Origin of the sequence: Micromonospora sp. WMMA1947, from assembly GCF_027497355.1 — a bacterium.
Classification (GTDB): Bacteria; Actinomycetota; Actinomycetes; order Mycobacteriales; family Micromonosporaceae; genus Micromonospora.
In genome coordinates, this window is record NZ_CP114909.1 from 227377 (window position 1) to 342719 (window position 115343).

The 115343-nt window shown below is 73.9% G+C and carries 101 protein-coding genes (2 of these 101 only partly in view); 48 read left to right on the forward strand and 53 right to left on the reverse strand.

Going from position 1 to position 115343, the window contains the following annotated elements; genetic code table 11:
- Positions 1 to 553 carry the 3' portion of an IS110 family transposase gene (locus O7604_RS01125; RefSeq protein WP_120572001.1) on the forward strand. 509 nt of this gene lie to the left of the window's left edge, so only the last 553 of its 1062 coding nucleotides appear in the window; its start codon lies beyond the left edge, outside the window; its stop codon occupies positions 551 to 553.
- A gap of 25 nt (positions 554 to 578) precedes the next feature.
- On the opposite strand, the gene O7604_RS01130 is transcribed toward O7604_RS01125, so the two are convergent.
- The gene (locus tag O7604_RS01130) at positions 579 to 1424 is read right to left on the reverse strand and encodes a hypothetical protein (protein ID WP_281578604.1); all 846 of its coding nucleotides are present in this window, start codon (positions 1422 to 1424) and stop codon (positions 579 to 581) included.
- Between the two features lie 190 nt (positions 1425 to 1614).
- On the opposite strand from O7604_RS01130, the gene O7604_RS01135 reads away from it, so the two are divergent.
- The 4 genes from O7604_RS01135 (at position 1615) to O7604_RS01150 (ending at position 5340) form a co-directional block, all read left to right on the forward strand.
- Positions 1615 to 2283: a 50S ribosomal protein L11 methyltransferase gene (locus tag O7604_RS01135; RefSeq protein ID WP_269701103.1), complete on the forward strand. Its 669-nt coding sequence runs from the start codon at positions 1615 to 1617 to the stop codon at positions 2281 to 2283.
- A gap of 9 nt (positions 2284 to 2292) precedes the next feature.
- The gene (locus O7604_RS01140; RefSeq protein WP_281578605.1) at positions 2293 to 3456 is read left to right on the forward strand and encodes a cytochrome P450; all 1164 of its coding nucleotides are present in this window, start codon (positions 2293 to 2295) and stop codon (positions 3454 to 3456) included.
- Positions 3457 to 3589: 133 nt separating this feature from the next.
- Complete coding sequence (locus O7604_RS01145; RefSeq protein WP_281578606.1) at positions 3590 to 4522, forward strand: ATP-binding cassette domain-containing protein; 933 nt, start codon at positions 3590 to 3592, stop codon at positions 4520 to 4522.
- Complete coding sequence (locus O7604_RS01150; RefSeq protein ID WP_281578607.1) at positions 4519 to 5340, forward strand: ABC transporter permease; 822 nt, start codon at positions 4519 to 4521, stop codon at positions 5338 to 5340. The genes O7604_RS01145 and O7604_RS01150 overlap by 4 nt, the downstream gene beginning before the upstream one ends.
- A 15-nt stretch (positions 5341 to 5355) precedes the next feature.
- Here O7604_RS01150 and O7604_RS01155 read toward each other — a convergent pair whose 3' ends face one another.
- Genes O7604_RS01155 through O7604_RS01170 form a run of 4 tightly spaced genes read right to left on the reverse strand, consistent with a single transcriptional unit; the run spans position 5356 to position 9599 of the window.
- Positions 5356 to 6033: a response regulator transcription factor gene (locus tag O7604_RS01155; RefSeq protein WP_281578608.1), complete on the reverse strand. Its 678-nt coding sequence runs from the start codon at positions 6031 to 6033 to the stop codon at positions 5356 to 5358.
- Positions 6030 to 7688, reverse strand: a complete 1659-nt coding sequence (locus O7604_RS01160; RefSeq protein WP_281578609.1) for a histidine kinase — start codon at positions 7686 to 7688, stop codon at positions 6030 to 6032. Before O7604_RS01160 ends, O7604_RS01155 begins: the two co-directional genes overlap by 4 nt.
- A gap of 46 nt (positions 7689 to 7734) precedes the next feature.
- The gene (gene bioD / locus O7604_RS01165; RefSeq protein ID WP_281578610.1) at positions 7735 to 8466 is read right to left on the reverse strand and encodes a dethiobiotin synthase; all 732 of its coding nucleotides are present in this window, start codon (positions 8464 to 8466) and stop codon (positions 7735 to 7737) included.
- Entirely contained in the window at positions 8463 to 9599 is a 1137-nt protein-coding gene (locus O7604_RS01170; protein ID WP_281578611.1) for an 8-amino-7-oxononanoate synthase, read from the reverse strand. The genes bioD and O7604_RS01170 overlap by 4 nt, the downstream gene beginning before the upstream one ends.
- 161 nt (positions 9600 to 9760) lie before the next feature.
- Here O7604_RS01170 and bioB point away from each other — a divergent pair, with 161 nt between their 5' ends.
- The 3 genes from bioB to O7604_RS01185 are packed head-to-tail and all read left to right on the forward strand — an operon-like array spanning position 9761 to position 11492.
- Positions 9761 to 10756 carry a biotin synthase BioB gene (bioB, locus tag O7604_RS01175; protein ID WP_269701110.1) on the forward strand — a complete coding sequence of 332 codons (996 nt, stop codon included), beginning with the start codon at positions 9761 to 9763 and terminating at the stop codon, positions 10754 to 10756.
- A gap of 7 nt (positions 10757 to 10763) precedes the next feature.
- Positions 10764 to 10982 (forward strand): hypothetical protein, encoded by a 219-nt coding sequence (locus O7604_RS01180; protein WP_281578612.1) that lies wholly within the window; start codon positions 10764 to 10766, stop codon positions 10980 to 10982.
- Between the two features lie 3 nt (positions 10983 to 10985).
- Positions 10986 to 11492, forward strand: a complete 507-nt coding sequence (locus O7604_RS01185; protein WP_194803252.1) for a GNAT family protein — start codon at positions 10986 to 10988, stop codon at positions 11490 to 11492.
- A gap of 62 nt (positions 11493 to 11554) precedes the next feature.
- On the opposite strand, the gene O7604_RS01190 is transcribed toward O7604_RS01185, so the two are convergent.
- Positions 11555 to 13993: a non-reducing end alpha-L-arabinofuranosidase family hydrolase gene (locus O7604_RS01190; RefSeq protein WP_281578613.1), complete on the reverse strand. Its 2439-nt coding sequence runs from the start codon at positions 13991 to 13993 to the stop codon at positions 11555 to 11557.
- A 213-nt stretch (positions 13994 to 14206) separates the two neighbouring features.
- On the reverse strand, positions 14207 to 17074 hold the full coding sequence (locus tag O7604_RS01195) for a glycoside hydrolase family 9 protein (RefSeq protein WP_281578614.1): 2868 nt from the start codon (positions 17072 to 17074) through the stop codon (positions 14207 to 14209).
- A gap of 426 nt (positions 17075 to 17500) precedes the next feature.
- Between O7604_RS01195 and O7604_RS01200 the strand changes: the two genes are divergently transcribed.
- Positions 17501 to 19066: an aldehyde dehydrogenase family protein gene (locus O7604_RS01200; RefSeq protein ID WP_281578615.1), complete on the forward strand. Its 1566-nt coding sequence runs from the start codon at positions 17501 to 17503 to the stop codon at positions 19064 to 19066.
- A 174-nt stretch (positions 19067 to 19240) separates the two neighbouring features.
- Here O7604_RS01200 and O7604_RS01205 read toward each other — a convergent pair whose 3' ends face one another.
- Both O7604_RS01205 and O7604_RS01210 read right to left on the reverse strand, forming a co-directional pair.
- Positions 19241 to 20329, reverse strand: a complete 1089-nt coding sequence (locus O7604_RS01205) for a GNAT family N-acetyltransferase (RefSeq protein ID WP_281578616.1) — start codon at positions 20327 to 20329, stop codon at positions 19241 to 19243.
- Positions 20330 to 20409: 80 nt separating this feature from the next.
- Positions 20410 to 21114 carry an amino acid-binding protein gene (locus O7604_RS01210; RefSeq protein ID WP_269701122.1) on the reverse strand — a complete coding sequence of 235 codons (705 nt, stop codon included), beginning with the start codon at positions 21112 to 21114 and terminating at the stop codon, positions 20410 to 20412.
- Positions 21115 to 21264: 150 nt separating this feature from the next.
- Between O7604_RS01210 and O7604_RS01215 the strand changes: the two genes are divergently transcribed.
- Positions 21265 to 22338 carry a phosphotransferase family protein gene (locus O7604_RS01215; RefSeq protein WP_281578617.1) on the forward strand — a complete coding sequence of 358 codons (1074 nt, stop codon included), beginning with the start codon at positions 21265 to 21267 and terminating at the stop codon, positions 22336 to 22338.
- Positions 22339 to 23550, forward strand: coding sequence for an acyl-CoA dehydrogenase family protein (locus tag O7604_RS01220; RefSeq protein ID WP_269701124.1), 1212 nt, complete (start codon positions 22339 to 22341; stop codon positions 23548 to 23550).
- A gap of 22 nt (positions 23551 to 23572) precedes the next feature.
- Here O7604_RS01220 and O7604_RS01225 read toward each other — a convergent pair whose 3' ends face one another.
- The 6 genes from O7604_RS01225 to O7604_RS01250 all read right to left on the reverse strand — a co-directional run bounded on the left by O7604_RS01225 (position 23573) and on the right by O7604_RS01250 (position 30298).
- The gene (locus O7604_RS01225) at positions 23573 to 24619 is read right to left on the reverse strand and encodes a LacI family DNA-binding transcriptional regulator (RefSeq protein WP_281578618.1); all 1047 of its coding nucleotides are present in this window, start codon (positions 24617 to 24619) and stop codon (positions 23573 to 23575) included.
- A gap of 84 nt (positions 24620 to 24703) precedes the next feature.
- Positions 24704 to 26137 carry a GH1 family beta-glucosidase gene (locus O7604_RS01230; RefSeq protein WP_269701127.1) on the reverse strand — a complete coding sequence of 478 codons (1434 nt, stop codon included), beginning with the start codon at positions 26135 to 26137 and terminating at the stop codon, positions 24704 to 24706.
- On the reverse strand, positions 26134 to 26934 hold the full coding sequence (locus O7604_RS01235; RefSeq protein WP_030274682.1) for a carbohydrate ABC transporter permease: 801 nt from the start codon (positions 26932 to 26934) through the stop codon (positions 26134 to 26136). The genes O7604_RS01230 and O7604_RS01235 overlap by 4 nt, the downstream gene beginning before the upstream one ends.
- A gap of 105 nt (positions 26935 to 27039) precedes the next feature.
- Positions 27040 to 28020, reverse strand: a complete 981-nt coding sequence (locus tag O7604_RS01240) for a sugar ABC transporter permease (protein WP_269701128.1) — start codon at positions 28018 to 28020, stop codon at positions 27040 to 27042.
- Positions 28021 to 28138: 118 nt separating this feature from the next.
- The gene (locus O7604_RS01245; protein WP_269701129.1) at positions 28139 to 29458 is read right to left on the reverse strand and encodes an extracellular solute-binding protein; all 1320 of its coding nucleotides are present in this window, start codon (positions 29456 to 29458) and stop codon (positions 28139 to 28141) included.
- Positions 29459 to 29752: 294 nt separating this feature from the next.
- A complete protein-coding gene (locus O7604_RS01250) occupies positions 29753 to 30298 on the reverse strand; it encodes a plasmid pRiA4b ORF-3 family protein (RefSeq protein ID WP_269701130.1) in 546 nt (181 codons plus the stop codon).
- A 150-nt stretch (positions 30299 to 30448) separates the two neighbouring features.
- On the opposite strand from O7604_RS01250, the gene O7604_RS01255 reads away from it, so the two are divergent.
- The 10 genes from O7604_RS01255 (at position 30449) to O7604_RS01300 (ending at position 42738) form a co-directional block, all read left to right on the forward strand.
- Entirely contained in the window at positions 30449 to 31324 is an 876-nt protein-coding gene (locus O7604_RS01255; RefSeq protein WP_281578619.1) for a pyrimidine reductase family protein, read from the forward strand.
- 691 nt (positions 31325 to 32015) lie between these two features.
- Positions 32016 to 33764 (forward strand): ATP-binding protein, encoded by a 1749-nt coding sequence (locus O7604_RS01260; protein WP_281578620.1) that lies wholly within the window; start codon positions 32016 to 32018, stop codon positions 33762 to 33764.
- A gap of 11 nt (positions 33765 to 33775) precedes the next feature.
- Positions 33776 to 34924, forward strand: a complete 1149-nt coding sequence (locus tag O7604_RS01265) for an exonuclease SbcCD subunit D (protein ID WP_281578621.1) — start codon at positions 33776 to 33778, stop codon at positions 34922 to 34924.
- A complete protein-coding gene (locus O7604_RS01270; protein ID WP_281578622.1) occupies positions 34924 to 37398 on the forward strand; it encodes an SMC family ATPase in 2475 nt (824 codons plus the stop codon). Before O7604_RS01265 ends, O7604_RS01270 begins: the two co-directional genes overlap by 1 nt.
- 25 nt (positions 37399 to 37423) lie before the next feature.
- Positions 37424 to 38395, forward strand: coding sequence for a hypothetical protein (locus O7604_RS01275; RefSeq protein ID WP_281578623.1), 972 nt, complete (start codon positions 37424 to 37426; stop codon positions 38393 to 38395).
- Complete coding sequence (locus tag O7604_RS01280; protein WP_281578624.1) at positions 38395 to 39264, forward strand: fused MFS/spermidine synthase; 870 nt, start codon at positions 38395 to 38397, stop codon at positions 39262 to 39264. The genes O7604_RS01275 and O7604_RS01280 overlap by 1 nt, the downstream gene beginning before the upstream one ends.
- Positions 39265 to 39333: 69 nt before the next feature.
- Positions 39334 to 40032, forward strand: coding sequence for a sigma-70 family RNA polymerase sigma factor (locus tag O7604_RS01285; protein WP_047893132.1), 699 nt, complete (start codon positions 39334 to 39336; stop codon positions 40030 to 40032).
- Positions 40029 to 40808, forward strand: a complete 780-nt coding sequence (locus O7604_RS01290; RefSeq protein WP_269701138.1) for a zf-HC2 domain-containing protein — start codon at positions 40029 to 40031, stop codon at positions 40806 to 40808. The genes O7604_RS01285 and O7604_RS01290 overlap by 4 nt, the downstream gene beginning before the upstream one ends.
- Before the next feature lie 205 nt (positions 40809 to 41013).
- Positions 41014 to 41673, forward strand: coding sequence for a hypothetical protein (locus tag O7604_RS01295; RefSeq protein WP_269701139.1), 660 nt, complete (start codon positions 41014 to 41016; stop codon positions 41671 to 41673).
- A 147-nt stretch (positions 41674 to 41820) separates the two neighbouring features.
- Complete coding sequence (locus O7604_RS01300; RefSeq protein WP_332367326.1) at positions 41821 to 42738, forward strand: DNA-3-methyladenine glycosylase 2 family protein; 918 nt, start codon at positions 41821 to 41823, stop codon at positions 42736 to 42738.
- Between the two features lie 4 nt (positions 42739 to 42742).
- On the opposite strand, the gene O7604_RS01305 is transcribed toward O7604_RS01300, so the two are convergent.
- Positions 42743 to 43273, reverse strand: coding sequence for a DUF1990 domain-containing protein (locus O7604_RS01305; protein ID WP_269701141.1), 531 nt, complete (start codon positions 43271 to 43273; stop codon positions 42743 to 42745).
- A gap of 45 nt (positions 43274 to 43318) precedes the next feature.
- Between O7604_RS01305 and O7604_RS01310 the strand changes: the two genes are divergently transcribed.
- The gene (locus O7604_RS01310; RefSeq protein WP_269701143.1) at positions 43319 to 43807 is read left to right on the forward strand and encodes a GNAT family N-acetyltransferase; all 489 of its coding nucleotides are present in this window, start codon (positions 43319 to 43321) and stop codon (positions 43805 to 43807) included.
- Here O7604_RS01310 and O7604_RS01315 read toward each other — a convergent pair.
- Positions 43782 to 44204, reverse strand: a complete 423-nt coding sequence (locus tag O7604_RS01315; protein ID WP_281578625.1) for an SRPBCC family protein — start codon at positions 44202 to 44204, stop codon at positions 43782 to 43784. The two genes, O7604_RS01310 and O7604_RS01315, sit on opposite strands and share 26 nt — an antisense overlap.
- 256 nt (positions 44205 to 44460) lie before the next feature.
- A complete protein-coding gene (locus O7604_RS01320; protein ID WP_030503031.1) occupies positions 44461 to 44673 on the reverse strand; it encodes a hypothetical protein in 213 nt (70 codons plus the stop codon).
- Between the two features lie 136 nt (positions 44674 to 44809).
- Between O7604_RS01320 and O7604_RS01325 the strand changes: the two genes are divergently transcribed.
- Together O7604_RS01325 and O7604_RS01330 are read left to right on the forward strand one after the other, a co-directional pair.
- Entirely contained in the window at positions 44810 to 45922 is a 1113-nt protein-coding gene (locus O7604_RS01325) for an ATP-dependent DNA ligase (RefSeq protein WP_281578626.1), read from the forward strand.
- Between the two features lie 19 nt (positions 45923 to 45941).
- Positions 45942 to 47537: an alpha/beta hydrolase gene (locus O7604_RS01330; protein ID WP_269701150.1), complete on the forward strand. Its 1596-nt coding sequence runs from the start codon at positions 45942 to 45944 to the stop codon at positions 47535 to 47537.
- A 51-nt stretch (positions 47538 to 47588) separates the two neighbouring features.
- Here the strand turns inward: O7604_RS01330 and O7604_RS01335 are convergent, their stop codons facing one another.
- Complete coding sequence (locus O7604_RS01335; protein WP_281578627.1) at positions 47589 to 48863, reverse strand: YncE family protein; 1275 nt, start codon at positions 48861 to 48863, stop codon at positions 47589 to 47591.
- A 172-nt stretch (positions 48864 to 49035) separates the two neighbouring features.
- Between O7604_RS01335 and O7604_RS01340 the strand changes: the two genes are divergently transcribed.
- Positions 49036 to 50184 carry a helix-turn-helix domain-containing protein gene (locus tag O7604_RS01340; RefSeq protein ID WP_281578628.1) on the forward strand — a complete coding sequence of 383 codons (1149 nt, stop codon included), beginning with the start codon at positions 49036 to 49038 and terminating at the stop codon, positions 50182 to 50184.
- A 75-nt stretch (positions 50185 to 50259) separates the two neighbouring features.
- Positions 50260 to 50712, forward strand: a complete 453-nt coding sequence (locus O7604_RS01345) for a GNAT family N-acetyltransferase (RefSeq protein ID WP_071096201.1) — start codon at positions 50260 to 50262, stop codon at positions 50710 to 50712.
- A 51-nt stretch (positions 50713 to 50763) separates the two neighbouring features.
- Here O7604_RS01345 and O7604_RS01350 read toward each other — a convergent pair whose 3' ends face one another.
- The 4 genes from O7604_RS01350 to O7604_RS01365 are packed head-to-tail and all read right to left on the reverse strand — an operon-like array spanning position 50764 to position 58391.
- On the reverse strand, positions 50764 to 51489 hold the full coding sequence (locus O7604_RS01350) for an ABC transporter ATP-binding protein (protein WP_281578629.1): 726 nt from the start codon (positions 51487 to 51489) through the stop codon (positions 50764 to 50766).
- Positions 51489 to 52478 (reverse strand): ABC transporter ATP-binding protein, encoded by a 990-nt coding sequence (locus tag O7604_RS01355; protein WP_269701160.1) that lies wholly within the window; start codon positions 52476 to 52478, stop codon positions 51489 to 51491. Before O7604_RS01355 ends, O7604_RS01350 begins: the two co-directional genes overlap by 1 nt.
- Before the next feature lies 1 nt (position 52479).
- Positions 52480 to 55209 carry an FtsX-like permease family protein gene (locus tag O7604_RS01360; RefSeq protein WP_281578630.1) on the reverse strand — a complete coding sequence of 910 codons (2730 nt, stop codon included), beginning with the start codon at positions 55207 to 55209 and terminating at the stop codon, positions 52480 to 52482.
- Positions 55206 to 58391, reverse strand: a complete 3186-nt coding sequence (locus tag O7604_RS01365; protein WP_281578631.1) for an FtsX-like permease family protein — start codon at positions 58389 to 58391, stop codon at positions 55206 to 55208. Before O7604_RS01365 ends, O7604_RS01360 begins: the two co-directional genes overlap by 4 nt.
- A gap of 283 nt (positions 58392 to 58674) precedes the next feature.
- On the opposite strand from O7604_RS01365, the gene O7604_RS01370 reads away from it, so the two are divergent.
- The gene (locus O7604_RS01370; RefSeq protein WP_281578632.1) at positions 58675 to 59520 is read left to right on the forward strand and encodes a hypothetical protein; all 846 of its coding nucleotides are present in this window, start codon (positions 58675 to 58677) and stop codon (positions 59518 to 59520) included.
- Positions 59521 to 59582: 62 nt separating this feature from the next.
- On the opposite strand, the gene ligD is transcribed toward O7604_RS01370, so the two are convergent.
- The gene (ligD, locus tag O7604_RS01375) at positions 59583 to 60608 is read right to left on the reverse strand and encodes a non-homologous end-joining DNA ligase (protein WP_281578633.1); all 1026 of its coding nucleotides are present in this window, start codon (positions 60606 to 60608) and stop codon (positions 59583 to 59585) included.
- 47 nt (positions 60609 to 60655) lie between these two features.
- On the opposite strand from ligD, the gene msrB reads away from it, so the two are divergent.
- Positions 60656 to 61066 (forward strand): peptide-methionine (R)-S-oxide reductase MsrB, encoded by a 411-nt coding sequence (gene msrB, locus O7604_RS01380; RefSeq protein ID WP_013284828.1) that lies wholly within the window; start codon positions 60656 to 60658, stop codon positions 61064 to 61066.
- A gap of 8 nt (positions 61067 to 61074) precedes the next feature.
- Here the strand turns inward: msrB and O7604_RS01385 are convergent, their stop codons facing one another.
- Positions 61075 to 61350 carry an isoamylase early set domain-containing protein gene (locus tag O7604_RS01385; protein WP_030503018.1) on the reverse strand — a complete coding sequence of 92 codons (276 nt, stop codon included), beginning with the start codon at positions 61348 to 61350 and terminating at the stop codon, positions 61075 to 61077.
- 155 nt (positions 61351 to 61505) lie between these two features.
- Between O7604_RS01385 and O7604_RS01390 the strand changes: the two genes are divergently transcribed.
- The 4 genes from O7604_RS01390 (at position 61506) to O7604_RS01405 (ending at position 64229) form a co-directional block, all read left to right on the forward strand.
- A complete protein-coding gene (locus O7604_RS01390) occupies positions 61506 to 61766 on the forward strand; it encodes a hypothetical protein (protein WP_013284826.1) in 261 nt (86 codons plus the stop codon).
- A gap of 53 nt (positions 61767 to 61819) precedes the next feature.
- Positions 61820 to 62491 (forward strand): hypothetical protein, encoded by a 672-nt coding sequence (locus O7604_RS01395; protein ID WP_281578634.1) that lies wholly within the window; start codon positions 61820 to 61822, stop codon positions 62489 to 62491.
- Positions 62492 to 62563: 72 nt separating this feature from the next.
- Positions 62564 to 63007, forward strand: coding sequence for a GNAT family N-acetyltransferase (locus O7604_RS01400; RefSeq protein WP_281578635.1), 444 nt, complete (start codon positions 62564 to 62566; stop codon positions 63005 to 63007).
- 106 nt (positions 63008 to 63113) lie between these two features.
- Positions 63114 to 64229: a lytic polysaccharide monooxygenase gene (locus O7604_RS01405; protein ID WP_281578636.1), complete on the forward strand. Its 1116-nt coding sequence runs from the start codon at positions 63114 to 63116 to the stop codon at positions 64227 to 64229.
- A gap of 96 nt (positions 64230 to 64325) precedes the next feature.
- Here O7604_RS01405 and hemQ read toward each other — a convergent pair whose 3' ends face one another.
- From hemQ to hemE, 3 genes are read right to left on the reverse strand one after another with little or no spacing between them, the layout of a single operon-like run.
- A complete protein-coding gene (gene hemQ, locus O7604_RS01410; protein ID WP_120570998.1) occupies positions 64326 to 65027 on the reverse strand; it encodes a hydrogen peroxide-dependent heme synthase in 702 nt (233 codons plus the stop codon).
- Positions 65024 to 66433 (reverse strand): protoporphyrinogen oxidase, encoded by a 1410-nt coding sequence (hemG, locus tag O7604_RS01415; protein WP_281578637.1) that lies wholly within the window; start codon positions 66431 to 66433, stop codon positions 65024 to 65026. The genes hemQ and hemG overlap by 4 nt, the downstream gene beginning before the upstream one ends.
- Before the next feature lie 9 nt (positions 66434 to 66442).
- Positions 66443 to 67534 carry a uroporphyrinogen decarboxylase gene (hemE, locus tag O7604_RS01420; protein WP_281578638.1) on the reverse strand — a complete coding sequence of 364 codons (1092 nt, stop codon included), beginning with the start codon at positions 67532 to 67534 and terminating at the stop codon, positions 66443 to 66445.
- Positions 67535 to 67707: 173 nt separating this feature from the next.
- Between hemE and O7604_RS01425 the strand changes: the two genes are divergently transcribed.
- Positions 67708 to 68277 (forward strand): DUF3000 domain-containing protein, encoded by a 570-nt coding sequence (locus O7604_RS01425; protein ID WP_210898398.1) that lies wholly within the window; start codon positions 67708 to 67710, stop codon positions 68275 to 68277.
- A 163-nt stretch (positions 68278 to 68440) separates the two neighbouring features.
- Here O7604_RS01425 and O7604_RS01430 read toward each other — a convergent pair whose 3' ends face one another.
- The gene (locus O7604_RS01430; protein ID WP_281578639.1) at positions 68441 to 69271 is read right to left on the reverse strand and encodes a hypothetical protein; all 831 of its coding nucleotides are present in this window, start codon (positions 69269 to 69271) and stop codon (positions 68441 to 68443) included.
- Between the two features lie 92 nt (positions 69272 to 69363).
- Positions 69364 to 70758, reverse strand: a complete 1395-nt coding sequence (locus O7604_RS01435) for a trypsin-like peptidase domain-containing protein (RefSeq protein ID WP_281578640.1) — start codon at positions 70756 to 70758, stop codon at positions 69364 to 69366.
- Between the two features lie 231 nt (positions 70759 to 70989).
- On the opposite strand from O7604_RS01435, the gene O7604_RS01440 reads away from it, so the two are divergent.
- The 4 genes from O7604_RS01440 to O7604_RS01455 all read left to right on the forward strand — a co-directional run bounded on the left by O7604_RS01440 (position 70990) and on the right by O7604_RS01455 (position 76635).
- Positions 70990 to 72312 (forward strand): ribonuclease D, encoded by a 1323-nt coding sequence (locus O7604_RS01440; protein WP_281578641.1) that lies wholly within the window; start codon positions 70990 to 70992, stop codon positions 72310 to 72312.
- Between the two features lie 104 nt (positions 72313 to 72416).
- Positions 72417 to 73610 carry a thiolase family protein gene (locus tag O7604_RS01445; RefSeq protein ID WP_269701180.1) on the forward strand — a complete coding sequence of 398 codons (1194 nt, stop codon included), beginning with the start codon at positions 72417 to 72419 and terminating at the stop codon, positions 73608 to 73610.
- Complete coding sequence (locus O7604_RS01450; RefSeq protein ID WP_281578642.1) at positions 73607 to 75673, forward strand: 3-hydroxyacyl-CoA dehydrogenase NAD-binding domain-containing protein; 2067 nt, start codon at positions 73607 to 73609, stop codon at positions 75671 to 75673. Before O7604_RS01445 ends, O7604_RS01450 begins: the two co-directional genes overlap by 4 nt.
- 188 nt (positions 75674 to 75861) lie before the next feature.
- Positions 75862 to 76635: a hypothetical protein gene (locus tag O7604_RS01455; protein ID WP_281578643.1), complete on the forward strand. Its 774-nt coding sequence runs from the start codon at positions 75862 to 75864 to the stop codon at positions 76633 to 76635.
- Positions 76636 to 76692: 57 nt separating this feature from the next.
- On the opposite strand, the gene O7604_RS01460 is transcribed toward O7604_RS01455, so the two are convergent.
- The 4 genes from O7604_RS01460 to O7604_RS01475 form a co-directional block, all read right to left on the reverse strand.
- Complete coding sequence (locus tag O7604_RS01460; RefSeq protein ID WP_281578644.1) at positions 76693 to 77079, reverse strand: VOC family protein; 387 nt, start codon at positions 77077 to 77079, stop codon at positions 76693 to 76695.
- A 244-nt stretch (positions 77080 to 77323) separates the two neighbouring features.
- Positions 77324 to 79870 carry a malectin domain-containing carbohydrate-binding protein gene (locus O7604_RS01465; RefSeq protein WP_281578645.1) on the reverse strand — a complete coding sequence of 849 codons (2547 nt, stop codon included), beginning with the start codon at positions 79868 to 79870 and terminating at the stop codon, positions 77324 to 77326.
- Positions 79871 to 80075: 205 nt separating this feature from the next.
- Complete coding sequence (locus tag O7604_RS01470; RefSeq protein ID WP_281578646.1) at positions 80076 to 81242, reverse strand: HAMP domain-containing sensor histidine kinase; 1167 nt, start codon at positions 81240 to 81242, stop codon at positions 80076 to 80078.
- On the reverse strand, positions 81239 to 81907 hold the full coding sequence (locus O7604_RS01475) for a response regulator transcription factor (RefSeq protein WP_281578647.1): 669 nt from the start codon (positions 81905 to 81907) through the stop codon (positions 81239 to 81241). The genes O7604_RS01470 and O7604_RS01475 overlap by 4 nt, the downstream gene beginning before the upstream one ends.
- Before the next feature lie 515 nt (positions 81908 to 82422).
- Here O7604_RS01475 and O7604_RS01480 point away from each other — a divergent pair.
- Positions 82423 to 83619: a peptidase C39 family protein gene (locus O7604_RS01480; protein WP_281578648.1), complete on the forward strand. Its 1197-nt coding sequence runs from the start codon at positions 82423 to 82425 to the stop codon at positions 83617 to 83619.
- Here the strand turns inward: O7604_RS01480 and O7604_RS01485 are convergent, their stop codons facing one another.
- Complete coding sequence (locus O7604_RS01485) at positions 83620 to 84912, reverse strand: PQQ-binding-like beta-propeller repeat protein (RefSeq protein ID WP_281578649.1); 1293 nt, start codon at positions 84910 to 84912, stop codon at positions 83620 to 83622.
- A complete protein-coding gene (locus O7604_RS01490) occupies positions 84909 to 86165 on the reverse strand; it encodes a PQQ-binding-like beta-propeller repeat protein (protein WP_281578650.1) in 1257 nt (418 codons plus the stop codon). The genes O7604_RS01485 and O7604_RS01490 overlap by 4 nt, the downstream gene beginning before the upstream one ends.
- 106 nt (positions 86166 to 86271) lie before the next feature.
- Between O7604_RS01490 and O7604_RS01495 the strand changes: the two genes are divergently transcribed.
- The gene (locus O7604_RS01495; RefSeq protein WP_269706891.1) at positions 86272 to 88128 is read left to right on the forward strand and encodes a hypothetical protein; all 1857 of its coding nucleotides are present in this window, start codon (positions 86272 to 86274) and stop codon (positions 88126 to 88128) included.
- Between the two features lie 10 nt (positions 88129 to 88138).
- On the opposite strand, the gene O7604_RS01500 is transcribed toward O7604_RS01495, so the two are convergent.
- Positions 88139 to 89923, reverse strand: coding sequence for a hypothetical protein (locus tag O7604_RS01500; protein ID WP_348651000.1), 1785 nt, complete (start codon positions 89921 to 89923; stop codon positions 88139 to 88141).
- On the reverse strand, positions 89881 to 91806 hold the full coding sequence (locus O7604_RS01505) for a hypothetical protein (protein ID WP_281578652.1): 1926 nt from the start codon (positions 91804 to 91806) through the stop codon (positions 89881 to 89883). Before O7604_RS01505 ends, O7604_RS01500 begins: the two co-directional genes overlap by 43 nt.
- Positions 91807 to 91962: 156 nt before the next feature.
- Here O7604_RS01505 and O7604_RS01510 point away from each other — a divergent pair, with 156 nt between their 5' ends.
- Positions 91963 to 93153: a hypothetical protein gene (locus tag O7604_RS01510; protein ID WP_269701202.1), complete on the forward strand. Its 1191-nt coding sequence runs from the start codon at positions 91963 to 91965 to the stop codon at positions 93151 to 93153.
- A gap of 277 nt (positions 93154 to 93430) precedes the next feature.
- On the opposite strand, the gene O7604_RS01515 is transcribed toward O7604_RS01510, so the two are convergent.
- The 5 genes from O7604_RS01515 to O7604_RS01535 all read right to left on the reverse strand — a co-directional run bounded on the left by O7604_RS01515 (position 93431) and on the right by O7604_RS01535 (position 100756).
- A complete protein-coding gene (locus tag O7604_RS01515; protein ID WP_281578653.1) occupies positions 93431 to 93937 on the reverse strand; it encodes a GNAT family N-acetyltransferase in 507 nt (168 codons plus the stop codon).
- Between the two features lie 122 nt (positions 93938 to 94059).
- Entirely contained in the window at positions 94060 to 96003 is a 1944-nt protein-coding gene (gene dxs, locus O7604_RS01520; RefSeq protein ID WP_281578654.1) for a 1-deoxy-D-xylulose-5-phosphate synthase, read from the reverse strand.
- 58 nt (positions 96004 to 96061) lie between these two features.
- Entirely contained in the window at positions 96062 to 97255 is a 1194-nt protein-coding gene (locus O7604_RS01525) for an anhydro-N-acetylmuramic acid kinase (RefSeq protein WP_281578655.1), read from the reverse strand.
- A gap of 97 nt (positions 97256 to 97352) precedes the next feature.
- A complete protein-coding gene (locus O7604_RS01530) occupies positions 97353 to 98567 on the reverse strand; it encodes a TRAM domain-containing protein (protein WP_281580023.1) in 1215 nt (404 codons plus the stop codon).
- 137 nt (positions 98568 to 98704) lie between these two features.
- Positions 98705 to 100756 (reverse strand): APC family permease, encoded by a 2052-nt coding sequence (locus O7604_RS01535; protein ID WP_281578656.1) that lies wholly within the window; start codon positions 100754 to 100756, stop codon positions 98705 to 98707.
- 158 nt (positions 100757 to 100914) lie between these two features.
- On the opposite strand from O7604_RS01535, the gene O7604_RS01540 reads away from it, so the two are divergent.
- Positions 100915 to 101580 carry a TrkA family potassium uptake protein gene (locus O7604_RS01540; protein WP_269701207.1) on the forward strand — a complete coding sequence of 222 codons (666 nt, stop codon included), beginning with the start codon at positions 100915 to 100917 and terminating at the stop codon, positions 101578 to 101580.
- A 3-nt stretch (positions 101581 to 101583) separates the two neighbouring features.
- A complete protein-coding gene (locus O7604_RS01545) occupies positions 101584 to 102273 on the forward strand; it encodes a TrkA family potassium uptake protein (protein WP_269701209.1) in 690 nt (229 codons plus the stop codon).
- A gap of 10 nt (positions 102274 to 102283) precedes the next feature.
- Here the strand turns inward: O7604_RS01545 and O7604_RS01550 are convergent, their stop codons facing one another.
- The 4 genes from O7604_RS01550 to dut all read right to left on the reverse strand — a co-directional run bounded on the left by O7604_RS01550 (position 102284) and on the right by dut (position 104656).
- The gene (locus O7604_RS01550; protein WP_269701210.1) at positions 102284 to 102964 is read right to left on the reverse strand and encodes a DUF3159 domain-containing protein; all 681 of its coding nucleotides are present in this window, start codon (positions 102962 to 102964) and stop codon (positions 102284 to 102286) included.
- Positions 102961 to 103341: an OB-fold nucleic acid binding domain-containing protein gene (locus O7604_RS01555; RefSeq protein ID WP_269701211.1), complete on the reverse strand. Its 381-nt coding sequence runs from the start codon at positions 103339 to 103341 to the stop codon at positions 102961 to 102963. Before O7604_RS01555 ends, O7604_RS01550 begins: the two co-directional genes overlap by 4 nt.
- Before the next feature lie 171 nt (positions 103342 to 103512).
- The gene (locus O7604_RS01560) at positions 103513 to 104133 is read right to left on the reverse strand and encodes a DUF3710 domain-containing protein (RefSeq protein ID WP_269701212.1); all 621 of its coding nucleotides are present in this window, start codon (positions 104131 to 104133) and stop codon (positions 103513 to 103515) included.
- A 25-nt stretch (positions 104134 to 104158) separates the two neighbouring features.
- Positions 104159 to 104656, reverse strand: coding sequence for a dUTP diphosphatase (dut, locus tag O7604_RS01565; protein ID WP_281578657.1), 498 nt, complete (start codon positions 104654 to 104656; stop codon positions 104159 to 104161).
- A gap of 86 nt (positions 104657 to 104742) precedes the next feature.
- Here dut and O7604_RS01570 point away from each other — a divergent pair, with 86 nt between their 5' ends.
- Positions 104743 to 105234: a DUF3093 domain-containing protein gene (locus tag O7604_RS01570; RefSeq protein WP_281578658.1), complete on the forward strand. Its 492-nt coding sequence runs from the start codon at positions 104743 to 104745 to the stop codon at positions 105232 to 105234.
- A 64-nt stretch (positions 105235 to 105298) separates the two neighbouring features.
- Here O7604_RS01570 and O7604_RS01575 read toward each other — a convergent pair whose 3' ends face one another.
- Positions 105299 to 106243, reverse strand: coding sequence for a hypothetical protein (locus tag O7604_RS01575; RefSeq protein ID WP_281578659.1), 945 nt, complete (start codon positions 106241 to 106243; stop codon positions 105299 to 105301).
- A 135-nt stretch (positions 106244 to 106378) separates the two neighbouring features.
- Positions 106379 to 106675 (reverse strand): DUF4193 domain-containing protein, encoded by a 297-nt coding sequence (locus O7604_RS01580; protein ID WP_013284790.1) that lies wholly within the window; start codon positions 106673 to 106675, stop codon positions 106379 to 106381.
- Positions 106676 to 107113: 438 nt separating this feature from the next.
- On the opposite strand from O7604_RS01580, the gene O7604_RS01585 reads away from it, so the two are divergent.
- Entirely contained in the window at positions 107114 to 107629 is a 516-nt protein-coding gene (locus O7604_RS01585) for a LytR C-terminal domain-containing protein (RefSeq protein ID WP_269706894.1), read from the forward strand.
- A gap of 72 nt (positions 107630 to 107701) precedes the next feature.
- Here the strand turns inward: O7604_RS01585 and O7604_RS01590 are convergent, their stop codons facing one another.
- Complete coding sequence (locus O7604_RS01590; RefSeq protein ID WP_269701214.1) at positions 107702 to 108523, reverse strand: inositol monophosphatase family protein; 822 nt, start codon at positions 108521 to 108523, stop codon at positions 107702 to 107704.
- Positions 108524 to 108809: 286 nt separating this feature from the next.
- Between O7604_RS01590 and O7604_RS01595 the strand changes: the two genes are divergently transcribed.
- Positions 108810 to 110411: an RNA polymerase sigma factor gene (locus tag O7604_RS01595; protein WP_269701215.1), complete on the forward strand. Its 1602-nt coding sequence runs from the start codon at positions 108810 to 108812 to the stop codon at positions 110409 to 110411.
- 244 nt (positions 110412 to 110655) lie between these two features.
- Positions 110656 to 110889 carry a hypothetical protein gene (locus O7604_RS01600; RefSeq protein ID WP_013284786.1) on the forward strand — a complete coding sequence of 78 codons (234 nt, stop codon included), beginning with the start codon at positions 110656 to 110658 and terminating at the stop codon, positions 110887 to 110889.
- Positions 110890 to 111043: 154 nt separating this feature from the next.
- Here the strand turns inward: O7604_RS01600 and O7604_RS01605 are convergent, their stop codons facing one another.
- The 3 genes from O7604_RS01605 to O7604_RS01615 all read right to left on the reverse strand — a co-directional run bounded on the left by O7604_RS01605 (position 111044) and on the right by O7604_RS01615 (position 113866).
- A complete protein-coding gene (locus O7604_RS01605; RefSeq protein WP_262013546.1) occupies positions 111044 to 112777 on the reverse strand; it encodes a DEAD/DEAH box helicase in 1734 nt (577 codons plus the stop codon).
- Between the two features lie 179 nt (positions 112778 to 112956).
- The gene (locus O7604_RS01610; protein ID WP_269701217.1) at positions 112957 to 113607 is read right to left on the reverse strand and encodes a TRIC cation channel family protein; all 651 of its coding nucleotides are present in this window, start codon (positions 113605 to 113607) and stop codon (positions 112957 to 112959) included.
- A 40-nt stretch (positions 113608 to 113647) separates the two neighbouring features.
- Positions 113648 to 113866, reverse strand: a complete 219-nt coding sequence (locus O7604_RS01615) for a DUF3039 domain-containing protein (protein ID WP_018786007.1) — start codon at positions 113864 to 113866, stop codon at positions 113648 to 113650.
- Positions 113867 to 113954: 88 nt separating this feature from the next.
- On the opposite strand from O7604_RS01615, the gene O7604_RS01620 reads away from it, so the two are divergent.
- The gene (locus O7604_RS01620) at positions 113955 to 114887 is read left to right on the forward strand and encodes a pseudouridine-5'-phosphate glycosidase (RefSeq protein ID WP_281578660.1); all 933 of its coding nucleotides are present in this window, start codon (positions 113955 to 113957) and stop codon (positions 114885 to 114887) included.
- Positions 114884 to 115343, forward strand: the 5' portion of a protein-coding gene (locus O7604_RS01625) for a sugar kinase (RefSeq protein ID WP_269701220.1). It continues 437 nt past the right edge of the window; only the first 460 of its 897 coding nucleotides appear in the window; it begins with the start codon at positions 114884 to 114886; its stop codon lies beyond the right edge, outside the window. The genes O7604_RS01620 and O7604_RS01625 overlap by 4 nt, the downstream gene beginning before the upstream one ends.

Consider the following 115343-nt stretch of genomic DNA (forward strand, 5'->3'; position numbering starts at 1 on the left):
GCAGCGCACCCGAACGATGATCACCACGGCTGGCCGGCTGCGACCGACCACGGCCGGTGGCGACATCGAGGCCGCCACCGCGCTGGCAGTGTTACGTGATCTCGCCCGACGCATTCGGACCTTGGAAACGGAGGCAGCCAGCCACGAGACAGCCATCCGCATGATCGTGCGCTCCTGGCGCCCCGACCTGCTCGACCTCACTGGCGTCGGACCCATCGTCGCCGCCACCGTCCTGACCGCCTGGTCCCACCCCGGACGCTGCCGCAACGACGCCGCGTTCGCCATGCTCGCCGGCGCCGCCCCGATCCCTGCTTCATCCGGCAAAACCATCCGCTACCGGCTCAACCGCTCAGGCGACCGGCAACTCAACCGCGCCCTGCACACCGTCGCCCTGTCCCGACTGCGCTACGACGAACCCACCCGCGCCTACGCCGACCGCCGCCGCGCCCAAGGCAAAACCGACCGAGAGATCAAACGCTGCCTCAAGCGATACATCGCAAGAGACCTCTACCGACGCCTCGAAAGCCCACCCCAGCCACTTGACGCGCCATAGGAGCGTCCACCCCACCCGCGGCGCGTCAGTGCCAGCGAGGACGGGGGCGTTCGAAAGGTGGCGGGAGCGGCTCCGGTTCGGCGTTCGCGGCGGCCGGGCGCAGCAGGCGGCGCATCCGCAGCAGCAGCCCGGCGCCGAGGAACAGCAGGAGGCCGCCGAGCAGGAACGCAGCCTGCACGATGCCGAATCCGCCGCTGTCCGCCACCGGCCGCCCGGCCACGCCACCCGGCGGCGGAGGCTCCACCACTGCCGCGTCGGTCGGTTCGTCGGTCACCGGGTCGTCACTGGGCTCCTCGGTGGGCGGCTCGTCGCTCGGCGTCTCGGTGGGCTCCGCGCTGCTCGGCGAGGGCGTCGGCTCACGCGCCTCCTCACCTACCACCTCACGGGAGGCGGTCCGCCGGGCCAGCAGCCGCAACTGCGGGTCGTACGCCTCGGCGGCGAAGCTCACCCGCCCGCGCCCGACGTCCTCGGCGAACGCCACCCGGTAGCGGGCGGTCACGGTACGGCCGGGACAGAGCACACCCGGGTCGAGCTGCCGGTCGGTGAGCCGGGCGGTGTCTCCCTCGGTGCGGATCTCCAACGGGAACGAGCCGCTGTCCTCCACCCGGTCCACCTTGAGCTGGTCCAGCCGCAGGCCCTGCACCCGCACCAGCATCGACCAGCGCACCTTGACACAGCCGCCCCCGTCGGAGCGGGACACCACGGCGGACAACGTCTCCACCCGGTTCCCCGCGGTGAACTCGTCCGGCAGACCGCTCAGCTCGGTGGAGAAGGCCGCCGCCGCTCGCGCCGGCACGGCCCCGCCGTACCCGGTCCCGGCCACGAAGGTCAGCACCAGTCCGATCCGCAGCGCCTGCCGCCACCCGCTCACCACGCCTCCTCACCCTCGGTCGTGTCCACAGGCAACGCTAGGAGCGCGCCGGGCACGCCGGTAGACGGGCGTGTTCGCATCCAACGCCACAACACGAGGCCTGTTTCACCGAGCGTGGTGAACCGGTCACGACCCCGCCGCGACACGCCCGGGATGCCGGTCCGGAACCGGGGTGGGACACAATTCTCCGGTGTCCGAGCTGTCCGCCGCGTTCGTCCGGCTGCACGCCCGTCTCGCCCCGGTGGCGTTCGTCCCCGAGGTGCTGCTGCACCAGGCCGACGAGCCGATCGGCCTGTGGGAGCTGACCGAGGGTGAGTTCCGCAGCGCCCAGCCGCCGCCGTTCTGGGCGTTCGCCTGGGCCGGCGGGCAGGGACTGGCCCGTTACGTCACCGACCATCCCGAGGTGGTCGCCGGCCGCCGGGTGCTCGACCTGGCCTCCGGCTCCGGCCTGGTCGCCGTCGCCGCCGCCCGTGCCGGCGCCGCCGCCGTCCGGGCGGTCGAGGTGGACGAGCGGGCCGTCGCGGCCGTCGCGCTCAACGCCGAGGCCAACGGGGTACGCGTCGACGCCGAACTCGGCGACATCCTCGACTCCGACGCGGGCGACGCCGAGGTGGTGCTGGCCGGGGACGTCTTCTACAGCGAGGCGATGGCCCGCCGGATGCTGCGTTTCCTGCTCCGGGCCGCCCGCGCCGGCGCCCGCGTCCTGGTGGGCGACCCGGGCCGGGCGTTCCTGCCCCGCGAACGGTTCCACGAGCTGGCCGCGTACGAGGTGCCGGTGTCCGAGGCGCTGGAGAGCGTACGGGTGAAGCACACCACCGTGTGGGAGCTGGACCCGAACCCGCCGGGTGCCCGCCGCTAGCGTTACCGCGTGCTGTTCCGGGGCTGGGGGGAGTCCGTCGACGGGCAGTGGCCCGACACGGCCACCGTCGTCGACCACGTCGGCGTGCCGCACCTGGTGGTGACCCGGCACGCGCTCGTACGCCAGGTGCTCACCGACCCGGTGACGTTCCGGCCGGACAACGCGCTCGACGCGGTCACGCCGATCCCGGTGGCCGCGCTGCGGGTCCTCGCCGGGCACCGGTTCCGGCTGCCGCCGACGCTGGCGAACAACGGCGGGGCGAGCCACCCGGAGATCCGGGGCATCGTCGCCGACGCGCTGCATCCGCATCGGGTGGCCGCGCAGCGCCGGTGGTTGACCGGGCTGGTCCGGGAGCGGGTGGCCGCACTGGCGGCGGAGCTGGACGCGGGCCGCCCGGTCGACCTGTACGCGGGTCTCGCCGCCGACCTGCCGCTGCTGGTGCTGGCCCGGCTGGTCGAGCTGCCGGACGCCCCGGTCGGCGCGGTGAAGGACTTCGCCCGGGCCGCGCTGGAGCTGTTCTGGGCGCCGCTGGAGGAGTCCCGGCAGCTCGCACTGGCCGCCGAGGTGGGCCGGTTCCACACCGTGCTGCGCGAGTTCGCCGCCACCGGGGGCGGGCTCGCCGCGCGGCTGCGCGACGCCGGGCACTCCCCCGACGTGGTGGTCGGGGCGCTGTTCTTCCTGCTGGTCGCCGGTCAGGAGACCACCTCGCAGTTCCTCACCCTGCTGCTGCACCGGCTGTCCGGCGAACCGGCGGTACGGGCCGGGCTGCGCGCGGGCACCGTCGCCGTGGACGACGTGGTCGAGGAGGGGCTGCGGCTGGAGCCGCCGATCGTCACGTGGCGGCGGGTGGCAGCCGTCGACACCACGCTCGGCGAGGTGGCCGTATCGGCGGGCACCAGCGTGGTGGCGTGGCTGGCCCGCGCCGGGCGCGATCCGGCGGTGGTGGACGCGCCGGGCGAGTTCCGCCCGGGGCAGCCCGGCTCGCGGCGGCACCTGGCGTTCGGCGCCGGGCCGCACCGCTGCGTCGGCGCGCAGCTGGCCCGGATGGAGGCCGCGGTGGTGGTCGCTGAGGCCACCGCTCTGCTCGACGGCGTGACGGTGGTGCGTCCACCGTGGTGCCCGGACAACCTCACCTTCCGGATGCCCGACGCGTTCGTGGTCCGCCGCGCCTGAGCCCTGCGGGTGTTAGGAAGGGACCCTTTACCTACCGGAGGCGTTAATAGGGGGCCCTTCCTTACGAAAGTCAGGGTGGGTGGCTGCCGTTCGACGGCGGCGGGGCACCCCCGCCGGCCCATAGCGTCGCCGCATGATCACACTTCGTGCGTTGACGAAACGGTTCGGCGACGTGACAGCCGTCGACGACCTGACCGTCGAGATCCGCCCCGGGCAGGTCACCGGGTTCCTTGGCCCGAACGGCGCGGGCAAGTCCACCACCATGCGGATGGTGCTCGGCCTGGACCGGCCCACCGCCGGGCAGGCCCTGGTGAACGGCCGGGACTACCGCACGCTGCGGCACCCGCTGCACGAGGTGGGCGCGCTGCTCGACGCGACAGGCGTGCACCCGGCCCGCTCCGGCGTGGCGCACCTGCGGGCGATGGCGCGCAGCAACGGCGTACCGGCCCGGCGGGTGACCGAGGTGCTCGACCTGGTGGGCCTGGACGCCCGCGCCGCCGGCAAGCCCGGCCGGGCGCTGTCGCTGGGCATGGGTCAGCGGCTCGGCATCGCCGGCGCGCTGCTCGGCGACCCGCCGGTGCTGCTGCTCGACGAGCCGGTGAACGGGCTCGACCCGGACGGCGTGCGGTGGATCCGGGGCTTCACCCGCCGCCTCGCAGACGAGGGACGCACCGTCCTCGTCTCGAGCCACCTGATGAGCGAGATGCAGCAGACCGCCGACCGGGTCGTGGTGCTGGGGCGCGGCCGGCTGGTCGCGGACGCGCCGCTGGCCGAGCTGATCGCCGCCCGGCCCGCCGCGTCGGTCCGCGTACGCGGCCCCGAACCGGCCGCGCTCGCCGCCCTCGGCGACCGGCTGGCCGACGAGGGCGCGACTGTCACCGCCGACGAGGGCGGGATGTCCGTCGCCGGCAGCACCGCCGGCCGGGTCGGCGACCTGGCGCACGAGATGGGGGTACGGCTGCACGAGCTGACCCCCGTCGCCCCCTCCCTGGAGGAGGCGTTCCTGGAGCTGACCGCCGACAGCGTGGAGTACGCCGCCGGCCCGACCGGAGGTGGCACCCGATGACCGCACCGTCCACGCTCGACCCGGCACGCCGGACCGCCCGGCCCGCTCCGGCCGGAAACCCGCTCGCCGGGGCGGTGGCCGCCGAGTGGACGAAGCTCTGGTCGGTGCGCTCCACCTGGTGGACGCTGCTCGCGGCGGTGCTGACCATGGCGGCCACCAGCGCCCAGCTCGCCATCTACGCCCAGAACGCCAACACCGACGACGACCCGGCCAACAACCCGGGCGTGGTGAGCGTCGGCGAGATCGTGGCCGGGTCGCTGGAGCTGACCCAGTACGTGGTGCTGGCGCTCGGCCTGTTCGCGATCACCAGCGAGTTCACCACCGGCACGATCCGCACCACGCTGCGGTGCACCCCGTCGCGGGGGCGGGTGCTGGCGGCCAAGGCGGTGGTGGTGGGCGCTGTGACGTTCGGCCTCGGGCTGCTGCTCGGCACTGTCGGCGCGGTGACGGCCCGGCCGGTGCTGGGCGAGTGGGGCCGCGCCCCGCTGGGCGGGACGGTGGCCGACGTGGTGGCCGCCGCGGCGTACCTGGCGCTGATCGGTGTGCTGGCGCTCGGCCTGGCGGCGGCGCTGCGCGGCGCGGTGCTGGCCCTGACCGTGCTGTTCGCGTTGCTGATGATCGTTCCGCTGTCGTTGCAGGAGCCGGACATCACCGTGCTCACCCGGATCGCCGACGGGTTTCCCGGCGTCGCGGGCAACCACTTCCTGGCCGGGGACACCACGCCGTACCCGGCGGCCGTGGGTCTGCTGGTGCTCGCCGCCTGGGCCGCCGCCGCGCTGGCGCTGGGCCGGTGGGCGCTGGCCCGGCGCGACGCGTGAGCGGGGCGGGGCTGGTCAGCCGGTGGGCGGGACCAGCCCCGCCTCGTACGCGAGGATCGCCGCCTGCACCCGGTTGCGCACGTCCAGCCGGGTGAAGATGCTCGTCAGGTAGCTCTTCACGGTGCCCTCGACCAGGTGCAGCCGGCGGGCGATCTCGGCGTTCGACAGTCCCGCGCCGACCAGCGCCAGCACGTCGCGTTCCCGATCGGTCAGCCCGGCCAGCCGGTCCCTCGCGTACGGGCCACGGGCGAGCCGGCCGCCGCTCAGCTCGATCACCCGGCGCGCGACCCGGGGCGACAGGTACGCGCCGCCGTCGGCCACCGCACGCACCCCCGCCAGCAGTTCGCGCGGATCACCGGACTTGAGCAGGAACCCGGCGGCGCCGTGGCCGAGCGCGCGGGCGATCAGGTCGTCGTCGCCGAACGTGGTGAGCATGACCGCCGCCGTCTCCGGCACCAGCCGGCGGATCTGCGCGGCGGCGCTGAGCCCGTCGCAGCGGGGCATCCGGATGTCCAGCAGCGCCACCCGGGGCCGGTGCGCGCGGACCATCTCGACCGCGGCCAGGCCGTCGCCCGCCTCACCGACCACCTCGATGCCGGGGTCGGCGGCCAGGATCGCCCGGACCCCGGCCCGGACCAGTGCCTCGTCGTCGGCGAGCACCACTCGCAGTGGGCGGTCGTGGTCGTCGCTCATTGTTCGATCCGCTCCTTGCTGACCAGCCGCCCGTCGGCGAAGCAGAGCCGCCAGGTCGCCTGGGCGAACGGGAAGTTGCCGTCGGTGTAGAACTCGCAGCCCGGCGCGGCGCCGGTCGCGGGCGGGTCGGCCTGGCGGCGGGGCAGACCGAGCGCGTCGCGCGGCTCACCGAGGCGCAGCCGTTCGTAGCCGGACCGGTCCAGCACCGCGCCCGCAGTGGCGAGCGGGTAGTAGACGAGCGCCAGCACCAGGGCCAGCCCGGCGGGCGCGCCGATCGCCACGAGCAGGCTGCGTCGCGCCCGCCGCCGGGCCTCCCGCAGCCGCCGGGCCGCGTTTCCGTGTCCGTCCCGGCCGGGTACGCCGACGCGTCCGGCGTCGAACGGGTCGATCTCCGCGAGGTCGTCGTCGCCGGATCGCGGGGCGGTCGCCCCGGAACCGTCAGCCGGGCCGGTGACCGGCGGACCGGCGTCGGCGAGGGCCGGCGTCCCGGAGGCCCGGATCGGGCCGGCGACCGGTGAACCGGCGTCCGCGCGGCCGGACGGCGGCGTGCCGGGACGGGCCGCATCAGCGAGCGGGAGGTGTGCGGTGACCGCCCAGCCGCCGTCGCACGGGCCGGCCTCCAGCACGCCGCCGGCGAGGCGTACCCGCTCGCGCAGCGCCAGCAACCCGGAGCCGTGCGACGGCGGCCCGGGCAGCGGACCGGCCGGCGGCGGCGCGTTCACCACCGCGACAGTCACCACGCCGGCATCGCGTGCCACAGCGACGGTGACCGGGGCACCCGGGGCGTAGCGGGCGGCGTTGGTGAGGGCCTCCCGGACCACCCGGTGCACCGCGTGCGCGGGCAGCGGCGGCAGGTCCGCCTCGTCGGCGCGCAGCTCGACCGCCATTCCGGCGTCGCGCGCGCCGTCGACCACGTCGGCGACCGTCTCCCCCGGCGGCCGCAACGTGCGTTCCTCGCGCAGCACGCCGATCACGTCGTGCAGGCGTTCGGTGGCGGCGGCGACGCTCGCCCGCAGCTCACCGGCCGCCGCCCGGTGCGCCGGGGACAGGTCCGGCGCCAGTTCCAGCGCGCCCGCCCGCAGCGCGATGAGGCTCAGATCGTGGCCGAGCGAGTCGTGCATGTCCTGCGCGATACGGGCCCGCTCGCGCAGGCGTACCCGCTCGGCCTCGGCCCGGCGCTGCGCCTGCGCGTGCCTCAGTCCGGCGTCGGCGAGCGCGCGGTGCTGCCGCCGCAGCCGGCCCAGCAGCCAGGGGAACACCCCGGCGAACAGCAGCACCGAGGCGAGCAGGAACCAGGTGGACGGCTCGGTGCCGAGCAGCCCCAGGTTGAGCACCGAGCCGGTGACCGCGATGGCGGCGAAGACGGCAGCGGCCGGTGCGGCCCGGTCGCTGCGCCGCCCGGCGAGGTAGCCGAAGACCGGGATGGCGAACACGACGTTGCCGTCGACGAGCGAGCCCGCCACCACCGCGAGCACCGCGACCAGCGGCCACCGGCGCCCGATCCACACCGCCGTGCCGAGCAGCGCCAGCGCGGCGGCCAGCGGCGGCAGCTCGCCGATCTGCGGCGGGGTGAGCCGGCCGTACGCCACCGGCGCCGCCAGCACGGCCCAGAGCAGCAGGTCACCGGCCCGGCGCTGTCGTTCGCGGGGTTCCACGGCGGTCACGCTACCCACGCCCGGCCGGGGCGGACACCGACGAAAGTCAGGTCTCCTCGGCCCAGGCCCGCCAGTCGTCGAGCACGCCGTACAGGGCGGGAGTGAGCCAGCCGGGAGCGGACCGGCGGAACACGCCCGGGTCCATCCCGCCCGCACCGGCCGGCACCGCGCCGAGCAGGTTCGGCAGCAGCTCGGACAGGTTGAGCCAGTGCACCAGTTCCGGTTCGGTCGGCCAGGCGCCGATCACCACACCGGCCGGGACGGCCCGCCGTTCCAGCGCCTCCAGCGTCAGCGCGGTGTGGTTGAGCGTGCCGAGCCCGGCCCGCGCCACCACCACCGCGGGCGCACCGAGCGACACCGCCAGGTCGGCCACCGTCCACGGCTCGCCGGACGGGCGCAACCCCATCGGTACGAGCAGCCCGCCCGCGCCCTCGACGAGCACCAGGTCGTGCTTGTCCGCCTCCTCGCGGATCTCGTCGACCGCGTTGTACAGCTCCAGCGGCGGCAGCTCCGCCACCCGGGCCGCGGCCAGCGGGGCCAGCGGATCGGGGAAGCTGGCCAACGTCCGGCCGGTCAGCGGGGCGGCCAGCCGGGTCACCGAGTCGACGTCGCCGGGCTCGCCTGTCGCCGTACCCGTCTGGCCGGGCTTGACCACGGCGACCCGCAGGCCGGCCGCCTGCGCGGCGGCGGCGACGGCGGCGGTCACCACGGTCTTGCCGACCTCGGTGTCGGTGCCGGTCACCAGCACCGGCCCGGTCCAGGCGTCGCCGAGGCTCATGGCGCACACTCCACGATCACGTCCAGGGCCCGGTCGAAGTCGGCCCGGCCCACCCCGGCGCTGACGGTGAGCCGCAGCCGGGACCGGCTGTCCGGCGTGGACGGCGGACGGAAGCAGCCGACCGCCACGCCCCGGTCCCGGCAGGCGGCGGCCCAGGCGGTCGCCTCCTGCGGGCCGGGCGCGGTCACCGAGATCACGGCGCCGTCCGGGGCGGACACGGACAGCCCGGCCGCGCCGAGCCGGCGCACCGCCGCCGCGACCCGGTCGGCCAGCTCGGCGCGCAGCGCGTCACCGGCGCGGGCCAGGCGCACCGCGGCGCGGACCCCGGCCACCACGGCGGGCGGCGGCGCGGTGTCGAAGATGAACGTGCGGCCGGTCTCCACCAGGTGGCGGACGAACTCGGCCGGCCCGGCGACCACGCCACCGGCCCCGCCGAGCGCCTTGGACAGCGTCGCGGTGACCACCACGTCGGGCGCGCCGGCCAGCCCGGCGGCGGCGACCCCGCCGGCCCCGGCCGGGCCGGTGACGCCGAGCGCGTGCGCGTCGTCGACGAGCAGCAGCGCGCCATGGCGGCGGGCCACCGCGTGCAGCTCCGCGAGCGGGGCCAGGTCACCGTCGACGGAGAAGACCGACTCGGTCACCACCACCGCCGGGCGGCCCGGCGCGGCGGCCAGCGCCGCGGCCACCGCGGCGACGTCCGCGTGCGGCGTCACGAGCGTCTCGGCGCCGGAGATCCGGCAGCCGTCGATCAGCGAGGCGTGGTTGTGGGCGTCGGAGACGAGCAGCGTACGCGGCTGCGTCAGTCCCCGGACGGCGGCGAGGTTGGCCAGGTAGCCGGAGGAGAAGACGAGCGCCCGGTCGACGCCGAGCCAGTCGGCCAGGTCGTCCTCGAGCGCGTGGTGGGCGTCGGTGGACCCGCGCACCAGGCGCGACCCGGTGGCACCCAGCCCGTACGCGGACAGGGCCTGCGCCGCGGCGGCGGTGACCTCGGGGTGGGTGGCCAGGCCGAGGTAGTCGTTGCCGGCCAGATCGACCACGGCGTCGTCGGCGGCCCGGGGGCGCAGCGTGCGGGTCAGCCCCGCCCGGGCCCGCAGCTCGGCGCGGCGGTCCAGGGCCGCCAGCCAGTCCGCCACCGTGCCGTCCCCTCCCGCCGACTTCCCGCCCCCCGCCGGGCGCTTCCGCGGGGCGAAGTTACCACCCGCGCCGAGGGCCCCGGCGTGGCGCGGTCCCGGCTCGCCGGAGGGCCCGTGGCGGCGGTTTCCCGCGCTCACGGTGGCCTGTTAGGTTACGAGCCATGCCAGAGATCCTCGACCAGGCCCGCGAGCGGGTGCTGGGCAACGGCGTCGGCCTCGACGAGGCCGGCATCCTCGCGGTGCTGAACCTTCCCGACGAGCACCTGCCCGCCGCACTCCAGCTCGCCCACGAGGTCCGGATGCGCTGGTGCGGTCCGGAGGTCGAGGTCGAGGGCATCGTCTCGCTGAAGACCGGCGGCTGCCCGGAGGACTGCCACTTCTGCTCGCAGTCCGGCCTGTTCACCTCGCCGGTGCGCTCGGTCTGGCTGGACATCCCGGCGCTGGTCGAGGCCGCGAAGCAGACCGCCGCGACCGGGGCGACCGAGTTCTGCATCGTGGCCGCCGTGCGTGGCCCGGACGCCCGGCTGATGAAGCAGATGCGCGAGGGCGTCGCCGCCATCCGCGCCGAAGTCGACATCCAGGTCGCCGCCTCGCTCGGCATGCTCACCCAGGAGCAGGTCGACGAGCTGGTCGAGATGGGCGTGCACCGCTACAACCACAACCTGGAGACCTGCCGCTCCTACTTCCCGAACGTGGTCACCACGCACTCGTGGGAGGAGCGCTGGGAGACGCTGCGGATGGTCCGCGAGTCCGGCATGGAGGTCTGCTGCGGCGGCATCCTCGGCCTCGGCGAGACGGTCGAGCAGCGCGCCGAGTTCGCCGCCCAGCTCGCCGAGCTGGACCCGCACGAGGTGCCGCTGAACTTCCTCAACCCGCGCCCGGGCACGCCGCTGGGTGACCGCCCGGTGGTGGAGGGCAAGGACGCGCTGCGCGCCATCGCCGCGTTCCGGCTGGCCATGCCGCGCACCATCCTGCGGTACGCGGGCGGCCGCGAGCTGACCCTCGGTGACCTGGGCACCCGCGACGGCCTGCTCGGCGGCATCAACGCGGTGATCGTCGGCAACTACCTGACCACGCTGGGTCGCCCGGCCAACGCCGACCTGAAGCTGCTGGAAGACCTGAAGATGCCGGTGAAGGCCCTCTCGGCGACCCTGTGAGGCAGCGGTGACCGAATCCTCCCCCGCCGGCACGGCGGCTCCCGCCGTGCTCTGGTGCGACAGGTGCGGCGAGTCGGTGGCGGCCGGGCCGCACCCGGCGTGCGAGGCGGCCCGGGCGTGGGAGCCACCGCGTTGGTGCGCGTCCTGCCGACGGCGGATGAAGGTGCAGGTCGTACCGGCCGGCTGGTCGGCGGTCTGCGTCGAGCACGGCGAGCGGCGGGGCTGAGGCGTGCTGCGGGGGCGGGCGGTGACGTTGCGGCCGGTGACCGACGCCGACGTGCCCGCCCTGGCCGCGATCCGGGCCACCCCCGAGGTGCGCCGCTGGTGGCGCGGCGGTGACGACCTGGCCGAGTCGGTCCGGGCCGACCTGGCCGACGACGCGTTGACGACCTACGCCGTCGAGCACGACGGCCGGCTGGTCGGCGCGATCCAGTGGTACGCGGAAACCGACCCGGACTACCGCCACGCCAGCCTGGACGTCTTCCTCGACCCGGCGGTACGCGGCTCGGGGCTGGGCGGCGACGCGATCCGCACCCTGGTCCGGCACCTGATCGACGAGTACGGCCACCACCGGTTCACCATCGACCCGGCGGCGGCGAACACGGCGGCGATCCGGGCGTACGCGAAGGTGGGGTTCCGCCCGGTGGGCATCATGCGGCGCTACGAGCGCGGGGCGGACGGGCGCTGGCACGACGCGCTGCTGATGGACCTGCTCGCCGAGGACCTGGCCGGCTGAACGAACGGGCGTGCCCGGCACCGCACGGGTGCCGGGCACGCTCTGTTCGAACGGTGTGACGGTCAGCGCTGGAGGGTCAGCACACCCGGCCGCCACGGCAGCAGGTTGTAGTCGCCTCCCGCACTGGGGTTCTTGCCCTGGTACAGGAACTGCAGGTTGCAGGGGTCGATGGTCTTGGTCTGGTCGGGGTTGGTGCGGACCAGGTCACCGTGGCTGATGTCGTTGGTCCACGTGGCGCCGCTGTTGGCCTTGCCGGCGAAGGGGTTGCTCTCCGTGGCGGCCTGCGGGGTCCACGAGCCGTTCAGGCTGTTCGACGTGAACGACCGGAAGTAGCGTCCCTGGCTCCCGATCGCCTCGACGATCATGAGGTACTGGTTCTGGCCCGCCACCTTGTAGACCTCGACGCCCTCGAAGAGGTTGTTCGTCGAGTCGCTCATGATCGTCGTGTAGCTCGAACCGAAGCTGCCCGGGAAGTTCCCGAGCGGCATGCTCGACCGGTAGATCTTGCCGTTGTCCCCGGCGAAGAACAGGTACATGTTCTGGTCGTCACCGATCAGGGTCTGGTCGATGACGCCGTACGGGGCGTCCGGCAGGGTGGCGGTGGACAGCGTCTGCGCCGAGGACCAGCCATTGGCGTTCGTCGGGTCGCTCGACGTCTTGTAGCTGAACGAGGTCGGTCCCCACTGGTACGCCAGCACCCAGATGTTCTTCGGCGCGAAGTACAGCAGGGTGGGCGCCACGGTGCCCTGGCTCATTCCGTTCTGGCCGGCCGAGGCCATGTCGGACCAGTTCGTGAACGGGGTGAAGTTCATCGAGCTGTACTGGCCGCTGCTGTTGACGTACGACCCGTAGACCAGGTGCTTGCCGTTGTAGACCACATTCGTGAAGTCCTTGAGCGAGACCCAGCCGTTCTGCGGGTTGGCCAGCGCGCCGGTCGACGACCACCGGTAGGTCGACGGGAGCGAGCAGCCGCCCGGCGGGGGCGTCGTGGTGGCCGGCGGCGGCGTGGTCGGCGAGGTGCCGCCGCCGAAGTTGGTCCGCCACTGCTGGTTGGTCTGCCCGTGGCAGTCGTACAGCTGGACCTGCTGGCCGTTGCCGGTGCCCCAGACGTCCAGGCAGCGGCCGGACTGCACGCCGCTGATGGTGCCGTTGGAGTTGATGTTCCACTGCTGGTTCGACTGGCCGTTGCAGTCGTAGATGATGATGCCGGTGCCGTTGCCGGTGGCCGCGCCGTTCGCGTCGAGGCACTTGCTGCCGTAGACCATCAGCTGCTTGCTGGAGGTGTACGTCCACCGCTGGTTCGACTGGTTGTTGCAGTCGTAGAGCTGCACCCGCGTGCCGTTGCTCTGCGAGGAGTTCGGCACGTCGATGCACCGGCCCGACTGCACGCCGACGATCTGGCCGGCGCCACCGCTGGGCGGCGGTCCCGTGGTCGGGGTCGTGGTCGGCCCGGAGGTCGGGGCGGCCGCGTTGAGCGCGTTGAGGACCGAGTTGTACGCGGCCTTCTTGTTGCCGCCGCCGTCGAACAGCAGCGGGCTCTCGTTGGAGCGCCACGAGTCGCTGTCCCGCACACCCCACACCGTGATGCCGATGCAGCGCGGCACGTTGATGCACGCCTGGGTCAGACCCGCGTACTGGCTCGTCGAGGAGTTCGTGACGTCGACCTCGGTCAGCGCCACGTCCACACCCAGCGCGGCGAAGTTCTGCAGCGTGGTCTGGAAGTTACCCGGCAGCGAACTGCCGCCGGTGAAGTGGGTCTGCAGACCCACACAGTCGATCGGCACACCACGGGACTTGAAGTCCCGGATCATGTTGTACACACCCTGCGTCTTGCCGTACGACCAGTTCTCGATGTTGTAGTCGTTGTAGCAGAGCTTCGTCGACGGGTCGGCCGCCCGCGCGGTGCGGAACGCCACCTCGATCCAGTCGTTACCGGTGCCCTGCAGGTTCGAGCTGCGGCGGCTGCCGTCCTCGTTGAACGCCTCGTTCACCACGTCCCACGCGGCCAGCTTGCCCCGGTAGTGGGCCATCACGCCGTTGATGTGGTCGATCATCGCCTGACGCAGGTTGCTGCCGTTCAGGCTCTGCATCCAACCCGGCTGCTGCGCGTGCCACGCCAGCGTGTGACCACGGACCTTCAGCCCGCGCTGCGTGGCCCAATTGTAGATCTGGTCACCGGAGGAGAAGTTGAACTGGCCCCGGTTGGGCTGGAGCGCTTCCGGCTTCATCTCGTTCTCGGCCGTGATCATGTTGAACTCACGCGCCGCGATGGTGCTGTACGTGGAGTCGTTCAGCCGGCCCGCCGCGATGGCCGTGCCGAAGTACCGGCCCGACTGCGCGGCGGCCGCGCCCAGCGTGCTCGCGGCGGCGTTCGCCGACGGCATCATGACCGCGACGGCGGCCACCGTCACGGCGCTGACCGCGCCGGCGAGCAACGCTCGGACCACGGGCGATCGCCGTCGCCGACTCCCGCCGCGATGAACTGATGGGCTCATTGCCATCTTGGCCTCCTTACTGGCCAACACCCAGGCCGTCGGGGCGGGACGACTGGACGTCTCGATAGGGGATCTAGCTCCGTCGATGCTTCCATCGCGCACCGACGGGGACAATGGTGTTTCGGAAAAGTTTCGGAACGTTTTTGGCCGCGCGGGGCGGGGCGAGGCGTGACCGGTCACCCGGGGTGCGGCACCGGCCACGCCACGCCACCTCGACGGTCAGGAGACCGTGCAGGCGGCCCCGTTGAGCGTGAAGCCCGTCGGCCTCGGGTTGGCGCCGGTGTGGGTGCCGTTGAAGCCGAAGCTCGTCGACGCCCCCGGTGCCAGCGCCCCGTTGTAGGACAGGTTCGACGCGGTCACCGCCGTGCCGGTCTGGGTCACGTTCGCCGACCAGGCCTGCCCGACCTTCTGCCCGGCGTTGCCGAAGGTGAACGCCAGCGTCCAGCCGTTGATCGCCGTGGTGCCGGTGTTGGCGACTGTGACGTTCGCGGTGAACCCGGTGTCCCAGGAGTTCGCCGTCCAGGTCACCGCACAGGCGCCGCCGGCAGGCGGCGCGGTGGTGGTCACCGTGACGCCGGGCGAGGCGGGCGAGACGTTTCCGGCCGCGTCCACCGCCACCACCGTGAACGTGTACGTGGTGGACGCGGTCAGCCCGGTCACCGCCAGCGTGGTGCCGGTGGACGAGCCGACCAGGACGTTCCCGCCCCGGTAGACGCGGTAGCCGGTGACGCCCACCGCGTCGGTGGACGGACCCCAGGTCAGCGTCAGTCCGGTCGCGCCGACCGCCGAGGCGGTGGGCGTGCCGGGCGCGGTCGGCGCTGTGGTGTCCGGCGCCGGGCCGGCCGGCGTGGTGACGCTGACGGCGGCCGACGACGCGGACCTGTTGCCGGCGCCGTCGAGGGCCCGCACGGTGAACTGGTACGTCCGCTCCGGCGTCAGCCCGGTCACGGCCAGGGTCGCCCCGGTGGAGGCGGTGACGACCGGGTCGGCGCCGGCCGAGGCACGGGTCACCTCGTACCCGGCCAGCCCGCTGCCGCCGGTGTCGGTGGACGCGGCCCAGCTCAGCGTGAGCCCGCTCGACGTGACGGCGGACGCGACGGGCGTGCCGGGCACCGAGGGCGCGGTGGTGTCCGGTGTGGCCGATCCGGGCTCCTCGCCCCAGACGCGCACGCCGCCGGAGTAGAGCGGCACCTTGGGGTTGGGCCCGGCGGTGGCCTGGTACGACGGGTCGTTCGTCGGGTCCCAGGTGCCGCCCTCCGGCACCCCGATCTTGAACTGGACCTCCATCCGGTGCTGCGACTGACCGGCCGGCGCGATGGTGTAGCCGGTGCAGTCGACCTCGACGTACCAGATGTCGCCGGAGAACTGCTTCGCGGCCGACGGCGACGGGCAGCCCTGGGTGTAGCCGGGCGTGACGGTGACCGGTCCGGTGCCGTCGGGCCGGAAGAAGTACCGGAACTTACCGGTGGTCAGTGCCCGGGCCGGGAACGCCGACTTGTTGTAGATGATCGCCTTGAGCCCGGTGGCGCGCGGCTCCGCCTGCATCACTGTGGTCTCCACCGTCAGCTCGTCCATGTCGGGCGTCTCGGCGGACGGGAAACCGGCGCGCGGGCTGCCGCCGTACTCGTTGGCGAGCCGGGCCAGCGCGGAGGTGAAGCCGGCGTTGTAGTCGGTCGCCACCTCGTTCATCACGTAGTCCGACCGGCTGTCGGTGTACGCGTCGTTCGCCGAGGACGGGCCGCCGACGAGCGCGCCGTAGAGCACGTGCCGGGTCTCGGTGGGTACGGTCTGGCTGTCCCACCAGGAGCCGTGCGCGGTGCGGTGGTGCGGGTTGCGCGGCGAGTTGGCGCCGAAGCCGATCTGGTAGCTGGAGTTGCGCGGGTTGTCGCCGAGCGCGTAGTTGATCTGCCGGACGGCGAAGTCGTGGTAGCGCGTCTTACGCGTGGTGTCGGTGGTCTTGTCGCTGTAGACGAGCGCGGCGAACGCGGTGTTGGAGGCGTACCGCAGCGCGCCCCAGGAGTCGAGCACCGCCATCCCGCCCGGCGAGTACGGCACCCGCTGGCCGTTGACGCCCACGGTCCAGTAGTCCAGCCACCGGTTGGCGTCGTCGGCGTACTTCTGCTTGCCGGTCAGGTTGGCCAGCAGCACGTACGCGCCGAACTGCTTGTTGTCCCAGGCGATGGTCCACTTGTAGGAGCGGGTGGTGGACTGCGGCTCGGTGCCGAGCTTGTCGTACTCGCTCTCGGCCTTCGCCAGGTAGGTGGCGTCGCCGGTGGCCCGGTACAGCCAGATCGCGCCCCAGACCAGCTCGTCCTGGTAGCCGCTCCACGACTTGTAGAAGCTCGTCGCGTCGGTGATGCACTCGTGGTAGCTCTTCCGCACCGTGTCGGCGAACGTGTAGAGCTGCTTGGCGTGGCCGAGCAGCTTGTCCGCGTAGGCCGCGTCGGTGGGCCGGAACACCATCGACGAGGCGGCCATCGCGGCCGCCGTCTCCCCCGCCAGGTCCGCGCCGCCGCAGCTCGCGTCGATCTTGTACGCGGGCCGCGCCATCGGCATCACCTCGGCCGGACCCCACCACTTGTGGTCGTCGTCGCCCTTGCCGACCTGTCCGTAGAGGACGTTCGGGGCGGGGTGCGCCTTGACGAAGTAGTCGTTGACGAAGCGTAGGTTGTTCAGCAGGTGGGTGAGCTGGCCGGAGGCGACGTACCCGTCGCGGTACTCGACCGCGCCCCACGCCAGCATGGTGGCGCTGAACGCCATCGGGAAGCCGAACTTCACGTGGTCGCCGGCGTCGTACCAGCCGCCGGTGAGGTCGACGCCGACGTCGGCGCCGTCGGTCAGCGCGGAGTCGCCGCGCCAGGAGACCCGGTTCCAGGAGGGTTTGCGGCCCGACTGCTGCGCCTCGTAGAAGAACAGTGACTTCTGCAGCGCCTCGGCGTAGTTGAACGTGGCCGCGGCCTGCGGGGCGGCGGACGCGGGTGGCGGGGCGGCGACGGCCGTGGCCACGCCGACGGCCAGCGCGGCGCCGGCGGCGAACAGCCGGCGCAGCCGGGACCGGCCTGCGGGCGGCGGGATCGGACGGGGCATGGCGAGCTCCTGTGGCTGGCGCCGGGGCGGCAGCCGGAGCGGGGACGGGTTCGGGCTCCGGCTGCCGCGCGGCGGTGGTGGTGGGTGTCCACGAGAGATTCGGGAGCGCTCCCATGGACAATCGACAATGTAATGCGCCGTTCACCACAGGGGAAGAGCGCGCTGATCCGGGACACCCGGGCGTACTCACGGGTAACCATCGGGAGCTGGATCACACCATCGATTGATCTCGATATAGAGCGCGCTCTGCCCCAGCTCAGCGGCATGGTCGCGGACGCGGACGCGCCCCGGACGGTCCCGGCGGCGGCTCGGCCGTCCTGGCATACGAACGTACTGTTGCCCGGCTGTTCGGCCCCGCGGGACAGTACGCCTCACCTGCGGTGCCATCGATGCCGCCGCTCCCCGGACGACACTGAGGAGATCGCGATGGCTCTACGACTCGCCGAAGGCACCTCCTGGTCCGACACGCTCGCCCGGGCGGTCGCCGCCACGCCCGAGGCGTTCGGCACCGGCCCCGACGGCGCTCCCACGCTGCACAACCTCGTCCAGGGCGACTGGCGCGCGCTCGGCACGCCCTCCCCCGTCCGCACGCCGGTGGACAACACGGTGCTGGTGCACCTCGCCCGGCTCGACGCCGAGACGGCCCGCGCCGCCGTCGCCCACGCCGCCGACGCGCACCGGGAGTGGGCACGGACCCCGCTGGCCGAGCGCATCGCCCGGGTCACCGACGCGCTCGACGCGCTCACCGCGCACCGCGACCTGCTCGCTCTGCTGCTGGTCTGGGAGATCGGCAAGCCGTGGCGGCTGGCCTGCGCCGACGTGGACCGCGCGCTGGACGGCGTGCGCTGGTACGTGCAGGAGATCGAGCGGATGCTCGCCGACGGGCGGGAGCCGCTGCCCGGCCCGGTCAGCAACATCGCCTCCTGGAACTACCCGATGAGCGTCCTGGTGCACGCCGAGCTGGTGCAGTTGCTCGCCGGCAACGCGGTCATCGCCAAGACGCCGTCGCAGGGCGGCGCGGTCTGCCTCACCGTCGCGCACGCGCTGATGCGCCGCGCCGGGCTGCCCGCCACGCTGCTGTCCGGCAGCGGCGAGGAACTGTCCGAGGTGCTCGTCCGCGCACCGGAGATCGGCGCGGTGGCGTTCGTCGGCGGACGCTCCAACGGCGGCAAGGTCGCCGCCGCGCTGCTCGACTGCGACAAGCGGCACTTCATCGAGCAGGAGGGCCTCAACGCCTGGGGCATCTGGAACTTCTCCCAGTGGGACTCGCTCGCCGCCCACCTGCGCAAGGGCTTCGAGTACGGCAAGCAGCGCTGCACCGCGTACCCCCGGTTCGTGGTCCAGCGCGACCTGGTCGACGAGTTCCTCGACATGTACCTGCCGGTGGTCCGCTCGATCCGGTTCGGGCACCCGCTCGCCGTCGGTGACGACTGGTCGGCCGGCGACCCGCTGCCCGAGCTGGACTTCGGGCCGCTGATCAGCGCGGCGAAGGCCGACGAGCTGCGGCGCAAGGTCGACGAGGCGGTACGCGGCGGCGCCGTGCCGCTGCACCGCGGCAAGCTCGACGGCGCGCCGTTCCTGGACGGGCAGGACACGTCCGCGTACGTCGCCCCGGCCGTGCTGCTGGCCCCGCCCGGCCGCTCCCGCCTCATGCACGCCGAGCCGTTCGGCCCGGTGGACACGATCGTCGTGGTGGACACCACCGACGAGCTGCTGGCCCAGATGAACGCCTCGAACGGCGCGCTCGTCGCGTCCCTCGCGTGCGACGACGAGGAACTCGCCGGCAAGCTGGCGGTGGACCTCCAGGCGTTCAAGGTGGGCATCAACAAGCCGCGGTCCCGGGGCGACCGGGACGAGCCGTTCGGCGGCCGGGGCGCGTCCTGGAAGGGCGCGTTCGTCGGCGGCGACCTGCTCGTCCAGGCGGTCACGGTGGGCGGCGACGGCCGGCTCTACGGCAACTTCCCGGACTACAGCAGCTACCCGGCCACCTGATCCGCACAGACGGGCGGGGCCCCCGCATCGGGAGCCCCGCCGTGTCACCGTCCCCCGTATCGGAGGTCGGCCCCTGTGGCGCGTGACCGCGCCGGTTCCGGCCGCCGGGCCGTACCCCTCGGGTGTGCCGCGCCGTTGCGGCGCACCTCCGTGGTCCGGCCCGCGGCCGTCAGCTCAACTCGACCGCTGTGCCGGCACCGTCACCTCGGCCCGCACGACCGGATCCGCCGCCGGCCGCGCGGCCAGCGGCAGCGTCGCGGTGAGCACGCCGCCGTCGCGTTCCATCGCCACCGGCCGGTCGAGCCGGCGCAGCGTCCGCAGCATCGGCGTGTTCTCGGACTGCACGTGCAGCAGCACGGCGGCGTACCCGGCCCGGTCGGCGTGCCCGACCAGGCGGCGCAGCAGCGCCGAGCCGAGGCCCCGGCGCTGCCAGTCGTCGCGGACCAGCAGCGCCGCCTCGGCCTCGTCGCCCTCGCCGAGCAGGTTCGCCATCGCCACGACCGGCTCCGCCGCCCCGCCGGAGCCCGCCGTGGCGAGCAGTGTCACGCCCCGCGCCGGCTCCAGCAGCCGCCGCAACCGGGCCGGCGACGGGTCCGCCGCCCCGCTCAGGTAGCGCCGCTGCCGGCTGCGCGCCGAGCAGGCGGCGTGCAGGTCGCGTACGCCGGGGATGTCCTCGGCGGTCGCGGCCCGCACCGACACCTCGCCGCCGTCCGGCAGCACCAGCGTGATCCGGTCGGCGTCCCGGCGGGCGAGCGTCGCCGCCAGCTCGACCAGGGCCTGCGCGCGGGCGTACTCGGCCGGGGTGAAGCTGGGCTCCCGGCGGTGCAGTTCGTGGGCGCCGCCGGCCGGGTCGGCGAGCACCATCGTCGTGCCGCCCACCCCGCCCGGCGCCACGGCGGGTGTCGGACGCCAGGTCACCGTGTCGGCGCCGAGCAGCGTGCGCAGCACCTCGCCGGTCGACTCCGGGTCACGGACCAGCCGCCCGGCGAGCCCGAGCACCCGGGTCGGCTCGTCGGCCAGCCCACGCGCCCCGCTGCGCGCGACCCAGCAGTCCCGGCCCCGGCCCCGCTCCACGGCGGCCCGCAGCTCCGCCTCGGTCACCTGCTCGGGCGCGTCGACCAGGAAGTCGTCGACCGCCCCGGCCTCGGTGGTGTGCACCTGCACGCTGAGGATGTTGACCCCGCGCAACGCGAGGCTCGCCGTGAGCACCGACAGGTAGCCCGGCCGGTCGTCCACGGTGGCTCGGATCCGCCACAGCGCCATGGTTGTCTCCCTTCCTCAGCACCGACCATGCCGTCCGCCTGTTGCGGGCCCGTTGCCCCGGGGTGACGCGGGCCGACCGGTCAGGTGACGGTGGTCACTGGCGGCGTGCCGACCAGGTCCAGCCGGTCGCCGAGGATCACCGCGCTGGCGCGGACGAGCTGGGCGAGCCGGTCCACCTCGGTGGAGTGGAACCCGGCGGCGGCGAGCGGCTCGCTGTGGTCACGGGCGACCACGAGCACCAGCCCGGCCCGGCCGAACGGCGCCACCGCGTAGTGGTGCCCCTCCGGGCTGGTCATGGAGCGCGCCCGCAGCGGGGTCACCTCCGGCAGCCGCGGCGGTGACGGCGCCCGCCAGCTCGCGTGGCCGATCGCGGCGACGCCGGCTTCGCCGCTGCGCGAGGCCCAGTCCAGGGGTACGACGGCGGCCACCGCCCAGTCCGCAGCGAGCAGCCCCGGCACCGCGTCGACGAGCGTGGCCACCCCGTCGACCGGGTTCGCCGCCACCTGGGCGAGCAGTTCGGCGTCCTGCCCGGTGGTGGTGGGCGCGCCGATCGCCCGCCACACGCCGTCCACCCGGACGCCGGGGATCGCGGCCAGCCCGGCGAGCATCCGCTCCACCCGCGCCGCACCCGGCCAGACCACCGTGAAGTCGTCCACCGCCCGGCCGCCGAGCCGTTCCAGCACCACCACCTGCACGATGTCCGCGCCGGAGACGCCGAGTGTCCGGGCCACCTGGCCGAGCGTGCCCGGACGGTCCGGCAGGGTCACCCGAACTCTCAGCAGCATGTCTGATCCCCTCCGCTCGGCGGGCCGGCCGAGCGGCCGGCAGGCTGGGGCCCAGCCTGCCGGTTGACCATTTCGCCCCTGTTGCAGGGGCATGTCCCGCCGGGAAAACCCGACCTTGACAACAAAGCTGAGCTGCCATCAACTAATCGGATGACCGATCCGGCCGCCGATGTCGCCGCGCCCTCGACCGGTCCCGCCCCGCGCGGGCTCGACCTCGACCGGCTCGCCGCCCATCTGGCCGTCCACCGGCCGGACCTGAGCGGGCCGCTGTCGGCGCGGCTGATCGCCGGCGGCAAGTCCAACCTCACCTACCTGCTGCGCGCCGGTGACCGCGAGGTCGTGCTGCGCCGCCCCCCGCTGGGTCACGTGCTGGCCACCGCCCACGACATGGCCCGCGAGCACCGGGTGATCTCGGCGCTCGCGCCGACCGGCGTACCGGTGCCGGAGGCGCTGCTGCTCTGCGCCCACGAGAGCGTGATCGGCGCGCCGTTCTACCTGATGGCGAAGGTCGACGGCGAGGTCTACCGGCGGCGGGAGCAGACCGACGCGCTCACCTCCGCCCAGCGGCACGACCTCGCCATGGCGATGATGGACACGCTCGCCACGCTGCACCGGGTCGAGCCGGCCGAGGTGGGCCTGGCCGACTTCGGCCGGCCGGAGGGCTACCTGGGCCGGCAGGTACGCCGCTGGGCCGGCCAGCTCGACCGGTCCCGCAGCCGGCCGCTGCCCGGCATCGACGAACTGCGCGACACGCTGGCCGCCAGCGTGCCCGAGGGCGCGAACGCGGGCCGGATCGTGCACGGCGACTACCGGCTGGACAACCTGCTCGCCGGCGTCGACCCGGTGGCGGTGCGGGCGGTGCTCGACTGGGAGATGGCCACGCTCGGCGACCCGCTGGCCGACCTCGGGCTGCTGCTGACGTACTGGGACGTGCTCGGCGACAGCGACCACGGCGAGGGCAACCCGGTCGCCGACGGCATCGGGCCGCGCGCCGGTTTCCCCACCGGCGCCGAGCTGATCGAGCGGTACGCCGGACGCAGCGACGTCGACGTCGGCCCGCTGCACTGGCACGTGGCGCTCGGCTGTTTCAAGCTCGCGGTGATCTGCGAGGGCATCCACTACCGGCACACGCTCGGGCAGACGCTGGGCGAGGGCTTCGACCGGATCGGCGACATGGTGGCGCCGCTCGTGGCACACGGGTTGCGCGCGGTGAGGGAGAACTAGATGGAGTTCGCGTACGACGACCGCACGGTCGAGCTGCGGCAGCGGCTGGAGGCGTTCCTCACCGAGTGCGTGTACCCGGCCGAGCCGGTGCACCACGAGCAGGTGGCCGCCGCCGGCGACCCGTGGGCCCGCCCGCCGGTGATGGAGGAGCTGAAGGCGCAGGCGCGGGAGCGCGGGCTGTGGAACCTGTTCCTGCCCGACGCGCGCTACGGCGCCGGCCTGACCAACCTCCAGTACGCGCCGCTGGCCGAGCTGACCGGGCGCAGCCCGCACCTGGCGCCGGAGGCGCTCAACTGCGCCGCGCCGGACACCGGCAACATGGAGCTGCTCGCCGAGTTCGGCTCCGAGGCGCAGCGCAAGCAGTGGCTCATGCCGCTGCTCGCCGGGGAGATCCGGTCCGCGTTCTGCATGACCGAGCCGGAGGTGGCCTCCTCCGACGCGACGAACATCGGCACCCGGATCGTCCGCGACGGCGACCACTACGTCGTCAACGGCCGCAAGTGGTGGTCGTCCGGGGCGATGGACCCGCGCTGCGAGATCTTCATCGTGATGGGCAAGACCGACCCGGACGCCGACCGGCACCGCCAGCAGAGCATGATCCTGGTCCCCCGGGACACCCCCGGCGTGACGGTACGGCGCGGCATGCGGGTCTTCGGCTACAGCGACGCCCCGCACGGCGGGCACGCCGAGATCGACTTCACCGATGTACGGGTGCCGGTGGACAACCTGGTCGGCGAGGAGGGCACCGGGTTCGCCATCGCCCAGGCCCGGCTCGGCCCCGGCCGCATCCACCACTGCATGCGCCTGGTCGGCATGGCCGAACGAGCCCTGGAACTGCTCTGCCGGCGGGTGCTCGACCGGGTCGCGTTCGGCCGCCCGCTCGCCGAGCAGGGCGTGGTCCGCGAGTGGATCGCCGAGTCGCGGGTGCGGATCGAGCAGGCCCGCCTGCTGGTGCTCAAGACCGCGTGGCTGATGGACACCGTCGGCAACAAGGGCGCGCACACGGAGATCCAGGCCATCAAGATCGCCACCCCGCTGATGGCGGAGTGGGTGATCGACAAGGCCATCCAGGCGCACGGCGGGGCCGGGGTCAGCCAGGACACCCCGCTGGCCGAACTGTGGGCGGCGGCCCGCACGCTACGCCTGGCCGACGGCCCCGACGAGGTCCACCGCGCGTCGCTGGCCCGCCGCGAGCTGCGCCGCTATTCCTGAGCGGCGTCCCCGCCGCGGTGGGTCAGGCGGAGGCCCGGTGGATCAGCTCGGTGTCCAGCAGCACGTGCGGGGAGGGAACATCCTCGCCGCGGATGCGGGACACCAGCAGCCGGGCCATCTGCCGGCCCATCTCCTCCACCGGCTGGAACACGGTGGTCAGCGGCGGCTCGGCCTGACGCGCGATCGGGGCGTCGTCGAAGCCGATCACCGCCACGTCCTCGGGCACCCGGCGGCCGGCCTCGCGCAACGCGCGCAACGCGCCGAACGCCATCAGGTCGGAGGCGACGAACACCGCGTCCAGTTCCGGGCACACGTCGAGCAGCCGGCGCATGGCCGCGGTGCCGCTGCCCTCGCTGAAGTCCCCGTACGCGATCAGGCCCGGGTCGACACGGCCGCCGGACGCGCGCACGGCCTCCTGGTAGCCGGAGAGCCGGGCCAGGCCGGCGCCCATGTCCTGCGGGCCCGCGATGGTCGCGACCCGGCGGCGGCCCTGGCGGAACAGGTGCTCCACCGCCTGTCGCGCGCCGCCGACGTTGTCCATGTCGACGAACCACGCCGGCTGCGCGTTCGGGTGCAGCATCCGCGCCGGACGACCGCCGAGCACCGTCGGCAGGCCGCGCTCCTCCAGCAGTGTGGGCAGCGGGTCCGCGTCGTGCAGTGACAGCAGGAGTACGCCGTCCACGTGCTGGTTGGTCAGGTGGTGCTCGACCCGCTCCCGCTCGATCGGCGACTGCACCATGGCCAGCCAGAGCTGCATGGGCGTCTCCACCAGCCCGGAGCTGACGCCCCGCACGATCGCGGCGAAGAACGGCTCGGTGAAGACCCGCTCCCCCGACTCGGACACGACCAGGGCCACCGAGTCGGTCCGCTGGGTGACCAGCGCACGGGCGGCACGGTTCGGCACGTACCCCAGCTCGGCGATGGCCTGCTGGACGGCGGCCCGGGCCTCCGGGCTGACCTGCGGCGAGCCGTTGACCACGCGGGAGACCGTGCCGCGCCCGACGCCGGCGCGGGCCGCGACCGCGTCGAGGGTCGGACGCCCGAGCGAGCGGGTGCGCTGCGTTGTCATCGTCTGTTGCTCCTCCGACGGTCGGGCGGACCCGGCACCGATTGAGGCGTCGGCGCCGGGCCGCCCGTTACTGGCTGGCCCAGCTTATTGTGCGGGCAGTCCGTTGCGTCGGATCACGTCGGCGTACCACCTGGCGCTGGACTTCGCGATCCGGGCCTGGCTGTCGTAGTCGACATAGACCATGCCGAACCGCTTCGTGTAGCCCCAGGCCCACTCGAAGTTGTCCAGGAGCGACCAGGCGAAGTATCCCTTGAGCGGCACGCCCGCCTCGATCGCGGCGTGCGCCGCGCGCAGGTGCGCGGAGAAGTAGGCCAGCCGGTCCGGGTCGTCCACCCGGCCGTCGACGACCTCGTCGACGAACGCCGAGCCGTTCTCGGTGACGTAGAGCGGCAGGTCGGTGTACTCCCGGTGCACCCGCTCCAGCGTCTCCACCAGGCCCGGGGCGTCGATCTCCCAGTCCATGTCCGTCACCGGGACGCCCCGGGTGACGAACCGCACGTCCTCGCTGCCCGGCCAGCAGGACGGCGCCCGCCAGTAGGGCTCCGGCTCCGCGCCCTCGACGGGCGCGGCCACCACGTGCCGGCTGTAGTAGTTGATCCCGACCATGTCCAGCGGGGTGGAGATGGTCGCCAGGTCACCGTCGCGCACGTGCCCCATGTCGGTGACCTGACGCAGATCCGCGACCAGGTCCGCCGGGTACGCCCCACGCAGCACCGGGTCCAGGAAGAACCGGTTGGCCAGCGCGTCGATCCGGCGGGCCGCGTCGGCATCCGCCGCCGATTCGCTCGCCGGGGTGACCGGGTACAGGTTGACGGTGATGCCGAGCTGCGCCTCCGGGCGGGCCGCCCGCACCGCCTGCACGGCCAGGCCGTGGCCCAGCATCAGGTGGTGCCCGGCCCGGACCGCGTCCGCGCCGTCGTTACGGCCCGGCGCGTGCACGCCGGAGCCGTAACCGAGGAACGCCGAGCACCACGGCTCGTTCAGCGTGGTGAAGTACTTCACCCGGTCACCGAGCGCCTCGGCGACGAGGTGGGAGTACTCGGCGAAACGGGCGGCGGTGTCCCGGGCCGGCCAGCCGCCCGCGTCCTCCAGCGGCTGCGGCAGGTCCCAGTGGTAGAGCGTCAGCCACGGCTCGATGCCGTGGCCGAGCAGTTCGTCGACCAGGCGGCGGTAGAAGTCCATGCCCTCCTGGTTGACCCCGCCGGTGCCGCCCGGCTGCACCCGCGGCCAGCTCACCGAGAAGCGGTACGACTGAAGGCCCAGATCGGCCATCAACCGCACGTCGTCCGGCATCCGGTGGTAGTGGTCGCACGCCACGTCGCCGGTGTGCCCGGCCACCGTCCGGCCCTCGGTGTGGCTGAAGGTGTCCCAGATCGACGGGGCACGGCCGCCCTCCGTCGCCGCGCCCTCGATCTGGTACGCGGCGGTGGCCGCGCCCCAGAGGAAGCCGGGCGGGAAGGTGAGGGCCGGACCGGCGTCGAGGACGCCGACGGCGGGCGGGCTTGCTGGGTTGCTCACGACTTGACGGCGCCTTCCATGATGCCGCCGATGATCTGGCGGCCGAACAGAACGAACACGACGAACAGGGGCAGGGTCGCGATCAACGTACCGGCGAAGATCTGCGAGTTGTCGGCGAAGTAGGCGGTGTTGAGGCTGCGCAGCGAGATCTGGACAGTCGGGTTGGACGGGTCCGCCAGCACCACGAACGGCCAGAAGAACTGGTTCCACTGCTCCATGAAGGTCAGCAGACCCAGCACGGCGGCGGCCGGACGCAGCGCGGGTGCCACCACGTGCCAGTACACCCGCCAGGTGGAGCAGCCGTCCACCCGGGCGGCCTCGATCAACTCGTTCGGTACCGCCTGCTCGGCGTACTGGCGCATCATGAAGATGCCGAAGCCGCCGATCAGGAACGGAACGGTCACCGACGGCATGGTGTTCAGCCAGTCGAGCTTGGCCATCAGGATGTACAGCGGCAGCACGCCGAGCTGGATCGGCACCATCATCGAGGTGAGGATGATCAGCAGTAGCGCGTTCTTGCCCCGGAAGCGCAGCTTGGCGAACGCGAAGCCGGCCAGCGAGCCGAAGAACACCGTCGCGACGGTGATCGTCCCGGAGACCAGGAACGAGTTCATCAGGCCCTTGACGATGTTGGCGTCGCTGTTCGCGAGCACCCGCTCGATGTTCTCCCCGAGCTTGCCGCCGGGCAGGAACGGCGGCGGCCAGGAGTTGGCCGCGTCGTTCGTCCGGCTGGCGATCACGATCATCCAGTAGAACGGGAACAGGGACAGCAGCACGCCGAAGATCAGGCCGATCATGGTGAGCGGGCTGGCCTTCCAGAGCCGCTCGGCCCGATGGGTGGTCTTCACCGGCGGGCTCTGCCGGGTGGGCGGGCGGACGGCGGTGGTCGTCATCTCGTCACCTCACTTGTCGGAGCTGATGCGGCGGGCGAGCAGGTAGTTGATCGCCGACATCAACGCGATGAGCACGAAGAGCACGAGCGCGACCGCTCCGGCGTAGCCCCACCGGAAGCGCTGGTTCATCACGTCGAGCAGGTACATCGTGATGGTCTGGAACTGCCCCTCCGAACCGCCGGAGAGGCCACCCGAGCCGCTGGTGAACAGCAGGGGCTCGGTGAACAGCTGGAGGCCGCCGATGGTGGAGATGATCAGCGTGAAGATGATCGTGGGGCGCAGCTGCGGGACCGTGATCGACCAGAACTGACGCCGCCGGGAGGCGCCGTCCAGCGCCGCGGCCTCGTACATGTCCTTGCTGATCGACTGCATGGCGGCCAGGTAGATCAGCGCGTTGTAGCCGACCCAGCGCCAGTCGACCATGGTGGAGATGGCGAACCAGGAGGCGAAGCGGTTCGCCCGCCAGTCGATCGGGTCCAGGCCGACGCTGTCGAGCAGCCAGTTGACCAGGCCGAAGTCCTTGGCGTAGATCATCGAGAAGATCAGCGCGACCACGGCGGTCGAGGTGATGATCGGCATCGCGATGGCCATCCGGAAGAACGTCTGCGCGCGCAGCTTCCGGTTGAGCGCGTTGGCGAGCATCAGCGCCAGCAGCAGCTGGGGCACCGTGGAGAGCAGGAACATGCCGAACGTGTTGACCACCGCGTTCCAGAACTGCGGGTCCTCGGTGATCAGCTCGACGAAGTTGTCCATCCCGACGAAGGAGATCGTCGAGTTCAGCGGCGACCGGTCGGTCAGCGCGATCCAGACCGTGTACGCGATCGGGTACACGCCGAACACGGCGAAGATCACGAAGAACGGCAGGACGTACAGGTACGGCGAGTACTTCAGGTCCAGCCGGGTCATCGAGGTGGCGCGGCGGCGGGTGTGCTTTGCGACGCGCGGCGCGCCGGGCTCGGGCGGCGCCGCGGCGTGCAGGTCGAGGCTCATGGGGAGTCCTTCTCCTCGGCCGGCGTCACCCGCCACACGGGCGACGCCGGACTCTGCGGGCACCGCGGGTGGCGCCGGCAGCCGGGCTGCCGACGCCACCCGCGGGCGGCTCAACCGGTCACTTACCGGCGGCCGCACCGTTCTTGAGGGCCGTCTGCCACTGCTCGCCGGCCGACTTGCCCTGCTCCACCGCGCGCAGGCTGTTCTCCACCGCGGTGCGGACCGCGTTGTTCTTCGGGCCGAGGTAGACCGGCTTCAGCTCGGTGGCGCCGGCGGCGAAGATCTTGCCGACCGGGGCCTTGCTGAAGTAGTCGTTGGTCGAGTCGGCCACGGCCGGGTCGGTGAGCGCCTGCGGGTTCGAGGGCAGGTTGCCGACCGCCTTGTACGCGCCGATCTGGCCCTTGGCGCTGGTCAGGAACTTGGCCAGCTCCGCGGCCTCCTTCTGGTGCTTGCTCGACTTCGGCACGCCGAGGAAGGAGCCGCCCCAGTTGCCACCGGCGCCCGGCGCCTTGGCGATGTCCCACTTGCCGGCCGCCGCGTCACCGGCCTGGCCCTTGATGACACCGGTCATCCAGGCGGGGCAGGCGATGGTGGCGAAGGTGCCGTTCTTGAAGCCGGCGTTCCACTCGTTGGAGAACGACTGGAGGTTGTTGGACAGCCCGGCGGCGATCATCTTGGTGGTGAGGTCGTACGCCGTCTTCACGTCCGGGTTCTGGTCGATGACCATCTTGTTGCTCTTGTCGTAGTACGTGTAGCCGGTGCCCTGGCCCGCGATCTGCATCAGCACGACGTTGTAGAAGTTGGTCGCCGAGTCGACGAACTTGTGCTTCTTGTCGGCGGCGGCGAACTTCTGGCCGGTGGCGATGAACTCGTCCCAGGTCGGCCAGAGCGCGCCGACCTGCTCGCGGTCGGTGGGCAGCCCGGCGGCCTTGAACAGGTCGCTGCGGTAGCACAGCGCCATCGAGCCGACGTCGGTGCCGAGGCCCAGCACCTTGCCGTCGGGGGTGGTGCCCTGCTCCCACTTCCACGGCAGGAAGTTGCCCTTGAGGTCGTTCGCGCCGTGGTCGGCGAGGTTCACGAACTTGTCGGCCTGGGCGTAGAACTGGACGATGGTGCCCTCTTCCAGGGCCACCACGTCGCCGGCGCCGGAGCCCGCGGTGATCTGCTGGGTGAGGCGGGTGTTGTAGTCACCGAGGCCGAGGCCCTTGCCCCGCTCCTGGATCTTGACGTTCGGGTGCTCCGCCTCGTACTGCTTGTACAGCTCTTCGTAGCCGAAGCCCTGGTCGCCGAAGACGTCGACGACCAGCGTGACCGGGCCGCCGCCGCTGCCGCTGTCGCCGCTGTCCGAGTCGTCGCCGCAGGCGGCGGTGGTGCCGAGCACGACGACGGACGCGAGCGCGATGGCCGCGAAGCGCCGACGACGGATTGGGACGCTCATCCGAGACCCCTCTTTCGGTGGTGAGGCGATATCTGCTGTGTGGTGGGGGGTGCGTGTCGCGCGGGCCGGAGCGGGCAGGAACGAGATCCGCGCCACTCCCGGGAGCGCTCCCATGAGGTTGCCGGGAGGTGACAGGGGTGTCAATAGACCGTTGGGAGCGTTCCCATTTCGTTACCGCGCCCGCGCGCGGCCCCGGGCGGGAACCCCTCGGTCGCGGCGGTGGGCCGGCCCGATCAGCGGCGGTGAGGTGGCGCGATCAGGGGTGGGGTGGCGGTCGGCGGCGCGCGGGCGCGGTCAGCAGCAGCGGCGCAACAGGACGGTGGCGCGGTCCGGGTCGAACGCGGCCGCGTCGAACGCCGGGCCGGCCCACTCGCGCATCGTCACGTGTTCCGGGTGCGCCGGGTCGGCGAGCGCGGCCAGCAGGACCGCGTACCCGGCCGGACCACCCACGTCCTCCGGCGGGCAGGCCCGCTCCCCGTCCAGGCAGAGCGGATAGCGCTCGTCCGGGTCGGCGGCGCAGCAGTCCTCCACCACCAGGTCGTGCTCCCACCAGTCACCGAAGTCGTACGTGTAGCGGAAGCGGTCGCCCTTGCCCACGAGCGCGTCCAGCCGGACGTCCAGTTCGTCGCGCAGCGCCAGTTCGCCGCCCGGGTCGGGCTCACCGTACTGCCGGCCGTCGACGTCGAACGAGTGCAGATGGCAGTCCCGCCAGCCCATCGCGTGCTGGATCACCCGGTGCAGCCGGTCCAGGGTGTAGCCGCCGGGCACCAGCACCCGCCGCCACACCGGCGGCCGGACGCCGGCCAGCGACACCATGAGCTGGAAGATCTGACGCGACACGACGTCCCATCCTTCCTGGGCATAGGCTGCCTGCATGATCTGCCGAGCCTGCCGGGAACGGCGGCACGACGACTGTCCTGGCCGGAAGTGGTGCGACTGCCAGCACCGTACCCCCGAACCCACCCCTCCGGTCACGGGTCCGGCCGGCGAATGACCGTCGGAACCCCGATCGAACGGATCTGGCCCGCACCCGTTACCGGTGCGCTCACCGATCCGCAGCTCACCGCGCTCTACGCCCGGGCGGCCGGCCCGCATCTGCGGGTCAACTTCGTCGCCAGCGCCGACGGCGCGGTCACTCTGGACGGATACTCGGCCGGGCTCTCCGGCGAGCCGGACAAGCGGGTCTTCGGGCTGCTGCGGATGCTCTGCGACGGTCTCGTGGTGGCCGCCGGCACGCTGCGCCACGAGGGCTACCGGGCGGTGCGGCTGAGCCCGGAACGCCGGGCCTGGCGGCGTGAGCAGGGGCTGGCCGAGTTCCCGACGCTGGTGGTCGTGTCCGGCTCACTCGACCTCGACCCGGCGCAGGCCGCGTTCGCCGACGCCCCGGTCCGGCCGATCGTGCTCACCCACCCGGGCGCCGTACCGCCGCCGGGGTTGACCGACGTGGCCGACGTGATCCGCTGCGGCACCGACCCGGCCGATGACACGGGCCGCGCCGACGACACCGGCCGCGCCGACGGCAGCGGCCGGGCGGACGGCGCCGGGCGGACCGGTGGCACCGGGCGGGTCGATCTCGTCGCCGGCCTGGCCGAGTTGCGCCGGCGCGGGCTGAACCAGTTGCTCTGCGAGGGCGGCCCGCACCTGTTCGGCGCGCTCACCGCCGCCGACCTGGTCGACGAGCTGTGCCTGACGGTGGCGCCGCTGCTCGCCGGCGCCGGCCCGGGGCGGATCACCGCCGGGGACGCCAGCGTCCCGCGCCACCTGCCGCTACGTCACGTGCTGGCCGCCGCCGACGGCGTGCTGATGCTCCGCTACGCCCGCGACCCCGCCGACCCGCAGCCCGCCGGCGCCGCCCCCGCCGCCTGACCCGGCACCCGGCACCCGGCACCCGGCACCCGGCACCCGGCACCCGGCACCCGGCACCCGGCACCCGGCACCCGGCACCCGGCACCCGCGATCTTGCACTTGGGGCCCTGATTGTGCCCGTTTTGCGCTGAACTGAGAGGGCCGGAAGTGCAAGATCGCGTCAATTTCGGGGAGCAGCGCGGCTCGGACTGCCTGCTGTGGCCAGCTCCTCCCGTCTTGCGGGACGGCCGTTCCGTTGAGTGAGATCCGTAGAGATCTTGGCAGGAAAGGCCCCCATGAGGGCCGTTTCCTACCAAGATCTTCGCGGCTCTCCGGAGGCAGGACGGGAACTCCTGCTTTTCGGGACAAGCTCGGCTGGTTGGTCCGACTCGCTGCCGGGAGCGGACGGCAGTTCGCCAAGATCTCGGGTCAGCCCGGCAACGAGAGGCTGGTCCGGCCGACCGGCGCCTCGCGAGCAGTCGTCGTCAGGGGCAGCGGCCGCCACCTGCGCCGCCGACACCCGCGCCACACGACGGGCCCGTAGCCGAAACAAGGAAAACGCACGCTCAGTGGTCGGGCGGATCCGGGTGGCTACCGTTCGGCGCACGGGTGACGTGGCGTCCGCCGCGTCGCGTGGCAACCTGTCGCATCCCTCGGGCAGGATGCACGACGTGCACCGCCAACGGTACGACCAGCCGACCGGAGACCGCCGATGACCGACGATCAGCTCGACGGGCCCGGCGAGGGTGTGGGCCGGGTGCTCGGCACCGCCGACGCCACCCCGCTCACCTTCTGGACGGCTGTGGCGCCGGGCAGCTACCTGCAACTCGACGACGTGGTGGTGACCCGCCGCGACCTGCCCGACCGTGAGCCCGTGACGATCGCCGGGGTGGTGACCCAGGTGCGCGCCCGGCACGAGGGGGCGCAGTTCGACTCCGACGTCTTCGCCATCGCCGACGGCACGCTGCCGGCGCAGGTGCAGGAGGCCGCCGAGGTCACCACCACGCGGGTCGACCCGGAGTTCTACGTGCCGCCGACGCCGGGCGCGGTGGTGCACCGGGCCGAGGGTGACGCGCGGGCGCGGGCGCTGCACTTCGACCGGATGGAGCGGCGGATCCCGATGGGGATGGGCCGCGACGGGGTGCCGGTCTACCTCAACGCCGACTTCCTCGACGGTACCCGGGGCGCGCACGTGTCGATCTCCGGCATCTCCGGTGTCGCCACCAAGACGAGCTTCGCCACGTTCCTGCTCTACTCGGTGTTCCGCTCCGGCGTGCTGGGCGGCGACGCGGTGAACGCGAAGGCGCTGATCTTCAACGTCAAGGGCGAGGATCTGCTGTTCCTCGACCACCCGAACAGCCGGCTCGACGACCCGACCCGGGCGGCGTACGCGAAGCTGGGCCTTGATGCGGGCGCGTTCCCGGACGTGCGGGTGTACGCCCCGCCGCGGGTCGGCGACTCCTCCGGCACGCCCGATGTGAGCAGCCGGCTCACCGGCGTGGACAGCTTCTACTGGACGCTGTCCGAGTTCTGCGCCGACCGGCTCCTGCCGTACGTGTTCGCCGACGCCGACGACGAGCGCCAGCAGTACACGATGGTGGTCCACTCGGTGGCCGCGCACCTGGCCCGCTACGCCCAGCCCGCCGACGGCGGGGTGAGCATCGACGGGGTACGGCTCGGCTCGTACGCCGATCTGGTCGACCACGTCGTCGAGCAGCTCAACGACGACGAGACGCGCGGCGAGTGGGCGGGCAGCGCGGTCGGGCTGGGCACCGTGAACGCGTTCGCCCGCCGGTTGATCGGCAGCAAGAAGGATCTGGGCCGGCTGATCCGGGGCGACCTGGCGGCCCGGCGCCCGCACTCGATCAACACGGCGGAGAGCGCCCAGGTGACTGTGGTCGACCTGCACAACCTGCCGGATCGCGCGCAGCGGTTCGTGGTCGGTGTGACGCTCAAGAGCGAGTTCGAGCGCAAGGAGAAGGCGGGCACCGCCAAGCCGCTGCTGTTCGTCGTGCTCGACGAGCTGAACAAGTACGCGCCGCGGGAGGGCTCGTCGCCGATCAAGGAGGTGCTGCTCGACATCGCCGAGCGGGGCCGCTCACTGGGTGTGATCCTGGTCGGCGCGCAGCAGACCGCGAGCGAGGTGGAGCGGCGGATCGTCACCAACTCGGCGATCCGGGTGGTGGGCCGGCTCGACCCGGCCGAGGCGTCCCGCCCGGAGTACGGCTTCCTGCCGCCCGCGCAGCGGCAGCGGGCGCTGCTGGCCAAGCCGGGCACGATGTTCGTCAACCAGCCGGACATCCCGGTGCCGCTCTGCCTGGAGTTCCCATTCCCGGCGTGGGCGACCCGGGTCTCGGAGGCGGGCCGCGCGCCCTCGGAGACGCTACGGTCGATCACCCAGGCCGCCGATCCGTTCGCGGTGGTCGGCTCCGGCTCCTCCGACGACGACATCCCGTTCTAGGCGGCACCCACATGAAGATCCTGCACACCTCCGACTGGCACGTCGGCAAGGTCCTCAAGGGGCAGTCCCGGGCCGAGGAGCACAAGCAGGTCCTCGCCCAGGTCATCGACATCGCCCAGCGTGAGCGGCCCGACCTGGTGATCGTCGCCGGTGACCTGTACGACACCGCCGCGCCGACCCCGGAGGCGACCCGGCTGGTGACGCGGGCGCTCACCGCGTTGCGGCGTACCGGTGCCGATGTGGTGGCGATCGGCGGCAACCACGACAACGGCGCGGCGCTGGACGCGCTGCGGCCGTGGGCCGAGGCGGCCGGGATCACGCTGCGCGGCAGCGTCCGGGAAAACCCGGACGAGCACGTCGTCGACGGCGTCACCGCAGACGGCGAGCGCTGGCGGCTGGCCGCGTTGCCGTTCCTGTCCCAGCGGTACGCGGTGCGCGCGGTGGAGATGTACACGCTCACCCCGGCCGAGGCCAACCAGACGTACGCCGACCACCTGGGCCGGGTGCTGGACCGCCTCGCCGAGGGGTTCACCGAGCCGGACCGGGTGCACCTGGTGACCGCGCACCTCACAGTTGTCGGCGCGAGCACCGGCGGCGGCGAGCGGGACGCGCACACGGTGCTCGGGTACGCCGTACCGGCCACGGTCTTCCCGGGCAACGCGCACTACGTGGCGCTGGGTCACCTGCACCGCTCGCAGCGGGTCATCGGCCCGTGCCCGATCCGCTACAGCGGCAGCCCGCTGGCTGTCGACTTCGGCGAGCAGGAGAACGTCTGCTCGGTGACGATCGTGGAGGTGACAGCGACCACCGCCGCCCGCGTCCGGGAGGTGCCGGTGCCGGGCGCGGTGCCGCTGCGTACGGTACGCGGCACGCTCGCGCAGCTCGCCGAGATCGAGGCGCCGGAGGGCTGGCTGCGCGTCTACGTCCGGGAGCAGCCCCGGGCCGGGTTGCGCGAGGAGGTGCAGGAGCTGCTGCCCCGGGCGCTGGAGATCCGGATCGACCCGGAGATGGTGCCCGCGCCGGGCAGCGGGACCCGCACCGCCCAGCGGGCCGGGCGGTCGCCGGGCGAGTTGTTCGGCGACTACCTGGACAGCCGCGGGCACGCCGACGAGGGCGTCCGGGAACTCTTCGACGAGCTGCTCGAGGAGGTGGAGCACTGATGCGGCCGATGCGGCTGGACATGGCCGGGTTCACGGTGTTCCGCGACGAGACCACAGTCGACTTCACCGACGCCGACTTCTTCGCGCTGGTCGGGCCGACCGGTTCGGGTAAGTCGACGGTGCTCGACGCGATCTGCTTCGCGCTCTACGGCACGGTGCCGCGCTGGGGCGGCACCCGGGGGCTGGCGAACGCGCTGGCGCCGTCGGCGACCGAGGCGCGGGTCCGGCTGGTCTTCGAGTCCGCCGGGGACCGGTACGTGGCGACCCGGGTGGTGCGCCGCGACGGGCGGGGCACGGTGAAGACCGCGAACGCCGGCCTTCAGCTCATGCCGCCGGGGTTCGACGTCACCAAGCTCGACACCGGGCTCAGCCCGGAGGATCTGGGCGAGGTGGTGGCGGGCACCCCGGCCGAGATGGAGCAGGCGGTACTGGACGCGGTGGGTCTGCCGTACGAGCAGTTCACCTCCTGCGTGGTGCTGCCGCAGGGCCAGTTCGCCGACTTCCTGCACGCCAAGCCGGCCACCCGCCAGCAGATCCTGGTGAACCTGCTCGGGCTGGGCGTCTACGAGTCGGTGCAGAAGAAGGCGGTCGAGCGGGCCGGGCAGGCCGAGGCGAAGCTGGAGACCGTCGACAAGATGCTCGGCGGGCTCGCCGACGTCGACGACGAGAGCCTGACCGCCGCCCGGGAGCGGGTGGACGCGATGCGGGAACTGGCCGCGGGGGTCGCTGCCGCCGTACCCGAATGGGAGCGGGCCCGTGCGACGGCGGGTGAGCGGGCGGCGGCGCTGGCCGCCCTCGACGCCGAGTTGGATGTGCTGGCCGGGGTGCGGCCGCCGGACGGCACCGCCGAGCTGGCGCGGGCGGTGGCGGCGGCCCGGGTGGCCGCCGACGAGGCGGCGGCCGCGGTCGGGCTGGCCGAGGAGCGCGAGGAGAAGCTGCGCGGGGAGCTGGCCGCCGCCGGTGACGAGAGCGCGCTGCGGCTGCACCTGAAGGCGTACGCGGACCGGGACCGGCTGACCGCGGAGGCGGCGACGGTGCGCGCGGTGGTGGACGCGGCGCGGACCGAGCACGACGCGGCGGTGGCGGCGCTGGCGGCGGCGCGGGCGGACGCGCAGCGGGCCGAGACGGAGCTGGAGTCGGCGTTCCGCGCCCACGAGGACGCGAAGGCCGCCGACCAGGCGGTGGCGCTGCGGGCACACCTGGTCGGCGGCGCGCCCTGCCCGGTGTGCGAGCAGACGGTCACCACGGTGCCGGCGGTGCCGAAGGGTTCGGCGGTGAGCCGGGCGATCGAGGCGGGCAAGGCGGCGCGCACGGCGAGCGAGGCGGCCAAGCGGGTCGTGCAGGAACGCGACACCGCCGCGCGCGACCTGGACCGGGTGCTGCTGCGCGCCCGGACCCAGCACGACCAGCTCGGTGCGCGCCTGGCCGAGCTGGACGAGCAGCTCGCGGACGCGCCGGCGCCGGAGCGGCTGCGGGAGACGCTGGCCGAGCACGCCCGGCTGCGGACCGCGCTGGAGGAGGCAGCCGGCGCGGTGCGGGCCGGCCGGGAGGCGGCCCGGCGGGCGCGGGGCGCGCTCGACGCCGCGCAGGAGCGGCTGCGCCGGGCCTGGCGTGACTTCGACGCGGTACGCGACGGGCTGGCCCGGTTCGGGCCACCGGCCGCCGACCGGGACGACGTGGCGGCGGCGTGGACGGCGCTGGCCGGCTGGGCCGGTGAACAGGCGCGGGCGCGGCGCGCGGACCGGGACGGGCTGGCCGACTCGGTGGAGGCGGCGCAGCGGGCCGCGGCCGAGGTCGCCGACGGGATCGCGGCGCTGTTCACCGCGGCCGGGCTGGACGCCCCACAGGACGCGCCGCGCGACGTGGCGGTGGCGGTGGAGCGGGCCGAGGCGGAGTTGCGCCGCCTCGACGAGCGCCGTGAGCAGGCCGCCGAGCTGCGGGAACAGCGGGCCGGGCACGAGCGTGAGGCGCGGGTGGCGCGGGCGCTCGCCTCGCACCTGCGGGCGAACAACTTCGAGCGCTGGCTGCTCACCGAGGCGCTGGACCTGCTCGTCGACGGCGCGTCGCGGATCCTGCGGGAGCTGTCCGGCGGGCAGTACGACCTGGTGCACGACAAGGGTGAGTTCTTCGTGGTCGACCACCACGACGCCGGGCTGCGGCGCGGGGTGCGGACACTGTCCGGCGGGGAGACGTTCCAGGCGTCGCTGGCACTCGCGCTGGCGCTGTCCGAGCAGCTCGCCGGCATGTCCACCACCGCCGCGAGCCTGGAGTCGATCGTCCTGGACGAGGGCTTCGGCACGCTGGACGCGGCGACGCTGGACACGGTCGCGGCGACGCTGGAGAACCTGGCCGCCCGGGGCGACCGGATGGTCGGCGTGGTCACCCACGTGCCCGCGCTGGCCGAGCGCATCCCGGTCCGCTTCGAGGTCCGCAAGGACGCGCGGACGGCCCGCGTGGAACGGACCGGCCTGTGACCGGCACGCTCCGGCGGAGCGCCGCGTGACCGGGCCGTCGCCGGCGTTCTTCGTCGACGCGTGGGATCCGTCGTACGGCGCGTCGTTCGAGGCGGCGGGCGGGTCCGGGCCGGCCGCGCCGAGCAGCGCCCAGGTCGACGCCGACGTCGAACTGCCGGCCACCGACTGGCGGGCGATCGGCCCCCGCGCGGACGTACGGGCGCCGGACGTGGTGCTGCTGGTCGACGGGGTACGCCGGATCGACGCCAGCATCTGGACGGCCGAGGAGGACGGCGGCTCGTTCCCCGGCATCGCCGCCTCGTACGCGGCCGGGGTGGTCCGCTGCGACCTGGACCGGGGCGCCGCCGAGATGGCCGGCGCCCGCGTGGGCCGGGGACTGTTCACGGCGAGCCCGTCGGCGCAGGACGTGGTCGCCGGGACGGTCCGCTACCCGGTGCACCGGGTCAGCGGCACCGGTGAGCTGAGCAAGCTGCCCGCTGCGGTGCAGGCGCCGCTGACCGCGCTGGAGGTGGCCGTCTCCGACGCGGTCCGCACCGACGGTGACCTGCTGGTGGTGGACGGCCCGCTGCGCAGCCGGCGCAACCTGCCGCGCACGCTCGGGTACATCAAGACGCAGCACAGCCAATACCTGGACGGGCGGCTCACCGCCGTGGTGACCGGGCTGGCGCCGGGCGAGCGCTGCCCGGTGTTCCGGCTGGGCACGGCGTGGGGCGGCTGGTCCTGGTATCTGCGGCTGCCGGTGCGCGCCGGCGCGCCCTGGGCGGGCATCGTGCGCGTGGAGTGCTCGGCCGACCTGACCGTGCCGGAGGCGATCGCGCTGGCCGACCTGTCGCTGGTGACGCTGCCCCGGTTCGCCTCCACCCCGTACAAGGATCCGCGCGCCCCGCAGAACCTGGTGCCGATCGCCGGGCTGGAACGCCGGCTGCGCGGGATGCTCGGCGACGCGCGGCTGCTGCACCGGAGGCTCACCGGCGCGGCGCGCGGGATGCGGCGCTGATGGGCCGCCGACGCGACGCCGATCGGGTGGTGGCCGACGTCGACACCGGGCGGGCCGAACTGGTGCCGGACGTCGACCGTCCGGGCTCGTGGACGCTGCTGCTGGACGGCGCGCCGCAGTCGCATGTGGACCTGGCCGACCCTTCGCACCTGGAGTTCGAGTACGTCCGGCGGCTGGCCGCCGCGCTGGATCTGGTGGCGCCGGCCGGGGCGCCGCTGCGGGTGCTGCACCTGGGTGGCGGCGCGCTCACACTGCCCCGCTACGTGCAGGCCACCCGGCCCGGTTCGACGCAGCGGGTGTCCGAGGTGGACGGCGCGCTGGTGGAGCTGGTCCGTCGCGAGCTGCCCTGGCCGTCCGATCCGCGCCTGCGGGTACGGGTGGCCGACGCGCGGGCGACGCTGACGTCGAGCCGCGACGGCGCGTACGACGTGATCGTGGCCGACGTGTTCGCCGGTGCCCGTACCCCCGCTCATCTGACCTCGGTGGAGTACGCCGCCGAGGTGGCCCGCGTGCTCGCGCCCGGCGGCAGCTACCTGGCGAACGTGGCCGACGGCCCGCCGCTGCGGCACGCCCGGGCGCAGGTCGCCACGGTGCGGACCGTGCTGCCCCGGGCCTGCCTGGTCGGCGACGCGGCGGTGCTGCGCGGCCGGCGCTACGGCAACCTGGTGCTGGTGGCGTCCCGGGTGGAGCCGCCGGTGCCGGAGCTGACCCGGCGGGCGGCGGGCGACTGGTTCCCCGGCCGGGTGCTGGCCGGCCCGGAGCTGGACCGGTTCACCGGCGGCGCCGCGGTGGTCCACGACGCGGACGCCGTCGACTCCACTCCCCCGCCGCCGGGAATTTTTCGGTCAAGCGTTGATCCGATCGGCTGATCGCTGCGTATCCCCGGGCGGCCATGCCCGTGGGGGGCCGGCTGATGTCATTGGACAGCGGAGGTCTGCATGCATGCAGTGGCGGCCGGCTGGCACGGCGAGGTGGCGCGGCCTGAGTGGATGTTCGCCCGGGCACAACCACACTCGCGCGCCTCGCGTTCGGGCCGGGGGGTCGACGCCCGGTCCGCCGATCGCCAGAATGACCCGGTGCCGCCGCGACCCGCTCCCGGACGCCACCAGGCGACCTCCGCCGAGGCCAGCCACTCCGACCAGCTGATCCGCCTGCTCTACGCCGAGCACGCCGGCCCGCTGCTGATGTTCGTCATGCGGCTGACCGGCGGAGACCGGCAGCGTGCCGAGGACATCGTGCAGGAGACGCTGCTGCGGGCGTGGCGCAACGCGCACCGGCTCGGCGTGCAGGGCCAGGGCTCGCTGCGCCCGTGGCTGGTCACGGTGGCCCGGCGGATCGCCATCGACGAGCACCGCAGCGAGCAGGCCCGCCCGCCCGAGACGTACGACCGGGATCTGACCATGTTCGCCGAGTCGGACAGCACCGACCGGGTGCTGCGCACCATGACCGTCGCGGACGCGCTGCGTACGCTGAGCCAGTCGCACCGGGAGATCCTGGTGGCGACGTACTTCCGGGGACGCACCGTGCCGGAGGCGGCCGAGGAGCTGGGGCTTCCGCTGGGTACCGCCAAGTCGCGGGTCTACTACGCGCTGCGCGCGCTGCGCACGGCTCTGCAGGAGAGGGGGGTGACCGAATGAGCCGGGCCGACCACATGGACGTCGCCGCGTACGCGCTCGGCGTGCTGGACGCGCAGGACGCGGAGCGGTTCGAGGAGCATCTGGCCACCTGCTGGGCCTGCGCTGCGGAACTGGAGACGATGGTCCCGGTGGTGGGGCTGCTCTCCGGCATCGACGGCGAGGCGATGGCCGCGCTGGAGCAGACGCACACCGATCCGGCGCTGCTGGACCGGACGCTGATGGCGGTACGGCGGGACCGCCGTCGTACCCGGGTGCGGCAGTTGCTGGCGACAGCGGCGGCCGTGGTGGTGTTCGGCGGCGCGAGCGCGGCGGCGGCCGGGATGCTCGGTGACGATCCGGCGACGCCGCAGGCGGTGCCGACGCAGGCCGCGCCGAGCGTCGCGCCGAGCGGCGAGCCGGGCAACCCGAACGACCCGGGCGTCGGCGGGCCGGAGGAGATCGAGGGCGACCAGCACAACGCGACCGACCCGGGGACGGGCGTGCAGACCACGATGTGGCTGGCCCGCAAGGAGTACGGCACGCAGATCGGGGTGCAGCTGAGCCGCCTGCCGGGGCCGCGCACGTGCCGGCTGGTGGTGGTCCGCAAGAACGCCACGACCGAGGTGATCTCCACCTGGTCGGTGCCGGTCGGCGGCTACGGGACGAACCAGAACCAGCTTCCGCTGCAGCTGAGCGCGTCCACGTCGGCGCCGGTACGCGACATCGACAAGCTTCAGGTGCAGTCGGTCGACGCGAACGGGGTGGCCAGCACGCTGGTGACGGTGGACGACATCTGATCGGTGGTGCCGACGGCGCCGGGTGGCTGGACCGCCCGGCGCCGTCGTGTCGTGTCCGGGCCGACGGGCCCCCTCGTGCTGACGCACGCAGCGGGACGCCCATCGGTTCAATCGGTCCACTGTGAAATGTGCCACCGTTGCCGGTTCAACCTTGACAGTGCCGCGCCCGTACTACTCGGCGAACTGCCAAGAACGAGGAGGGCACGTGGCACACCACAAGCGGACGACCGTCATCGTCGCGAGCGCGATGGTCGCACTTACGGCCTGCGCCCCAGCAGGCTACAACGGGGCGAACTCGGGCGCGGCCGAGCCGGTCGCCGTCGCCGCGGCCGAACCCACCGCGGCGGCCGAACCGGAGGCGTCAGCGGCTCCCGAGGAGGAGCCGGTCGCGGACAAGGCGCCCCCGGCCAACGTGAAGATCACCGACGAGCTGGTCGGCAAGAAGCTGCCCCGGATGGGCCGCGTCGTCACCGACCAGGACGGCTGGGTGCTGTACCGGTTCGACAAGGACTCCGACGACCCGCCGCAGTCCAACTGCGTGGACAAGTGCGCCGAGGTCTGGCCGCCGTCGCTCACCGACGGCAACCCGAAGCTGCGCGGCGTCTCCGACGACAACGTCGGCACCATCACCCGCCAGGACGGCACGCGGCAGCTCACCATCGGCGGCTGGCCGGTCTACCGCTACATCGGCGACAAGAAGCCCGGCCAGTGGAAGGGCCAGGGCGTCGGCGGCACCTGGTTCGTGGTCGACCCGAACGGCAAGAAGAACCTGACCTGCCTGCCGACCGGCACGCCCAAGGCGGTCGCGCCGCCCGCGGCGGGCAGCTCGAACAGCTCCGGCGGCGGGTCGGACTACTCGTACTGACGCACCGGACACGGTGACCGGTCGCCGCCGGGGAGGGCGCGGCCGGTCACCGTCGCGAACCCGGGAGGCGGGCCGCACCGGCATCGGCCCGCCTCCCGGCACGCGGGGCGTGCCCGGCGTCACGGCCGGGTCGCGTGGCAGAGTGGCCTGGTGACCTCGCCCGACGCCCGCCGTACGCTGCGCCCGCCGGCCGGCTACCGCCTGGCCCCGTCGGTGCGGGCGCTCACGTTCAGCCCGTACGACCCGTGCGCGCGGATCGCCGCCGGCACGTTCTGGTGGGCCACCCGCACCCCGGACGGCCCGGCCACGCTGGCGCTGCGCCCGGAGTCCGGTGAGCTGACCGCCGAGGGGTACGGCCCGGGCGCCGGCTGGGTCGTCGAGCGGGCCGACCGGATCGCCGGTCTGTGCGACGACCTGACCGGGTTCGGCGCGCTCGCCGCCGCGCATCCGCTGGTGGCCCGCCTCGCGCACACGCACCACGGGCTGCGGATGCCGGCCACCGGCCAGGTCTTCCCCCGGCTGCTGCGGGCCGTCTTCGAGCAGAAGGTCACCGGCAAGGAGGCGTACCGGGCGTACGCCGCGACGGTGCGGCACTTCCGCGAGCCCGCGCCCGGCCCGCTGCAACCCCTGCTGCTGCCGCCGGAGCCAGCCGCGGTGGCGGCAGCGCCGTACTGGGTGTTCCACCCGTTCGGGGTGGAGCAGCGGCGCGCCGACACGCTGCGCCGCGCGGCGGCCGTCGCGGACCGGCTGGAACGCTGCGCCGACTCGGCCGAGGCCACCCGGCGGCTCACCGCGATCCCCGGCATCGGGCCGTGGACCGCCGCCGAGGTGGTGCGCGTCGCGTACGGGGACCCGGACGCGGTCAGCGTCGGCGACTACCACGTGCCGAACACCGTGGCCTGGGCGCTGGCCGGGGAGCCGCGCGGCGACGACGCCCGGATGCTGGCGCTGCTGGAGCCGTTCCGGGGGCACCGCGGCCGGGTGTGCGTGCTGCTGGAGGCGGCCGGCGTCCAGGCACCGAAGTACGGCCCGCGCGCCCCGATCCGTTCCTTCGCCCGCTACTGACCGCTCAGCGCCGCCGGCACAGCCGCCGCAGCGTCCGCCCCAGCCACCAGGCGTACGCCCGCTGGAACCCGAGCACGACCGGCCCGCCGGCCCGCACGTACCAGTGGGCGGGGCGGCTGAACGCGGTCACCTCGAACCAGACGCCGTCGGCGCCCCGGGTCACCAGGAACGCCTCCTCGCCGACCTCCGGGTGCCCGGGCAGCGTGCCGTAGCCGAACCCGGCCCGGTCCCGCTCGTCCACCGTCCAGACCACCTCGGTCGGGCCCCACAGCCGTACCGGGCCGACACCGAGCCCCGGCGTGACCCGTACCCCGGGTGCGGCGCGCGGCGCGTCCGCGCGCATCACCACGCCGGCCGCGCGGTGCAGCCGCCAGCCCAGTACCGCGTCCGCCGCCACCGGGAAACCACCGTCCGGCAGCCGGACCCGGTGGCGCAGGTGGTGGTAGCCGGCCGGCAGGCCGCCGTCGCGGGTCGCGCCCACCTCCGGGTACGTCAGCTCGGGCACGGCGGCCACCTCCTCGCTCTCGGGGAACACCCGCCAGGGTACGGCCGCCCCGCAGGGCTGTGGTGAGCTGAGCCGGTGACCGACGTAACCATCGCCCCCGCCGACCCCGCCGACGCCGGGGAGATCCTCACCGTGCAGCGTGCCGCTTACCTGGTGGAGGCGCAGCGCTACCGGGACGTGTTCCTGCCGCCGCTGACCGAGACGCTGGACGAGGTCCGGGCGGCGCTGGCCGGCCCGGACGTGGTGCTCGCCGCCCGGTGCGGCGCCCGCCTGGTCGGCTCGGTACGCGCCCGCGTAGACGGTGACACCGCCCACGTGGGCCGCCTCTCGGTCGCGCCGGACCAGCAGGGCCGGGGCGTCGGCGGACGGCTGCTGGACGCCGTCGAGCGGGCCTGCGCGGGCCGGGTGGCCCGGTTCGCGCTGTTCACCGGCGCGGACAGCGCGGCGAACCTGGCCCTGTACGCGCGGCGCGGCTACCAGGTGGTGGCGCACCGGCCGGACGAGAACGGCAACCGCCTCGCCGTGCTGGAGAAGACGGTCAGCCCTGCTCGCAGCGGTGCCTGAGCCCGTCCGCCTCCTGCCGCAGGTAGCGGCGCATGGTGGAGCCGCCGAGCAGTCCGACCAGCCAGGCCAGCGGACCGGTCTGCACCAGGATCAACTCGGCCCGGGTGCGCCCGTCCTCCAGCGGGATCAGCCGGTGCTCACCCCGGGTGCGCACGCCGGGGCTCGCCGACTCCCAGGCGAACGAGTACGGCGGATAGATCTCCACGACCCGCCACACGGCCGGGCGCAGCCGGGGCTGCTCCAGCCGGGCCGTCGAGCCGAGGAGCAGCGGACCGGGCTCCAGCCGACGGGCGGCGGTGACCGACGGCGTCCACTCGGGCCAGCGATCGATGTCGCTCTGCACCTCCCAGACCCGGTCGACGTCGGCGGCGATGTCGACGGACTCGGCGAACCGCATGGGCTTCTTCCCTCCCCCGTGGACGGTCCGCTCAGCCTATGCCCGCGCCCCGCCCCACCGCCGCCCCGCGCACCCACCCGTCGCCCGTCACCCGTCACCCGCCGCCCGGCGTAGCCCGGCCGTCGCCCGCGATCTTGGAGTTGTGGCGCCCACGATGTCCCGCTCGCCACCTTTGCGAGGTGCCACAACTCCAAGATCGGCGGGGCCGCCTGGGCGGCACCGGTCGGCGGGGAGCGGGGCCGCCGGGGCGGCGCCGTCAGGCGGCCTCGTGGAGGTCGGCCAGGGTGACCGGGGCGTACCGCTTCAGCAGGTGTTCCAGCTCGGCGACCGAGCCGACCTCGCCGACGACGTTCGCGCCGCCGCCGTGCTCGGGCGGGTAGCGGTGCGCCAGCCGGTAGCGGTAGCGGCCGCGGATCAGCTCGACGCTGACCCGCCAGCGCCCGCAGCATCCGCAACTCCACTCCGGCACGCCGCGACGGTAGCTCTGACCTGCGGTTTCACCATCCGGGCGGCGGTGACGAAGGCACCCGGTACGGGACACGCCACCCGGCCACCGGCGGTGATCTGCCTCACCACTGTCGGTGCGGTCTGGTTGACTGGTCGCCGTGGACCTGCCGATCAACCCTCCGGTCGAGCCGATGCTCGCCAAGAGCGTGGCCGAGTTGCCCACCGACCACGGCCTGACCTACGAGCCGAAGTGGGACGGCTTCCGCTGCATCGTCTTCCGCGACGGCGACGAGGTCGAGCTGGCCAGCCGGGGCGGCAAGTCGATGACGCGCTACTTCCCGGAGGTCGTCGAGCAGGCACGCCGCCAGCTCCCGGCCCGGTGCGCCGTCGACGGCGAGCTGATCGTGATCCGCCGGGACGGCCCGGGTGGGCAGCCGCGGCTCAACTTCGAGCTGCTGGCCCAGCGGATCCATCCGGCCGCCTCGCGGGTGAAGCTGCTGGCCGAGACCACCCCGGCCGACTTCGTCGCGTTCGACCTGCTGGCGGTCGACGACGAGCTGCTCACCGACCAGCCCTACCCGCAGCGCCGGAAGCGGCTGGAGCAGGCCCTGTCCGGGGTGCGCCCGCCGGTGCACGTGACCCAGGTGACCACCGACCCGGAGACGGCCCGCCGCTGGTTCGAGGTGTTCGAGGGCGCCGGGCTGGACGGGCTGATCGTCAAGCCGGCCGACCTGCCGTACGAGCCGGGCAAGCGGCTCATGTTCAAGGTCAAGCACGCGCGCACGATGGACGCGGTGGTGGCCGGGTTCCGCTGGCACAAGTCCGGTCCGGTGGTCGGCTCGCTGCTGCTCGGCCTCTACGACGACGACGGCGTCCTGCACCACATCGGCGTGAGCTCCTCGTTCACCATGGCCCGCCGCAAGGAACTGCTCGACGAGCTGGAGCCCTACCGCCACGTCGGCGACGGGCACCCGTGGGTGCACGGCGACCACGAGCGGGGCCAGCGCATCCCCGGCGGGGTGAGCCGGTGGACCGGCGGCAAGAACCTGGAGTGGGAGCCGCTGCGCCCGGCGCTCGTGGTCGAGGTGGCCTACGACGCGATGGAGGGCGACCGGCTGCGGCACACTGCCCGGTTCCTGCGCTGGCGACCCGACCGCGATCCCCGCTCCTGCGGCTACGGCCAGCTCGACCGCCCGATCCGTTACGACGTCGACGAGGTGCTGCGCGGCGATCCGGCGGCGACGGTCGGTGACACCAGCGGCCGGGCGTAGCCTGACGGTCGACACGATCATGGAAGGCGCCCACGTGACTCGCTTCCCCACCCGCCGGTTCCGGCCCGCTCTGGCCGCGTTCGTCGCGGCGGTGGTGCTCACCGCCGGCTGCACGCTGCCGGCGTTCGCCCCGCGCGCCGAGAGCGAGGGCGAGGCCGCCCCGCCGGGCACCGCCCCGCAGTGGCGGGCCTGCCCGGAGGTGCCGAACGAGCTGGTCGGCCGGGGTGCGCCGGACATGCGCTACGACTGCGCCCGGATCGCCGTGCCGCGCAACTGGGGCACCGGGGCCACCACCGGCGCGACCGCCGGGCCGGGCGCGGGCGAGACGTTCGAGATCGCGCTGATCCGGGCCCGTTCGACCAAGCAGCGCGACCGGATCGGCTCGCTGGTGGTCAACCCCGGCGGGCCGGGCGCCTCGGGTGTGGACACCGCCGTCTACCTGTCCTTCGCGGCGTTCGGCGGGTTGCCGACGTCGGTCACCGACCGGTTCGACATCGTCGGCTTCGACCCGCGCGGGGTGGCCCGGTCCAGCCCGGTCAAGTGCATCTCCGACGCCGACCTGGACGCCAGTTTCGGCTACGACCCCGACCCGGAGAGCCAGTCGTCGTTCGACGGCTTCGTCGGGCTCAACCGGCGCATCGGTGAGCGGTGCGGCGCGAAGTACGGCGACCAGCTCGCGCTCTACGGCACCGAGCAGGCCGCGCGAGACATGGACGCGGTCCGCGCGGCGGTCGGCGACGACAAGCTGACGTACCTCGGCTACTCCTACGGCACGCTGCTCGGCGCCACCTACGCCCAGCTCTACCCGCAGCGCGTACGCGCCCTGGTGCTCGACGGCGCAGTCGACCCGCAGCAGAAACTGATCGCCGGTTCGGAGAGCCAGGCGAAGGGCTTCGAGCGGGCGTTCGACAACTTCACCAGGTGGTGCGCGGCGAACGCGGGCGGCTGCCCGATCGCCCCGGACGCCCGGGGTGCGGTCACCGACGCGATCGCCAAGGCGAAGGCCTCCCCGGTCCGCGCGCGGGACGGCCGCAAGGCCACCGCCGGCTGGGTCTTCTACGCGGTGATCTCCTCGCTCTACACCGAGCAGGGCTGGCAGGAGCTGGCCCGGGCGATCGACGACCTGCAGGGCGGCGACCCGGACGGCGTGTTCAAGCTGGCCGACTCGTACGCGGGCCGCGAGCCGGACGGCCACTACTCCAACCTGTTCGACGCGAACCTGGCGGTCAACTGCGCGGACGAGACCGAGAAGCCGTCGCGCGAGCAGGTCCGCTCGTTGCAGTCGCAGTGGCGGCAGAAATATCCGCTGTTCGGTCCCGCCCTGGCGGTGGGGATGCTGGGCTGCGTGGAGTGGCCCGGGGAGCGGGACCCGTACCCGACCGGCCGGGCCGACGGCGCGCCGCCGATCCTGGTGGTCGGCACCACGGGTGACCCGGCCACGCCGTACGAGCAGACGCCCGCCCTGGCCGCGATGCTGGGCGTGGGTCGGGTGCTCACCTGGGAGGGCGAGGGGCACACCGCGTACCCGCAGACGCCGTGCGTGACGTCGGCGGTCGACGCGTACCTGATCTCGCTGACCGTCCCCCGGGAAGGGCTGCGCTGCCCCGCCCGGTGACGGTCCGGCCGGCGGCCGACGAGCCGGCCGCCGGCCGTCGAACGCCGGCGGTCAGCCGGCGGCCGGGGGCGTCCAACCCTCCGCGATGTGCCCGATGCGCACGCGCTGGGGGTGGTCGCCGACCGGGACGCTCGCGACCTTCTGCCCGGTCGCGAAGTTGATCGCGGTGACCCGGTCGGCGCCGGATTCGGAGATCACGCAGTCGCGGCCGTCTCCGCTGACGGTGGCCCAGTACGGCTTGCTCGCGGGCACCAGCGGGCCCTCGCGCAGCGTGGCCCGGTCCACCACGGTGGCGTAGTCGTCCATGGTGCCGGCGACGCAGATCCGGGTGCCGTCGGGGCTCATCGACAGGCCGTGGTGCCGGGAGTCGTTCACCCAGGTGGTGCGGTCCTCGCTGGTGGCCGGGTTCTTCGGCAGCGTGGCGACGCGGGTGACCCGGTCGGTGGCAACGTCGTACTCGACCACGCCGTTGAAGAAGGACACCTGGAAGTAGAGGCGGCTGCCGTCGGGGGTGAACACGGCGGGGCGGACCGCGTCGGAGAGGTCGCGGCGGCCGGCGGCGTCGAGCCGGTCCCGCATGTCGATCACCTTGACCACCTGGTACGTGGTGGTGTCGGCGACGGTGATCCGCCGGTCGCCCTTGGTCCAGTCGAGCCACGGCGCGTCCAGGTCGGTGTTCACCTCGCCGATGGACATGTTCCACAGCCGGGTGCCGCCGTCGGTGTAGATGTTCTCGTGCGGCTTGTCGCCGGCGCCGAACGAGCCGAGTTGCGCGCCGGTGCGGATGTCCAGCACGTGCACGGTGTTGGAGGTGGAGGCGGAGACCGCGACGCGGGTGCCGTCGGGCGAGACGGCCATGTGGTCGGCGCGGTAGCCGGAGACCGGGAACCGCCAGCGCAGCGCTCCGGTGGCGAGGTCGATCGAGACGACGTCGGCGAAGCTGGGCCGGGACACCACGAGCGCGGTGCCGTCCGGCGTGGTGTACATGTCGTCGATGAGCTGGTCGTGGCCCTCGCCGGGGCCCTGTCGGATGCCGAGGAAGAACGCCAGCCTGATCGGGTTGAGGTAGATCTCGCGCAGGCGCGCGGCGCGGTCCGGGATCACGTTGATCCGGCCGAGCCTGGCGTAGTCGCCGCGGGAGCGGATGACGTCGGCGGTGCCGTCCCAGTTGTTGCCGACGAACATCACCTCCTGGAGTGCCACGGCGGCGATGGCCGGCGCCGGGGCCGCAACCAGCGGCGACGGCGCGATCAGGGCGAGCGCGGCCAGCACGGCGAGGCCGGTGCGGCGGCGGGTACGGGACGGACGCTGTGGCACGGGGGTCATGGACGCCTCCTGGCAGCCGGTACGGCATCGACGTTTCTCAGTGGCGCGAACGGTGTTACCTTGCGGTAACAACCAGGAGAGCAACCAGCCGGCCGCCGAGGCTAGGGACCGGACGCCAACGCCCGCGCGCCCCGGTTGTGCCGCGGCGACAACGGGAGGGCGGCGGACGCCGATGATCCGGACCGGACACGCCCAGCGGTTCGGCGCGTTGCTGCGCGACCTGTCCGCCGATCCGGCCGCCGTCGACGAGGTGGCGCGGGCGGCCCGCGCGAACTCCCCCGAGGTGGCCCGGCTACCCGCCGACGAGGTACGCCGCCAGGTCGTCCTGCTGCTGACCAGCGGCCTGGGCGCGCTGGAACGCCGCGAGGACCCGGCCGTACGCGACTTCGCCGAGGCCCGGCGGCTGGGCGCGGACCGCGCGGCGCAGGGCGTCTCGGTGGCCGGTCTGCTGCGCGGGGTGCAGGCCGGGCGGGACCGGGCGGTGGAACTGGTGGTCCGGCATGGCCGGGCCACCGGCATCCCCGACGAGGTGCTGCTGGAGGGGCTGCTCACCATCGGCCGGTACGCCGCGGCGGTGGAGCGGGCGGTGGTCGACGGGCACCGCGACGCCGAGCGGGACCTGGCACGTACCGGCGCGGCGGCCCGGGCACACCTGCTGCGGCGGCTGCTGCGCGACGGCCCCGCCGGTCTGTCCCCGGGCGAGCTGACCCGGTTCGGGTTGCGGCCGGACGGGCGCTACCACTGCGTGGTGGCCGCGCCGCCCGACCCGGTCCGGGCGTACGCCCTGCATCGGCAGCTCACCGCACGCGGCGGCCTGCTCGGCACTGTCGACGACCGGCTCGCCGGGTTGCTTCCGCGACCGCCCGACGCGGCACCGGCCGACCTGCTGACGCTGGTGGCGCCCGCGCAGCCGCTGGCACGGGCCCCAGCCATGTACGCGCTGTGCCTGGCGGCGCTGGCCACTGCGGCGAACCGGCGGCTGCGCGGGCTGCGCCGGGTCACCGACCTGGCCGGGGAGACCGCGCTGGCGGCCCAGCCGCTGCTGGCGGAGCTGCTGCGCGGCACGCTGCTCGGCGCGCTCGAGCCGGCCGACGGCTTCCACCGGGAGCTGGCCGGCACCGCGCTCGCCTGGCTGCACCACGGCCAGCGGCTGGACCCGACGGCCGCCGCGCTGCACGTCCACCCGAACACGGTGCGCTACCGGCTGCGGCGGCTGCGGGAGCTGACCGGCGGGCCACCGGCCGAGGAGGGGACGCGGTGCACGGTGCCGGAGACCGTGCACTGGTGGTGGGCGTTGCGGAGCTGGCTGGACGGCGACTGACTCCGCCGTACCCGCTGCGCGTCGGACCGGACGCCCGCGCGCCACCGGCACGAGGCGCTGTGCCAGGCTGGCCGGGTGACCGAGGTGATCTTCCGGGAGGCGGTCCGCGCCGACCTGCCCGCCGTACTCGCGCTGCTCGCCGACGACGTGCTGGGCCGTACCCGTGACCTGCCCGAGGTGGACGAGGCGTACGAGCGGGCCTTCGCCGACCTCGACGCCGATCCGCGCAACCATCTGATCGTCGCCGACGACGGCGGGGAGTTGGTCGGCTGTTTCCAGCTCACGTACATCCCCGGGCTGGGGCGGCACGGCGCCGAGCGGTGCCTGATCGAGTCGGTACGCGTCCGCTCCGACCGGCGCGGGCACGGACTGGGCCGGACGATGATGCGCTGGGCGATCGACAGGGCCCGCGAGCACGGCTGCGCTCTGGTGCAGCTCACCACCGACAAGCAGCGCGCCGACGCGCACCGGTTCTACCGCGATCTGGGCTTCGTCGCCAGCCACGAGGGCATGAAGCTGGCGCTCTGACCGGCCGCGACCGGGTGCCGGGCCGCACGACGGGCGGCCCGGTCACCCGGGTCAGTCCTCCGACACCAGCCGGCCGTCGCGCAGCGTGAGCGTACGGTCGGCCAGCTCGATCAGCGCCGGGTCGTGCGTGGCGACCAGTGCGGTCATGCCCCGGGCGTGCACCACCGCGCGCAGCAGGTCCATGATCGACCGGCCGGTCTCGGAGTCGAGCTGACCGGTGGGCTCGTCGGCGATCAGCAGGTCCGGTTCGTTCGCCAGCGCCCGGGCCACCGCCACCCGCTGCTGCTGACCGCCGGACAGCTCGTACGGGCGCTGCGCGGCGTGCCCGCCCAGCCCGACCAGTTCCAGCAGCACCGCCACCCGCTGCTCCCGCTCGGCCGCCGGCACCTTCGCCAGCCGCAGCGGCACCCCGACGTTCTCCGCCGCGGACAGGATCGGCACCAGGCCGAACGTCTGGAACACGAACCCGATCGTGCCCCGGCGCAACGCCAGCAGTTCCCGTTCGCCCGCCGCGGTGACGTCGTGCCCGGCCACCCGGATCTGCCCGGCGTCCGGCCGGTCCAGGCCGCCGACCAGGTTCAGCAGCGTGGTCTTGCCGGCGCCGGAGCGGCCCCGGACGGCGACCAGCTCACCGCGTCCCGCCGCGAACGAGACGTCCCGCACGGCGTGCACGGCGTGCTCCCCCTTGCCGAAGGTGCGGCTCACCCCCTCGACCCGGACCACGTCCTCGACGGCCGACGCCGGCACGGCCGGCAGCACCACTGTCTGGTCGGTCATCACTCACTCTCCTCGGCGTGCGTCCGGTCGCCGGGGCGCACCTCGACGTGGTCGGGTTCCAGGTTGAGCCGGACCCGGTCGCGCAGGGACAGCGCCTCCACGAACTGCGCCGGAAGCTGCATCCGGCCGGTGCGGTCCAGCACCGCGTACTCCTCGCTGACCATCTCGGTGCCGCCGTCGGCCGTGACGCGCGCGGTCCGACGTACCTCGGAGGCGGTCCGGCCGTCGCGGATCGCGACGGTACGGCGGACCTGGCCGGCCACGGCGTGGTCGTGGGTGACCACGACGATGGTGACCCCCAGTTCGGCGTTGATGGTGCGCAGCGCGGCGAAGACCTCGGCGCCGGTGGCCTCGTCCAGCTCACCCGTCGGCTCGTCGGCGAAGAGGATCTCCGGATCGTTGGCGACGGCCACGGCGACCGCGCAGCGCTGCTGCTCGCCGCCGCTCATCTGGCCCGGCCGCCGGTCCGCGCAGTAGCCGACACCCACCATGTCCAGCAGCTCACGGGCCCGTTCCCGCCGCTTGCGCCGCCCGCCGGCCCGCCCGGCCAGCTTCATCGGCAGCTCCACGTTCTCCAGCGCGGTCAGGTACGGCAGCAGGTTCCGGCCGGTCTGCTGCCAGATGAACCCGACCACGTCGCGCCGGTACGCCAGCCGCCGCTTGTTCGACAGCGACAGCAGGTCGTAGTCGGCGACCCGCGCGATACCCGCGGTCGGGGTGTCCAGGCCGGACAGGATGTTCAGCAGCGTCGACTTGCCGGAGCCGGAGGCACCGACGATCGCGACCAGTTCGCCCCGGTCGATGACCAGGTCGAGGCCCTGGAGCGCGACGACCTCGACGCCCTCGGTCTTGAAGATGCGCACCAGGCCGTCACAGACGATGTGCCCGCGCAGCCGGTCCCGTCCCCCGGCCCGCTCGGCGGCCCGCTCGGCCGCACGCTGTTGCAGGGACGCCAGGTCCGGTACGGACGCCTCGGCGGTCGCGGTCATCTCAGCTCTCCTCTCCGAGCCGCAGCACCTCACCGAGGCGCAACCGGCGGTTGTTCACGGCTTCCACGGCGATCGCGAAACCGAGGGCCAGCATGGCCAGGACCGACACCCCGGCCACCAGGCCGGGCTCGAAACTCGGGCGTACCTCCACGCCCCCGGTGAAGGCGGGCAGCCCGAGCACCGGCGTGAGCAGCAGCGGCAGCAACGCGCCGACCACCGCCCCGGTGAGCACCGACACCAGCACCAGCGGTGTCAGCTCCACCATCAGCAGTCCGCGCCACTGCCGGCGGGACAGGCCCATGGTGCGCAGCCGGGACAGCACCTGGCCGCGCGACCGGGCCCCGGCGAGCACCGCGAGCGCGAGGCCGAGCAGGCCCAGCGCGGCGCCGCCTCCGGCGCCGAGCACGAACCCGAACACCAGCAGCCCGTTGACGCCGGTGCCGCCCAGGTCGGCGCGCACCGCCGCACGGGTCGTCACCTCCGGCGCGCGGGCCTTGTCCCCGGTGCCGACCCCGCCGATGCGCAGGTAGCGGTGCTGCCCCTCACGCGCGACCCGGTCCACCTCAGCCGCGTCCACACCCGCGCCGGCCAGCACGAACCCGGTGGGCGCGAGCTGGTGCGGCGCGTCCGCCGGCAACGCCGGCCACGGCAGCACCACGAACCGGCGTACGTCCTTGTCGACGAGCGCGAACTCGTCGACGGTGGCGGCGGTGCGCACCGGCAGCCGGTTGCCCTGCACGTCCAGCCAGGCGGGGCGGTCGCCCTCGGCGTCGGCGAGCCCGGCGTCGGCCAGTTCCTCGGCCACCGCCGGGGACACCAGCGCCGGCAGCGGCGCGCTCCCGTCGGTGCGGGCCCGCACCGGGTCGGGCACGTCCACCGGTACGCCGGCCGCCCGCGCCACCTCGGCGAACCGTTCCCCGTCCACGAGCACCACACGCAGCTCGGTGATCGGGGCGGGGCGTCCGGCACGGTCGGAGTACGGGCGTTCGGCCGGCACGGTGAGCAGCGGCGCGACGGCCCGTACCCCGGGCAGCGCGGCCAACTGGTCCGCCGTGTCCGGCGTGAAGCGCTCCCCACGTACCAGCAGGTCACCGGGCACGGCCTGGGCGGCGGCGGTGTCCCGGCCGGTCTCGATGCCGGTCGCCACCACGCCGCAGAACGCGGCGGTGGCGACGGCCAGCACCACCACGACCAGCGGCCCGGTGCTCGCGGCCCGGCCCGCGCGGGCCGTGCCGAGGAACGCGACGCTGCCGCGCGCCCGGGCGGCGAGGCGGCTGACCAGCCGCAACGGCCAGGGGTACGCGCGCAGCGCCACCAGCGCCGCCGCGATCGCCAGCAGCACCGGTACGGAGACCAGCAGCGGATCCACCGAACCGGCGGTGAGCCCACGACGGCGCAGCAGGAACGCGCCGAGCACGGCGAGCCCGAGCACGACCACCTCGACGGTGAGCCGGACCGCAGGCGAGCGGCCGCCCAGGTCGGCGCGCCCACCGGCGCGGCGGCCGACGGCGAGCGCGGCGAGCGGCGGCAGCAGCGTGGCCAGGAGCCCGGCGATCAGCACCCAGAGCCACGGCGCACCGGTGCCGGGCAGCAGCCCGCCGAGCAGCCAGCCGATCCCGGCCGCGGCCGGCAGCACCAGCGCCGACTCGGCCAGGCCACGGCGCAGCACCGCGCCGGTCGAGCCGCCGCGGGCCCGGATCAGGTGGAACTCGGCGCGGCGGCGGCGCGCGGCCAGCCGGGCGGCCAGCAGCGTCAGCCCGGCCAGCGTGGCGAGCAGTCCGGCGGCGATGACCGCGAGCAGGGTACGCGCGGCGGCCAGCGAGTCGGCGAAGCGCCGCAGCGGGATGTCCGCGCCCTGGCTGAGGGTCATCTTGAGCTCAGTGGGCAGGGCCCGGTCCAGCCCGTCGACGCCGGCGATCAGCGCGTCGAGGCGGCCCGGTTCGAGCCGGTCCGGGGCGATCCGGTACCGCCAGCCGAAGGTCACCGGCCATTCGCGGGCGGTGATCGAGTTCAGGCCCGCGTCGGCGGTGTACGCGACGCCCACGAAGGGGTCGCCGTCGCCTTCCGGCGGGCTGAGCTTCAGCATCGACGGCAGTGTGTCCCAGACACCGCCGGCCGGGTCGTTCGGCCGCCACACGCCGACCAGGTCGACCGGGCGGGAGTTGAGCACGTTGTTGTCGCGGTCCAGCAGCGAGAGGCGGAACCGGTCACCGGCCGCGACGCCCAGCCTGGTGGCGATCGTCTCGGCGAGCGTCACCTCGATCGCGCCGGCCGGGGTGACACCGCGTTCCGGCCACCGCCCGTCGACCAGGGTGGCCGCCTCCCGGATGCCGGTGCCGGCACGCAGGTGCAGGTCGATCAGCCCTTTGTCGTCGCTCAGCGTCGGACCGCGCAACCGCCCGGGGACGGTCTGCGCCGCGAACCAGCGCTCGCCGATCGTGTCGCGCACCTCGGCGGGCATCTTCTCCTCGATCGCCGCGAGCAGGGCTCCCCGGCTGGCGACGACGGGCTGGTCCGAGGCCGACACGACGTCCGGTCCGGCGCTGTACGTGAGGTCGCGGCGGGTTACCGGCTGACCGGCCACGTACTCGGTGAGGCCCTGCCCGGTCAGCCGGTCGGCGACCCGGGGCACCCCGGTGATCAGCAGGGCGGTCACCAGGGTCAGGACGGCGAGCAGCAGGAACTGCCCCCCGTACGCGCGTACCCGGCGCGCGGCACCAGGAAGGCTCATCGTTCTCCTCCGATCCGGAGCTGCGCGGCGGCGACCCGCTGGCGGATGCCGGTGGTGATGAGGGCGGCGAAGGCGAGCGCGGCGAGCAGCAGCCCGGCGGCCGTCGCCCCGATCGGCACCCACGGGACGGTGAAGACCGCCTCGGGCACCGGCCGGCCGGCGGCCGGGGTGAGGATCACCAGCGGCACCATGGTGGCCGCGACGAGGGCGCCGACGAGCATCCCGACGCCGACGCCGATCGCGGCCAGGAACGTCTGTTCGGCGAGGTACGCGCGAGCCAGCAGCCGGGTGTTCGCGCCGAGGGTGTTGAACACGGCGAACTCGGTGAGCCGGCGCCGGGTGGTGGCCCAGACGTCCACCGCCAGGCCGACCAGGGCGAGCAGCACCGAGCCGAGCGCGGCGGCCAGCAGGCCGGTGCGCGCACCCTGCCAGTACGGATCCTCGGCGGCCTCGGCGGCCACCGCCCGCCGGTCCAGCAGCACCGTGCCCCCCGCCGAGGCGAGCGCGTCCACGGCGGCGGTGTGCCCACCGGGCGTGGTGCCGAGCCACCACTCGGCCACCGGCCGGACGCCGCCGCTGCGTTCCAGGAGTTGCGTGGTGGCGGTGGGCAGGTCCAGCAGCAGCCCGTCGCCCCCGGTGCCGGGCACCGCGGCGACCTGGCCGACCACTGTGACCTCGAGCGTCACCTCGGCGACCGACAGCTTGACGGTGTCGCCGGTCTTGACGCTCATCGCGGCGGCCACGCCCGGGGTGAGGAGCACCGGCACCGGGCGGTCCGGCACCATCGGCACCAGCGCGAACCGGGACGAGGGGATCCGGGCGAACTGCAACAGTCCGGCGGGCACGTCGAAGCCCTGCGTCCCGTCGATCCGGGTCGGGCTCGCCTGCGCGGTGCCGCGCGGCCCGGCGCCCGGGTCGATCACCCGCCACGACCCCTCCACCGGCAGTGGCAGGGCCGCCCCGGCGGCGTCGGTGAGCCGCAGCTGGTCCAGCAGAAGCCGGTACGAGCTGCCGGTGGCGTCGCCGCCGTCGGCCTCGAATCCGGCCAGGCGCAGCGGGGCGCCGCCGCTGTCCGGCAGCGGCACCGAGAAGCGCACCGGCTTCCCGTCGCCGTCCCCCTCGGCGAGCCGGACCCGCCAGGTGGCCCCGGCGTCGGTGGCGAACAACGCGGTCACCGCCACCCGGGGCTGCTCGTACATGCTCTCGACCGGGGTACGCACGGTGCCGGAGAGCGTCTTCGCCCCCTCGGGCAGGACGCCGCCCACGGGCGCGGTCCGGCCGCCGGCCAGCCGGTCCAGCAGGGCGCCGGTGGAGGCGTCGCCGCCGGTGTCGTCGAGCCGGATCAGCCCCTTCGCGGCGGCGGCGTCCAGCGCCACCACGGTGGCCGGCCGGGCCTCGCGGCCCACCCGGACGTCGTCGCGCCAGGCGGGCAGCACCCGGTCCACGCCGGGCACGGCGGCCAGCTGGGCGGCCCGGTCCGCGGGGGCGGTGCCGTCCCGTTCGGTCAGCCGCAGGTCCGCGCCGACGGTGTGCTGCGCCTGGTCCCGCTGCGACCGTTCCCACGAGGCGACGAGCGACCAGGCGAGCGTGCTGCCGCCGACGGCGAGCGCGAGCAGCAGCACCGGGCCGGCGTGCGGGCGGCGGCCCGCCTGCCACATGCCGAACATGGTGGCGTTCCACGTCCGCCGGTCGACGAGGCGTTCCGCGATCCGGGTGGTCGGCGGCAGCAGCCGCAGCGCGATCACCGCGCCGGCCAGCACGCCGATGGTGGGCGCGGCGGCCAGCAGCGGGTCGATGCCGAGGTTGCCGTTCGCGCCGGCGAGCGGCGAGGAATACTGCCGCAACTGGGTCCAGGCGAGCACGGCCAGGGCCACCAGCGCGATGTCCACGCTCGCCCGCTGCATCGCCGCGCCCCGGGAGGGACGGGACCGGGCGGCCATGTCGGCCACGTACGTGCCGGCCCGGCGCATCGCCGGCAGCACCATGGCGAGCAGGCAGCCGACCGCCGCGCCGACCGCCACCACCCACACCCGGGCCAGGTCGCCGTCCGCCAGCCCCAGGTCCGCGCCCAGGTAGTGGATCGCCTGCCCGGTCAGCGCCGGGGCCAGCAGCAGCGCCGGCGCCACCACGAGCGTCGCCTCGCGTACGGCCAGCCCGGCGATCTGCCCCCGGGCGGCGCCCCGGGCCCGCAGCAACGCGGTCTGCGACCGCCGGTCCTCGTTGAGCAGCGCCGCCACCAGCACCAGCGCGTACCCGCCGAGCACCACGATCAGCAGCAGCGGGGTGAGCAGCGCGGACCGGCCCACCAGGTCGGCCCGGCTGAGCCGGTCGACGAGCCGGTCCAGGTGGCTGACCTGCTGTGTCGAGGAGCCCAGGCCGGTGGCCTCGGGCAGCTTCCCGGTGATCTCGTCCAGCGCCGTGGTCACGGCGGGCAGCCGGGCCGGCTCGACCGCCACCAGGTCGGGGTCGACCACCCAGGCCGCCGAGGTGGAGCCGGGGAAGGTACGGGCGAAGTCGGCCGGGTCGAGCGCGAACGGCCCGTACGAGGTGATCTCCGCGTCGCCCTGGCTCTCCCCCACCCCCGGGGCGAGACGCCAGTACGCCTCGGACGCGTCCCGTGGGCGCCACGTGCCGACCACCACCACTGTGCCGGCCCGCTCCGCGCCCCTGTCGTAGAGCGGCACCCGCTCACCGACCTCCAGGCTCAGCTGCGCGGCCACCTTCTCCGGCAACGTCACCTGCAACGGGTTGCTGCCCGGCACCGGCCACGCTCCGGCGGCCAGTTCGGCGTGCGCCGGCAGCTCGTCGAGCGTGGCCAGGTTGGCGAACATCGGGTCGTCGTCGGTACGGGCGGCGCCCACGTCCCCGGTCAGCTCCCGCCCGGTCCCGGAGCGGGTCGCGGCCACGGTGACGGGCGCGCCGCCGAGCCCGTTCGCGAACTGTTCCCGTACCGCCCGGTCCCGCTCGGCGAACGCGGCGGCGTCGTCGCCGCCGGAGCCGCTGATCAGCAGGCTGCGCTCCTCGGCCGGGGCGGCGTCGAGCACCGCCCGCGCGCCGGCCTCGACCGCACGGCGGTTGTAGTCGGAGAGCCCGGTGACCAACGCGACCGCGACAAGTGCCGCGACAGCGGCGGCGAGCAGCAGCCCACGGGCCTCTATCGCCCGCCTCCACACCAGCTTCATCCGACGTCCTCTCCTGGCCCCGGCGGGCCGACGCCGAGAGAGAGCAGTGAAGCCCCGCAAAAGGTTCGCGCCCGTTACATGATCGTTATCGGTCCCCCGGCACCCCCTCGCCGCACCCCCACCGCCCTCCCCGTCGATCTTGGAGTTGTGGCACCTCGAATGCGCTCTATGCGGCTTTTGGGAACGACCACAACTCCAAGATCGACGGCGGCCACCGGTGCGGAGGGGAGGGCCCTGTCCACAGGGGCGGACGGGGAGGGCGGCGGGGCGGGAAGGTGGGCGGGTGTGGCGGTACGGGGAGTTGCTGGCGGGTGGGACGAGCCGCGGGGCGGTCCGGCACCGGGTGGAAGCGGGACGGCTTTGCCGACTGTCCCGGGGCGTGTACGGCTGCACCGACGACGAGATCAACCGGTTGCGCGCCCTGTTCCGGCGATTGCCGCCGGGAACCGTCGCGGGGTTCCACACCGGTGCGCGACTGCACCGGTTCGGGGCCGTACCCGACGACCGGGTGCACGTGATCGTGCCACCCGGTGTGAGTGCCCGGCGGATCCGGGGCGTGGCGGCGCACCAGACGGTGCTGCCGATGCCGGACGCGGTGGAGATCGCCGGCATCCCCTGCGCGCCTGCCGCGCGCTGCGCCGTGGATCTGGCCCGGGTGCTCCGGCGGGCGGACGCGCTGCCCGTGCTGGACCTCTGCCTCCGAGCCGGCGCCTGCCGCCGGGAGGACCTGCTGACCGAGGTGGCGTGGCACGCCGGCCTGCGGGGAGTACGACAAGCAGGGCAACTCGTCGCGCTCGCCGACCCGCGCGCGGAGTGCCGGCAGGAGAGCCAACTACGGCTGCTGCTGATCGACGGCGGGTTGCCGTCGCCGGAGCCGCAGCTGTGGGTTCCCGACCAGGACGGGACACCGATCTACCGCCTCGACCTGGGCTACCGCGACCGGCGCATCGGCCTGGAGTACGACGGCGCCTCCCACCTCGACCCCGGCCGGTTGCACCACGACCGCTCCCGGCTCAACTGGCTGGCCGAGCACGGCTGGCGCATACGGATCTACACCGCCACCGACCTCTACCGCCGCCCTCGGCACGTCGTGGCCTCGGTGCGGAGCATGCTCACCGCTCCCGCCTGAGCCGGCGGCACCCGATCACGGCCGCGCCGCGCCGTGCGCGCCCGCCTGAAAGGGAGCCGGCGTCAGGGGCGTGGACGGTCGCGGTCCTTCGACGGCTGGACCCGCTTCGGCTCGCCGGGCATCTTCGGGTATTCCGGCGGGTAGGGCATGTCGCCCAGCCCGTCGGCGGCGTCCCGCTCGGCCCACTCGAGCAGCGGCGTGATGTCCCACGGGGCGTCGTCGATGCCGGCGTGCGGGTCGCCGCGCTCGGCGAACCGGGCCGGCACCGTACCGAGGTGGAAGTCGTCCGGGTCGACCTCGGGCAGTTCGTCCCAGTCGACGGGGGTGGAGACGGTGGCGCGGGCGTTCGCCCGCAGCGAGTACGCGCAGGCGATGGTGCGGTCCCGTGCCATCTGGTTGAAGTCGACGAAGACGCGCTCGCCCCGCTCCTCCTTCCACCAGGCGGTGGTGACCAGCTCGGGGCGGCGGCGTTCCAGCTCCCGGGCCAGCGCGATGGTGGCCCGGCGCACCTCCACGAACGTCCAGCGCGGCTGGATGCGCAGGTAGACGTGCACGCCCCGGCCGCCGGAGGTCTTCGGCCAGCCGGGCACGCCCAGCTCGTCGAGCAGCCCGCGCAGCTCACCGGCGGCGGCCACCGCGTCGCCGAAGTCGGTGCCGGGCTGCGGATCGAGGTCGACGCGCAGTTCGTCGGGCCGGTCGGTGTCGGCGGCGCGTACCGGCCACGGGTGGAACACCACGGTGCCCATCTGCGCCGCCCAGGCCACGTGCGCCAGGTCGGCCGGGCACAGCTCGTCGGCCGGGCGGCCGCTGGGGAAGGCGATCCGCGCGGTGCGGACCCACGGCGGCACGCCCCGCTGCGGCACCCGCTTCTGGAAGAACATCTCCCCCTCGATGCCGTCGGGGAAGCGCTGGAGCGTGGTCGGCCGGTCGCGCAGGGCGCGCATGATCCCGTCGCCGACGGCGAGGTAGTAGCGGAAGACGTCGGCCTTGGTGAAGCCCTGCTGGGGGAAGATCACCCGATCGGGGCTGCTCAGCCGCACCGTGTGCCCGGCTACCTCGATCTCCTCGACCGTGCCCTTGCCCGCCATCACGCGACCATATGCGATGCCACCGACAGCCGACGTACCGTGAAGGGGTGAGTCTTTCCGACAACGAACTGCCCCGTACCGAGGACGAATGGCGCGTGCGGCTGAGCCCCGAGGAGTTCCGGGTGCTCCGCGAGGCCGGCACCGAGGCGCCCTGGACCGGTGAGTACGTCGACACCAAGACCCCCGGCGTCTACCACTGCCGGGCCTGCGGGCTGGAACTGTTCCGCAGCCAGGACAAGTTCGACTCGCACTGCGGCTGGCCGAGCTTCGACGACGCCATCCCGGGCGCGGTCAAGGAGATCCCGGACAACACGCTCGGCATGCGGCGCGTGGAGATCCGCTGCGCGCGCTGTGACAGCCACCTCGGGCACGTCTTCGAGGGTGAGGGCTTCACCCCGAAGGACACCCGGCACTGCGTCAACTCGATCTCGGTGCGGCTGGAGCCCAGCGCCGGCTGACGGCGGCGTCACAGCCGCAGCAGGCCGCCGGCCTCGTCGACCCGGTCGGCGGCCTCGTCGTCCAGCCAGACGCCGCCGGTGGCCAGGTAGCGGAAGCGGTACTCCCCCGGCTTCAGCCGGACCGTCACGGTACGGGTGCCGTCGCGGCGCGGCACCAGCTCGTGCCGGCCGGGCTCCCAGCCGTTGAAGCAGCCGACCACGCTCACCGTGCCGGCCGGGGTGTCCCGGGGCAGCGAGAACGTCACCCGGGTCTGGTTGCCGAAGAGCTTGTTGCGCTTGATCACGGATCCTCCGGGGATTTTCGGCGGTCACCGGAGTCAACGCTCGACACGCCGGGAGCGACTCGCCGTAGGGCCGGATCAGGTTCGCCGGTTCCGGTTGCTCGATGGTGTCGTCTGCGCAACCCTCGGATGACAGGTCCGTTTTCGGGGGGTTTCGCATGGCTGCCTGCGAGGTTTGCGGCAACGACTACTGGATGGCGTTCGAGGTCCGCACGGTCGACGGGTCGCGGCACACGTTCGACTGCTTCGAGTGCGCGGTGCACAAGATGGCGCCGATCTGCGAGCACTGCCAGATCAAGATCGTCGGGCACGGCGTCGAGGTCTCCGGCCGTTTCTTCTGCTGCGCCCACTGCGCCCGCGCCGTCGAGGGCGAGCAGGGCGCCGAGGTACGCGACGCGGTCGGCGCCCGCCCCGCCTGACGCGTACCGTCGCGGGGCGCCATCGGCGTCGATCTCCGGCTAGCATCCCTGCGGTGTCCCGACGGTTGATCATCGCGGCGGCCCTGGCCGCCGCCCTCGCCGGCTGCGGTTCCACCACCGAGCCCGCCGCCACCACCGCTCCGGCCCTCGCCGCGCCCTCACCCACCGACGGCGGCGCCGCCGCGGCGCTGCGCGACCGGTACGCGGCGACCGGCAGCCTGGCCGGCCTGGCCGAGAAGCCCGAGAACGCCAGCGAGCAACTCGACTCCGACGGCGTCGCCTGTGGTCGCCCGCTGCCCCTGCTCGACCGGCGGCTCGTCGTGTCGACCCGGGTCTTCGGCACGCCGGAGGGAACACCGGCCGACGAGTTCGTCGAGGTGGCCCAGGAGACAGTGGTCTACCCGGACGAGCCGACCGCCGCGGACGCGGTCCGGCAGATCTTCGGCGTGCTTCAGGCGTGCGAGCGCGACGAGGAGGCCGGCCAGGTCACCACCGGCCACACCGCCGGGAAGCTGCCCGCCGGGCTGGGCGTGCCGGGCCGGATGGTGTCGGCCACCATGACCCTGTCCGACGGCACCCGTTTCCCGCACCGCTACGGCTGCCTCCAGCAGGACCGGGTGACCCAGTGCGTCTGGGTCTGGACCCGCTCGGCGGCCGACACCGGCACCTGGTTCGAACGCGCCGTCACCGCCACCGCAACCGGGCTGCGCGCGTCGAAGGGCTGAGCCGGCGCGCCGGTCCGGCGCGCGCCTGGGGTGCGCACGACCGGCCGCAGACGCGCCACCTAACCTGGGCCGATGCCCGTCGAGTCCCACCTGGCCGGTTTCGCCGACCTGGACACCAGCACCTTCCACGACCTGCTCCGGCTGCGCATCGACGTGTTCGTGGTCGAGCAGTCCTGCCCGTACCCGGAACTGGACGGCCGGGACGTCGAGCCCGGCACCCGCCACCTGTGGCTGAGCAGCGACGGCGCCGTGGTCGCGTACCTGCGGATCCTGGCCGACCCCGGCGGCGTCGCACGGATCGGACGGGTCGTGGTGGCGCCGGCGGCCCGCGGCGCGGGCCTGGCCGGCGCGCTGATGACCGAGGCCCTGGCCGTGGTGGGTGACCGGCCGTGCGTGCTCGACGCGCAGACGCACCTGGTCGGCTTCTACGCGGGGCTCGGCTTCGAGGTCAGTGGCCCCGGTTACGTCGAGGACGGCATCCCGCACACCCCGATGCGCCGCAACCCGACTCATTGACGTTTGTCGCTTTTTATGGCAACGTGCGGGCGGAGCCGCCACGCGGGAGAGGGCAACTCCCGACAGTCCGGGCGTCGTGCACCGACACCCATCCCGGAGGCTTCCCATGCCCACTCCGTACCGCCGCCCCTTACCGCTCGCGGCGGCGATCCTCGCCGTCTGCGCGGTGGTGGCGGCGCTGCTCACCACCGCGTTCTCCGGCCCGGCCTCGGCGCACGGGTCGGTTGTCGACCCGGCCTCGCGCGCCTACAGCTGCTGGCAGCGCTGGGGCGGTGACTTTCAGAACCCGGCCATGGCCACCCAGGACCCGATGTGCTGGCAGGCGTGGCAGGCCGACCCGAACGCCATGTGGAACTGGAACGGCCTGTTCCGCGAGGGCGTGGCCGGCAACCACCAGGGCGCCATCCCGGACGGGCAGCTGTGCAGCGGCGGGCGCACCCAGAGCGGCCGCTACAACGCGCTCGACACGGTCGGCGCCTGGAAGACCGTGCCGGTCACCAACAACTTCCGGGTCAAGTTCTTCGACCAGGCCAGCCACGGCGCCGACTACATCCGGGTGTACGTGACCAAGCAGGGTTTCAACGCGCTCACCTCGCCGCTGCGCTGGAGCGACCTGGAACTGGTCGGCCAGATCGGCAACACCCCGGCCAGCCAGTGGACGCGTGAGGTCGACGGCGTGTCCATCCAGATCCCGGCGAACGCGCCGGGCCGCACCGGCCGGCACATCGTCTACACGATCTGGCAGGCCAGCCACCTGGACCAGTCCTACTACCTGTGCAGTGACGTGGACTTCGGCGGGTCCGGCCCGACCACCCCGCCGACCAGCACCCCGCCCACCAGCACCCCGCCGACGAGCACGCCGCCCACGAGCACGCCGCCGAGCAGCCCGCCGCCGACCACGCCGAACCCGGCCGGTGGCTGCACCGCGACGTACGCGATCACCGGTACGTGGGGTGGCGGTTTCCAGGCCGACGTGAAGGTGACGAACAACAGCGGCTCGCCGATCCGCGGCTGGTCGGTTAGCTGGAACTACCAGAACGGCCAGCAGGTCAGCTCGGCGTGGAACGCCACCGTGAGCACGAGCGGAACGCTGGTGACGGCACGCAACGTGGCCTACAACGGCTCGCTCGCGCCGGGCGCGAGCACCTCGTTCGGCTTCACCGGCTCGGCCGGTGCGACGAATCCGGTGCCCAGCATCGTGTCCTGCACGACGACCTCCTGACGGCTGCCGTCCCGGTCGGGGCCCTGCTCGGCACCTGCTGTGGTGTTAAGCAGGGCCCCTTCCTCTACCGCAGGCGTTAAGAAGGGGCCCTTCCTTTCACACCAGGCAGTTGACGATGTCGGCCACCGGGCGGCGGCGGCCGGTGTAGAACGGGATCTCCTCCCGTACGTGCCGGCGGGCGCCGGAGGCGCGCAGGTCACGCATCAGGTCCACGATCCGGTGCAGCTCGTCGGCCTCGAACGCCAGCATCCACTCGTAGTCGCCGAGCGCGAACGAGGCGACCGTGTTGGCCCGCACGTCCGGGTAGCCCCGGGCCATCTTGCCGTGCTCGGACAGCAGTTCCCGCCGCTCGGCGTCGGGCAGCAGGTACCACTCGTACGAGCGCACGAACGGGTAGACGCACAGGTAGGCGCGCGGCTGCTCGTCGGCCAGGAACGCCGGGATGTGGCTCTTGTTGAACTCGGCCGGGCGGTGCAGCGCCATCTGCGACCAGACCGGGGTGAGCGCCCGGCCCAGCGTGGTGCGGCGGAACCGCAGGTACGCGTCCTGCAGCGCGTCGCTGGACGACGAGTGCCACCAGATCATCAGGTCGGCGTCGGCGCGCAGCCCGGCCACGTCGTACGTGCCCCGGATCGTGACGTCCTTGCCGGCCAGCTCGGTGAAGAGCGACTCGACCTCGTCGACGACGTTCTCCCGCAGCGACGGCAGCGGGCTGGTGGCCCGGTACACCGACCACATCGTGTAGCGGATGGTCTCGTTGAGCTCCCGCAGCCGCGCCGCGTTGGTCTGCTCGGTCATGCTGCCGATCCTCCCAGTGCCGTGATGATCTCTTCGGCCGCCGTCTCGCCGGAGCGGACGCAGACCGGAATGCCGACGCCGTCGTAGCCGGCGCCGGCCACCGCCAGCGTCGGGTACGCGGCGCGCAGCGCCGTCCGGACCGCCGCGACCCGGGCGGTGTGCCCGGGCGTGTACTGCGGCAGCGCGCCACCCCACCGCTGCACGTGCCGGGCCACCGGGGCCGGCAGCGGCTCGCCGAGCACCGCCGACAGCTCCCGGTGCACCGTGTCGGCCAGGTCGTCGTCGGTGAGCTGCAGCGACGTCTCGTCGCCGTACCGGCCCACCGAGGCGCGCACCAGCGCCAGCCCGTCCGGCCGCCGCAGGTGCCCCCACTTGGTGGTGAAGAACGTGGACGCCTTGATCGTCAGCCCTTCGCCGGCCGGGACCAGGAAGCCGGACAGCTCCGGCAGGGCCGGACCGGGCAGGGCGAGGGTGATCAGGGCGACGCTGGCGTAGTCGAGCGCGCCGACGGTGTCGGCCGCCTCGGGCGCGGCGGTGGCGAGGAGCCGGCCGGCCGGTCGGGCCGGCACCGCGAGCAGCACCGCGTCGGCCTCGACGTGCTCGGCGTCGCGGGTCGGCCCGACGGTGAGCCGCCAGCCCGACGGGGTGCGGCGCAGCTCGCGTACCGCCGCGCCCCGGCGGATCGTCGCCCCGCTCGCCGTCGCCGCCGCCTCGACCAGCGTGCTCAGCCCACCGGCCAGGGTGCCGAAGACGGGTGCGCCGGGCGCGCGCGGCGCGGCGGCCTGCGCGGCGCGTACCGCACCGACGAGCGTGTGCTCGGCCCGGGCCGCGCGAGCCAGCGCCGGCATCGTGGTGACCAGCGACAGGTCGTCGGCCCGCCCCGCGTACACGCCGCCGAGCATCGGGTCGACCAGCCGGTCCACCACCGCGTCACCGAGCCGCTTGCGGACCAGCTCGCCGACCGACGTGTCCTCGCCGTCGGCCAGCAGCGGCCGGCCCGCGTCGCGGTCGGCGTCCGCGGCCGGCGGCGCGACCGCCGCCACCTTGTCCAGATCCCCGGGAACGCCGACGAGCGTGCCGCCCGGCACCGGGTGCAACGTGCCGTCGACGAGCAGGGCGGCCTGCCCGACCGTGGGGTGCACGATCGAGTCGTCCAGGCCGAGGCGGCGGGCCAGCTTGGCCGCTGCCGACTCGCCACCGGCCGGGTCGCGCATCAGGAACGACTCCGCGCCGAACTCGACCGGCCCACCGGCGAGCTCACCGGTGAACAACTTGCCGCCGAGGCGGCCGGACTGCTCGTACACGGTGACCTCGGTGCCCTCGGGGGCCCGGTCGCGCAACCGGACGGCGGCGGCCAGCCCGGTGATCCCGCCACCGACGATCGCCACCCGCCACGGTCGCACCACTGTCTCCTCCTAGCGCTCCGGTCGCGTGGTCAGCTCGTGCACCAGCGCGACCACCCGGGTCAGCACCTCGGGGTCGGTTTCCGGCAGGACGCCGTGACCGAGGTTGAACACGTGTCCGGGAGCGGCCCGGCCCTGCTCGACGATGCGCCGCACCTCGGTCTCCACCACCGGCCAGGGGGCGAGCAGCACGGTCGGGTCGAGGTTGCCCTGCACCGCCTTGTCCGGCCCGATCCGGCCGGTGGCGACGTCCAGCGGCGTACGCCAGTCGACGCCCACCACGTCGGCGCCGGCCTCGCCCATCGCGCCGAGCAGCTCACCGGTGCCCACCCCGAAGTGGATGCGCGGCACGCCGGTGCCGGCTAGCCCGCCCAGCACGTACGTCGAGTGCGGCAGCACGAAACGGCGGTAGTCGGCCTCGGACAGCGCACCGGCCCACGAGTCGAACAGCTGCACCGCGGAGACGCCGGCGTCGATCTGCACCTGGAGGAACGCCAGGGTCACCTCGGCCAGCCGGGCGCACAGCGCGTGCCACAGGTCCGGGTCGCCGTACATCAGCGCCTTGGTCTTGGCGTGGGTCCGCGACGGCCCGCCCTCGACCAGGTAGCTGGCGAGCGTGAACGGCGCCCCGGCGAAGCCGATCAGCGGGGTGTCGCCCAGCTCGACGACGAGCCGGCGGACCGCCTCGTCCACGTACGACACCTCGTCGCGGCCGATCGGGGTGATCCGCTCGACGTCGGCGGCGGTACGGATCGGCTCGGCCACCACCGGGCCGGTGCCGGGCACGATGTCCAGGTCGATGCCGGCCGCGGCGACCGGCACCACGATGTCGCTGAACAGGATCGCCGCGTCCACGCCGTGCCGGCGCACCGGCTGGAGCGTGATCTCGGTGACCAGGTCCGGCCGGCGGCAGGACTCCAGCATCGGCACGTTCGCCCGGATCTCGCGGTACTCCGGCAGCGACCGGCCGGCCTGGCGCATGAACCAGACCGGGGTGTGCGGGCCCGGCTCGCGCCGGCAGGCGCGCACGAAGGGCGAGTCGGCCGGCCCGCCGCGGCGGGGTTCTCCGTCTCGGGCGGCAGTGCCCGTGGTGTCGGTGGTCATCGCGGCAATCGTGCCACGCCCCCGGCACGCGCCCGCGCTCACCGTCCGCATTTGTGACGTAGAAGGAAGGGCCCCCGCTTAACGCCTCCGGTAGAGGAAGGGCCCCTTCTTAACCGTCGATCAACCGGCGCGCCGTCACGCACCGCGCGGCGGGCGCGGCATAGGCTGCCCGCATGGCCCCCCCGATCGCGCTCCCGGAAACGTTCGCTCGCGCGGTCGCGGGGCTGCGATCGGTGACACCCCGCCCGGAGATCGTTCTCGAGGAGGTCGGCGCGCCGCAGCGGCTGGCCCCGTACGCCTTCGCGCTCTCCGCCGCCGTGATGCGCGACGACGACGAGGTGGCCACCGGCCGGCTGATCCTGCTGCACGACCCGGCCGGCCACGAGGCGTGGCAGGGCACGCTGCGCCTGGTCACGTACGTCACCGCCGAACTGGAGGTCGACCTGGCCAGCGATCCGCTGCTGCCCGGCGTCGGCTGGACCTGGCTGACCGACGCGCTGGACGCGCAGGGCGCCGGGCACCGGGCGATCGGCGGCACCGTCACCCAGACGCTGTCCACCCGCTTCGGCGAGCTGGCCGGCCCGCCCGCCGCCGGTGACATCGAGATCCGCGCCTCCTGGACGCCGCTGCGCGCCGACCTGGGCCCGCACCTGCTCGGCTGGTGCACGCTGCTGGCCTCCACGGCCGGCCTGCCGCCGCCCGGCGTCACCGCGCTGCCCCGCCGCTCCGCCGGCGCCGCCTGACCGCCGTTCGTCGGCTCGCGAGGGCCGCGTACCGGCACACGGGTCGCCTCACGCGCGACGACCGTTGCGGCGGGCCGGGCGCGGTTCGCGGCCGGCGTACCCCCGGGGTTGACGCGCGAAGGCCGCCCCGCGCGTGCGGGACGGCCTCACGGCGGACGCCGGATCAGAGGTAGTTCTCGGCCTCGTCGCAGACCTTGTCCAGACCCTTGTTCGCCGCCTCGAAGGCCGCCCGGTCGCCGCGCGACGCCGCCGCGATGGCGGTGGTCAGCTTGTCCAGGCAGCTCGCGATGACCTTCTTCTGCCGGGCCTGCTCGTCCCGGTCGTTCTTGGTGCCGGTCAGGTCCTGCTGCGTGTCCGACAGCCGATCCTGGACCGTCTTCAGCTCACCCTTGAGCTTCTCCATCTCCTGCTGGTTCGCCGAGATGGTGCCGTCGCGCTGGCTGACCAGCTGCCGGGACTTGTCCAGCTCGCCGTTCGTGGAGACGTACAGGAAGGTCATCACGCCGCCGAAGACGAGCAGCAACGCGGCGACGAGGCCGAGCACCAGCAGAGCGGCCTTCCGGCTGCCGCCGGCGGCCGGGGCGGCACCGGGCGGACCGTACGGGCCGGGTGGCCCGGACATCGGCGGCGGCCCGAAGCCGGGGCCGGACACCGGCGGAGCGGACGCCGGCGGGACCGACATCGGCTGCGCGTAGCCGGGCCCGGAGACGGGCGGGACGGACACCGGCGGGACGGACACCGGCGGCGCCGACATCGGCTGTGCCGGCGGAGGCACCGGGGCGGCGCCCGGCGCGTAGCCCGGCTGTCCCGGCGCGGCGGGCGGATATCCGGCGTACCCGGGGGCGCCGTCGGGCGCGGCGGGCTGGTGCAGGGTCGGCGCGGGCTGGTTCGGGTCGTACTGCTGGGGCGCGGGCCGGCTGCCGTACACGTTGCCGTAGACCGTGCCCCCCGGCGCCGGGGGCGGGTTGTCGCCCCCGGCCGGTGGGTAGGACATGTCGTTCCTCCAGATGTGCTGGTCCCCCGCGGGGTGGCCCGATGGGCCGGGGTCGATGCGGTGCGGTCACCCACACCGGTGTGGGCGGCCGGTCAGCAGAGGCGGAACCGGTCGCAGGCGGTCTTGATCGGCACCGCGAGCCCGATGCCCTCGGCGTTGCGGGCCTTGGCCGTGGCGATGCCGACGACCTCTTTCGAGCCGTTGATGACCGGGCCGCCGGAGTTGCCCGGGTTGATCGGGGCGTCGAACTGGATCACCGGGCCACCGCCGCTCTCGTCCTCGCGGAACGCGCTGACCACGCCCGTGGTGACGCTGTCCTGCAGCCCGAGCGGCGCGCCGACCACGATGATCTGCTGGCCGGACCGCACCGGGGCGCGGGCCGCGACCAGACCGGTGAACTTGGCCGTGGTCCGCAGCTGCGCCAGGTCCTTGTCCTTGTCGGTGGCGATGATCGTCGCCTCGAACCGCTGGTCCTTGCGCTCCAGGAACACCTTGCGCTCACCGGCGGTGAAGACCGACTCGACCACGTGGAAGTTCGTCAGCAGCGTGGTGCCGCCGCCGGAGGGGGCCTTGCCGACGGCGAACGCCGTACCGGTGAACTGCCCGGCCCGCACCCGGAACACGCTCGGCAGCACCGCGCCGGCCACCGCCTCCGGGTTGAAGGCCGCGTCGGCCTGCTTCTCCAGGCTGCCGGCGCGCTGCTCCAGGCCGTCGAGCCGGCTGGCGTCCGCGCCCTGCCCCTCGGCCATCCGCTTGTCGGCGGCGGCGAGCCGGTCGTCGAGCCGGTAGATCTGGTACGCCTGCACGCCGGTGACCAGCGCCAGCACCGCGGCCAGGGCCAGCGCCACCACCGCCAGGCGGCTGCGCCGGGCCGGCGGGCCGGCGGGCGGCGTGCCGAAGCCGGCCGGGCCGCCGGCGAGGGCCTGCTGACCCGGGTACGCCGAGGCGGGCGCGGACACGGGCTGACCCGGGTAGGCGGGCGCGGACACGGGCTGGCCCGGGTAGGCCGGCGCGGCGGGCCGGGGATCCGGGTAGGACGACGAGCCCGGCCCGCCCGGGTACGACGGCGACACGGCCGGCTGACCCGGGTACGCCGGAGCGGACGCCCGGGAGGTCTGCGGCGGTACGGACCCGTAGGACGACGGCTGGGCCGTACCGGTGCCGTAGGACGACTGCCCGGGCTGGGGGCCGTAGGACGACCCGCCCGGCCGGGCCGGGGTCGCGACGCCGGACGCGGCGGCATAGGGCGTGGACTGCGGCGGGCCCGACGGGTCCGGGTATCCCGCGGACGGCTGGCCGGCGCGCGCCGACGGTGCCGGGTAGCCGGGCGTGCCGCCCCACTCGGCTCCACCGGCGAACGATCCGGGCGCCGGTGCCGGAGCGCCGGGCGGGGCGAAGCGCGGCGGCAGCGGCCCCGGCCGGTCGGCTGCCGTGTCGCCGCCGCCCTGACCCGGCGCGTCGTCGCCGGTTCCGTACCCGCCTGTCATGTTCGTCCGTCCTCCCCGTCGGCTTCACCGACGCCCCCCGGCCGCTGTGGCACCCGTACGCCGTTCGCGGCTCGATGGACCGTACCGGCGGGATCGGGCTTTGTCTTCCCCCTTGTCCGACCCTCTCACGGCCCCGCAACCCGCACCTTTCCGGTCACCCGGCGGCCGTCTCGCCGACACGCGCCCGACCGGCTGCGCACACCGGATCGTCCGGCCTACTAGGGTTGTCAGGTGACCGACGAACCACCCCTGCGCCGTCGGGCCGCCGAAAGCCGTACCGGAGAGGCGTCCGCCCGTCCGACGTCGGCCCTGCCGGAGCCGGCGGACGCGGGGCCCGAGACCGATCCGGGCGCGGCCGTCCCCCTGACCGCGCCGCGCGAGGGCACGCCCGCTCCGGTGGCCACACCTGCCGAGCTGGACGAGGTCGTGGCCCGCTTCGCGGCCGGCACCGGCCCGGTTGCCCTGGACGCCGAACGCGCCTCCGGCTACCGCTACAGCCAGCGCGCCTATCTGGTGCAGCTGCGCCGCGGCGGCGCCGGCACCGCGCTCATCGACCCGCTGCCACTGCCCGACCTGTCCGCCCTGGACGCGGCGATCGCCGAGACCGAGTGGGTGCTGCACGCGGCCAGCCAGGATCTCGCCTGCCTGGCCGAGGTGGGGCTGCGCCCGCGCCGGTTGTTCGACACCGAACTGGCCGCCCGGCTGGCCGGATTCGAGCGGGTCGGCCTGGCCGCGCTGACCGAACAGCTGCTCGGCTTCAGCCTGGAGAAGCACCACTCGGCCGCCGACTGGTCGAGCCGGCCGCTGCCGGAGTCCTGGCTGACGTACGCGGCGCTGGACGTCGAACTGCTCGTGGATCTGCGCGACGCGCTGGACGAGGAGTTGCAGCGGCAGGGCAAGTCCGGCTGGGCGGCGGAGGAGTTCGACGCGCTGGTGCGCAACGGCGCCCGTCCGCCGCGCGTGCGCGCGGAGCCGTGGCGGCGCACGTCCGGCATCCACCGGGTACGCGGCGCGCGCGCCCAGGCCCGGGTGCGATCCCTCTGGTACGCGCGGGACCAGATCGCCTCCCGCCGGGACGCCGCGCCGGGGCGGGTGCTGCCCGACTCGGCCATCGTGGCCGCCGCCGAGCTGGACCCGAAGGACGAGAAGACACTGCTGACGCTCCCCGGGTTCGGAGGGCGGTCGGTGCGCCGGCTGGCGCGTACCTGGCTGGCGGCGCTCGACGACGCGCGCCAGTTGCCGGACGACGCGTTGCCGGTGAGCCCGGCCGTGGAGGGGCCGCCTCCGCCGCACCGCTGGGCCGAACGCGACCCGGTGGCGGCCGGCCGGCTGGCCCGTGCCCGGGAGGTGGTGGTCGGCGCCGCCGGGGCGCACCGGCTGCCGGCGGAGAACCTGATCGCACCGGACTCGATCCGCCGGCTGGCGTGGCAGCCGCCCGCGGAGATCACCGACGACACGGTGGCGGAGACGCTGCGCGGGTTCGGGGCCCGGGAGTGGCAGATCGGGCTGCTCCTGCCCGCTCTGACGGAGGCGTTGCGCACCCCGCAGCAGTGACGGCCGCGGGCGGGGTGTGAGGTGGGCCACGCGGGGGGTGGTGCCACGTCTGGTTACTGACGAGTAGCATCCGGGGGAAATGCCCGTGCCGAGGGAGGCTCCAAGTGCCCCGTGAAGTCCGGGATGTCGTCTTCGTCGACGGCGTCCGTACCCCGTTCGGCAAGGCGGGTGGGATGTACGCCAACACCCGCGCCGACGATCTGGTGATCCGCTGCATCCGCGAGCTGATGCGCCGCAACCCGCAACTGCCGCCGGAGAAGGTGGAGGAGGTGGCCATCGCCGCCACCACCCAGATCGGTGACCAGGGCCTGACCATCGGCCGCACCGCCGCCCTGCTGGCCGGCCTGCCCAAGACCGTGCCCGGCTTCGCCATCGACCGGATGTGCGCCGGCGCGATGACCGCCGTCACCACAGTGGCCAGCGGCATCGCCATGGGCGCGTACGACGTCGCCATCGCCGGCGGCGTCGAGCACATGGGCCGCCACCCGATGGGCGAGGGCGTCGACCCCAACCCGCGCATCGTCGCGGAGAAGCTCGTCGACCCGTCCGCCCTGGTGATGGGCTCCACCGCGGAGAACCTGCACGACCGCGTCCCGCACATCACCAAGGAGCGCACCGACGCGTTCGCGCTGGCGTCGCAGCAGAAGACCGCCAAGGCGTACGCCAACGGCAAGCTCCAGGGCGACCTGGTGCCGGTGGCGACCCGCGACCCGGAGACGGGCTGGGGTCTGGCCACCGTGGACGAGGCGCCCCGCGACACCTCGATGGAGAAGCTGGCGAGCCTGAAGACCCCGTTCCGGCCGCACGGCAAGGTCACCGCCGGTAACGCGGCCGGCCTGAACGACGGCGCCACCGCCGCGCTGCTGGTGGCCGAGGAGACCGCCCGCGAGCTGGGCCTGCCGGTCGGCATGCGCCTGGTGTCGTTCGGTTTCGTCGGCGTCGAGCCCGAGGTGATGGGCGTCGGCCCGATCCCGTCGACCGAGAAGGCGCTGCGCATCGCCGGCCTGAGCATCGACGACATCGGCCTGTTCGAGCTGAACGAGGCGTTCGCGGTGCAGGTGCTCGCCTTCCTCGACCACTTCGGCATCGCCGACGACGACCCGCGGGTCAACCCGTGGGGCGGCGCGATCGCCATCGGTCACCCGCTCGCGTCCTCCGGCGTCCGGCTGATGACCCAGCTCGCCCGCCAGTTCGCCGAGCACCCCGAGGTCCGCTACGGCCTCACCGCCATGTGCATCGGCATCGGCATGGGCGGCACCGTGATCTGGGAGAACCCGCACTGGGAGGGCAACAAGTGAGCGCGCTCGCCGCACCGAACGAGGTCGTCACCAAGGCGCTGCTGCGCCAGGTGTCCGTACCCGGGCTGGACCGGCCCGCCGCCCTCATCACCCTGGACAACGGCTTCGACCACACCAAGCCGAACACCTTCGGCCCGGCCGGCCTGACCAGCCTGGACGAGGCGATCACCGCCGCGCTGGCGGCGGAGCCGGCGTTCATCGCGGTCACCGGCAAGCCGTACATCTTCTGCGTGGGCGCGGACATCGTCGGCCTGCCCGCGCTGGAGAACCGCGAGCAGGCGCTGGAGATCGGGCGGCTGGGCCACCGGGTCTTCGCCCGGCTCAAGGACAGCGACGTCCCCACCTTCGCGTTCGTCAACGGCGCGGCGATGGGCGGCGGCCTGGAGCTGGCGCTGCACTGCCACTACCGGACCCTGTCGGCGGGCGCGGCGGCCCTCGCGCTGCCCGAGGTCTCGCTCGGCCTGATCCCCGGCTGGGGCGGTACGCAGCTGCTGCCGAACCTGATCGGCATCCCGGCCGCGACGCAGGTGATCATCCAGAACCCGCTGATGCAGAACAAGATGCTCAAGCCGAAGCAGGCTGCCGAGATGGGCATCGCGGACGTGCTGCTGGAGCCGGCCGACTTCGTGGAGCGGTCGCTGGAGTGGGCCGCCGGCGTGGTCCGGGGCGAGGTCGCCGTCACCCGTCCCGAGGTCGACAAGGACATGTGGGCAGGCGTGCTCTACTTCGCCCGGCAGACCCTGGACCAGCGGCTGCACGGCGCGGTCCCGTCCGCGTACAAGGCGCTGGACCTGCTGGAGACGGCGAAGGACGCCGACTTCGCCACCGGCACCGCGGCGGAGGACGAGGCCCTGGCGGACCTGGTCTTCTCCGAGGAGCTGCGCAGCGGCCTGTACGCCTTCGACCTGGTGCAGCGGCGGGCCAAGCGCCCGGCCGGCGCGCCGGACAAGGGCCTGGCCCGCCCGGTCACCAAGGTCGGCATCGTCGGTGCCGGTCTGATGGCCAGCCAGCTCGCGCTGCTGTTCGCCCGGCGGCTGCAGGTGCCGGTCGTGATGACCGACCTGGATCAGTCCCGGGTGGACAAGGGTGTCGGCTACGTGCACACCCAGATCGAGAAGGCCGTCAGCAAGGGCCGGATGGACAAGGGTACCGCGGCCAAGCTGTACGGCCTGGTCAGCGGCTCGGTCGACAAGTCCGTCTTCGCCGACGCCGACTTCGTCATCGAGGCCGTGTTCGAGGACCTGGGCGTCAAGAAGCAGGTCTGGGCCGAGCTGGAGAAGATCGTCAAGCCGGAGGCGGTGCTCGCCACCAACACCAGCTCGCTGTCCATCACCGCGATGGCCGCCGAGCTGGAGCACCCGGAGCGGGTGGTCGGCTTCCACTTCTTCAACCCGGTCGCGGTGCTGCCGCTGCTGGAGATCGTCCGCGGCGAGCGGAGCGACGACGTCACGCTGGCCACCGCGTTCGCGGTCGGCAAGCAGCTCAAGAAGTCGTCGGTGCTGGTGAAGGACGCCCCCGCGTTCGTGGTGAACCGGCTGCTGACCCGCTTCCTCGGCACCGTGTTCGCGGCCGTCGACCAGGGCACCCCGCTGGACGTGGCGAACAGCGCGCTGGACCCGCTGGGCCTGCCGATGCGCCCGCTGGCGCTGCTGCAGCTCGTCGGGCCGGCCGTGGCGTACCACGTCGGCGGCACCCTGCACGAGGCGTTCCCGGACCGGTTCGGCGTCAGCGAGAACCTCAAGCGGATCGCCGACTCGGGCCAGCCGATCGTGGTCGACGATCAGATCAACGACGAGGTGGCGAAGCTGCTGGTGGTCGGCGACGAGCCGCTCACCGCCGAGCAGGTCCGGCAGAACGCGCTGGACGCGCTGGCGCAGGAGATCCGGCTCATGCTCGACGAGGGCGTCGTCGCCGAGGCGCAGGACATCGACCTGTGCATGATCCTCGGTGCCGGCTGGCCGTTCCACCTGGGCGGTGTCACGCCGTACCTGGACCGGACCGGCACCTCCGAGCGGGTGACCGGCAAGCGGTTCCTGCCGCGCGGCGTGGCAAGCCTGCGCTGAGGCGACCGCACCGCATCGATCGCGGTGGTCGGGCTGTCCGTTCCGGACGGTGCGGCCACCGCGATCGGCGTTCGCGGCCCAGGTCACGGGTAGGTCGCGGTTTGGTGTCCCCGCCCTTGTGCGGACAGCGGGTTGTCGGTGGTCCTGGCTACGATCACGCGTCCAGTTTTCTCACAGGAGCTGCCTACATGTCCCAGCCGCCGTCCAGTCCCTACCCCGGCAACTACCCCTCCCCCCAGCAACAGCCCGGTGGCTACCAGCCGCCGCAGCAGCCGCAGTACGGCGGCGACTACCCGCAGGCTCCTCAGCAGCAGTACGGCGGCGACTACCCGCCGCAGCAGCAGTACGGCAGCCAGCTCGGTGCGCCGGTCCCGCCGAAGAAGAAGTCCGGCGCGGGCAAGGTCCTGCTGATCGTCCTCGCCGTGGTCCTGGTGCTCTGCGTCGGCGGCGGTGTCGCCGCCTACTTCGCCACGAAGGACACCGTCGACGAGGTGGTGACCGCCACCAAGACCCGCGTGGTCGAGCCGCAGACGCTCGGCGGCCGGGCGAAGGTCACCGACCCGCAGCTGCAGTCCGCCGCCGCGCAGATGAAGGCCCAGCTCAGCAAGGACGTGCCGGACGCGACCAGCACCGTCGGCGCCTTCTACGGCGACCCGGCCAAGAAGGACCTGGTCATGATCGCCGCGGTGTCCGGCGTCATCGCCGACCCGAAGAAGGAGCTGGCCGACGCCACCGCGGCGGTCACCCCGGACCTGGCGACCAAGGACTTCAAGACGGTCGACGCGGGCCCGCTGGGCGGCGACGCCAAGTGCTCCGACGGCAAGGCGTCGGACGTGCCGGTGGCGGTGTGCATCTGGGTCGACCGGGGCAGCCTCGGCATGGTGGTGGTCTACTTCAAGTCCGCGGCCGAGCTCGAGTCGGAGTTCGTGACGATGCGCGGCGAGATCGAGAAGCAGGACTGACACCTGTCACGCACCGGGCCCCCGCCGTCACGGCGGGGGCCCGGTGTCGTTTCCGGATCAGGCGGACGCGGCTCGTTCCGCGTGGCTCCGGCAGACGCAGAACTCGTTGCCCTCCGGGTCGGCCAGCACCACCCAGCCGGTCCCGTCCGGCCGGCGCCGGTCGGCCACCACCGTGGCGCCGAGGTCGCGCAGCCGCGTCACCTCCTCGTCCCGGGTGCCCTCGGCCGCGTGCAGGTCGATGTGGAAGGCACCCTTGCCGTGCCGCTCGCCCACCTGGACGAACAGCAGGTCGGGGCCGTCCCCGTCGGGTGCGACGAGGACCGCCTCCGGGTCGCCCGGGTGGTCGTCGTCGGCGAGCCGGCGGTCGAGCACGCGGGCCCACCAGCCGGCCAGGACGTACGGGTCGTCGGACTCGACGGTCACGCAGTGGATCTGTGCACTCACGGTGCTTCCTCCTGTGGGGAACGCGCCCCGGCACAGTGGGAACGTCAGCGGGGAACGCGGGGCGCGGGACTGTTCACGACGGACATCGACCACACCCCCTTCCACACTCGAGCTGACCCGGTTGATCATTCCACCGCCCCACGGCGCACACAACCCCACCCGCGCAAGGAAGGGCCCCTTGTTAACAGCGAGGTGTTAACAAGGGGCCCTTCCTCTACCGGAGACGTTAAGAAGGTGCCCTTCCTTACGGGCCGACGAACACCGCCTTCGCGCGCCAGTCGACGCCGTCGACCCCCGGGCCGCTGCGCACCGTGAACGACGCCGACGGAACGGCGTTCGTCCAGTCGGTGGCGGACAGGTCACCGGTGTTGCGGTTCACCTTGTAGAGCGTGGTGCCGGCGACGAAGATCGCACCCGCGTCGGCGAACCCGCTCGCCCCGGCCACGGTGAACCGGTCGGCGCCGACCACGCCGCTGTCCGGCGTGAACCAGCGCCAGAACAGGCCGTTCTGCCCGGACAGCGAGTAGTAGAGCCGCCCGTCCCGGTAGAGCATGCCGGTCACGTTCGGGATCTCGGCGTAGAAGCCGGTGGTCGCGCCGACGTACGTCTGCCCGGTCGGTCCGGAGTTGGTGATCACGTTGTCCCAGTACGGGTCGTGGTACGGGTCCACCAGTTCCGGCGTGCCGAACGTGGTCCCGTCGAACGTGCGCCGGTACAGCGCGCCGTCGGCGCCGTAGAACACCGTCCCGCCGACCCAGAAGGCGCCACGCCCACCCGTCCAGACGGTCCCGTCCGGGTCCGCCACCGGGTCCGGCGCGCCGACGGCGCTCTGCCCGTCGTACGAGCGCACCTGCACCGGCGTGGCGCTGCCGGTGGGCGGGGGCCCGGTCTTGACGATCTCGACGGCGTTGACGAGCGGGTTCTCCCGCACGTGACGGAACTCGATGTCGATCGAGCCGTCGCTGACCACCGTGAACTCCCGCATGGTGCCCACGTTGTGCCCGGCGGCGGCGGACAGGTCGAGGTCGTCGAGGACGACTCCGCCTTCCAGCGCCACGTCGAAGATCCGGGTGCCGGCCGTGGAGGTGCCCGCGTACCGGTTGGCCATGTACAGCCGCACGTGCACCTCGGTGCCGGTGGGCACCGGGAACTGCCACGCCATCTCCGCGCCGCCGGACGGGTCGTACCGCTCGTCGTTGTAGAGCTGGGCCGGGGTGCCGGCCGGCACCGTCGAGTCCAGGCTCGCGGGCGTCGTGTAGCTGGAGGCGCTGCTGCCGGAGTTGCGGTACGGGCTGGGGCTGGAGTTGGTGTCGGCCGACCAGTCCGGCCCGCCGTCGGTGGAGGCGACGGCCGAGCCGCCCGCGTTCACCCGGTACAGCACGTTCGTCGGCTGCGGCAGGCCGGCCTGGTAGACGTTGCCGGGCAGTGTCGCGGTGGTGGTCGGGTGCGGCGCCTTGCCGCCGGCCAGCGGGAAGAACGCGATCCGCTCCCGGCGGTACTGGAAGTTGCCGATCCAGAGCGTGTCGCCGCCGATCCAGAGCCCGGACTCGGTGACGAGCATCTCGGACGCGCCGATGCCGCGCGGGTGCCGGCCCGGGTTCCAGGACAGCGGCAGGCCGTTGACCGGGTCGAGCGCGGCGATGCTGGCCCGGCCGACCGCGCCGGCCCGGGCGTTGTCGGTGCCCGTGGTGTTGTTGAGCCAGCGGAGGTGACCGCCGACGTACACCGCCTGCTCGCTGATGCCGACGGACAGGAACGTGTCGCCGCCGCTGTAGTCGACCCACGTCGGCTGGAGGTTGGCACCGGTCGCGCCGGCCTCCCAGCGGGCCGCGGTGTCGCAGAGCGTGCCGCTGTAGGGGGCGCCGGTGGTGACCACCACGAAGTAGCTGTTGTCCGGGGAGAACGCGACGTCCCGGACGTACGAGTCGAACGACTGCCACTTGCAACGCGGCGTGTAGCGGGCCGTGTTCCAGTCCGCGACGGTGGCGGCGGTGGCACCGAGGTCGATCTTGACGATCTGGTCGTGCAGGACCCCGTCGGCGTTCTTGAAGTTGCCGATGACGACGAGCTGCGTGCCGTCCGGCGAGACGGCCAGCTTCTCCGCGCCCACGCCGGCCTTGGCGCCGCTGACGCCGTCCCAGTTGTGGTTCTCGGTCAGCGTCGTGGTGAGGTAGCTGTCGACCGCGCCGGTGGTGGCGTTGAGCGAGGCGAGCCCGCCGCGCGGGTTGGGGTTGCCGGCCGTGGTGAAGATGCCGCCGACCAGCAGCCGGTTGCCGACCAGCGCGATGTCCTTGACCAGCCCGTTGAACGCCGGCGGCGCGAAGCTGGTGACGACCGCCCCGGTGGCGACGTCGAGCAGGGCGACCTTGCGCCGGGTCACGCCGTTGACGGTGTTGAACTTGCCGGCCACGAAGACCGTGCCCGCCGTGGGGCCGGCGACGACCGCTGTCACCTCGTTGTCGAGCGTGGGTGCGAACGCCGTGTCCACCTGTCCGGTGGCCTTGTCGAAGGCGAGCAGGTAGTTCCGGGGGATGTCGACGTCGGAGTTGCGGTTCTGCACCCGGGTGAAGGAGCCGCCCGCGATGATCTTCGTGCCGGCGTCGTGGATCGCGTCGACCGAGCCGTCCTGCACGTCGGGTGAGGCGGCGGAGGGAACGGTGTGGACCACTTTGTCGTGGCCGGGCGCGGCGGCGGCCGCGGGCGTGGCCGGAGAGAGTCCGGCGACGGTGAGGGCGCCGGCGGTGAGGACCGCGAGAAGACGGCGGCGGCGCGGGGCCGAGTGGTGGGTCACGGGCAGCTCCGGTGGGTGAGCAGGGTGAGGCGTCGCTGCGCTTACTCTCGGTTGATCCCCGGCTCCGCGTCCAGCGTGAGCGGCGCATTCTGCCCGACCACCGTGCCGCCGGGACCGACCACCGTCGGGTCCGGCCAGGACAGCCGAGGCCGTCCGCACGAAAAGATGAGGGCGCCTCACCGGCCGGACGGGCCGGGTCGGCGTGTCAGGTGGCCGCCGCCGGGTCGGCCGACGGAAGCGTGACTGTCACCTCCAGGCCGCCGCCGGGCTGGGCGACCGCCTTCACCGTGCCCCCGTGCGCGTCGCTGACGGCCCGCACGATCGACAGGCCGAGACCGGAGCCGCGCGCGCCGGTGCGTTCCTGGCCGCCGCGCCGGAACGGCTCGAACAGCCCGGGTACGTCGGCCGGGGCGACCTCGAAGCCGGTGTTCCCCACCACCAGCCAGGACCGTTCCCCGTCGGTGCCGGTGCGGATCCAGATCCGGCCGTGCAGGTGGTTGTAGCGCACCGCGTTCTCCACCAGGTTGCCGGCGAGCCGGTCGAGCAGGCCGGGGTCGCCGACCACCGGCGCCGGCCGCAGCGACGTGTGCACCTTCAGGCCGATGCGCTCCACCTCGCGGGAGACCGCTGACAGCGCGTTCGCCGTACCGATGGCGAGGTCCGACTCGGCGCGCCGGGCCAGCCGCCGGCCGGTCTGCGCCTCGCTGCGCGCCAGCACCAGCAGCGCGTCGACCAGGCCGTTGGCGCGCTCGGAGGCGTCGCGCACCACGCCGGCCATGCGGCGGTATTCGGCGAGGTCGGCGTCGTCGTCGCTGAGCGTCACGTCGATTTCGGTACGCATCACGGCCAGCGGGGTCCGCAGCTCGTGCGAGGCGTTCGCGACGAACCGTTTCTGCGCCTCGAACGCGCCGCTGATCCGGTCCAGCATCGCGTCGAACGTCTCGGCCAGTTCGGCCACCTCGTCGTCGGCGCCGGACCAGCCGATCCGCTCGTCGAGCGTGGCCTCGCCGAGCCGACGGGCGGTGGCGGTGACCTGGTGCAGCGGGCGCAGCGCCCGCCCGGCCACCAGGTACGCCCCGGCCACCCCGACCACGCTGATCGCCGCCAGCGCGAGCAGCCCCTTGACCAGCAGTTCCTGTGACGCGGCGTCGACCAGTTGCCGCTGCCACTGCCCGGCGTCGAGGGTGCGCCCGTCGCTGAGCACCACTGTGGTGCCGGGTAGCAGCTCGTCGGTGGGGCGCAGCGCGTCGCGGACCAGCAGCCAGGCCAGCAGCACCAGGATCGCCCCGGCGCCGACCAGCAGCACGCCGTTGAGCAGGGTCAGCCGCAGTCGCAGCGTCGGCCGTACCCGGCGCGTGGCCGGCGCGCTCACTGCCGTACCCCACCGATGCGGTACCCCGCGCCCACGACCGTGTCGATGAGCGGCGGGTCGCCGAGCTTCTTGCGCAGTGTCATCACGGTGACCCGGACGATCGTGGTGAACGGGTCGGTGTTGGCGTCCCACACCCGTTCCAGCAGTTCCTCGCTGGACACCACCGCGCCGCGCGCCTTGAGCAGCTCGGCGAGCACGCCGAACTCCTTGTTGGTGAGGTCGAGCGGCACGCCGCCACGGCTCACCACCCGGCGGGCCGGGTCGAGCACCAGATCGGCCACCTCCAGCACCGGCGGCGCGGCCGGGGTGGCGCGGCGGCCGAGCGCCTGCACCCGGGCCACCAGCTCGTCGAACGCGAACGGCTTGGCCAGGTAGTCGTCGGCGCCGAGCTGCAGCCCCTCCACCCGGTCGGCGACGGTGCCGCTGGCGGTCAGCATCAGCACCCGGGTCAGCGCGCCGGAGGCGGCCAGGTCGGCGCAGATCCGGTCGCCGTGCACGCCGGGCAGGTCGCGGTCCAGGATCACCACGTCGTAGCGGGTGACGAACGCCGCCTCGTGCCCGGCGTTGCCGTCGTAGGCGACGTCGACGGCCATCCCGCGCTTGCGCAGCCCGCGCGCGATCGCGTCGGCGAGGTTGCGCTCGTCCTCGACCACCAGTACCCGCATCCCGGCCTCCCACCTCGTGACCCCTGACAACCTAGTGCGGCGGGCAAAACCGGCCGCCGGAGGAGCCGATCTCCGGCGCGGCCGCCTCGCGGACAACGATTGCCACTTTGCGTAGCCCCGAGGCCGCTTCAGGTTTGCGTCACACACCGTGACCGGCGCTCACCGAGCCACCTCGAACGCCCAGCGATCCAAATCGCCTCGACCAGGAGAAACGGTCGACCGGCGCGCACCGCCGGGTACACCCCTCACGCCCCTTTGCTCTGCAGCCTCATGCGCAGCGGTAGCCGTGGGTCACCGCTGCGTCGACGGCTGCAGAGCAAAGGGGGCGCGGGGGCAACCCTGCCGGGGTGGGTTGCGACTACGTTCGGTCACGGCACGGCACGCCGGTGGGTTGCGGTCGGCGGCGCGGGCGGCCGTTGCAGAAAACCTTCGGGTACGCGATGCTCGGCGGCGATGATCGACATGCGCACCAGCAACGGGCCGCGTCCACGCCGGGCGGGTTCCCGATGAGCGGCATGAGTGGCGCGAGCGGCCGCGACATCGCGTACCGCCGGTTCCACTTCCCGGCGGACCGGGACCGAGGTCGTGCGGACGGGCTGCGCGCCGGGCCGGACGGCCTGACGCTCGACGGCGATGCCGGCCGGGTCACGCACACCGACCCGCACTCCGGGACCACGGCCGAGTACGCCGCCGGCGCCTGGACCTCCCCCGTGACGCCCGCCGGCTTCGCCGTGACCGAGCTGGTGCCCTCCTGGACCGCCGACGCCCCACCCGGGTGCTGGCTGCGGATCGAGCTGCGCGGCTGGGGCGACGGTACGGCCACCACCGGCTGGTACGAGCTGGGCCACTGGGCCGCCGACGACAGCACGGTGCACCGCGCCTCCGTACCCGGGCAGGAGGACGACCGGGCGCGGGTCGCCGGCGACACGCTGCGGGTGACCGGGACGACGGTGACCGGCTGGCAGGTCCGGGTGACCCTGTTGCGCCGGCTCGACGCGCCCGCCGGTCCGGTGCTGCGCACCGTGGGTGTGGTCGCCTCCACCGACCCGCCCGCCACCGGCGCGGACGCCGACGACACGCTTCGGCCGGGCGCCGCGTGGGGACGGGTGCTGGACGTGCCGCGCTACGCGCAGCGACTGCACGCCGCCGCCGGGGAGACCCGCTGGGGTGGCGGTGGCGACTCCTGGTGCAGCCCCACCTGCGTGGCGATGGTGCTCGACTTCTGGGGTGCCGGTCCCGCTCCCGACCGGTACGCCTGGGTGGCGCCGCCCGGCCCTCGCCCGCAGGTGGTCCACGCGGCCCGGCACTGCTACGACCACGCCTACGGCGGGCCCGGCAACTGGCCGTTCAACACCGCCTACGCGGCGACGCACGGGGTGGACGCCCTCGTCACCCGGCTGCGCTCGCTGGCCGAGGCGGAACGGTTCGTGGCCGCCGGCATCCCGCTGATCGTCTCGGCCGCGTTCACCGCCGGCCAGGTGCCCGGCCTGGACTACGACACCCGGGGACATCTCATGGTGCTGGCCGGCTTCACCGCCGGCGGCGACCCGGTGCTGAACGACCCGTACGCCCCGGACGACGAGCGGGTGCGCCGCACCGTGCCGCGCGCGCCGTTCGAGAACGCCTGGCAGGCGGGCAGCGGCGGGATCGCGTACGTGCTGCGGCCGGAGTCGACGCCGCTGCCGCCACCTCCCGCGCAGGCCAACTGGTGATCATCTGCCGACCGGCCAGATCGCCATGCCGCCGGTCGGACGCAGGCACACCAGTTCCGTACCCGTGTCGGCGCACTCGGACCACGCGCCGGGCAGGATCCCCCGGATCCACACCTGCCCGGCCGCCACGTCCAGCGCGCCGACGAGCGTGCGATCCTCGGTGAGCGTGCGCAGGCCGAGCAGCGGCCCGGACGGGAGGTCGCTGCCGGAGACGCGCCAGCGGCCCAGCCGGGCCAGCACGCGGCCGGTCGGCGGGTCCAGCGCCGACAGTTCCAGCTCCTCCCCTACGCCGCGTTCGGCGGCGATGAGCCGGTCGCCGACCGGTCCCATCCCCAGCCAGCGCTCGTCGGTCCAGGCCGGGCGGCCGGTGGCCGGGTCGAGGGCCTGGGCGCCGCCCACCTGGTCGCGCAGGCACACCATCCCGGCGCAGTCGGCGAACCAGAGCCCGGCGCGGGAGCCGACCGGCAGGCTCCACCGCTCGTCGAGCCGGTCCAGGCCGTACCCGGTGACCGTGCCCCGGGCGTCCTCGACCAGCAGGAGGTCGGCCACGACCTGCGCGTACCGGTAGGCGGCGCGATCGGCTGCGGGCGCCACCCGGCCGGTGTGCGCGACCGTGCCGGAGTCCGCGTCGTACACGGTCACCCGGCCCTGCGGGGTGACCAGCACGAGCTGCGTGACCCCGTGGTCGTCGCGGCGGTACCCCACCTCCTGACCCGGCACGCGCAACGTCCACCGCACCGCGCCGGAGGCCGGGTCCACGGCCCGCACGGTGCCCGCACCGGGCGGGCGGGGGTTCTCCAGCAGCAGCCCGCCCGATGCGGTCCGGACCGGGTAGCCGGGATGCCGCCAGCGCAGCGTGCCGGTGACCGGGTCGAGCATGGCCGACACGGAGTCGCCGTCCCCGGCCGGGCTGCTCGTCACCAGCAGTCCCCCGGCCACTGCGGTGAGGCCGAGCACGTGGTCGCCGTCGGTCAGGGCGAACCGCCACGCCGGTTCCCCACCGGGCAGCCGGTACGCGGCGACCACCCGGCCACCCCGGCCGATCGCGCCCGGGCCGTCGGCCACCACCACCCGATCCGCCAGGACCACGAACGCCGCGCCCTGCGGGGCGGGCAGCCGGACCGGCTCGGGCCGTCGCGGCGGCCCGGCAGCAGCGGTGACCACGAGCAGCACCAGGCAGCCGAGCAGCGCCACCCGCGCCGTGGGGCCGGGCGGCCGGCGGGGCGGCGCGGGGGCCGGCTCGTCGGCGGACTCGCCGTGCCGCATCTCCCCCAGTTCGATCACCGGGCTCACGTCAGCCGCCGCACCATGTAGTCGCCGCCAGGCCGCCGGCAGACCAGCACTGTCACACCGGTGGTGCAGCCGGTGCCGGTGAACGTGCCCCGGGTCGAGGGCGGATCACCGGACAGGTTCAGATCGGCCAGGAGTTGCCGGCCGCCGCCCAGCGGGCGTGTCGCCAACAGCGGGCCGCCGGACTCGTGCTGCGGGACCAGGGTCCAGCCGCTGAGGTCAGCGATCAGTCGCCCGTCCTGCTGGTCGAGCACCGCCAGGCCGGCGTCGAGGTCGGTGTCGGGGACGCCGACGAGCAGCCGGCCGCCGCGCTCCGCCGACACGCCCGCCCACCGGTCCACGCTCCAGCGCACGGCGCCGCTCGCCGGGTCGAGCGCGGTCATCCCGCCGGCCAGCCCGACGGCGCAGAGCAGGGCGCCACAGCTCTCGACGTGGCCGACGAGCTTCCGCGCGACGGTCCAGCGCGGCCGGAGGGTGTCCAGGTCGTACGCCTCGATGGCGCCGTCGCCGTCGCGGAACTCCAGCAGCAGTCCGCGGGCGATCTGCAACCGGCGTGGCCCGGGCCGTGGTACCGGGTGCAGGTCCCGGGCAACCAGTCGCGCGCCGGTGCGGCCGTCCACGACCACCGTCTGCCCGGTCGCCGGGGACAACACCATGCGTACCGGCCCGGTCGGCTCGAAGTCGAAACCCAGCGCGCCCGTCATCTGCGCCGTCCACACCGTACGGCCGTCGGCCGGGTCCACCTCCATGATCGACGTACTGGTGTCGGAGACGGCCGACTGCATCAGCAGCACCCGGCCCACCGCGAACGCGATCCCGGGCCGGCGCCAGACGTCCGCGCCGGTGACCGCGTCGTAGGTGACCGTCTGCCAGTCCGTGTCGTCGACGCTCCGGCCGGCCACGATCACCCGGCCGTCCTGCTCCCACACCGACACGACGGTGCCGGAACCGGGCAGCGGGCTGCGCCACCGCTCCCGGCCGTCCCGGTACGCGACGACTTCCCGCCCGCCGCCGGCGCTCCCGCGATCCGGCCGCACCACGTACACCGCGTCGCCGGAGGCGAACACGGCCGATCCCAGCCCGCCGGGCAGTGTCCACTCGACCGGAGATCGCGGCGGCGCCGCGGCGGTGAGCGTGAGCAACGCCACCAGCAGCACCACCAGGACGCGGAACGGCCGTCCGACGGCGCGCGGAGGGCGGGGCGCCGGACCTGGCGGTGCCTCGTCGCGCAGCTCCCCCAGATCGATGACGGTCACGACCATCCCTCTCCCGCGCGCCGAGCCGCCGCCCGACCGTGACCGGCCGTGTGACGAACCGCCTGTACGATGGCGCGTCGTGGCCGTGCCCGTGGTGGACCCCTCGTTGAACCCCTCGTCCGTCGAGGCGGACGCCGTCGTGGCCGACCCGCCACGCCGCGCCCGTCGCCGGCCGGCCCGCGCCGACGTGCTGGCCATCGGAGCCTATGTGTTGCTCGGCGTTCTCGTCTGCCTCAACTACTGGGGCGACGTCGAGAACCGGGTCTCCTCGCACCTGCCCACCGACCACAGCTGGTTCGAGTGGCTGTTCGCGCACGGCGCGTACTCGGTGCAGCACCTGGAGAACCCGCTCTTCACCACCCGGCAGAACGCGCCGGACGGGGTGAACATGATGGCGAACACCTCGCTGCTCGGGGTGACGCTGCCGCTGGCGCCGCTGACGCTACTGCTCGGCCCGCAGGTGATGTACGCGCTCTACCTGGGCGCCGCGCTGTCCGCCACCGCCGCCACGTCGTACTGGGTGCTGTCCCGGCACCTGGTCCGGTCCCGGGCCGGGGCGTTCGTCGGCGGCGCGTTCCTCGGTTTCGCGCCGGGCATCGTGCACCACGCCAACGGTCAGCCCAACTTCGTGTCGAACTTCCTGCTGCCGCTGATCGTGGCCCGGGTGCTGCGGCTGGGCGAGCCGGGCCGCTGGCGGCGCAACGGGCTGGCGCTCGGGTTGCTGGTGGCGTACCAGATCTTCATCAACGAGGAGATGCTGCTGCTCACCGCGCTGGCCTGCCTGGTCGTCGTGGTGGCGTACGCGGTGCAGCGGCCCCGCGCGGCCCGCGAACGCGCCGGGTCGTTCCTGGCCGCGCTCGGTCTCGGCGGCGGCCTGGCGCTGCTGCTGACCGCGTACCCGATCTGGTTCCAGTTCAACGGCCCGCAGTCCTACCGCGGGTTGCAGGGCGGCGTCTTCCACAACTGGGGCGAGGACCTGGTCGCCTTCGTCACGTTCGCCCGGGACACGATCGCCGGCGACGAGGCGGTGGAGAAGACCATCGGGCTGACCGAGCAGAACACCTGGTTCGGCTGGCCGCTGGTGCTGGTGGCGCTGGCCGCGCTGGTGCTGCTGGTCCGCCGGTCGGTGCCGGCACGGATCCTGGCCGTGCTGGTGGTGCTGTTCACGATCGCCTCGATCGGCCCGGTCGTCCGGTTCAACGGCGCGGAGACCGACATCGACGGCCCGTGGGCGTACGTGCCGGACGACCTGCCGCTGGTCGAGATGATGATGCCGACGCGGTTGAGCCTGGTCGTGGTGGCCGCCGTCGGTGTCCTGCTCGCCCTGGCGTGGGACACGCTCGCCGGTGCCGGTCGCCCGCCGGTGCCCGCCCCCCGCGCCGGCGACGACGACGGCGCGGCCGACGGCCACGACGGGACGGACCCGCGCGAGCGGCGCCGCAGGGTGCTTCGCCTGGCCGGGCTCGTCGCCATCGCCGCCGCCGTGGTTCCGCTGATCCCGCGTCCGCTGCCGGCAGAGCGGATCGACCCGCCGCCGCACTTCATCACCGCGGGCGGCTGGCGGCCGTACGTGCCGGAGGGCCGCACGCTCGTGCCGGTGCCCATTCCGAGCAACGTGCACGGGCTGCACACGCTGCGCTGGAGCGCGCTGACCGGGCACGAGTTCCCGATCCCGGGCGGCTACTTCATCGGCCCGAACGAGCGCGGCGAGGGCGTCTTCGGCGCCCCGAACCGCCCCACCAGCACGCTCATCTACTCCACGATGGACGCCAACGTGGTACCGGAGATCACCGAGGAGAACCGCCGCCAGGCCGTGGAGGACCTGCGCTTCTGGCGGGCCTCGGTGGTGGTGCTCGGGTCCGGCCCGCGCGAGGCCGTGCTGCGCGACCTGATGGCCGAGCTGCTCGGCCCGCCGCAGCGGGTCGACGACGTGTGGATCTGGGACGTCCGCGACCGGGTGTGAGTCCGCCGGGTCAGCCGACGAGCGGGCGGACGTCCCACAGATACCCGCCCGGCACGTCCCGGCCGGGCCCGACGAGCGAGTCCACTGTGGCGCGTACCGGGTCGCCGGGTGACGAGTCGGCCTGCACCAGCGCCGCCGCCCGCCAGTGCCGCAGGTCGTCGACCGCCTGCCGGCGTTCCGTCTCGCCGACCGGCGGCACCCGGCCGGTCTCGGCAGCCCGGCGCAGCAGCAGCGACGTGGGCCGGTCCGGCGCGCCCCAGCGGGCGGCCGGGTCGTCCGCCGAGCGCGGGCCGATGAAGTAGCCGCCCGGCGCGTCGAACGCGAGCGCGGTGCGCGCCGACCAGAACATGGCCGGGCTGACCGCCGCCCCGGTCACCGGCGGCACCGGCACCAGCGTCCGGCCCGCCGGCACGTACTCCCGCCAGCCGCCGCCGGACACCACGGCCGGGACCGGCGCGACCGGCACCGTGCGGATCGGCGTCGGCGCCAGCGGCAGCAGCGCCGCGGCGACCGCGCCGGCCCACGGCGCCCAGGTACGGACGCCGCCGCGCCGGACCCGGTCCAGCGCCAGCGCCAGCAGCACCCCGAGCACGGGTACGCAGACCAGCGCGAAGCGTGCCGGCACCACCAGGTCCAGCAGCGGCACCCCGGCGAGCAGGCGGTACGGGCCGGGCAGCCCGGTGTCGTGCCGGTTCACCACCATCGGGGAACCGAGCGACAGCAGCGCGAACAGCAGGCCGCACGCGGCGAGCGCGCGCACCAGCGGCCGCCGCCACAGCCGCACCACCACGAGTACGGCCAGCAGCGGCAGGAACGGGCCGAAGAACGAGTTCTGCTCGGTCGGGTTCGGCGACAGCAGCCCGGCGCGGCGGGCGTCCCCGGCGACGCTCTGCCGGGCGGTGGTGACGAACGAGACCACGTCCAGCCGGTAGCCCTCGGTGTGGAACGGCATCCCCCGGTAGTGGCCCGGCCCGGCGAACTGGAACCACAGCGGGTACGCCAGCAGCACGCCCGCCACCAGCGCGCCGATGCCCAGCCGGCGGGCCACCACCGGTGCCAGCCGGCGCGCGGCGGCCCGGTCGGCGAGCGCGTACGCCCCGGCGAACACCCCGGCGGCCAGCGCCAGGAAGACCAGCACCTCCTCGCCGAGGAACACCTGGTACGCGACGGCGAGCCCGAGCAGCACGCCGTCGCGCCGGATCCGGCCGGTGGCCGGGCGGAACACCAGCGCGAGGATCACCGGCACCAGGAACTGGGCGGCCATGTGCAGGTGCGCCCCGGCCTGCGCCACCATGCCCGGGGCGAAGCCGCAGAACAGGCCGCCCACCGCGGCGGCGGCCCGGGAGCGGACCAGCCGGCGGGCGAGCAGCGCGTACCAGGCGGTGGCGGTGCCGGCGAGGCTGAGCGTCACGGCGACCAGGAAGGCCGCCTGGGAGCCGAAGACGACGGTGACCGGGGTGAGCGGCACGCCCAGCCCGAGGACCGAGGTGTTCGCCATCAGGTTCACCTCGTCCGGGGCGTTCAGCGCGCCGCTCCAGAGCGGATTCTCGCCGCCGGTCACCGCGCGGGCGGCCCGGGCCAGCATCCACTCGAACAGCATCTGGTCGCCGGCCTGGTGGAACAGCCGTTCCGGCCGGCGCCACTGGCCGGTGGTGAGCAGGACGGCGAGACCGAGGTAGCCGCCCACCACGAGCACGTCGGCCGGGCGGGGCCGGCGGCGTCGGGGCGCGGGGGCGGGGACCGCCGGTTCGGTCAGGCGGACCGGCTGGTCAGTTTCCGCACGTCCCACAGCCACACGTCCAGCTCCTGCCGTCCGGGGCCGACCAGCTGCTCCACGGTGCGGCGCAGCGGCTCGGCGTTCTGCTCGTCACGCGGCAGCACCACCACCGCCGCGTTCCAGTGCCGCAGTTCGTCCAGGTAGCGACGGCGCTGCCGGTCGTCCAGCTTCGGCGTGCGGCCGGTGGACGATACCTCCCGCAGCATCTCGCCGATGCCGCTGGGGCGTCCGCCGAAGCGCCCGGGGTCGCCGGTGACGCCGTTGCGGGGCGCGAGGAAGTAGCCGCCGGGGATCTTGAAGTCGAGGTTGGTGCTGGCCGCCCAGCGCATCGGGTCGGTGTTGCCCATCGCGGGCACCGGCACGGAGACCAGCGTCTGGTCCGGCCCGACGTACTTGCGCCACCGGTCGGCGGTGATGAACTCCGGCACCGGCTCCCGCGTGGTCACCTGCAACGGCATCGGCGCGATCGGCAGCAGCGCGAGGACCAGGCCCGCGGCGGTGAGCTTGCGGGCGGTCCGCCGGTCCACGCCGCGCAGCGCCCAGGCGCGACGGACCGCGTACGCGAGCAGGATCGCCACCGTCACGCCGGTGATCAGGCCGAAGCGGGTCGGCACCACGGCGTCGAGCAGCGGCAGCCGTACCAGCCACTCCCACGGGCCGGTGGCGATCTCCCGGTCCCACCAGGAGATCCGCTCGCCGAGGGAGAGCACGGCGAAGAACAGCCCGGTGGCGGCGAGCGCACGGACGATCACGTCCCGTCGCAGCCACACCACGATGCCCACGACGAGCAGCGACAGGCTCCAGCCGAAGAACGCGTTCTCCTCCGAGTAGTTCGGCGCCAAGTTGACGTTGGCGCGTTCGTTGCCGCCGAACGTGGGCGAGCCGGGCGCGAAGAACGCGGCGATGTCGTTGCCGTAGTCGCGCACCGCGTCGCTGAGCCCGTGGTACGCCATCGGCCCGGCGAACTGCACCCACAGCGGGTACGCCAGCAGCGCCCCGGCCAGCACCGCGCAGACCGCCAGCCCGGTGCCGAGCGGCCGCCAGGCGGTCGTCCACCGTTCACGCTGCTGCACCACCACGGCGATCAGGAACACACCCAGCGCGAGCGCGGTGAAGAGCAGGATCTCCTCGTTGATGAACGCCTGCGCGGTGACCAGCAGCGCCAGCAGCACGCCGTCGCGGACCGGCCGGGCCGAGCGGGTCAGCACCAGCACCCGCCACACGATGAACGGCAGCAGGAACTGGCTGATGATGTTCGGATGCCAGTTGGCGTGCGACAGCATGGCCGGTGAGAACCCGCAGAACCAGGCCGCCGCCGCGGCGGCCGGCCGGTGCCGGATCAGGTGCCGCGACAGCACCCGGTACCAGGCGGCGGCGGTGCCGGCCAGGCCGAGCGTGACCAGCGTGACGAAGGAGACCGCCGGTCCGAACAGGAGGGTCACCGGCACCATCGGGATGCCCAGCGCCAGGATGGCGGTGTTCGCCATCAGGTTGACGCCGTCGGGGTAGTTGAACTGCTCGGTGAAGAACGGGAACTCGCCGTGCAGCACCACCCGCACCGAGTGGGCCAGGAAGAACTGCACCTGCGCCGGGTCGCTGCTGTAGAGCGCGGCGACCCGTCCGGCCGGGTCGACCCAGATGCCGCTGGTGACCCAGATCGCGGCGAGCAGGAATCCGCCGTACACCGTGAGGTCGATCCGGCGGCGGGTCCACCGCCACCGGCGCGCGCGCCGCGCGCCCGGCGTGGCCGGCGCCTCCGGTTCGGCCGGCGCCTCCGGCGTGGTCGCCCGCTCCGGCGCGTCGGCGACGGTGAGCGGTGGTGGGTCCAGGGTGACGGCGCGGTGGCCCGTCGGGGCGGCGGCGGTCGGCGTCGAGGCGCCGCGGGTCTCGGCAGGCGTCACAGTCGGCGGAGTCTACCGGAGCCGGATATTGATACCCGAATCGCCCGTCACGTTCCGCAGTGGCCGATCGGCCGAAAGGGTGAGCCGGGCGCGGCCGGGCGACCGGTCGTCTCGTACCATGTGGGCTTCCGACCGACGACCGGCGAGGGGATCAGGGTGCTTTCAGCCCGCCGAGGCGCTACGACGGGCACCGCGCTGGCAGCTCTGCTGCTGGTCACGGCGGGTTGCGGACCGGTCGCCGAACGGCAGCCGGCGGACCTGCGGGTCGGCTACGACAGCCTGGACGGCACCCTCGCGGTGTGGCCGCCGCGCGGCAGCCTGGCCCGCGACGCCGCGGCCACCGCCGCGATCACCACGGCGGTACGCGACTGGCGCTCCCCGGTGGACGACCGGGTGCACGTGCCCACCTCCGGCATCCTCTTCTCCGGTCAGGTCGCCGGTTCGGCGCTCGCGCTCGTCGCCGCCGACGTGCCCGGCGACGCCGCCTCCTGGCTGCTGCAACTCGACCGGGACGGGCAGCGCTGGCGGGTCGTCCACGCCACCGAGTACACCGACCCCGGCTACCTGGTCTACTCCGACGTGCTGCCGGTGCGGGAGCCGGCCGGCCGCCGCTACCTCACCTCGGCCCGCGTCGAACGCCTGACCGGCCCCGACGGCAAGGTGCTCGGCGCCACCGACGGCGTCACCGACCCGGTCGCCGTACCGGACTGCCGGGCCGTCGAACTGACCGCGACGCTGCGGCCCACGCCGTCGCTGCCGCGCGGCCGGGCCGCGGACCGCGTCCTCGACCTGGGTACGGCCACCGAAGCGCCCCGCTACCCCCTGGTACGCGACGAGACGGGCGCCGGGAAGCGCGCGCTGACCGGATTGGACACCTGCGTGCTCGCCGGTGAGCGGGGCCCGTTCGGCAGCGTGCCGCGCCGCATCGGCGACCGCGAGGCGCCCCGCTCCGCGCCGGAGTCCTGGCCGATGGCGAAGATCGCGACGCGTTCGCTCGGCTCGGTGGCTCTCGGTGAGGGCGAGCCGGGCGAGTTGGAGCAGCTCAGCTGGGAGACCCCGGGCGGCACGATGACCGCCGTGGTCTACCGGCCCGCCGACGGCGGCACTCCGGTGGCGTCCCCCGCCGACCGGTCCACCACGCTCCAGGCGTACCACCTGCCGATGCCGGGCCGGCCGCTGGCGGTGCTGTCCTGGCGTACCCGGGACGCGTCGTTCTCCGCCCCGCCCGGCACGACCCGCCTGGTGGACCGTCCCGGCCTGGTGGTGGTCGAGCACACCGACCAGAGGCAGACGTTCAGCCTGGCCGGCACCGAAAAAACCTGGTACCGCTCCCTCCCCACCCCCTGATCGGCCCCCCGTGGTCGGCCTACCCCGTCGATCATGAACTTGACGGCGACAAACCGGACACAATCCCCGGCCAACCTCATGATCACCCCACCGCCCTGGTGATCAAGGAGTTTGTGTCACCCGGGCGGCCGCTCGCGCACCCGAACTCCTTGGTCAACAGGGACAGGCCCGCCCCAGCCCCGGCGATCTTGCAGTTGGGGCCCCTTGGATAGGGACGAAACGGGCAAGTTGGGGGCGGGAAGTGCAAGATCGGCGGGGCCGGGAGGGCTGGGCCGCGCTACGGGTGGAGTAGGCGCATGCCCAGGTAGCGGGTTTGGGCTGGGCCGGGGCGGGACGTGCCGTCGGGGCGCCAACCGTGGCGGGTGTAGAACGCGCGGGCCCGGGTGTTGCGCTCCCACACCTCCAGTACGCCCAGCGCCAGCCCTTCGTCCTGAAGGTGACGCACGAACAGCGCGTGCAGCGCACTTCCCACGCCCCGCCCCCACACGTCCGGGTCGACGTGGATCTGGTAGAGCTGTGCCGTCGTCCGCGGGTCCAGATCGGGCGAGTGCGGGGGCCCCATGGCCAGCACGCCGGCCACGTCACCGTCCACGATGGCGACTCGCACCCGCTTGTGCGCCGAGATGATCGCCACCGTCCAGCCCTCCCGCTGCTCCCGAGCCAGCTCCGGAGTGATGATCTCCCCGACCGGCAGCCCGCCGGCCCCGTAGTAGGCGACCCGCGCCCGGCTGTGCACCTCGACGATCCCCGAGAGATCCCCCGGCCCCGCCTCTCGTATCTCCACGAGTCCCTCCCTACACGTCAAGCCCCGCGATCTTGCGATTGCGGCCCTCCCAGATCGGGCGAAGCCGACATCAGGAGGGCCGCAAGTGCAAGATCGACGCGCAGACCGGGCGACGAGCGGGGTCAGCTCTGGGCTCGGGCTCCGTTGGCGGCCGGGTCGACCGGGGCGGCGTCCAGGCCGGAGATCCAGCCGGTGACGTCGCGCGCCACGTCCTGCGCGGTCAGCCGCAGGTCGGCCAGGATCTGCGCGCGGCTGCCGTGCGGGTGCCAGTCGGCCGGTACGCCCATGTCCTTGACCGGTACGCGGACGTCCGCGTCGCGCATCGCCTGGGCCAGCGCGGAGCCGACGCCGCCGATGCGTACGCCGTCCTCGACGGTGACCACGAGCCGGTGCGTGGATGCCAGCTCGACCAGTTCGGCCGGCACCGGGCGCACCCAGCGCGGGTCGACCACAGTCACGCCGTACCCCTGCTCGGCGACGCGGGCCGCGACCTCCACACCGAGGCCGGCGAACGAGCCGACCGCGACGAGCAGCACGTCGGTACGCGCCGACTCGGTCAGCACGTCGACCGGGCCGACCCGGCGTACGGCCGGCAGGTCGGCGGCGACGGTGCCGGTCGGGAAGCGCAGGATGGTCGGGCCGTCGTCCACGGCGACCGCCTCGCGCAGCTCCTCGCGCAGCGTGGCCGAGTCACGGGGCGCGGCGATCCGCAGGCCGGGCACCACGCCGAACACGGACATGTCCCAGATGCCGTAGTGGCTGGGCCCGTCCGGGCCGGTGATGCCGGCGCGGTCCAGCACGAACGTGACGGGCAGCTTGTGCATCGCCACGTCCAGCAGGACCTGGTCGAACGCGCGGTTGAGGAACGTGGCGTAGACCGCGACGACCGGGTGCAGGCCACCCATGGCCAGGCCGGCGGCCGAGGTGGCGGCGTGCTGCTCGGCGATGCCCACGTCGTACACCCGCTCGGGGTACTTGCGGGCCAGCGTGGCGATGCCGGTGGGCTCGGCCATGGCGGCGGTGATGCCGACCACGTCGGGGCGCTCGTCGGCGATCGCGACCAGCTCGTCGGCGAAGACGTTCGTCCACTTCACCGACGGCACGGCGAGCAGCTTGCCGGTCTCGGCGTCGAACGCGCCGGGGCCGTGCAGGCAGTCGGCCTCGTCGTCCTCGGCGGGGCGGTAGCCGTAGCCCTTGCGGGTGACCGCGTGCACGATCACCGGGCCGCCGAAGTTCTTCGCCGCGCGCAGCGCCGCCTCGACAGCCGGTACGTCGTGGCCGTCGACCGGGCCGACGTACTTGATGCCCAGGTCCTCGAACATGGCCTGCGGGGCGACCGCGTCCTTGATGCCCTTCTTGACCGCGTGCAGCACCTCGTACATCGGCTTGCCGACGAACGGGGTGTTGCCGAGCGCGTCCTTGACCGTGTCGAGCACCTTCTCGTAGCCGGGGTTGAGCCGCAGCGACGACAGGTGGTCGGCGAGGCCGCCGATGGTCGGCGAGTAGGACCGGCCGTTGTCGTTGACCACGATCACCAGCGGGTTGCCGGCGGTGGCGATGTTGTTCAGCGCCTCCCAGCACATGCCGCCGGTGAGCGCGCCGTCGCCGACCACGGCCACCACGGAGCGCTTCTCGCCGCGCAGCGCGTACGCCTTGGCGAGCCCGTCGGCGTACGACAGGGCGGTGGAGGCGTGCGAGTTCTCGATCAGGTCGTGCTCGCTCTCCGCCTGGCTGGGGTAGCCGGAGAGGCCGCCGCGCTGGCGGAGCTTGTCGAAGCCCTCCTGCCGGCCGGTGAGGATCTTGTGCACGTACGCCTGGTGGCCGGTGTCGAAGAGCAGCCGGTCGCGCGGGGAGTCGAAGACCCGGTGCATCGCCAGGGTCAGCTCGACCACACCGAGGTTGGGGCCGACGTGGCCGCCGGTGCGGGAGACCTTGGCGATCAGGAAGTCACGGATCTCGGCGGCGAGGATGTCCAGCTGCTCGGCGGTCATCCGCTTCACGTCCTGCGGGCCGTGGACGGTGCCCAGCAGCCGACCGTGGTTGGCCGTGCCCTCTTCAACACTCATGACCGGAGAGTCTATCGGCCGTGCGACAGTCCGCAGCCCGGCCGTGCATCGACCCGGGTCAGGCGTCGACCACCAGCCGGCGGGGCGCGGGTGGGCGGGGCGCGGTGACGGACGGGCCCGCCGGGGTCCAGGAGCCGAGCACGGCGGCCCGGGACGCCCCGGTCACCGACGGCACCGCGCCTGGTAGCCCGTGCCAGGACAGCCAGCCGAGCAGCGCGAACGCGTACGCCTCCTTGGCCTGGGCCGGGACGCCCAGCTCGTCGGTGGTCCGCAGCCGCCAGCGCCCCTCCCCGAGCGCCGCCAGCCGCGCCCGGAGTGTGGGATTGCGCACTCCCCCGCCGGCGACCACCACCTCGGTGACCCGGTGCCGGTCGCAGGCGTCCGCCACCGTGCGGGCGGTCAGCTCGGTGAGCGTGGCCAGCACGTCGTCGGCGGCCACCGGCTCGCCGGTCGCGTCCAGCGCGGCGTCCAGGTAGCCGCCGTGGAACAGCTCCTTTCCTGTCGACTTGGGTGGCGGCGCGGCGTAGTACGGCTCGGCGAGCAGCCGGGCCAGCAGCCCTTCGTGCACCCGGCCGGCCGCGGCACGTGCCCCGTCGACGTCGCACGGCCGGTCCAGGAAGCGCCGGGCGGCGGCGTCCAGCAGCGCGTTGGCCGGGCCCACGTCGTACCCGAGGACGGGCGCGCCGGGCGCGACCACGGTGAGGTTCGCGATCCCGCCGAGGTTCAACGCGGCCCGCGCGCCGGTGCCGGCCGGGCCCCGCGCTGCGCGCGGGGAGGAGGCCGGGTCGAGCAGCAGCGCGTCGAACGCCGGGACGAGCGGCGCGCCCTGGCCGCCGGCCGCGACGTCCGCCGAGCGCAGGTCGTGCAGCACCGGTACGCCCACCCGGGCGGCCACCCGGGCCGGCGCGCCGAGCTGGAGCGTGCCGCGCACCCGGCCGTCCTCGACCCAGTGGAAGACCGTCTGCCCGGGCGACACGACCGCGTCGACGGCGCCTCCGGCCAGCTCGACGCCGGCCGCCGCCGCCTCGGCGAACACCTCGCCGAGCCGGTTGTCCAGCCGGCAGACCGCCTCGATCGTGGTGGCCGCCGGGGGTAGCAGCGCGCCGATCTCGGCCCGCAGGTCGTCCGGGTACGCGAGTTCGCGGTGCCCGAGCGGCCGCAGGCGCAGCGTGTCCCCGTCGGCGGTGAACTCGGCCGCCACCACGTCCACCCCGTCGTACGACGTGCCAGACATCAACCCGACGATGCGCAAGGAAGGGCCCCTTCTTAACGGATCCGGTAGTAAAAGGGCCCCTTGTTAACGCGGGGGCCGGGGATGCGCGAGGCACGCCGCGAGGGCGGGGACAGGGTCAACGCGCGGGCGGCAGGAACAGGCCCACCAGCTCCACGTGCTGGGTCATCGGGAACAGGTCGTACCCGCGCAGCTCGGTCAGCCGCCACCCCGCGTCGGTGAACGTCCGCACGTCCCGGGCGAAGGCGGCCGGGTCGCAGGCCACGTAGGCGACGGCGCGCGGCCCGGCGGCCACCACAGCGCGCACCACTGGCGCGCCCGCGCCGGAGCGCGGCGGATCGAGCACCACCAGGTCGACCGGTCCGGTGATCCGGCGCCGGGCCAGCGCGGTCTCCACCCGCGCCGCGACCGCCTCGACGCCGCGCAGGTCGGCCAGGTTCTCCCGGGCCGCGGCGACGCCGTCCGGCGCCGACTCGACGAGCGTCACCCGGGCCCCGGCGACCCGTTCCGCGAGCGCGGCGGCGAACAGTCCCGCCCCGCCGTACAGATCCCAGGCCGTCTCGCCGGGCCGCGGCTCGAGCAGGTCGAGGACCGCGCCGGTCAGCGCGTCCGCCGCCGCCGGGTGCACCTGCCAGAACCCGGAGGCGGGCAGCGTGAAGGACCGCCCGGCCGCCGTCTCCCGGACCCGCTCCGGCCCGCTCACCGTCCTCGGAACCCCATCGGTGTACGCGACCACGGCGACGTCCCCGCCGGTGCTGGCGACCGTCTCCACCGCGTCGGCGTCCGGCCAGCGGGCACCGGTGGGCGGGAGCACTGGCAGCTCCTGGATCGCCGGGTGCGCGATCAGGCACCGCTCGATCGGCACCACCTCGTGCGAGCGGTGCTTGAGCAGCCCGGCCCGGCCGGCCGCGTCGACCGCGTAGCGGACCCGGGAACGCCAGCCCAGCGGTCCGCCGGGCAGCGCCTCGACGCGTACGCCGAGCGCGTCCACCTGTGCGGCGGTGAGGCCGCCCAGCCGGGTGAGCTGTTCGCGCACCACTGCGAGCTTCCAGTCGAGCTGGGCGGCCGGGGCGACGTGCTGGAGGTCGCAGCCGCCGCACGCGCCGGGCCGGGCGTACGGGCACGGCGGCCTCACCCGGTCCGGCGAGGCGTCCAGGATCTCCACCGCGTCGGCGCGGGCGAAGCCCCGGTGCAGCTCGGTCACCTCGGCCACCACCCGCTCGCCGGGCAGCGCGTGCCGGACGAAGACCACCTGCCCGCCGACCCGGGCCACGCAGTGCCCGCCCGGCGCGATCGCGTCGACGGTCAGCTCGACCCGCTCGGCCTCCTCCAGCCCGGGCCGGTCCGCCGACGCAGGACCGGGGCGCTCCCCCGACGCGGGACCAGAGCGCTCCGCCGACGCGGCACCGGGACGCTCGGCCGACGCGGGGCCGGGCCGCGAGGTCACTCGACCGGGACGCTTATCGGCGCTCACGAGCGCTCCTCCCTTTCCCCGGAGGGCGTGGACGTCACCGGCGGCGGCAGCGTGCTCTGCGGCGCGACCCGGGGGCCGCGCGCCGGGCCGCGGCTCAGCGTGGCGTCCAGCCGGTCCAGGTTCTTGCTGGCGGTGGAGGCGAGCTGCCAGGGCACGCTGGTCACCATCACGCCCGGCTCGAACAGCAGCCGGCCCTTGAGCCGCAGCGCGCTCTGGTTGTGCAGCAGGTTCTCCCACCAGCGCCCCACCACGTACTCGGGAATGAAGACGGTGACCACGTCGCGGGGCGACTCCCGGCGCACCGACGCGACGAAGTTGAGGATCGGCCGGGTGATCTCCCGGTACGGGGAGTCGATCACGGTGAGCGGCACCGGCAGTTCCCGGCGCTCCCAGTCGGCCTGGAGGTCGCGGGTGTCCTGCTCGTCCACGTTCACGGTGACCGCGGTGAGCGTGTCCGGCCGGGTGGCCCGGGCGTACGCGACGGCCCGCAGCGTCGGCTTGTGCAGCTTGCTGACCAGCACGATGGCGTGGTTGCGGGCGGGCAGCACGCCCCGCTGCTCGGTCGGCTCCAGTTCCTCGGCGATCCGGTCGTAGTGCCGGCGGATGCCGAGCATCACCACGTACATCATCGCCATCGCGACGATCGCGATCCACGCGCCGAGCAGGAACTTGGTGGCCAGCACGATGATCAGCACCACGCCGGTCATGACCATGCCGAACGTGTTGATCGCCCGGGAGCGGACCATCCGCCGGCGCGCCTCCGGGTCGCGCTCACGGCGCAGGTGCCGGTTCCAGTGCCGGATCATGCCGGCCTGGGAGAGCGTGAACGAGACGAACACCCCGACGATGTAGAGCTGGATGAGCTTGGTCACCTCGGCCTGGAAGCCGATGATCAGCACCACCGCGAAGACGGCCAGGAAGAGGATGCCGTTGGAGAACGCCAGCCGGTCGCCGCGGGTGTGCAGCTGGCGCGGCAGGTAGCGGTCCTGCGCGAGGATCGAGCCGAGCACCGGGAAGCCGTTGAAGGCGGTGTTGGCGGCCAGGAACAGGATCAGCGCGGTCATCCCGGCGACCACGTAGAGCAGCACCGAGCCGCCGCCGAACACGGTCTCCCCGAGTTGCACGGTCACCGTCTTCTGCACGTAGTCGGCCGGGCCGGAGATGATCTGCGTCCTCGGGTCCTCGACGAACTGCAGGCCGGTGAGCCGGGACAGCCAGATGATGCCGACGAGCATGGTGACCGCGATGCCGCCGAGCAACAGCAGCGTGGTGGCCGCGTTCTTCGACTTCGGGCTCTTGAACGCCGGTACGCCGTTGGAGATCGCCTCCACGCCGGTGAGCGCCGCGCAGCCCGAGGAGAACGTCCGCAGCAGCAGGAACACCAGCGCGAACCCGGTGACGCTGTGCTCGGCCTGGATCTCCAGGCCGGCGCTCGGCGCGCGCAGGTCGTCGCCGAGCACGAAGACGCGGACCAGGCCGGTCAGCAGCATGCCGCCGATGACGATCACGAAGCCGTACGTGGGGATGGCGAAGGCGGTGCCGGACTCGCGCAGGCCGCGCAGGTTGATCGCGGTGAGCAGCACCACCGCGCTGACCGCGATGAGCACCTTGTGGGTGGCCACGAACGGCACCACCGAGCCGAGGTTGGCCACGCCCGAGGAGACCGAGACGGCGACCGTGAGCACGTAGTCGACGAGCAGCGCGCTCGCCACCGCGAGGCCGGCCTTGGGACCGAGGTTGACGGTGGCCACCTCGTAGTCGCCGCCGCCGGAGGGGTAGGCGTGCACGTTCTGCCGGTAGCTCGCCACCACCGTCAGCATGACCACGACGACCGCGAGCGCGACCCACGGGGAGAAGAAGAACGCCGAGGCGCCGGCGATGGACAGCGTCAGAAGGATCTCGTCCGGGGCGTACGCCACGCTGGAGAGCGCATCCGAGGCGAAGACCGGCAGCGCGATGCGCTTCGGCAGCAGGGTGTGCTGGAGGCGGTCGGACCGGAACGGTCGACCGAGGAGGAGTCGCTTCAGCAGCGAGGTGGGTCGGGCCACAACCGCCAAGCGTACGACCACCGGGTCCGGGGCGCGGGGGTGGTCGATCTCCGCCGTCGAAGGCCGCGCGGTACGGTTCGGTCCCCCGTCCGGCGGGGGGACGTGGCAGGCTCGCAGGCGACGGCTCGGCGGGCGGCGCCGTGGGAGGAGCGGACACCGTGCATGTGGTGATCATGGGCTGCGGCCGGGTCGGGTCGACCCTGGCCCACAGCCTGGAGGCGCGTGGGCACTCGGTGGCGGTGATCGACCAGGACGCGGACGCGTTCCGCCGCCTCGGGCCGGACTTCGCCGGCATCACCGTCACCGGCGCGGGCTTCGACGGCGAGGTGCTGCGCCAGGCCGGCATCGAGCGGGCCGACGCGTTCGCGGCGGTGTCCAGCGGCGACAACTCCAACATCATCTCGGCCCGGCTGGCCCGGGAGACGTTCGGCGTGTCCCGGGTCGCGGCCCGCATCTACGACCAGCGCCGCGCCCAGGTCTACGAGCGGCTCGGCATCCCCACCGTGGCGACCGTCCGGTGGACCGCCGACCGGATGCTGCGCCACCTGGTCCCCGAGGGCAACGTGGAGATCTTCCGCGACCCGACGAGCACCGTCTCGATCATCGAGGTGCCGGTGCACAAGGACTGGATCGGCCGGCCGCTGCGACAGCTTGAGCAGGCCGTCGGCGCCCGGGTGGCCTACCTGAACCGGTTCGGGATCGGCACGCTGCCCACCGCCTCCACGGTGATCCAGGAGGGCGACCAGGTCTACATGCTGGTGACCGACGACATCAACGGCCCGGTCACGTCGCTGGCGGCGGCGCCGCCGGAAGGGGGGCACTGAGCCATGCGGATCGCCATCGCCGGCGCCGGCAACGTGGGCCGCTCGATCGCCCAGGAGCTGATCGACAACGGCCACCAGGTGATGCTGATCGAGCGGCAGCCGAGGATGCTGCGGCCCGATCGGGTGCCGGCCGCCGACTGGGTGCTCGCCGACGCCTGCGAGCTGGCCAGCCTGGAGGAGGCCAACCTGGCCGGGTGCGACGTGGTGGTGGCGGCCACCGGCGACGACAAGGTCAACCTGGTGGTGTCGCTGCTGGCCAAGACCGAGTTCGCGGTGCCCCGCGTGGTGGCCCGGGTCAACCGGGCGGAGAACGAGTGGCTGTTCAACGAGCAGTGGGGCGTGGACGTCTCGGTGAGCAAGCCGCGGGTGATGGCGGCTCTGGTCGAGGAGGCGGTCACCGTCGGCGACCTGGTCCGGCTGATGACGTTCCGGCAGGGCGAGGCGAACCTCGTCGAGATCACCCTGCCGCCGACCGCGCCCTACGTGGGGCAGCCGATCCACGCGGTGCCGATCCCCCGGGACGCGGCGCTGGTGGCGATCGTGCGCGGCAAGCGGGTGCTGGTGCCCACCCCGGACGACCCGATCGAGGCCGGCGACGAGCTGGTGTTCGTCTGCACCGCCGCGGTGGAGGACGACGTGCGCACGGTGATCCTCGGTCCGCCCAGCGCGGACCGGCACCGGGACCGCGCCTGAGCCGGCGGCGTCAGGAACCGGGTAGCGGGGTGGGTGCCGGCTCCCGGGTGACCCGGCGCACCACCCAGACGGTGATCAGCAGCAGCAGCGCGTACGGCGGGTAGCCCAGGGCGAGCCGGGCCACGCCGAGCGCGGTGTCCTGGTGGGCCAGGTAGAGCCCGGCCTGCACGCCGACCTTGGCCAGCCACACCACGCCCCAGAGCACGGTGAGCTGCGTGAAGGTGCGTACCAGCTTCGGGTCGTCGCGCCACTCGGAGCGGCCCTTGGCGACCAGCACCGACCAGATCCAGCCGACCAGCGGCTGCCGGATCGCGGCCGAGAGCAGCAGCGCCAGGCCGTACCCGATGCCGTAGAGGATGCCGGGCAGGTAGAAGTCGCGCTCGTCGCCGGTACGCAGCGCCAGCAGCGCGCCGATGCCGACGCCGAACAGCCCGTTGACCGCGTGCCGCACGGGCTTGCGCTGGGCCAGCCGCAGCCCGGCGATCAGCAGCGCCACCGCCACCGAGGCGTACACGGCGGGGCGCAGCTCGCCGATCACGTTGGCGACCACGAAGACCACCACCGGGATGCTCGACTCGACCAGCCCGCGCCATCCGCCGAGCTGGTCGGCCATCTGCTCGGCGAGGCTGGGCAGCCGCTCCTCGTCCTGCGGGCCGAGGCCCGACGGGGTGTGCTGCTGTCCGGTCGTCACTTCGGCGACTCCAGCTCGTAGTACGGGTTGTAGATCACCTTGCGGTCGTCGCGCACCGCCACCCGGCCGCGCGCGGTCAGGTGCCGGCCCGGCTCGACCCCGGCGATGTGCCGGCGGCCCAGCCAGACCAGTGTCACCACGTCGTTGCCGTCGTAGAGGTCGGCCTCGAGCGTGGGCAGGTTCGTACGGGGCGTGTAGACGACGGTGCGCAGCCGTCCGGCCACCGACACCACCTGACCCCTGTTGCACTGGTGGGCGGGCGTGCCGCCGGACTCGGCGCTCTCCCGGCGCAGCTCCTGCGCCTCGATCTCGGCCTCGCTCGCGGTGAGCCGGTGCAGGAGCCGCCGCAGCGACCCCCGGCTCTCGTCGGTCGTCATGACCTCCGCGTCACCCTCTCCACAGCGGGGCCCCGCGGGTGGCGGAACCGTCCCGCCAGCGTACGCGCAGTGGCCCGCCGGCGGGAGCGGCGTGGGACGCGTACCGCAGCCTGCGGACCGGACACGCCGCGGGCCCGGCGCCGAACGACGCCGGGCCCGGGCACGTGTGGCTCAGACCTCCTGCGCGTCGGCGGCCTGCTGGTCGGCGACCTCGCGGGGCAGCCGCAGCGGCAGCGGCTCGCGCACCGGCTTGGCCTCCTGGCCGCGGTCGACGACCAGGCCGTCCAGGCAGGCCGCGAGCGGGCCGGCGGCGGCCGGGTCGGTGGCGGCCGCGCCCTGGAAGACGCCGCGCACCATCCAGCGCGGGCCGTCGATGCCGACGAAGCGCAGGTCGGTCGGCCCGTCCGGGGTACGCACGCGGGCGCGCAGCTCCGGGCCGTGCTCCCCCTCGACCTCCTGGGCGGTCGCGCCGTCGTTCACGAGCGACTGGCGGATCTCCTCGCGCACCTCGTCCCAGATGCCCTCGGAGCGGGGCGCGGCGAAGACGCCGAGCTGGAGCGCGTTCTGCCCGTGCACGAGCACGACCTGCTGGATCACGCCCTGCGGGTCGGCCTGGACCCGCACCTCGACGTCCGGCACCGCCGGGATCCGCAGGCTGCCCAGGTCGAGGCGAGGCGCGTCGGGGGCCTCGCTGACGTCGTACGGGCCGCGGTCCGGCGCCGACGAGGTCTCCTCGGCGTCGAGGACCCCATTGTCACGCGCCTCGTCGGCCCGCTTCCGGGAGAAGATCACTGCGCCCACCCTCCGCTGTTCACACTCACCCTGCCACCTCTTCGTTCTGCCCGCCGGACGGCGCCGGGACCAGCCCGGCGTGCCCGCCGGTGGACCCGTGCCCGCCGGTGCCACGCCGGGACCCGGGCAGCTCGGCCACCGGCCGGAACTCGGCCCGGGCGACCCGCTGGACCACCAGCTGGGCGATGCGGTCGCCCCGGCTGATCTTGGCCGGCGTGTCCCGATCGTGGTTGATCAGGTTGACCAGGATCTCACCCCGGTAGCCGGCGTCGACCGTACCGGGCGCGTTGAGCACCGTCACGCCGAGTCTGGCCGCGAGTCCGGATCGGGGGTGCACCAGCCCGACGTAGCCGTCCGGCAGCGCCACCGCCACGCCGGTGGGGACCAGGGCCCGGCCGCCGGGGGGCAGCTCGACGTCCGCGGCGGCCACCAGGTCCGCCCCGGCGTCGCCGGGATGGGCGTACGCCGGCAGTGGCAGCTCCGGGTCGAGCAGCCGCACGGGCACGGGTACGACGTCTGTCACGGTCATCCTCTTCCGTCCGGTTCCTGCGGGGTGCCCCTGCCATCCTGCCGGTTGCCGGGCCGCCCGCGCGCCGTACCCTCGTCTGTGTGCGTCAGTCGTCATCTCCGGCCGCCCCGCCGGCCACCGCCGCGCCGTACGCGGAGCGCCTCGGCCTGCCCTGGTGGGCCTGGCCGGCCGGGCTGGCCGCGGCCGGCCTGCTCGCGGTCGAGCTCTGGATGGGCGCGACCGGGGTACGCGCCTGGCTGCCGTTCGTCCTGCTGATCCCCGCCGCGGTGGCCGCCCTGTGGTGGCTGGGCCGGATCCGGGTCGAGGTGCGTGACGGCGAGCTGCGGGTGGACGACGCCCGCCTCCCGGTGCGGTACGTCGCGGACGTGGTGCCGCTGGACGCGGCCGGACGGCGCGAGGTGCTCGGCGTCGGCTCCGACCCGTACGCCTTCGTGGTGCAGCGGCCGTGGATCGGCGGCGCGGTGCAGGTGGTGCTGGACGACCCGGACGACCCGACCCCGTTCTGGGTGGTCAGCACCCGGCATCCGGTCCAGCTGGCGTCCGCCCTGCTGGCCGCCCGCGACGCGGCCTGACCGCCCGGCGCGTCCCGGCTCTGCCTCTGCCCGGCGCTGCCCCGGGCCCGGCCGGCGCTGCCGGTCAGGACGGCTTGTCGGGCAGGGCACGCGCGGTACGCCGCAGGTCCTTGCACAGCTGCTCGCCGAGCGCGCGGGTGGCCCGGCGGTTGAGATAGCCGGCCACGGCGGCGCCGGTCAGGAACGGCCCGAGCGTGGTCAGGTTGCGCCCGAAGCGGCGCATCAGGCTGTCCCGCAGTTCCCGGCGGGCGGCGGTGCCGAGCACCGCGCTCACCCCGACACCGGGCATCATCGGGTTGATCCCCCGCTGGGTCGCCCAGGACTGCATCAGCGCCACGGCGCGGCCGGTGCCGCCGGCGGGCAGCGGCACCCGGTGGACCTCGTGCAGCTCGCCGATCAGCTTCAGCTCGATCGCCACCACCGCGACCGTCTCGGCGGCCAGCAGGACGGGGGCGGAGAGCAGGGTGGGCGTGACCGCCCACTCGACAGCGGCGACCCCGCCGCCCGCGGCGCCGACCCCGGCGGTGGCGCGGGACGCGTTCCGGACCAGCCGGTCGGCGAGCGCCTCGTCGTCCAGTCCGGGGAAGTGCCGCCGGAGCGTGGCAAGGTCGCGGATCGGCACGTGCGGGGCGACCTCGGCGACCGTGTCGGTCATCCAGCGCACCGCCGCGCGGGGCTTGAACAGGTCGGTGATGCCCCGGGCGCGGGCCTGCCCGACCAGCCGGGTCAGCAGTTGCCGCCGGCGGGCGGGCGCGATGTCGTCGGCGGTCAGGGCGGCGACGGTGGCGCCGAGCTCATCGGTGTCCGGACCGGAGGCGTGCGGGCCGGAGGTGTCCGCGGCGGACGTGTCCGGGCCGGTCGGGCCGGGGCCGGTCGGGTCGGGCGTCGTGCCCGCGCCGGCCGCTCCCGTGTCCGGTCCCGCCGCCTTGCCGTCCGGGCCGGTCGGTGCCGGCCTCGCCGCCGGAGCCGGGATCTGGTCGGCGCCGGTCCCCTCGCTGCGCTCGCTCACCCGTCCGCCCTCCCGCTCCGCGCGGCGTGGCAGCCGCCCGTACGAGTCAAGCAGCTTCCGGCCGACCGCGCACGGCGGCGGCTCGAACAGCGGCGGCCCCGTCGAGGAGGCCGCCGCTGGTGTCCCCGGTCGGGATCAGACGCACTCGCGGCAGATCAGGTCGCCGTTGCGCTCGACCGCCAGCTGGCTGCGGTGGTGGACCAGGAAGCAGCGGGCGCACCGGAACTCGTCCTGCTGCATCGGGAGGACCTTGACCGTGAGCTCCTCGTCGGCCAGATCGGCGCCGGGCAGCTCGAAGCTCTCGGCCACCTCGGCCTCGTCGACGTCCACGGCGCCCGACTGTGAGTCGACCCGCCGGGCCTTGAGCTCTTCCAGGCTGTCCTCGCCGAGGTCGACCTCGTCGCGACGCGGGGCGTCGTAGTCGGTGGCCATCGGTTTCACTCTCCAATATCGATATTGTCGCTGCCGGTTGTAACGCCGGACGACGCCGTTTCGGTTCCCCTGACCGGCCACCATCTCTGTCGGGCACCCGACCCGACGAGCGGTGGGCCGGGCCCGCCGGTGCGAAATGCCCCCGGTGAGCGCGGAACCTTACCCCCCCTGTGGGCGAGGCATGTATACCGCCCTCGCGGGAGAGATGTACGCCTCTGCGCCCGAAGTTGTTCCCAATGTGACTCAGGCGACACGAAGATAGGGGTAGTCCTACCGGTTCACCGCGTGGCGCGCCGGTATGTCGGACTGTTTCCACGCCTGAGCCGGACAAGCGTTAACCTCAGCGGCGTACTGGACGGCCGACCGGTCGCGGCCCGACCGCGTCGCCCGCCACCACCCATCACTGTCCGGGGAGCGCCCAGGATGAGTTTTGCGCGAGTGCGGGCACTCGTTGTCGTCGGACTGCTGGCGGTCGTCGCCCTGGTCTTCGTGGTCATCGCCGTGGTGAAGGACACCCAGGGCACAGCGGGCACGGCGGCCTCCTGCCCGGACGGCTGGCCGCTTGTCGACCTGCGACTGCGGGAGCAGAAGGACGTCAAGATCAACGTCTACAACGCCACCGACGAGGCCGGCCGGGCCGGCAGCGTCGCGGACGACTTCCGCAACCGCAAGTTCCAGGTCAAGAAGGTCGGCAACGAGAAGAAGGCGTTCGACGGCGTGGCACAGCTGCGGTTCGGGCCCAAGGCCGTGGGCTCGGCCCACCTGCTGCGCGCCTACTTCCTCAACGAGGCCAACCAGGCTTTCGACCCGAACCGCAAGGACGACGTGGTCGACGTGGTCCTGGGCAACCAGTTCCAGCAGCTCGCCACCACCACCGAGGTCAACCAGTCGCTCGGCGACCTGGGCGCGCCGCAGGCGCCGACCGAGACCTGCCCGATGCCGATCGAGAAGTAGGCACCGGGCGGCCCGACGACGCGGGGCGGTCTCCCTCGGCGGGAGGCCGCCCCGTCGCGTGTCCGGCGCCGGTCACGGCCCGCCGGAGGCGTCCAGGTCGACCAGCCGGGCGTGCAGCGGCCCGTGCAGCGCCGGCGGCGCGGCGAGCACCAGGTCCGGGCCGGGCGGGCGGCCGGACAGGCCGGTCACCAGCAGCCCCGCCTCCCGGGCGACCAGCCCGCCGGCGGCCAGGTCCCAGTCGGCCAGCCCCTTTTCGTAGTACGCGTCCACCCGCCCCTCGGCGGCCAGGCAGAGGTCGAGCGCGGCGGCGCCCATCCGGCGGATGTCCCGGATGTGCGGGATCAGCTCGGTCACCACCCGCGCCTGGTGTGCCCGGCGGCGGGCGTCGTAGCCGAACCCGGTGGCGACGAGCGCCTGCCCGAGATCGGTGGCGGTCGAGCCGTGCAGCCGCTGCCCGTCCCGCCAGGCGCCGCCGCCGAGCGTCGCGGTCCACTCCTCGCCGGTGACGACGTTGCGGACCACCCCGGCGACCACCTCACCGGCCACCTCGGCGGCCAGCGACACGGCGTAGTAGGGCAGCCCGTACAGGTAGTTCACGGTTCCGTCGATCGGGTCGAGGATCCAGCGCACGCCGTCGGCGTCGGCGGGACCGGTCTCGCCCGAGCCGTACTCCTCGCCCAGCACCGCGTCGCCGGGACGCCGCTGCCGCAGCGCGGCGATCACCTGCCGCTCCACCGCCCGGTCGGCGGCGGTGACCACGTCGGTCGCTGTGCTCTTGGTCGCGGCCACCGAGACGCCCTCGACCCGCATCCGGTACGCGGTGGCGGCGGCCTCCCGTGCCACGTCGACGGCGATCGTGAGCAACTCCCGCGCCGTGGGCGTCGAGGTGATCATGTTTCTCCCCTTCCCGCACGATCGGGACCGGCCGTCTCGCGCGCGGGTATCATCCTTACAAAGTCCACATCTGCGCCGAATCTGCGGTCCCGGACCGCAGGTCCGCCGTGCGGCGCGGGATGATCGCGGCAGACGGCGTTACAATTCACCCTGCCCACGCGCCACGGACCGCCAGCGACCGGACGGCCCGGGACACGGGGGTCCTCAACGACTCGCCCGGCGCGGCCGTCCCATGCTGCGCCGGACGACCCGGCCGTGCTCGCTCTTTCGCCTCCGGAAGGTCTTCGTGACAGATCCCCGCCAGACCGGCGCCGACGTTCGCTCGCTCACCGACACCCTGATCGCCCACGCGCAGAGCGCCGGCGGCCAGCTCACGTCGGCCCAGCTCGCGCGCACCGTCGAGTCCGCTGAGGTGACCCCGGCCCAGGCCAAGAAGATCCTCCGCGCGCTCTCCGACGCGGGCGTGACGGTGGTGGTCGACGGCTCGGCGAGCACCCGCCGCCGCGTCGCCGCCGCCCGGTCCGCCACTCCGGCCTCCCGCGCGACCACCGCCAAGACCACCAAGAAGGCCGCCGCGCCCGCCCCGAAGCAGGCGCCCGCAGCCGACGAGGCGCCCGCCCCGGCCCCCCGGAAGGCGACCGCGCGCAAGGCCACCACCGCCGACGTGGCGAAGGCCGCGGCCCCGGCGAAGGCCACCAAGGCGACCCGCGCCACCAAGGCCACGGTGGCGGCGAAGACCGCCGCGGCCAAGCCGGCCAAGGCCGGTGGCAAGGGCGAGGGTGCCGAGGGTGAGATCGACCCGGAGGAACTGGCCGCCGAGATCGAGGACGTGGTGGTCGAGGAGCCGGCTGAGCTGACCCAGGCCGCCGAGGCCGACGCGGCCAGCTCCGCCACCGACAACGACTTCGAGTGGGACGACGAGGAGTCCGAGGCGCTCAAGCAGGCGCGCCGGGACGCCGAGCTGACCGCCTCCGCCGACTCCGTGCGGGCGTACCTGAAGCAGATCGGCAAGGTGCCGCTGCTCAACGCCGAGCAGGAGGTCGAGCTGGCCAAGCGGATCGAGGCCGGCCTCTACGCCGCCGAGCGGCTGCGCGCCGCCGACGAGGGCGAGGAGAAGCTGGTACGCGACCTCCAGCGCGACCTGATGTGGATCTCCCGGGACGGCGAGCGCGCCAAGAACCACCTGCTGGAGGCCAACCTCCGCCTGGTGGTCTCGCTGGCCAAGCGCTACACCGGTCGCGGCATGGCCTTCCTCGACCTCATCCAGGAAGGCAACCTCGGCCTCATCCGCGCCGTCGAGAAGTTCGACTACACCAAGGGCTACAAGTTCTCCACCTACGCCACCTGGTGGATCCGCCAGGCCATCACCCGCGCCATGGCCGACCAGGCCCGCACCATCCGCATCCCGGTGCACATGGTCGAGGTGATCAACAAGCTCGGCCGGATCCAGCGCGAGCTGCTCCAGGACCTGGGCCGCGAGCCCACCCCGGAGGAGCTGGCCAAGGAGATGGACATCACACCGGAGAAGGTGCTGGAGATCCAGCAGTACGCCCGGGAGCCCATCTCGCTCGACCAGACCATCGGCGACGAGGGTGACAGCCAGCTCGGTGACTTCATCGAGGACTCCGAGGCGGTCGTCGCTGTCGACGCGGTGTCGTTCTCGCTGCTGCAGGACCAGCTCCAGCAGGTCCTGCAGACCCTGTCCGAGCGTGAGGCGGGCGTGGTGCGCCTGCGTTTCGGCCTCACCGACGGCCAGCCGCGCACCCTGGACGAGATCGGCCAGGTGTACGGCGTGACCCGGGAACGCATCCGGCAGATCGAATCGAAGACCATGTCCAAGTTGCGGCACCCCTCGCGTTCCCAGGTGCTCCGCGACTACCTGGACTGACCGCGCACGTCAACAAATCGTGCCGGTTTGATCACCAGCCGTAGAACACTGATCGGTGATCGGTCGGTTGCCTGTTTGTGATCGTTGACGTGGCACCCTTGGTGCACGGCACACTGTCCTCCACGCCAGGTGTGACCTCGGTCCCCCGCGGGCACACAGGGAAGGCAGGGCCCGAGATGGGTGTTGCACGATAGGTGAGCAACCGAAGAGAGTGTTCATCGGTGACGACCAGAGGAGGAAGGCGATGACCCCGACCCTCACGCCGCCGCCCGAGACGGTGAGCCCCCCGGCCGCCGATGAACGGTGCGACCGCTGCAATGCTGCCGGCAAGCTCCGCATCACTCTGGCGGGTGGGAGCGAGCTGGTGTTCTGTGGGCACCACGCGAACAAGTACGCGGAGGATCTCGTCAAGATCACCGTGCGCTACGCGTCGGACCCGGAGTTCAGCTGGCGAGGCGCCGATCTGATGGCGAACTGAGGTCCGACAAGAAGTCCACAACCCGACATGACCGGCCGGAGGCACCCGCAAGGGGAGCCTCCGGCCGGTTTTTCGTGCGGGTGCGCCGGTGGTGCGGTGCCGGTGTCAAGAAGGGGCCCCTGCTCTACCGGAGGCGTTAACAGGGGGCCCTTCCTTACAGGGTCTGCACGGTGGCGATGCGCTCCTCGAGCTGCTCGATGGTGGCCTGCGCGCTGGGCGGGCCGCCGCAGATCCGGCGCAGCTCGGCGTGGATCTTCCCGTGCGGTTGGCCGGTGTGGTGGTGCCGGGCGGCCACCAGGGCGTTCAGTTGCCGCCGTAACGCCACCCGGCGCTGGGCGGCACTCATCGGTGGGGGTGCCGCCGCCGGGGCCGCAGCGGCCGGCTCAGCGGTCCGCTGGGCGGCCCGGCGCTTCTGCGCGGCGAGTTGCTCGGCCTGCCGCTTGGTCAGCAGCAGCGACACCTGGTCGGCGGTGAGCAGCCCGGGCAGGCCCAGGTATTCCTCCTCCTCCGGCGTGCCGGCCTGGGCGGCGGTGCCGAACGAGGCGCCGTCGAAGATCACCTGGTCCAGCTCGGCGGTGGCGGAGAGCGCGGCGAAGCGCTTCTCCAGCTCCCCACTGGCGCCGTCGTCGCGCTGGGCACGCTCCAACAGGTCGTCGTCGAAGCCCTCGCGGTCCTTCGGCTTGCCGAGCACGTGGTCCCGCTCGGCCTCCATCTCGCTGGCGAGCCCGAGCAGGTGCGGCACGCTCGGCAGGAAGACCGACGCGGTCTCGCCGGAGCGGCGGGCCCGGACGAACCGGCCGATCGCCTGCGCGAAGTACAGCGGGGTGCTGGCGCTCGTCGCGTACACGCCGACTGCCAGCCGGGGGATGTCGACGCCCTCGGACACCATCCGCACCGCGACCAGCCACCGTTGCTGCGAGGCGGCGAACGTCGCGATCCGCGCGGACGCGCCCTGGTCGTCGGAGAGCACCACGGCGGCCTTCTCACCGGTCACCTGCTCCAGCAGCTTCGCGTACGAGCGGGCCACCTGCTGGTCGCTGGCGATGACCAGGCCGCCCGCGTCGGGCATGCCGTTGGCGCGCAGCACGCTGAGCCGGGCGTCGGCGGCGCGCAGCACCTGCGGCATCCAGTCGCCGGCCGGGTCCAGCGCGGTACGCCACGCCTGGGCGATCAGGTCCTGCGTCATCGGCTCGCCGAGGCGGGCGGCCAGCTCCTCGCCGGCGTTGGTGCGCCACCGGGTCTCCCCCGAGTACGCCAGGAACAGCACCGGCCGGACCACGCCCTCGCGCAGCGCGTCGGAGTAGCCGTAGACCGAGTCGGCGCGGGAGCGCAGCAGCCCGTCGCCGCCGCGCTCGTAGCTGACGAACGGGATCGGGTTGTCGTCGGAGCGGAACGGCGTACCGGTGAGCATCAGCCGGCGTACCGCGGGCTCGAACGCCGCCTTCACGCCGTCGCCCCAGGTACGCGAGTCGCCGGCGTGGTGGATCTCGTCGAGGATGACCAGCGTGCGGCGGGTCATGGTGCGCCGCCGGTGCACCTGCGGTGCCATGCCGACCTGGGCGTAGGTGACCACCGCGCCGTGGAAGTCGGCGGCGGAGTGCAGGTCGGCGTTGCGGAACGCGGCGTCGAGCTGGATGCCGACCCGGGCGGCTGCCTGTGCCCACTGGGTCTTCAGGTGCTCGGTCGGCGCGACCACGGTGACCGCCTCGACGGTGCCGTCGGCGAGCAGCTCGGCGGCGATGCGCAGCGCGAACGTGGTCTTACCGGCGCCGGGCGTGGCGACCGCGGTGAAGTCCTCGGTGCGGCGGCGCAGGTATTCCACGAGCGCCTTGCGTTGCCACGCGCGCAGGGGCGGGAACGTGTCGAGCGTCGGCATCCGCGGTGGCACGCGTAGCTCCTCTCCGCCGCGGACGGCGGCGGGCCCGACCGGGGCCACGGGAGCCGCCGCCCATGAAAACGCCCTCGCGCATCCGGTGCCGCGAAGGCCGGTTCAGCATAACCAGCGCGGGCCGTACGCCCCACTCGACGCCACGCCTGTCACATCCGCCCACCCCGGCGGGAAGCGGGTCAGGGCAGTGGTCCGCGGGTGCCGGTGCGCGGCGGCCGCATCGTCGCCACCGGGGCGGACCAGCGGCGGCGCAGCGCGATCAGACGCAGCCCGATCACGAACAGCGCGGCTCCGGTCAGCGGCACGGCGGTGGCCTGTCCGCACGCCGACAGCAGCGCCACCGCGATCGAGCCGGCGAGCGCGGCCAGGGCGTAGATCTCGCGGCGCAGCACCACCGGGATCTCGCCGGTGAGCAGGTCGCGGCCGAGCCCGCCGCCGATCGCGGTGAGCATGCCGATCATGCAGGCGCCGACGGCCGGCACGGCGGCGTCGAGGGCCTTGAGCGTGCCGGTGACGGTGAACAGGCCGAGGCCGGCCGCGTCCAGCACCAGCACTGTGGTGCGCAGCCGGGCGAGCTGGGGGTGCAGCCAGAACACGGCGGTGGCGACGACGGCAGCGGTGGCGGCGTACCGCCAGTCGGCGAACGCCAGCGGGGGGACCTCGTCGATGGCGAGGTCGCGGAAGATGCCGCCGCCGAGCGCGGCGACCACGCCGACGAATACCACCCCGAACAGGTCGAGCCGTTTCGCCACCGCCGCGGAGGCGCCGGAGGCGGCGAAGACCGCCACGCCGGTGAGGTCGGCGAGGAGAAGTGCGGTGGAGGTGGTCACCGCCGCAGGTTACGTCCAGGGGCGGCGGAGCCGCCCGGGATCACTCGGCGTACGAGTCGTAGATCTCCTTGCACTTCGGGCACACCGGCGAGCCCGGCTTGGCCGCCTTGGTGACCGGGAACGTCTCGCCGCAGAGCGCGACCACGTAGGTGCCCATGACGGCACTCTCGGCGATCTTCTCCTTGCGGACGTAGTGGAACATCTCCGGACCAGTGTCCGCGTCCTTCAGCTCGGGACGCTCGAGAATCTCTGTGCTCACGACTCCACCTCCGGCGTTCCAGTTTTCCAGGTCGGTCCGCCCCGGTCCACCTGGGCCCCGGCCGGAAGCGGGCCGTACGGTAGCCGACGTGACCAACTTTCACATCAGTCTCGGTAGTGAGGTGGCCGACGCCCTGCGGGACGGCCGCCCGGTCGTCGCGTTGGAGAGCACGATCGTCTCGCACGGGCTGCCCCGCCCGGACAACCTGCGGGTGGCGCGCGAGATCGAGCAGGCGGTACGGGACGCGGGGGCGGTGCCGGCCACCATCGGCATGGTCGCCGGCGAGCTGCGGGTCGGGCTGGACGACGCCCAGCTCACCCGGCTCGCCACCGTCGACGGCGTGAGCAAGCTCTCGGTCCGCGACCTGGCCCCGGCGGCGGCCACCGGAGCGGACGGCGCCACCACCGTGGCGGCCACGAGCGCGGTCGCGGCGGCGGCCGGGATCGGCGTGTTCGCCACCGGTGGGCTCGGCGGCGTGCACCGGGAGGCGGCGCAGACGTTCGACGAGTCGGCCGACCTGGTCACGCTGGCCCGGACGCCGATCGCCGTGGTCTGCGCCGGGGTGAAGTCGATCCTCGACGTGGGCGCCACGCTGGAGCGGCTGGAGACGCTCGGGGTGGGCGTGGTCGGCTACCGCACCCGCCGCTTCCCCGGCTTCTACCTCACCGACGCGGGCTTCGACCTCGACTGGTCGGTCGAGTCGCCGGAGCAGGTGGCGGACGTGCTGGCCGCCCGCGCGGCGCACGGCGTGCACCACGGCGGCCTGGTGGTGGCCAACCCGCTGCCCGCCGACGAGCAGCTCGACCCGGCGCTGCACGACCGCACACTCGCCGAAGGGCTGGCCGCGCTGGCCCGGGATGGGATCACCGGCAAGGCGGTCACCCCGTTCCTGCTGTCGCACTTCCACTCCGCCACCGAGGGCGCCAGCCTGGCGGTGAACGTCCGGATCATCCTGCGCAACGCCGACCTCGCGGCCCGGATCGCGGTCGCCGCAGCGACCCGCTCCACCGCCACCGCATGAGCGCCACGCCGCGGATAGTCGTCGTCGGCGACGTGATCACCGACGTGCTCGCGGTGCTGTCCGGGCCGCTCGCCACCGGCTCGGACACCGCGGCCGGGATCCGGTTCAGCGGCGGCGGGCAGGCGGCGAACACCGCGGCCTGGCTCGCCGGGCAGGGCGCCGCGGTGACGCTGGTCGCCGCCGTCGGCGACGACGAGACCGGCCGGGAGCGGGTGGCCGAGCTGACCCGGATCGGTGTGGACTGCGCGGTGGAGCGGCACGAGGGCTACCCGACCGGCACCGTGATCGTGCTCGTCCACGACGGGGAGCGCACGATGGTCAGCCAGCGGGGCGCGAACCTGCGGCTGACCGCCGGGCACGTGGAGGCGGCGCTGGCCGCCGCGCCCGACGCCGGGCATCTGCACCTGTCCGCGTACACCCTGTTGGACGTCGGGTCGCGCGGCGCCGGCCTGCGCG

Excerpts from the sequence above, each read along its gene's own strand:
- O7604_RS01145 (WP_281578606.1), top strand. The coding sequence starts at position 3,590 with ATGATCACACTTCGTGCGTTGACGAAACGGTTCGGCGACGTGACAGCC.
- O7604_RS01150 (WP_281578607.1), top strand. The coding sequence starts at position 4,519 with ATGACCGCACCGTCCACGCTCGACCCGGCACGCCGGACCGCCCGGCCC.
- O7604_RS01155 (WP_281578608.1), bottom strand. The coding sequence starts at position 6,033 with ATGAGCGACGACCACGACCGCCCACTGCGAGTGGTGCTCGCCGACGAC.
- bioD (WP_281578610.1), bottom strand. The coding sequence starts at position 8,466 with ATGAGCCTCGGCGACGCCTGGACCGGGCCGGTGCTGGTGACCGGCACC.
- bioB (WP_269701110.1), top strand. The coding sequence starts at position 9,761 with ATGCCAGAGATCCTCGACCAGGCCCGCGAGCGGGTGCTGGGCAACGGC.
- O7604_RS01190 (WP_281578613.1), bottom strand. The coding sequence starts at position 13,993 with ATGGCAATGAGCCCATCAGTTCATCGCGGCGGGAGTCGGCGACGGCGA.
- O7604_RS01195 (WP_281578614.1), bottom strand. The coding sequence starts at position 17,074 with ATGCCCCGTCCGATCCCGCCGCCCGCAGGCCGGTCCCGGCTGCGCCGG.
- O7604_RS01200 (WP_281578615.1), top strand. The coding sequence starts at position 17,501 with ATGGCTCTACGACTCGCCGAAGGCACCTCCTGGTCCGACACGCTCGCC.
- O7604_RS01205 (WP_281578616.1), bottom strand. The coding sequence starts at position 20,329 with ATGGCGCTGTGGCGGATCCGAGCCACCGTGGACGACCGGCCGGGCTAC.
- O7604_RS01210 (WP_269701122.1), bottom strand. The coding sequence starts at position 21,114 with ATGCTGCTGAGAGTTCGGGTGACCCTGCCGGACCGTCCGGGCACGCTC.
- O7604_RS01215 (WP_281578617.1), top strand. The coding sequence starts at position 21,265 with ATGACCGATCCGGCCGCCGATGTCGCCGCGCCCTCGACCGGTCCCGCC.
- O7604_RS01220 (WP_269701124.1), top strand. The coding sequence starts at position 22,339 with ATGGAGTTCGCGTACGACGACCGCACGGTCGAGCTGCGGCAGCGGCTG.
- O7604_RS01225 (WP_281578618.1), bottom strand. The coding sequence starts at position 24,619 with ATGACAACGCAGCGCACCCGCTCGCTCGGGCGTCCGACCCTCGACGCG.
- O7604_RS01235 (WP_030274682.1), bottom strand. The coding sequence starts at position 26,934 with ATGATCGGCCTGATCTTCGGCGTGCTGCTGTCCCTGTTCCCGTTCTAC.
- O7604_RS01240 (WP_269701128.1), bottom strand. The coding sequence starts at position 28,020 with ATGAGCCTCGACCTGCACGCCGCGGCGCCGCCCGAGCCCGGCGCGCCG.
- O7604_RS01245 (WP_269701129.1), bottom strand. The coding sequence starts at position 29,458 with ATGAGCGTCCCAATCCGTCGTCGGCGCTTCGCGGCCATCGCGCTCGCG.
- O7604_RS01255 (WP_281578619.1), top strand. The coding sequence starts at position 30,449 with ATGACCGTCGGAACCCCGATCGAACGGATCTGGCCCGCACCCGTTACC.
- O7604_RS01260 (WP_281578620.1), top strand. The coding sequence starts at position 32,016 with ATGACCGACGATCAGCTCGACGGGCCCGGCGAGGGTGTGGGCCGGGTG.
- O7604_RS01265 (WP_281578621.1), top strand. The coding sequence starts at position 33,776 with ATGAAGATCCTGCACACCTCCGACTGGCACGTCGGCAAGGTCCTCAAG.
- O7604_RS01270 (WP_281578622.1), top strand. The coding sequence starts at position 34,924 with ATGCGGCCGATGCGGCTGGACATGGCCGGGTTCACGGTGTTCCGCGAC.
- O7604_RS01280 (WP_281578624.1), top strand. The coding sequence starts at position 38,395 with ATGGGCCGCCGACGCGACGCCGATCGGGTGGTGGCCGACGTCGACACC.
- O7604_RS01285 (WP_047893132.1), top strand. The coding sequence starts at position 39,334 with ATGCATGCAGTGGCGGCCGGCTGGCACGGCGAGGTGGCGCGGCCTGAG.
- O7604_RS01290 (WP_269701138.1), top strand. The coding sequence starts at position 40,029 with ATGAGCCGGGCCGACCACATGGACGTCGCCGCGTACGCGCTCGGCGTG.
- O7604_RS01315 (WP_281578625.1), bottom strand. The coding sequence starts at position 44,204 with ATGCGGTTCGCCGAGTCCGTCGACATCGCCGCCGACGTCGACCGGGTC.
- O7604_RS01330 (WP_269701150.1), top strand. The coding sequence starts at position 45,942 with ATGGAAGGCGCCCACGTGACTCGCTTCCCCACCCGCCGGTTCCGGCCC.
- O7604_RS01335 (WP_281578627.1), bottom strand. The coding sequence starts at position 48,863 with ATGACCCCCGTGCCACAGCGTCCGTCCCGTACCCGCCGCCGCACCGGC.
- O7604_RS01340 (WP_281578628.1), top strand. The coding sequence starts at position 49,036 with ATGATCCGGACCGGACACGCCCAGCGGTTCGGCGCGTTGCTGCGCGAC.
- O7604_RS01350 (WP_281578629.1), bottom strand. The coding sequence starts at position 51,489 with ATGACCGACCAGACAGTGGTGCTGCCGGCCGTGCCGGCGTCGGCCGTC.
- O7604_RS01355 (WP_269701160.1), bottom strand. The coding sequence starts at position 52,478 with ATGACCGCGACCGCCGAGGCGTCCGTACCGGACCTGGCGTCCCTGCAA.
- O7604_RS01360 (WP_281578630.1), bottom strand. The coding sequence starts at position 55,209 with ATGAGCCTTCCTGGTGCCGCGCGCCGGGTACGCGCGTACGGGGGGCAG.
- O7604_RS01365 (WP_281578631.1), bottom strand. The coding sequence starts at position 58,391 with ATGAAGCTGGTGTGGAGGCGGGCGATAGAGGCCCGTGGGCTGCTGCTC.
- ligD (WP_281578633.1), bottom strand. The coding sequence starts at position 60,608 with ATGGCGGGCAAGGGCACGGTCGAGGAGATCGAGGTAGCCGGGCACACG.
- O7604_RS01390 (WP_013284826.1), top strand. The coding sequence starts at position 61,506 with ATGGCTGCCTGCGAGGTTTGCGGCAACGACTACTGGATGGCGTTCGAG.
- O7604_RS01400 (WP_281578635.1), top strand. The coding sequence starts at position 62,564 with ATGCCCGTCGAGTCCCACCTGGCCGGTTTCGCCGACCTGGACACCAGC.
- O7604_RS01405 (WP_281578636.1), top strand. The coding sequence starts at position 63,114 with ATGCCCACTCCGTACCGCCGCCCCTTACCGCTCGCGGCGGCGATCCTC.
- hemQ (WP_120570998.1), bottom strand. The coding sequence starts at position 65,027 with ATGACCGAGCAGACCAACGCGGCGCGGCTGCGGGAGCTCAACGAGACC.
- hemE (WP_281578638.1), bottom strand. The coding sequence starts at position 67,534 with ATGACCACCGACACCACGGGCACTGCCGCCCGAGACGGAGAACCCCGC.
- O7604_RS01425 (WP_210898398.1), top strand. The coding sequence starts at position 67,708 with ATGGCCCCCCCGATCGCGCTCCCGGAAACGTTCGCTCGCGCGGTCGCG.
- O7604_RS01430 (WP_281578639.1), bottom strand. The coding sequence starts at position 69,271 with ATGTCCTACCCACCGGCCGGGGGCGACAACCCGCCCCCGGCGCCGGGG.
- O7604_RS01435 (WP_281578640.1), bottom strand. The coding sequence starts at position 70,758 with ATGACAGGCGGGTACGGAACCGGCGACGACGCGCCGGGTCAGGGCGGC.
- O7604_RS01455 (WP_281578643.1), top strand. The coding sequence starts at position 75,862 with ATGTCCCAGCCGCCGTCCAGTCCCTACCCCGGCAACTACCCCTCCCCC.
- O7604_RS01475 (WP_281578647.1), bottom strand. The coding sequence starts at position 81,907 with ATGCGGGTACTGGTGGTCGAGGACGAGCGCAACCTCGCCGACGCGATC.
- O7604_RS01480 (WP_281578648.1), top strand. The coding sequence starts at position 82,423 with ATGAGTGGCGCGAGCGGCCGCGACATCGCGTACCGCCGGTTCCACTTC.
- dxs (WP_281578654.1), bottom strand. The coding sequence starts at position 96,003 with ATGAGTGTTGAAGAGGGCACGGCCAACCACGGTCGGCTGCTGGGCACC.
- O7604_RS01545 (WP_269701209.1), top strand. The coding sequence starts at position 101,584 with ATGCGGATCGCCATCGCCGGCGCCGGCAACGTGGGCCGCTCGATCGCC.
- O7604_RS01555 (WP_269701211.1), bottom strand. The coding sequence starts at position 103,341 with ATGACGACCGACGAGAGCCGGGGGTCGCTGCGGCGGCTCCTGCACCGG.
- O7604_RS01580 (WP_013284790.1), bottom strand. The coding sequence starts at position 106,675 with ATGGCCACCGACTACGACGCCCCGCGTCGCGACGAGGTCGACCTCGGC.
- O7604_RS01590 (WP_269701214.1), bottom strand. The coding sequence starts at position 108,523 with ATGATCACCTCGACGCCCACGGCGCGGGAGTTGCTCACGATCGCCGTC.
- O7604_RS01600 (WP_013284786.1), top strand. The coding sequence starts at position 110,656 with ATGACCCCGACCCTCACGCCGCCGCCCGAGACGGTGAGCCCCCCGGCC.